We start from the raw sequence: 112977 nt of genomic DNA, 5'->3' as shown, positions 1-112977 counted from the left end.
CGTCCCGGGCATGGAACTGCGGCAGTGGTGGGAGCTCATCGAGTCGGCGCGCACGGCGTGCGGGCCGCCGGCCGGGGACCGCGACCAGGCCGGCGACCCGCTGCCGGGCGCGGTCCTGGACCGGGTCGCGGCGCTGCCGCCGCAGGACATCATCGCGTTCGGCCGGCGGTTCTCGGCCGTGTTCGACTCGGCATATCTGGCGCCGCTGTGGGCCGCCGCCTATCTCATCGAGGGCGGCTGCGGCGACGACGGCTTCATGGACTTCCGGGCCGGGCTGATGCTGCAGGGCCGGGCCGTGTTCGAGGCCGCCGCCGCCGACCCTGACTCCCTCGCGGACGTGCCGGTGGTGCGGCGGATGGCGGCCACGGGCAAGGGCTGGCTCGGCTGCGAGGAGATGCTGCATGTCGCAAGGACCGCCTACAAGCGCCGCACCGGCGACCCGGCCGGCTATGACGCGGCGTTCGCCGGCCCCGCCGAGCGCCCGTCCCCGGCCCGCGGCGACCGCTGGGACGTCGACGACGACGCCGAGCAGCACCGCCGGCTCCCCCGCCTCGCCGCCCTGTTCCTGCCATGACCACGACGGTGCATGATCGTGCGATGGCGATCTGTGAGCTGCTGCTCGACGCCGGGGTCGCGGCGCAACACGGCCGGATCAGGCTGTCGGTGACCGGCGTCCCCTCGACCCCGGACCTGGAGAGCGGACCGCACGATGTCGCGGTGCAGGACCGGGACGCCAGGCCGCCCGGCGCCGTGTCCGGCGCGGGGACGATCCTGGTCGCGACGTGGGCGGACGACCGCGGCCCGGTGGCCGTGCAGGTGTATGACGGCAGGCCCGACCTGACCGGGTGGACGCTCGTGCACACGGCCGAGCTGCTGGTCGGCACCGACGGGATCGACGTGGGCACGACGGACGGCGCGGTCGACCACTGGGTGCCGGCACCGGAGGGCCCGACGACGATCGAGGTGTGGGTCCACGACCCCGCGGACCGGGGCGAGGTCACCTTCGTCCTGTCCCCGTGACCACCGTGCGCTGGATGCGGTCCCTCGCGGCGCCGGAGGACATCGGGGCCCTCGTGGCGGCGCGGTGCGGGCTGACGGTCACCGGATGCGAGCTGGTCCGCTCACTGACGAACGACGTCTACAGGGTCCGCGCGACCGGCGGCGACGTCGCGTGCAAGGTGTATGGCGCCGGGCGGTGGAGCGTCTCGGAGGTCGCCTGGGAGCAGGACCTCGCCGCGCACCTGGCGGCACACGGGGTCACCGCGGCGACACCCGTCCCGCTCGACGACGCCGTCCACGGCACCGCCCTCGGCGGCACCGCGGTCCGCGACACCACCGTCCACGGCACGGCCGTCCACGACACCACCGTCCATGGCAAAGCCGGCCGCGGCAAAGCCGGCCGCGGCACGCTCGTCGGCACCATCGATGCGCCGGAAGGCATCCGGCCCTTCACCGTCACCGCGTGGGCCACCAGCGCCAAGCCGAGGCCGCCCTGGTCCGATGCGCTGTTCCACCGCTACGGCGCCGCGCTGGCCCGGTTCCACCTCGCCGCGGACAGCTTCGTCAGCGACCATCCGGCCAGGACCGGGGATCCGCTGTCCACATTGGACCAGTCGCTGCGATGGATCGGTGATCCGATGGTGCACGAGGTCGCGGCCGCGGCCCGCCCGTTCCTGACCGGCGTCGTCGACATCGGGGTGCGGCACGGGGACGCGAGCCTCGACAACATCCAGGTCACCGACGGCGGAGTGCTGCTCTGGCACGACTTCGACCTGGCCGGCGTCGGGCCGCGGGCGGCTGACCTGACCGGGGCGCACGGCGGAGCGCACTGGGACACGGTGCTCGACGGGTATACGACGCTGCGGCCGATCGACACGGGTGGGATCGTCGCGCTGCGGGTGGTGGAGCTGGTCCGCAACATCGCGTGGCACCTGCGGGACAAGGTGGCCATGCGGGGCACGGAGTCGGTGGGTGAGGGGTGGGTCGACCGCGAGCTGGAGAGCCTGCGCGAGCTGCGGGACCGGCTGTAGGCGACGGCATGCCCCGCCGCCGCCCACAGCCGGTCAGCCGGTCACCCGACGGCGCAGCTCGTGCCGTTGAGGGTGAACGCCACCGGCTTCGTGTTCGTGGCGTTGTTCCAGGAGGCGATGAAGCCGAATTCGACGCTGCCGCCGTTGGCGCCGATCGTCTTGGTGTAGTCGGCGTTGGTGACGGTCACGCTCGCGCCGGTCTGGGCGTTGACGCCGCCCCAGATCTGGCTGATGACCTGGCCGTTGGCGTATGTCCACTTGAGACTCCAGCCGTTGACCGGGGTGGCCGAACGGTTGGTGATCTTCACCGCGCCCTGGAAGGCGCCTCCCCACTGGCCGGTGACCGAGTAGGCCACGGTGCAGGCCGCCGAGGACGACCCCGACGCCGACGGGGACGCCGACGGGGACGCCGACGGGGAGACGGACCGTGAGGGCGACACCGAGACCGACGGCGAGGCCGAGCGGGACTGGGACGCCGACGGGGACGCGGAGAACGACGTCGGCGGGGCGCCGGTCCGGTCGCCGTAGATGATGCCGCGCCCGTTGGTGCCGAGGTAGACCCGGCCGTAGATGCGCGGGTCACCGGTGATGGTGTCGCCGATGTTGCCGTACTGGTGCTGGTCGTCGTTGATCCGCAGCCAGGAGGCGGCGGAGTCGTCCGAGCGGTACACGCCCTTCTTGCCGTCGACCTGGGCCACCGCGAACACGGCCAGGTTCGGCCGGCCCGGCGCGCCCTTGCCGAAGCCCACCGCGTTCGCCGCCTGCACCGTGGCGACCTTGGCGAACGTGATGCCGCCGTCGGTCGACCGGAAAAGCCCCGAGGTGCCGCCGGCCAGCCAGATCTCACCGGCCACGCCGGGCACGGCCTTGAAGGTCGCGGTCGCCGGCAGGCCTGTCGCCGCGGCGGTGAACGTGGCGCCGCCGTTGGTGCTGCGGTAGAAGGTACCGGCGGAGAACCCGTAGAACGTGTTCGGGTTGACCCGGTCGGACTCGACGACCGCGTTCTGCGGCAGGCCCGACGCCTGGGTCCACGTGTTGCCGTAGCCGACGGTGTACACCGGCGCGCTGTTCTTCGGCGCCCACACGAACCTGGCGCCGTCGGCCGCGGCGGCGATCGTGCCGCCCTCGTTGATGCCGCCGGGCTCGCTGCCCTGGAACCAGTTCGCGCCGCCGTCGGTGGAGAACGCGGCGTGGCTGTCGTTCGGGCGGTCACTGTCGGCGAAGTTGCCGGCGCGGACCATGACACTCGGGTTGAGCTCGGCGTAGTCGAGGCTGGTGGTGCTGGTGAAGTACGGCTGCTGGAACATCATCGGCGGCACCGCGTCGAGGTTGGCGTGCCGGAAGCCGCCGATGTCGCCGAGGCCGGAGACCAGGGGCGCGCCGGTCGGCGGGCTGATGAGGTCCAGGACCGCGGTCTCCTCCAGGCCCGCGGCCATCGGCTTGATCGTGATCTGGCCGCCGGTGTCCCACGTCTTGAGGTCGGTGCTGCCGTAGATGGTGGCGCCGGTGCCGTACATGAACCGGTTGGAGTTGAAGGGGTCGATCTCCATCGACTCGGTCATCCAGCCCAGCTTCGGCGACACCTCCGGCGGCTGCGGGTTCGCGCCGAGGGACAGCCACGGCGAGCGGCTGACGTCCATCTTGTAGCGGAAGCTGCGGTTGGGGTAGCTCGTGAAGTCCCAGATCCGCGTCCAGGTGGCGCCGGCGTCGGTACTGCGGAAGAAGATCACGTCCGGCCACCACGAGATCTGGGTGGCGACCATGATGGTGTTCGGGTTCTGCCGGTCGATCGTGAGGCCGCTGTAGCCGAAGTAGTCGTCGGCGCTGCTGGACGGCACCGGGCTGATGGAGGTCCACACGCCGGTCGCGGTGTTGTACTTCCACACGTCGCCCTTGCCGCCGTCGTACGGGCCGCCGGTGTCGCTGGTCGCGATGTACAGGTTGCCGCCGGCGGTGTCCAGGACGCCCTTGTGCGACAGGTACCCGGTCGGCTGCCCCGCGACCCGTTCCCAGGTGGTGCCGCCGTTGGTGGTGCGGTAGACGGTGTTCTGCTTGTCGGCGACACCCACGTAGATGATCTGCGTGGTGTTGCCGGCGGTGCCGGACCGCTTGTCGAACGTGACCCAGGTGACGCCCTGGTTGTCGGTCAGGTAACCGTTGGGGTCGGCCGGGTCCTGGGCGTAGTTGCCCGGGTTCGGGAAGGCGGTGACCTTCGCCCAGGTGACGCCGGAGTCGGTACTGCGCCACAACCCGTTCCCGCTCGGCGCGCCGAGGTACAGGATCGAGTTCCTGTTCGGGTCGATGGCGAGGCGCTCGCCCATGCCGCGGCCCGGCATGTTGCCGCCGAGTTTGAACGGCAGCGGGCTGGTCTGCCAGGTGGCGCCCTTGTCCGACGAGCGCAGGACCGCGCCGTTGTTGGGGTCCCAGCTGTTGGTGTACATGCCGGCGGCCACGTACACCTTGTTGGGGTCGACCTCGTCGGTGGCGAGACTGACGACGCCGTTGTAGCCCCAGTTGTCCTGGCCGACCCAGTCCAGCAGCGGGATCCACCGGTTCGTGGCGGCGTCGAGACGGTAGGCGCCGCCGATGTCGGTGCGCGCGTAGACCAGGTTCTGCTGCTTCTGGTTGAAGATGATGCCCGGCACGAAGCCGCCGCCCTCGATCTGCACGTTCTTGAGCGTGTACGGGTCCGCGGCCGCGGCCTGCGCGGGGCTGGTGGCGGTCTGCACGACGACGCCGACGGCGACGACCGTCACCGCCCCCGCCAGCCCGGCGACGAGCCCTCTCAGCTTGGTTCGCATGGGCCGCATGGTGTGAGCGCTCACTGTCCCGGGTCAACGAACGGACAGTCCCGGTCCAGGTCACGGTCCCGCGACGCATGAAACTCTCACCGGACCGGCGACCGCCGTGACCCGGCCGGGTTACGGCGGATCGGTGGTCGCGCGGCACCGCGGGACCGTTGCGTAAGGTGGTGTCCCGTGAGACGGGCCCGGTCGCTGATCGCTCTCGGCGCCGCGCTGGCCGTCGGCGGCTGGCTGCTGTTCTCGCCCACGTCGCACGAGGCCCCGCCGCCGGCCGTCGCCCCGTCGGGCGCCGGGACCGTGACGGCGACGCTGCAGCCCGGGGTGGTGCCCGCGCGGCTCGCCGACGGCGCGATCTACACGCCGCTGTTCTACCTGGACGCGGGCACCTCGGTCGGCACGGCGCCCTCGCCGGACGGCAGGACGGAGCGGCTCCTGCTGCGGGGTGCCGGCGCGCCGCGCGAGCTGCGCAGCCTGCCGAAGGAGCGGTTCCCGCAGTGGCTCGGGCTGACCGCCGCGGACGGCGTCCTCTACTGGGCCGAGTCGGCGGCGACCGCCGCGGGTCCCTACGAGACCCGGGTGTGGCGCGCGCCGGTCGCCGGGGGTCCCGCGGTCGCGCTGACCGCCGACACGGGCGCGATTGTGTTCTTCGACTCACAACACGATCTGGTCGTCGCCGAGGACCGGGTGCACTGGGTCGCGGCGACCCCCGACGACGCGCCGAAGACCGAGGTGCGGTCCGTGGCCCTCACCGGCGGCGCCGTATCGACGGAGGTCATCGAAGGCCGGTTCCGGTGGACGTCGTGGCCGTGGCTGGTCAGCGTCGAGCCGGGTGCGGCCGTGCTGCTGAACCGGACCGACGGGCAGCGGCGGCAGGTGCCCGCCACCGCCGCCGAGCAGGTGCTGTGCACGCCGGAGTGGTGCCGCGCGATCGTGGAGACCGCCGGTGGGCGCAACCTGATCGACGTGATGCACGCCGACGGCAGCGGCCGGCGGCGCATTCCCGCCGATCTCAACACGATCGGCGTGGACACCGGGCTGCTGGACCGGTTCGAGCTCCTCACGGGCGTGCTGGGCGAGTCGCTGCGGCTGCTCGCGTACGACCTGCCGACCGGCCGCACGATCGTCCTCGCGGGTGATGTAGGTGTGGTCACGGCCCGTGGCGGCATCGTGTGGTGGTCGACGGGCAGTCCAGATCCGGACAAATGGCACGCCCTGGACCTGCGGCAGCTCGCGTAGCCACACCCCTGTCCAACGCGGTAATCGAACGTGTGCTCGACTTGTACCGAGGCCGCGTAGGCTGGTCACCGGCCTTTTCACGGACGGTGACCTCTATCAGGAGGGGTTTTGTGACGAATCCAACGGCCACGGCATCGACCAAGATCGACGCCGCGGTACTGAAGATCGCGGGGGTCGTGGTCCTCGGTGCGATCATGTCGATTCTCGACATCACTGTCGTCAGCGTCGCGCTGCCGACCTTCCAGACCGAGTTCAACGCGTCATACGCGACGGTCGCCTGGACGATGACCGGCTACACCCTCGCCCTCGCCACCGTCATCCCGCTCACCGGCTGGGCGGCGGACCGCTTCGGCACCAAGCGGCTGTACATGGCCGCGCTGCTGCTGTTCACGATCGGCTCCGGCCTGTGCGCCACCGCCGACTCCATCGGCCAGCTCATCGGCTACCGGATCCTGCAGGGCCTCGGCGGCGGCATGCTCATGCCGCTGGGCATGACGATGCTGACCCGGGCCGCCGGCCCGGAGCGGATCGGCCGGCTCATGGCCATCCTCGGCATCCCGATGCTGCTCGGCCCGATCACCGGCCCGATCCTCGGCGGCTGGCTCATCGACACCTACAGCTGGCACTGGATCTTCCTGATCAACCTGCCGATCGGCGCCGTCGCGCTGGTCTACGCCGCGTTCGCGCTGCCGAAGGACGAGGCGCACCCGTCGGAGTCCTTCGACTTCCTCGGCATGCTGATGCTGTCCCCGGGCCTCGCGCTGTTCCTGTTCGGCGTGTCGTCGTGGCCGGAGGCCGGCACGTTCTCCGCGACGAAGGTATGGCTGCCGATGCTCGTCGGCGGGCTGCTCGTCATCGGTTTCGTCCTGTACTCGTTCAAGCCCGCGCACCCACTGCTGGACCTGCGGCTGTTCCGCAACCGCAAGCTGACGATCGCGACGATCACGCTGTTCGTGTTCATCATCGCGTTCATGGGTGCCGGCCTGCTGTTCCCGAGCTACTTCCTGCAGGTCGGCGGCGAGTCCACGCTGCACGCCGGTCTGCTGATGGCACCGCAGGGCATCGGCGCGATGCTGACCATGCCGATCGCCGGCATGCTCGCCGACAAGATCCCGGTCGGCCGGACGGTGCCGTTCGCGATGGCGCTCATCGCCGCCGGCTTCTTCACGTTCACGCAGGTCACCGCCGACACGTCGTACTGGCTGCTGTGCGGCTCGCTGTTCGTCATGGGCCTCGGCATGGGCGGCACGATGATGCCGATCATGACGTCGGCGCTCAAGACGCTCGGCCACGCCGAGGTCGCCCGCGGCTCCACGCTGGTCAACATCCTCCAGCAGATCGGCGGCTCCATCGGCGCCGCCGTCATGTCGGTGATCCTGACCAGGCAGCTCAACGAGTCGGACCTGGTGCCGGGCTCCACCCCGCCGGTCACCGAGGCCCAGCTGGCCATCGCGGCGCAGCACTCCGACCAGATCAAGGCGCAGGTGCCGCCGCCGCTGTTCGAGAAGGGCCTGGCGTTCGTCGCGGACTCGTTCGCCACGACGTTCTGGGTCGGCTTCGCGCTGGTCCTGCTGACGTTCATCCCGATCGCCTTCCTGCCGCGCAAGAAGGACCCGAAGACGGCGGACGACGAGAGCCCGGCCGGCGCCGCGACGCCGGTGATCGTGCACTGAAGGTTTCTCTCAAGGGCCGTCCCGACTCCGGGGCGGCCCTTTTGCCTGCGAACACCGTTTGCGGCGTCCTGTTTCGTGCCGGGTCCCGCAATCCGCCGCACGGATCGGCCGGCGACGATTAGCCTGCGGCGATGACTACTGGACAGTTGGTGCGGCTACGGACGATCGAGCCGGCCGAGTGGGAGGCGCTGTGGCGGTGGAACAACGACCGCGAGGTGATGCGCTGGATGAACGACGGCTACCGGCAGACCCTTGCGCGGTACATCGCCCGCGGTGAGGAGCGGGGTCCCAACACGTACGGCGACGTCCTCTTCGGCATCGAGACCCTGGTCGCGCCGCGGCTGGTCGGCCTGGTCCGGCTCAGCGGCGCCGAGCCGGAGACCGGGCGCGCCGAGCTGGACATCTACCTCGGCGAGAAGGACAGCTGGGGGCACGGGTACGCCACCGAGGCCACCCGCCTCATGTGCCGCTACGGCTTCGAGGACCTGCGCCTGCACTCCATCCACCTGTGGGTGGTGACCGAGAACGCCGCCGCCCGCCGGGTCTACGAGAAGGCCGGCTTCATCGAGGACGGCCGCGCCCGCCAATGCTTCCGCCGCGACGGAGAGTGGTTCGACATGTACCTGATGAGCATCCTGGCCACCGACCCTATGCAGAACTAGGAATAGCTGTGTAGAGTTCTGATATGGGTACGCTGCGTTTGACGACACCGCGGCTGCTCGTGCTCAGGGCGTTGCTGGACGACCCGGGGCGCGAGCGCTACGGCCTCGACCTGGCCACCGAGGCGGGCCTCGAGCCCGGCACGATCTATCCGATCCTCGTCGCCTTCGAGGGCGCCGGCTGGCTGTCCAGCCGCGAGGAGGAGATCGACGTGCACGCCGCGGGCCGCCCCCGCCGGCGCTACTACGTGCTGACCGCCGACGGCGTGACCGCCGCCCGCGCCGCGCTCGCCCGCCGCGCCTCCTCCCGCATCGGACGCCTCGCGTGGTGACGGGCGCGGCCCCGGCCGCTCTGCCCGCGTCGCTGCGGTTCGCCGTCGCGGTGCTCACGCTGCTGCTGCCGTCCGGGTTCCGCGTGCGGCAGCGGGACGAGTGGACCGCCGACCTGCTGGCGCTGCCGTCCGGCCGCCGGCGCTATGTGCTCGGCGCCGCCCGCACCCTGCCCGCACTCCACGCCGCCGCCCGCAGGGCCGGCCTGGCCAGTGCCCCGGTCACGGTTCAGGGCGTGCTCGCCGCGCCCGCCAGGGTCCTCACCGCCGGGCTCGGCTGGCCCGTGCTGTCCTGGCTCCTGGTCGTGCCGCTGCCGTATTTCCTGTTCGACATCCCGGGCCGCATCGCCGCCACCGGCGGTGGCCTCGTCGACCCCAAGAGCCTCTGGCCGTCCGGCGTGCTGTTCTGGGTCCTGCTCCCGCTGATCCTCTCCCTGACGCTCGGCGCCTATGTCGCCCTGGCCGGCGGCTGGCTCCTCGCCGCCTCGATCGGCCTGGCCGGCACCGTCGTCGGCCTCCGCCTCCGGCACCTCCGGCTCGCGGTCGCCGGCCTCGTGCTCGCGGCGGTCTCCCTGCTCGCCGTGACCGCCGCCGGGCAACCGGTCTTCAACGCCGATCCTGGATACGGCGCCGCCCTGCTCGGCACGGTCGCCGTCGGCCTCGGCCTATGGGGGCGCAGCCTCACCCCCTGGCAACGCGCCCGCCTCATCGTCATCGGCTTCACCGCCGCCGCGGTCCTCGCCGCCCACCACACGACCCTCGGAGCAGCCATGCACGCCTGGTACCTGGACTGACCCACCCGCGCGGGGCAGTGTCTTCAAAAGGTCGAAGCCATTGCCGGCGCACGGCTTCTGACGGCGGCGACGTCGGTGGGGTGCTGGTGTGGGCGCAGCGCCGCTGGGTGGCGCGGCGGCGGGCGGGTGGGTCTGCATTGGTCTTCCGGCAGGGGCAGGTCGGCGAGCGGGCGAGGCGCCGGGGCTGCTGCGCCGCCGCAGGCCGGGGCGCTGTCGCGGCTGCGCTGGTGCTGAGCGCGGCGCTGTCGCGGCTGCGCTGGCGCTGAGCGCGGCGTGCTGTCAGGTCTGAGCGGCCGCCGGGTGGCGGGCCGGGACGGGTGCGCGGCGGCGGTGGATCGCCCATTCCGCTACGGCGAGGTTGATGACCCAGCCGGCGCCCATCAGGAACGCTCTCGCGGACGGGCCGGGGTCGCCGGCGAAGAGGAACCATGGGGCGTGGGTGAAGGCCTGGGTGCCGGCGGCGAGGCCGATCGCGTAGCCGCGCGTCACCCACGCGCTGTGGGCGGGGATGTCGCGCCGGCGGGCGGCCGCGAATCCGAGTGCCAGGGCCACGGCCATGGCTGTGCCGAAGAGCAGCCGCTCCAGCATGACCAGGGTGCCGTCGGCGGGCGGGAGGTCATACATGACGGACATCCACAGGCCGGTGAGCGCTGCGACGACGCCGCAGGGGATCAGGACCCGGCCGGCGGCGCGGTGCCAGCGGATCCGGGCGCGGCGGAAGCCGGGGGAGAACTGGAAGGCGCCGAGGAGCAGGAAGACGGTGGCGCTGACGATGTGCAGGACGACCGGCAGCGGCTGGTCGAAGAAGCGGGCGTTGTCAGGGGTGCGGGTCCCGCCGCCACCCAGCTCGGCGACGCGCACGGCACCGGCGACCATGGGGACGAAGCTGATCGCGATGAGCCCGGTGGGGACGAGCCAGGTGGCCTTGGTCATGCGTCGATCGTCGGCCAGACCCGGGGGGCGGCACATCGATACTCTGACCGAGACAGCGGCCGTGCTTAAGTACTACGACCCCGGCCGGTCTCGTAGGCCCAGATCGCGATCTCGACCCGGTTCCGGGCGCCGAGCTTCGTCATCAGGCTGGCGACGTGCGTCTTCACGGTGCTGAGCGTGATGTGCAGCTCGGCGGCGATCTCGGCGTTGCTGCGGCCGCCGGCGACCTTCGCCAGGACCTGCTCCTCCCGGTCCGTGAGCGCCGGGTGCCGCGGCGCGGAGGTGGGACCGGCGCCGGCGAACGCTTGCAGCAGCCGCGCGGTGACCGCCGGGGCGATCAGCGCCTCACCGTTCGCGGCGGCGTGCACGGCCTGCGCGAGCAGCGCCGGCCCGGCGTCCTTGAGCAGGAAGCCGCGGGCGCCCGCGCGCAGCGCCGCGTACACGTACTCGTCGAGGTCGAACGTGGTGATGACGACGACCGCGAGGGGGTCCTGGACGCCGGGGCCCGCGAGGGCGCGGGTCGCCTCGATGCCGTCGAGCCCCGGCATGCGGATGTCGAACAGGCACACGTCCGGGCGCAGCCGCCGGGCGAGTTCCACGGCCCGGCGCCCGTCGGCGGCGACCCCGGCGACCTCGATCCCCGGCTGCGCGTCGAGGATCATCGCCAGCCCGGTCCGGACGATCTCCTGGTCGTCGGCCACGACCACCCGGATGTTCACTGCGGGATCCCGGTGCGCGGCAGCACGGCGGTGACGGTCCAGCCGTCCTGCGTCGGGCCCGCCGAGCAGGTGCCGCCGAGGAGGCCGGCGCGTTCGATCATGCCGAGGAGTCCGTACCCCGCGGGCGCGGCGGGCCGGGCCGGGCCGGAGCCGTCGTCGCTGACCCGCAGCCGCACGCACGTGTCGTCGGCGTGCACGCGGACCTCGATCCTGGTCGCGTGCCGCGCGTGCCGCCGGGCGTTGGTGACCGACTCCTGGGCGAGGCGGTAGATGGCGGCGCCGACCGGCGGCGGGATGCCGTCGAGGTCGCCGGTGAGCCCGATGTCGACCGGCGGGCCGGTCCGCTCGTCGTCCTCCGCGAGGGCCGCCAGGTCGCCGATGGACGGGCTCGGCGCCCTGGCCGCCGGCTCGTCGCCGCGCAGGACCCTGACCATGGCCCGCATCTCGGCGAGGGCCCGGGTCGCCTCGGCCTCGATGACGCGCAGCGCGTCGGTCGCCGCGGCCGGGTGCAGGGCCGCGGTCGCGATCCCGGCCTGGGCCCGGATCGCCATCGCCGACACGTGGTGGGCGACGGTGTCGTGCAGGTCGCGGGCGAGGCGTTCCCGCTCCAGCGCGCGGATGCCCTCCACCTCGCGCCGGCGGGCGCCCGCGCGGTACCGCAGCGTCAACCCGAGCGCGAGCCCGCTGGACAGCACGGCCAGCCCGGCGACGGTGTCACCGGCGGGGACACGCACGACCTGGTCCGCGACACCGATCTTCACGGCGATGACCGCCCCGCCCAGCACGATCTCGCGGCCGGAGCCCCACCGCGTCAGCGCGTACACCGGCAGCAGCACCGAAACGGCGGCGAAGTTCCGCATCGCCTCGCCCGTGACCAGCGGCAGCAGACCGGTCGCGCCGAACGCCACGGCGACCGCCACGAGGGGCTGGCGCCGGCGCCACGGCAGCACGGCGGCGACCGCGAGGACCGCGAGGACCGACGGCACCCGCATCGGCAGGTCGGGGCGGAGCAGCCCTTCGAGCACCGCGAGCGGCACGAGGAGGGCCGTGGGCGCCCAGTCCCGCGCGGGCGTGCCCGGGGGCCGGGGCTCGCGCCACACCGATCGCAGGGCCTCGATCACCCCTGGATCGTAAGCCGCAGATCGACGAAGTCGCGCCCGAGCGGGCCGTCACGGCGCTCGCCGTCCGGCCGCCAGCCGCGCCGCAGGTAGAACGCCTTCGCGCGCGCGTTGCCGTCCCAGACCTCCAGGAGGCCCTCGGTGACCCCGGCGGCATGCCAGGCGGCGACCCCCGCGTCGTGCAGGGCGCCGCCGATGCCGCGGGCCCAGTGCGCCGGGTCGACATACAGGCCGACCAGCCGCGCGGGCGGGCCCAGCGACAGGAACCCGGCCGGTCGCCCGTCCTCGGCGTCCACGCACAGCACCAGGCGGTCCGTCGCCTGGATGCTGATGGTGTACGCCTCGCACAGCCGCGCCGTGTCGTCGGGGACGTCCAGGTCGCCGTAATACGTGCGGCGGGCCTCCTGGTGCAGTCGAACGAGGGCCTCGGCGTCCTCGGCGACGGCTGCGCGAACCTTCACGGGGGTGACGATGCCACGATCCGGGTTTGGCCGCGACCCCGCCCGGAAACCTCTGAAGTATGGCCAACACCGACAACAGGCACGGCGTCCCGCGCGTCGACAGGAGCGTGGACATCGACACCGTCCGCGACGAGGCGGAGCGGATCGCGGTGCCGGACTTCGACTACATCGGCCAGCCCATCGACGCGATCGTGGACGGGCTCACCGGGCACAGCCACGACAGGGACGAGGACACCGAGGAGACCACTGTCGAATAGCCGCTCACGCGCGCGGTGACCTGATCAGCAGGGTGGCGACGACCTCGTCGGGGCCGACGGTGCCGTAGACGTGCGGCACGTCGGCCGCCCACGCGATGTGCTCGCCGGGCCCCGCGACCAGCGGTTCGCCGGTGGGTCCCGCCCGCAGGACGCCCTCGGACACCGTGACGTGCTCGGTGACGCCCGGCGCGTGCGGTGGTGAGTGCTGCACCACGCCGGGCCGGACGCGCATCCGCAGCAGCTCGAACGTCACCCCCGGCTCGTCGAACACCTCCAGGAGCGTCGCGGTGACCGCCGACCCCCGGACGGGTTCGCCGTGCTGCTCCCTGACCAGCGCCGTCAGCGGTACGCCCAACGCACCCGCGACCGCGTAGAGCGTCTCCAGTGTCGGGTTCCTGGTGCCGTGCTCGAGCCCGGACAGGGTGGCCTTGCCGATCCCGGCGGCCCGCGCCAGCTCCGACAGCGACATCCCGCGCGCGGCCCGCAGCTCCCGCAGCCGGTCCCCGAGACTTGTCTCCACGCCGCTATGGTGACATCCTCCTACTGCGTTCCGTATACGGAACGCCGGTGTCTCTGGGGGTGTCTCATGCGGCGGTTCGACGCCGCCCAGCCGATCCTGGCCGGGCTCGTCAGCGCGGTCGTCGGCTACGCGAGCTCGTTCACGGTCGTGCTCGCCGGCCTCCGCGCGGTCGGCGCGACCCCGGCCCAGGCCGCGTCCGGGCTGCTCGCGCTGTGCACCGGCATCGCGCTTACCGCCGTGTTCCTCGCCCTGCGGCACCGCATGCCGATCAGCATCGCCTGGTCCACGCCCGGCGCGGCGCTGCTCGTCGCCACCGGCCACGTCCAGGGCGGCTGGCCCGCCGCCGTCGGCGCGTTCCTCGTGTCGGCCGCGCTCATCGTCGTCGCGGGCCTGTCACCGTGGCTCGCCCGCGCGATCGCCGCCATCCCGGCCCCCATCGCCGGTGCCATGCTCGCCGGCGTCATCCTCAGCCTGTGCACCGCCCCGGTCCGCGCCGTCGTCGACGTGCCCGCGCTCGCCGTCCCGGTCGTGCTGACCTGGGCGCTGCTGACCCGCTTCGCCCGTCAGTGGGCCGTGCCGGGCGCGCTGCTCGCCGCGGTGATCGCGATCGCCGTCCGCGGCGTCCACCTCACCGGCGTCTCCGTCGCGCCGTCGCTGGTGCTCGTCGCGCCGACGTTCAACCTGCCGGCCCTGATCAGCATCGCCGTCCCGCTGTTCCTCGTCACCATGGCCGCGCAGAACGTCCCCGGCATGGCCGTCATGGCCACCTACGGCTACACCCCGCCCCTGCGCGGCGTCCTGGTCACCACCGGCCTGGCCAGTGCCCTCGCCGCCCCGTTCGGCGGGCACGCCCTGAACCTGGCGGCGATCACCGCGGCCCTCACCGCCGGCCCCGACACGCACCCCGACCCGCGCCGCCGGTGGGTGGCGACCGCCGCGCTGGGCTTCGGCCAGCTGACCCTCGGCCTCGGCGCCGGCCTCGCGATGGCCCTCGTCCTGCTCTCCCCGCCCGTCCTGGTCGTCGCCGTCGCCGGCCTGGCGTTGCTGTCCGCCCTGGGCGCCTCCCTGGCCAGCGCCGTCACCGCACCCGGCGGCCGCGAGGCGGCGGTGGTGACCTTCGTGGTGACCGCCTCGGGAATGACGATCCTGAACATCGGCTCCGCCTTCTGGGGCCTCGTCGCCGGCGCGCTGACGGCCCTGCTCCTGCACCGCCACCGCGCCACACCGGCCCCGGCCGGGCCACCGCCCGGCCCGGAACGGGAGCCGGAGACGGTGGCGCGGCCCGCCTGACACCGGACCGCTCACGGTCCGGTGTCACGCCGTGACAGCATCCGGCCGGTGCCCGGACGGCGGTGATCGGCGGCGCACTCAGGTAGCGGGTTTCCAGACGGCGGCGATCGCGAGCGCGCTCAGGCGGCAGGTTTCCGGACGGCGGTGATCGGCGGCGCGCTCAGGTAGCGGGTTCCGGACGGCGGCGATCGCGAGCGCGCTCAGGTAGCGGGCTTCCAGACGGCGGCGATCGCGCTCAGGTAGCGGGTTTCCAGACGGCGGTGACGGGACCGGTGAGGACCGTCCACTTCGGACGGCCGGCGCGGACCGGGACCGGGCGGCGGGGGCCGGCGGTGACGCCGTTGACCATGCCGTAGTCGACGCGGGAGGTGGCGAGGCCGGGCAGGCCGCGCTCCAGCATGAGGGACAGGGTGGTGCGGACCTGGAGGTCGGCGAACTCGGCGCCCAGGCAACGGCGCGGACCGAGGCCGAACGGGATGAACTCGTACTGCCGGGGTCCCGTGCCGTGCCAGCGCTGGGGGCGGAAGACCTGCGGGGACGGGTACACGATCGGATCGCGGTGCTCGAGCAGCGGGGACATGAACAGCAGCGCCCCCTTCGGCACGGGTGGCGAGCCGGCGATCTCGACCGTCGCCGTCACCCGGCGGGGCAGGGTGATCGGCACCGCGGGCAGCAGCCGCTGCGACTCCTTCAGCACCGCCGCCAGGTCGTCCACCGTGGACACATCGGGCGGAGCGGCGTCGGGGTCGGGGCTGCCGAGCAGGGTGATGAGGGCGAGGCTCATGGTCATCGCGGTAGTCTCGAACCCGGCGGCGAAGAAGCCGTGCAGCTCCCCCGCGATCTCCTCGGTGCTGAGCCGGTCGCCGTCCTCGTCGACGGCGTGGCACAGGATCGACAGCGCGTCGGGCCGTGGTTCGCCGGCGCGGCGACGGGCGATGAGGTCGGCGAGCCGCTCGTAGGCGCCGGCGACGCGGCGCAGCCATCGCCCGTACGGCGTCCACGGCAGGTCCCGTTTGAACAGCAGCACGCGCGGGTCGAACGCCTCGGTGCCCAGCGTCACGATCCGGTCAGCGAACGCATCGAGGGAATCGAACCCGCCGAGCGAATCGAACCCGCCGAGCGAATCGAACCCGTCAGGCGAATCGAACCCGTCAGGGGAAGCGGTCCCACCGGGGGAAGCAAACCCGCCGAGGGAAGCGGCGTCGAGGCCGAGCAGGCAGCGCATCAGGTTGGTCTTCGAGATGCGCAGGCACTCGCGGGTCAGGTCGAACGGCTCGGGGTCCGTGGACGCGAACCGGGACCGCTCGAACGTGTCGGCGAACACCGCCCGGTAGTGCGTCATCGCGGTGCGGTGCACGGCCGGCATGAGCAGCTTGCGCCGCCGCGTGTGCTCGACCCCGTTGGCGGTGACGACCGCGTCGAACATCCCCGACCACGGCCGGCCGGGCGGCAGGTCGAAGAACCCGTCGGCCCGGTGGAACGCGGCGTTGTCGGTGAACACCTGCCGCACGCCCTCGCGGCCGCGGACCACGACGACGGATCCGTTGGCGGCCGTGGCCGGCACGACCGGCTGCTCGAACGGGGCGACCCGGCCGAGCAGGAAGCGGGCCGGGTCGCGGATCAGCTTGAAGTTGTTGAGCATCGGCACCCCGGACGGACCCGGCGCGTCGATGCGCAGTGCGGTGTCGAAGAGCCCCACGCCGACCACACTCCCTTTCACGGGAGCCTATGGATGGCCATCGGCGGTGACCATCCGGCGAACGGCCGACGACGGTATGTGATGATCGAGCGCTGTGCCCCGTCTGATCCTCATCTGCGGTCTGCCCGGCGCCGGGAAGACGACCCTCGCCCGGCGGCTGGCGACCGCCGTACTTCCAGCCGCCGACCGCCGAGGAGCTCGCGCTGTTCGACGCGCCACCGGTGGAAGGTCAGCCGGTGAACCGTGCCGCGGACGCGCCCGACAGGTGACCCGGCGGCAGCTTCCGGCCGCAGACGACCAGCAGCAGGTCCTGCGCCAGGCCGCGCAGCGGCTCGCCGGCACCGGACGTCCAGTCCAGGTCGGTCGCCTCCAGCCGCACACCGTCGAGGTCGGCGCCGAAGTATGCCACGTTGCGCGGCCGCATCGAGCCCATGACGATCATGAGCCGGTCCGCGGGCACCCGCCGGTCCAGTCCGAGCGCGACCGTGCTGTCCAGGCCGTGGATCACCTCGTGCGACAGCGCCCCCACCGCCCCTCCGCCCGGCGGCGACCACGGGTGCGCCACGTTGTCCCGCAGCGACCGCAGCAGCTCCCCGGCCGGCATCCTGGCCGCGTCGCGGCGGGCGACCCGGTCCGCCATCGGGTTGAACCGGCCGCCGGAGCGCACCATCTCCCACACGAACCCGCCGGGCCCCATCCGGAACGGCATCGTCGTGTGCGCGAGGACCTCCCGCACCCGCCACCCGGCGCACAGCGACGGCGCGTCCCACTGCCCGGTGGTCAGCCCCGCGAACACCTCGGCCAGCTCCGAGCGCTCGGCCACCACGGCGGCCTCAGCTTGCGACATCCTCAACACCCTCCTCGGCACGGTTTCCGGAAGGTGGTACGTCCGGCGCCGGCGAGACTCATCGGTGGCGTGCGCGGGCCGGTTACACTCGCCAGTCATGACGACCTTGACCCACCGCCTCGCCACGGTCGCCGCCGCCCTGGTCATCGGGATGGGCGCGCTGACCGCGTGCAGCTCTGACAACGTGACGTGCTCGACCAACGCGTGCACCGTCACCTTCGACCGCGGGGTGGAGGCCGAGTCCAAGGTCCTCGGCGTCGACGTCAAGCTCATCGGCGTCGACAACGGCGTGGTGAAGGTCGACGTCGGCGGCACCACCGTGAGCGTGCCCGTCGACGGCACCGCCCAGGCCGAGGGCTTCAACATCACCGTGCAGAGCGTGACCGACTCCCAGGTCGTGGTCCGGGTCCAGACGAGCTGATCGCCGGCGACCGATAGGGTGGCCCGCGTGAACATCGTCGCCCTGGTCCTCGTCGGTCTCGTCGCCGCGCTCCACGCCTACTTCCTGGTGCTGGAGATGTTCCTGTGGACGGCGCCGCGGACCCGGGCGGCGTTCGGCACCACGGCCGAGTTCGCCGGGGCCAGCAAGGCGCTCGCCGCCAACCAGGGCCTCTACAACGGCTTCCTCGCGGCCGGCCTGGTCTACGGCATGATCGCCGGTGACCCGGTCGGCTTCGCGCTGCGCGTGTTCTTCCTGGTGTGCGTGATCGTCGCCGGGCTGTACGGCGCCGCCACCGCGAGCCGCCGCATCCTGCTCGTCCAGGCCCTCCCGGGCGCTCTCGCCCTGGCCGCGGTCCTGATCGCGCACTAGCGCGCATCGCCCGCGCGGCGCAACCGGGGACGGCTACGCTGCGTTAAGTGAAGATCACTCGCTGTCTGCTGGTCCTGAGTCTGAGCCTCACCCTCGGCGCGTGCGCCAAGAAGGACGAACCGGGCGGCGAGGGCACCGCCACCGGCGGGTTCAACGCCGGGCTCACCGAGGTCGTCAACCCCTCGGCCGCGGCGGGCGGGACCCTGAAGCTCGCCAGCGCGCACGACGTCGACTCGTGGGACCCGACCAGGTCCTACGTGACGGCGGTGTACAACCTGCAACGGCTGTACACGCGGACACTGCTGACACCGGACGCCAAACCGGGCGCCGACGGGCTGAAACTGGTGCCGGACCTCGCGGCGGCGGCACCGCAGATCTCCGCGGACGGGCTCACGTACACGTTCAAGCTGCGCGGCGGGGTGAAGTTCGAGGACGGCTCGCCGGTCACGTCGAAGGACGTGCGGCAGGGCATCGAGCGGCTCTTCGCACAGGAGGAGCTCAGCGGCGGGCCCACCTACCTGATCGACCAGCTCGACCAGGGCCAGAACTACCCCGGCCCGTGGGCGGACAGGTCCGGCCTCAGGAGCATCACGACACCCGACGACACGACGATCGCGTTCAAACTGGCGGCGCCGTTCGCGGACTTCCCCTACCTGCTCGCGATGGGCGTCGCCGCGCCGGTACCGGCGGCGAAGGACACGGGCGCGAAGTACGGCGACAAGCCGGTCTCCTCGGGGCCGTACAGGTTCGAGTCGATCGAGTTGGGGAAGAAGGCCGTCCTCGTCCGCAACGACCAGTGGGACCGGGCCACCGACACCGTGCGCCGGGCGCTGCCGGACCGCATCGAGCTGGTCATCGGCACCGACCCGAACGAGATCGACCAGCAGCTGCTCGACGGCGACCTCGACGCCGACGCCGGGCAGGGCGGGGTGCAGACCGGCACCCAGCCGAAGGTCCTGCTCGACGCCGCGCTGAAGGCCCGCACCGACGAGCCGACGACCGGGTTCACCCAGTACGCGGCGATGAGCACGAAGGTGCCGCCGTTCGACGACGTGCACTGCCGGCGGGCCGTGCAGTACGCGATCGACAAGACCAGCGTGCAGACCGCCCGCGGCGGGCCGGACGCCGGCGGCGACATCGCCGGGTCGATGCTGCCGCCGGGCATCCCCGGGCACGACTCGGCGCTCGACCCGTTCCAGACGAAGAGCGGCAAGCCGCAGCCGGCGAAGGCCAAGGAGGAGCTCGCCGCGTGCGGCAAGCCGGACGGCTTCGAGACGGTCATCGCGACCACCGACAGCCCGAAGGCGTCGAAGACCGCGGAGGCGATCCAGGCGGCCCTCGCCGCGGTCGGCATCAAGGCCCGCGTCGAGGCGTCCGACCCGTCGCTCTACGCCCGCTCGGTCGTCGGCTCCCCGTCGAACGTGCACTCCAAGGGGTACGGGCTGATCATGGGCGCCTGGTCGGCGGACTTCCCCACCGGGTACGGCTTCTACCCGACGCTCGTCGACGGGCGGCTGATCCTGCCCAGCGGCAACAACAACTACGCGGAGCTGTCCGACACGGCGATCAACGCCCTGATCGACCGGGCCCGTGGCACCACGGACCCGGCCGAGGGGGCGAAGCTGTGGTCGCAGGTCGACGCCGCGGTCATGGCGTCCGCGACGATGCTGCCGCTGACCTACGACAAGGTCCTCAACTACCGCAACCCGAGGCTCACCAACGTGTTCGTGAACCAGTACTACGGGATGTGGGACGTCACGGCGATGGGGGTCTCCTGAGCATCGCGTAGAGGGGCGGCCCGTCGCCGATGTGGAACGCCGAGGTGTCCGCGTAGCCGTGGCGGGCGTACAGCGCGGCGTTGCGCCGGCCGGTCGCCTCCAGGTAGGCGGGCAGCCCGTCGGCGTCGGTGACCCGGTGGTGCTCGCGCAGCAGGCGGCTGCCGAGCCCCCGGTTCTGCGCGGCGGGGACGACGCCGAGGAACGCGAGGTAGTCGTGGGTCAGCCCGTCCGGGTGGGCGGCCAGCATGTCCTCGTCGAGCTGGACGAAGCGGCCGGTCGCCGCGCCGCACGCCTCGGCCAGCCGCCGGTCGTAGCCGGCGATCTCGGGCTCGAACCTGCCGTCGAGGCGCACCCACGCGGCCACGGCCGACCCGTCGGCCGTCATGTGGACCGTGCCGTGCTCGACGAACCACGGCGTCACGAGGTCGAAGTAGCGGCGGTACACCTCCACCCGCTCCGCACGATCCGGCACGAGCCAGTGCGCGATGTCGGTGTCGTCGAGCGCCGCCGCGAGCACCGCCGCGACCGTGCCGGTGTCACCGGCCCCGGCGACTCGCACCGCCGGGGCCGTCGACGTGGAACTCATCGCGAGGGGCCCGACCGGTGGGCGGCCGGGGCCTCGTCCGGCTGGACGGTGAGCAGGGCCGCGTTCACGCCCTGGCCGATGCCACGGTACGTCTCGGGACTGCCCGACCGCAGGAAGGCCGCCCACGCGGCACCGACGAGCGCAGCCGCGAGGAACAGGCCCGGGAACAGGAAGCGCGGCAGCCCGGTCGGCGCGACGCCGAGCAGCGTGTCGAACTCCAGGACCGTCACGACCAGGACCGCCGCCAGCAGCACCGCGCCGACCGCCGGGGCGATGAACCGGCGCCACTGCGACACGTCGGCGATCTCGCCGGCGCGGTTGCGCAGGAAGAACGCCAGCACCGCCACCGACGTGACGGTCATCAGGATGAGCACGCCGAAGCCGCCGGTCACGGTCCACCAGAAGAACAGGTGCACGAACGGGTCGAGGCCGTCGCTCGCGGCGAACACGGCCAGGACGACGGCGGCCAGGATCGACTGCGTGATCGAGCCCCACAGCGGCGCCCGGAACCGCCGGCCGGTGGCGCCGAACCAGCTGAACAGGACCCGCTCCCGGCCGAGCGCGAACGTGTAGCGGGCCGCGGTGTTGTGGAACGCGAGCAGCGCGGCGAACAGGCTCGTCACGAACAGCACGTGGCCCAGGGTCAGCCAGATCTCCGCGAGGTGCGGGCTCACCAGCACGAACATCGTCTCGCTGGAGTTGTCGGTGGACAGGGCGATGATGTTGTCCGGCCCGGCGGCGACCGACATGGCCCACGAGCAGAACGCGTACAGCAGGCCGATGATGATCAGCGACAGGTAGGTGGCGCGGGGGATGTTCCGCTTCGCGTTGCGGGTCTCCTCGCTGTAGACGGCCGTCGACTCGAAGCCGACGAACCCGGCCACGGCCGTGGCGAGCGCCGCACCCGTGCCGGCGCTGAACAGCTGCGCGGGGTTGACGGTGTCGAACGTGACGTTGCCGCCGGCCGGGTGCGCCAGCTCCACGACCGAGAAGATCAGCGCGATGACCACCTCGGCGCCGAGCAGCACACCGAGCAGGATGCCGCTGAACTCGATGCTCAGCACGCCCAGGACGCCGATCACGGCCCACGCGACGAACGCGCACACCCACCACTCGACCTCGAGGTTCCACTGGGCCTTGAGCAGGCCGCTGAGCACCGGGCCGAAGCCGCCGAACAGGCCGATCTGCATGAAGTTGTAGGCGAGCACGGCGACCCCGGCGGCGCCGAGACCGGTCACCCGGCCCAGCCCCTGGGCGACGTAGGCATAGAACGCGCCGGAGTTCACGATGTGCCGGGACATCTCGGTGTACCCGACGCTGAACACGCCCAGGACGACGGCCATCGCGACGTACGCGACGGGAATGCCGAGCACACCGGTGACGGCCCAGCCGGCGGTCGCGCCGCCGGCGATGACGGTGAACGGCGCCGCGGCCGCGATCACCATCAGAATAACGGTGAGCACCGTCAGTTTGTTCTGATCCAGGGCAGAGTCGACCTTGCTGACGTAACCGCCTGTCGGCGGCGCGGTGGAGACAGGCATGACATCCTCCGGGGAAGCGGGATGGGGGTGTTTCAGCGTCCGTTCATCACCTTGTTGCCGATGACGACCCTCGTTTCCTGGATGAGGGTCTGCACATCCGCGTGGGACTGCTGGACGAGGTGCTCGAAGTACGCGGTCGCGGCCTGGCCACCGCCGTCGAGAATGATCGGCAGGAGACCGGTCGCATCGGCGATTCCGAGCAGATGCACGTCCTTCTGGTCGAGCGGCCGGCGTTGTGCCAGCGCGGTGCCGAGCCGCACCCTCGGCCACACGAAATCGTTCGTGTCGGTGGGCTGATAGAACGTGAAGCGGCGCAGCAGCCGCCGCCCTTCCTGCGGTATCACGTGATTCGCGGCGACCAGCCGGCGGGCGACCCGCTCATAGGCCTCCATCGACAGATACGTGAGCCAGGTGCGCACGTCGCGGGGCGTGCGCTCGCCGCGGATGTCGTCCAGGACCGCGTGCGCGACAGCGTCCCCGGGCGTGGATCCGCCGCGCACGGACAGCAGGCCGTCCTCGACGTTGAGGATGCCGGCCCAGCCCAGTTCGCCGATCAATGCGGACGCCAGACCGATTCGGGTGGCGTCCTCGGAAAGCCGCAGTGTGCCGCTGCGGTCGTCGTGGCAGAGTCGGAAGAAGTCGTCGGCGAGCGGCTCCCGGCGCACGTGGTCAGCAAGCAACCGCGTGCCATTCCCACTTGTGCCGCACAGCCGTCCCCCACGAATGCAGTCCGTGTTCAAGTCCGCCCAGCACCGTAGCGGTTCGCCACGACACACTTCAATCCCGGAGGATGTTTTAACCACCTCGAAACTTCGCACGAGGCATGACGCACGTCGATCACGAAGAATTCTGCACATGCAAGAACTACAGTGGATCTCATGGACGTATTCATGATCGCCGACCCCGGCGACGGGCCCTACGGCATCACGACCGGCCCGGACGGCGCGCTGTGGTGCACGCTGGTGCACGCCGGGGCGGTGGCCAGGATCGCCCTCGACGGCACCGCGACCCGCTTCGACCTGCCCGGTCCGGGACCGGCCCTGATCACCACCGCCGGTGACGCGCTGTGGTGCACGCTGCTGCGGACCGGCGCCCTCGGACGGCTCGACCCGTCCGGCGCCGCGTCACTGACCCCGGTGCCCGGCACTCAGGGCACGTACGGCATCGCCGACGGCCGGGACGGCGACATCTGGTACACCTCGATGCGACCGGCACACATCGGCCGCTTGTCCGCGGACGGGTCCGTTTCGGTCGTGCCGCTGCCGGAGGGCTCCATGCCGTCGATGCTGACGACCACCGCCGACGGCTCCGTGTGGTGCACGCTGAACCAGGCGCACGCGATCGCCCGGCTCACCCCGTCCGGCGAGCTCACCGTCCACCCGCTGCCGACCCGGGACGCCGCCCCGGTCGGCATCACCACCGGCACCGACGGGGCCGTCTGGTTCGTGGAGATCGCCGCCGGCCAGATCGGCCGCCTCACCCCGGACGGCAGGGTCACCGAGTTTCCCCTGCCGGACCGCGCCGCCCGCCCGCACGCCATCACCGCGGACCCGTCGGGCGGCTGCTGGTTCACCGAATGGGCCGGCAACCGCATCGGCCACATCACCCCGTCCGGCGACATCACCACCCACGACCTGCCGGTCCCGTCCGCCGAACCCCACGGCCTCACCGTCGCCCCCGACGGCACCGTCTGGACCGCCCTCGAAACCGGCGCCGTCGCCCGGCTCCAAAACGGCCCGCCGGCATGAACCGGCGGGCCGCTTTTCCGTGCTGACGCTTTTTCCGTGCTGACGCTTTTTCCGTGCTGACGCTTTTTCCGTGCTGACGCTCTTCCGTGCTGACGCTCTTCCGTGCTGACCGCTACGACAGGACGCGGAGCTGGACCGTGGTGGCCATGTTGGAGAGCTGGGCGAGGATCTCCGCCGGGTAGTCGATGGCGATGTCGGACAGCAGGTAGCCGAGCTCGCCGCGGGTCGCCAGGATCTGGCCCTCGACGTTGACCTTGTGGCCGGCGAAGATGCTGTTGACGTCGGCGAGGACGCCCGGCACGTTGTGGTGCAGCAGGGCGATGCGGTGGGTGTCGGGGGCCTGCTGCAGGTTGAGCGACGGCAGGTTGACGCTGAGCGTGGTGGAACCCTCCTGCACGTACTTGTGCAGCTTCTCCGCCACGAACGAGCCGATGTCGGACTGCGCCTCCTCGGTGGAGCCGCCGATGTGCGGGGTGAGGATGACGTTGGGCAGGCCGCGCAGCGCGGAGGTGAACTCGTCGCCCTTCGCCTTCGGCTCCTTCGGGAACACGTCGACGGCGGCGCCGGCCAGGTGCCCGTTCTCCAGGTGCTTGCGCAGCGCCTCGTGGTCGATGACGAAGCCGCGGCTCAGGTTGAGGAAGATGCTGCGGGGACGCATCCTGGCGAACTGCTCCTCGCCGAAGAAGCCGCTGTTGCCCGGGCGGCCGTCGACGTGCAAGGTGACGATGTCGGACTTCTCGAGCAGCTCGTCGAGCGTGTCGCAGCGTTGCGCGTTGCCCAGCGCGAGGCGGTCGGCGGTGTCGTAGAAATACACCTTGAGGCCCAGGTTCTCGGCGAGGACCGACAGCTGGGTGCCGATGTTGCCGTAGCCGACGATGCCGATCGAGCGGCCGCGCACCTCGTGGCTGCCCGCGGCGTCCTTGTCCCAGACGCCCGCGTGCATGCCGGTGTTCTTCTCCGTCAGCCGCCGGGTCAGGGCGATGATCTCCGCGACGGCGAGCTCGACGACGCTGCGTGTGTTGGAGAACGGCGCGTTGAAGACCGCGATGCCGGACTCGGCGGCGGCGCGCAGGTCGATCTGGTCGGTGCCGATGCAGAACGCGCCGATCGCCCGCAGGTGCGGCGCCGCGGCCAGGGCGGCGGCGCTCACCTGCGTCTTGGACCGGATGCCCAGCAGGTGGACCCCGTCGAGCCTGGCGATCAGCTCGTCCTCGTCGAGCGCACGCCCGAGGGTCTCGACCTCATATCCCTCGGACCGCATCCGCTCGACCGCGACGGGGTGGATGTTTTCGAGGAACAGGACCCGCACGGGGTCGCTCTGGGATGTCAATGCCTGCACCCCACCTACCCTAAGTGACCTCACGTGTCACTGGTACGTGACCCGCGACTCGTCCCGCCCTGTGCGACCGCGTGCCGCTCCTGCAGCTTCGCCCGGATCTCCTCCGGCGTGTACGCCCTGCGCCGGCGCTCCGCCCGCGCGACCACCACCCCGGTCGCCGCGACACCCACGACACCGGCCAGGCCGAGGACCTTCCACCACTTCGCCTTCATGGGCCTCTAGGGTACTGGTCGTGCAGGGAGCTATCGATCTCGACGACGCCGTCCGCATGACCCGTACGGGCGACCTCTGGGTGTTCCGGGGCCGCTCCAGGGCCGACCGGGCGATCCAGACGCTGACCAACAGCCCCGTCAACCACGTCGGCATGGCGGTCGTCCTCGACGACCTGCCCCCGCTCATGTGGCACGCCGAGCTGGGCAGATCCCTTCCCGACATGTGGACAGGGGGCCATCAGCGCGGGGTCCAGCTGCACGACCTGCGCGACGCCGTGCTCGTGTGGGGTCGCCGGTACGGCCAGCGCCCCTGGCTCCGCCAGCTGCACCACGACGTCACCCCCGCGATGGAGGAGGCGGTCCTGCGCACCATCGCCCGCCTCGACGGCACCCCGTTCCCGTCGACCGCCCGGCTCGCCGGCCGCTGGTTCCAGGGCCGCGTGCCGAACATCCGCAAACGCAACGACTCGTCCCTCGAAACGGCCTACTGCGCCGAGGTCGTCGCCGTCACGTACGAGGAGATGGGCCTGCTCCCCACGGGCCGCCGGGCCAACTGGTACGACCCCGGCAAGTTCTGGAGCGGCGACGACCTCGACCTGCTGCACGGCGCCACCCTCGGCGACGAGATCGCCGTCACCCTCCCGCCGGCCTGACCGGCACCTACGGGCGGCGCCTGACGAGCAGGACGACCAGCACGACCACAGCGATCGTGACGGCGGTGCAGAGACCGCACACGACCAGCAGATGCCACGGTTTCAGTGCGCCCATCAGGTGCTCGCTCCCGTCGTGGGTGACCTGCCGGTCGTCGCCGGCGGGGGGTGTGCGTTCGGGCGGGCGGGCCTAGCCGGGGAGCTTGACGGTCGGGTCGTCCGGCGGCGGGGTGGGGCGGCGCGTCGCCAGCTCGTCGGCGGAGAGGCGGACCGTGGCCTGCTCACCGGCCGGCGGTTGCTGCGAGGCGAGGCGGTGGGTGGCGAGCTCGTCGGCGGTCAGGTCGACGGTGACCTGCTCATCGGTCGGCGATGCCTGCGGCGTGACGGCGGACGGGGCGCCGGCCGGGAGCGGCGCGGCGGCTGCGGCGGCGGGCACGACGGGCACCTGGCCGGTGTCCTCCTCGTCGTCCTCGAAGGACGGGACGGTCTGGGGGACGACGCGGTGGGTGGTGGCGAGGACCGCGGCGACGATCAGGCCCGCGGTGCCGGCGATGCCGAGGGCGCCGCCCGCGTACGCGGCGAAGAGCCGGCGGCGGCTCAGCTCGTCGACCGCGACGTCGAGGGCCTGGCTCGTCAGGTAGAGGGCGAGGGCGGCGCCGGCGAGCAGACCCAGGGAGATGAGGGTGAGGAAGACGGTGGCGTACGTGCTGGGCGGGCCGTACTCGACGCCGCCGTGACGGCGCTGGACGAGGATGATGAAGACGCTCGCCGCGGCGGCCCAGGCGCCGACGATGAGCAGGGCGGCGACGGCGTCGCTGGGGCGGTGCCAGCCGGCGGAGAGGGTGGCGACGCCGGCGAGGGCGGCGAAGGCCGCGGCGACGATCGCGCCGGTCGCGCGGACCTTCGCCGGCAGGACCAGGACGAACGCGACGGCGACCGAGGCGGCGATCGTGGTGTGGCCGCTGGGGAGGCTGTTGCCGACGCCGGCGCGTTCCAGGTCGACGCCGAGGTCGGGGCGGTCGATGAGGGCCTTGAAGAGCTGGGTCGTCACGTTGGCGCCGCCGATGAGCAGGACCGCGCCGACGGCGAGGGCGACGCGGCGGCGGATGAGGGCGATGAACCCCACGACGACCGTGGCGACGGTCAGCGACAGCACGGAGATGCCGTTGAGGACCCGGTCGACGATCGTCTCGACGCGGGCGCGGCCGATGCTGTTGCCGGTGATGGCGACGTAGTCCAGCAGCTGGCCGTGCTCGGTCTGCACGAAGAACTGCCAGACGCGGGTGGCGCCGTAGGCCTCCGCGGCGCCGAGGATCAGCAGCCACACCAGCAGCCCGAACGGCCATCCACGCATGGCGAGCAACATAGCCGATCGACGGAAGAACCAAACGTCGGCCGGGAGGGTGACCGGTGCAGTCGCGCCATCCCGGCAGCCTCCGGATGCGTGGACGCGCGCCGATCGGGGTACATGGGTCGTTGCTGTCCACGAGGTGGAGGAGGCGGGATGATCACCAGGATGCGACCGGCCGGGGTGCTGGTCGGCTATGCGGTCCAGGCCGTCGACGGCCTGGTCGGCACGATCGACCGTGGCACGTACGACCGTGGCCGCCTCGTCGTGATGGCCGTGACGGGCGAGCCGGTGACCCTGCCGGTCGACGCCGTCCAGCGCATCGACCACCCGGGCCGGACCGTCTACCTCGGCGTGCCCCGAGCCTCCGTGAAGGCCTGACCAGGCGCGCTCGCTGCCGTCAGGCACAGCCACCCGCGCACCCGCTCCCGTCAGAGCACAGCCACCCGCCGCCCGCTCCCGTCAGAGCACAGCCACCCGCCGCCCGCTCCCGTCAGGGCACAGCGACCCGCGCGCTCGTTCCCGTCAGGGCACAGCCACCCGCCGCCCGCTCCCGGCAAGGCACAGCCACCCGAGGGCGGGACCGCGGAAGCGCGCTACGCGCCCAGCAGGAGCGCGGCCGTGGCGAGGGCGGTGCCGGCGACGGCGACGGCGGCGCCGCTGAGCAGGAACCGCACCGGCGGCACCGGCACGTCGGCGGCCCGGCAGCGCTCCCACCACAGCAGCGTGGCCAGCGACGCCCACGGCGCCGCGAGGGGACCGACGTTGACGCCGATGAGCAGGGCGAGCAGCTGGGTGCGCTGACCGGGCCCGATGCCGCCCTCGCCGGCGATGTACGCCGGAAGGTTGTTGACCAGGTTCGCCAGGCCCATCCCGGTCGCGGCGGCCCGGAACGCGCCCGCGGTGCCGCCGCCGGAGCCGATGAGCGTGGCCGCGAACCGGTCCAGGCCGTGCGCGCCGAGGGTCTCCACGACGAGGAACATCCCGGTCACGAACACCAGCAGCCGCCACGGCAGCAGCCCGGGGCGCAGCGCCGCCCGGTCCCGCCACGCGAACGCCCCGACGACGACGAGTGCGGCGGCCCCGGACGCCAGCCACAGCGGCACCTCCAGGAGCACACCCGCCACGAACACCAGGCATGCGCCGAGGGCCACCCGGAACAGCAGGAGGTCCCGGGGGCGGTGCGCCGGCGGCGGCGTGAACCGTCGGGCCGTGCCGCGCCAGTACGCCAGCCACAACGCGACGGCGGTGACCCCGATCGCGGCCAGTTGCGGCAGCCACATCCGCCCGGCGAACCCGACGGGCCCCAGGCCGACGTGTCCCGCGGCGAGGAGGTTCGTCAGGTTGGAGACGGGCAGCAGCAGGCTCGCGGTGTTCGCCAGCCACACGGTCGTCACCGCCAGGGGCAGCGGGGGCAGGCCGAGGCGCCGGGCCAGGGCCAGCATCACCGGGGTGAGCAGCACCGCGGTCGTGTCGAGGTTGAGCGTGACGGTCGTGAGTGCCGCGAAGCCCACGCACACCGCGAACAGGGCCACGGTCCGCCCGCGGGCGAGCGTGGCGAGCCGGTCGGCGAGGACGTCGAAGACCTCGGCCCGCGCGGTCAGCTCCGCGAGGATGATGACCGCGCCGAGGAACGCCAGCAGCGGCGCGATCCGGCGGACCGTCGCCTCCGCCTCGCCCACCGGCAGCAGTCCGGCCGCGACGGCGGCGGCCCCGGCGGCGAACAATCCGATCCCGACCCAGTCGAGCACATGCAGACGCCTCATCGCGGGTGATCTTCGCACTGAGCGGGGCGGACCGCACGGCAGGGCCGCCGCTCAAGCGCGCGGGTGCGCCGCTCAAGCGCGCGCGGGTGCGCCGCTCAAGCGCGTCGTGCCCCGGAGTCCTCGGTGTCGGGTTCGGTGAGCGACGCGTTCGTCCAGCGCAGCGCTGCCAGCATGTGGCCGGCGAGGTCCGGGACGACGGCGACGGGCGCGTCCCGCTGATACGTGCGGACCTCCGTCAGCACGGCACCGAGCTCCCCCCGGCCGTGCACGACGGCCTCGCTGACGTCCTCGGTGAGCGGCAGCTGGTCGGTGAGCTCGCCGGCGGGCCGGCCGAGCAGGTCGCCGAGCGCCGACAGCAGCCCGACGGTGAACGCCGCCGGGCCCGGGGCGCCGCGCCGCTCCGCGACGGTCTGGCACATGCGGGCCCGCACGACCGCGTCGGTGAGCTGCGCCTCGTCGCCGTCGGCGAGGTCCGCGACCATCATCAGCGTCGCCCACTGCCGCACCTGCGGGATGCCGAGCATCACCACGGCCTGGAAGATCGAGGAGACCGGCTGCGGCAGGCCGTTGGAGGCGGCGTTGACGCCGCGCAGGACGCGGACGGCGAGCGCCGGGTCGCGTTCGATGGTGTCGACGGCCCGGTCGAGGTCGACCTCGTCGGCGGCGAGCTCGGCGAGCAACCGCATGCGGGCCACCCGCGACGGGCTCAGCGTGTGCGTGGTGATGAGGTGCGGCCGGCTGAGCACGTGCCCCTGGAACAGCTGGAACTGCAGCCTGCGGGCCATTTCCAGCAGTTCCTGCGTCTCGACGCGCTGGGCGACGAGCCGGATCCGGGGGAAGCGGCGGCACTGCCCGGCCACGGCGTTGATCGCCGCCCGGTCGCCGGCCAGCATGTTGACCTTCACGTAGTGCGCGTACGGCAGCAGCCGGGCCCTGGACGTGTCGCCGGCGAAGTCGTCGACGGCGACGCGGTGGCCCTGCTCGACGAGCCGCCCGACGCCGTCGAGGACCTCGTCGTCGACGGCGACGTCCGCCATCAGCTCCAGCCCCACCGACCCGGGCGGGAACGGCAGCGGCAGCTCCCCCACGATGAACTCGCGGGTCAGGTTGATGAAACAGCGCCGGTCGCCGACGAGCTCGGCGATGCCGAACGCGGTGAACGCCTCCACGATGACCCTGCTGGTCGCGGCGCTGTCTCGGGCGGTGGCGTGCATCGCCTCCGGGCCGTCGCGGAACAGCAGCTCGTAGGCGGCGACGTGGCCGTGCTTGTCGTAGAGCGCCTGCCGGCCGATGTGTACGGGTCGCGTGCTGTCCACGGCCACCTATCGGCAGTCCGGGCGGCCGGTTGCGCGTTTTCCGGCGTCGCGCCGGTCTCCCACCGCGCGCCTCACGGCAGCCCGGGGCGGTCCCCCGGCGCTCACGGCGCCGCGAGGCGGACTCCCGGCGCTCACGGCAGCGGTGGCGGGCTCCCGCCGCTCACGGCAGCGCGGTGGCGGGCTCCCGGCGCTCACGGCGTCGCGGGGCGGGCTCTCGGCGGGATGATGTGGCCGGTGTACGCCACGGCGTCGAGATACGCCCGTGCCGTCTCCTCCACGGGAAGGGGCGCGGCGAGCAGCATGGGCAGGTCGGACGCCTCGTACGCGGCGACGAGCGACAGCAGTTCACCGAGCGGCCCCGCGCCCTCGACGAGCGCCCCGGTGACCTCGTGGCTGAGCGAGAGCCGCGTCGCGAGACCGGCCGCGCCCTGCCCGAGCAGTTCCGCGACGGCGGAGACGAGACCGACGGTGAAGGCGGGCTCCGGTGGCACGCCCATCCGCTCGGCGATGTTCTGGCACATGCGGGCCCGGGTGATCGCGCCGGACAGCTGCGACGCGCCGGGGTCGTCGAGGTCGCTGACCAGCATCAGGGTGGCCCAGTCGCGGAGCCGGTCGACGCCGAGCAGCAGCACCGCCTCGTGGACGGACGACACCTTCACGGGCAGGCCGAGCGCGTCGGCGTTCGCGGCCGCCATGAGCCGCAGGCTGAGCGCCGGGTCGCTGGTGACCAGGCCGACGACCCGGTTGAGCGGGATGCTCGGGCCGACGAGGAGGCTGAGCAGCTCGACCCGGGCAAGCCGGGACGGCGACAGGGCGGCGGTGGACACGACCTGGGGGCGGCCCAGCACGTACCCCTGGAAGAGGTCGAACCCGAGCGCCCTGGTGTGCTCCAGCTGTTCGGCCGTTTCCAGGCGTTCCGCGATGAGGGTGAGGCCGGGGTACCTGCGGCAGCGTTCGACGGTGGCGACGAGCTCGTCCGGCGGCGTCTCCAGCACGTCGATCTTCACGTAGGCGGCGAGTTCGAGCAGCGGCTCGTGGCCGAGGCCGAACACGTAGTCGTCCAGGGCGATCCGGTACCCCTGCGCGACGAGTCTCCCGACGGCGGCGACCACCACGTCGTCGATCGTGACGGTCTCGAGGATCTCCAGGACGACCTGCTCGTGGTCGAACGGCAGCGGCAGGTCGCCGACGAGGAACTCGCGGGTCAGGTTGACGAAGCACAGCCCGCGCCCGCACAGGTGCTCGATCCCGATCTCGGTGAAGGCGGTGATGAGCACTCGGCTGGTGGCGTACGCGCCGCGCTCGTCGGCCTCCACCGCCCCGGCGTCGCCTCGGAAGAGCAACTCGTAGCCGTGGACGTCGCCGTGCCGGTCGAAGATCGGCTGACGTCCGACGTGCACTGCGCCGGAAGGGGGGAACATACCGCACACATCGACTCCGGCGGCGCGACAATGACCCCTTTGCCGCGGAAATGTTCCCGCGCCTCAGGCGGCGCCGGCCATCGCGTGGATCTTCCAGCCGTGGTCGGGGAAGCCGGCCGCGTCGGCGACGTGCGCGCTGGCGGTGTTGGCCGGGTCGTGCAGGTAGACGGCGACGGCGCCACCGTCGACGATGCGCCGGGCCGCCCGCGCGACCAGCCGCCTGGCCAGACCCTGTCCGCGGGCGCGTTCGTCGGTGCCGACGGAGATCTCGGCACCGGAGGCGTCGTGCGGCTTCAGCCCGACACCGGCGAGATAGGCGCCGTCCGGGTCGCGGGCGACGAGCACCTCACCCGGGAAGGGGCGCAGCCAGCCGGGGATGCCGGGGCCGTCGGACGGCTCCCACTCCCCCACCTCCGGCAGCGCCGCCGGGGTCCGCGACCAGCGGAACACCCCGGTGAAGCACACCTGCTCCGGGCGCCCCAGCAGCCGCGGCAGCCTTGCTGCGAGGACGTCGGCCACCTCGCCGGGGGCGAGGCCGTCCACCAGGCCGGCGACCGCGTCGCGGTGCGCGGGCGGCACCGACAGCACCCCGCGCCCGTCCGCGTCGGTGACGCCGAGCGCGAGCTGCTCGGCGCCGTCCCAGCGGGGCCTGTCCCGGGCCGGATGCCCGACCACGGTGATCCCCCGCGCCGGGGGCGGGGGCCACGCACCGAGCCAGACCTGCAGGAACCTCGTCAGCACCAGCGCCTCCGCGGAAAAGACCGAGAGCCACATCCTAGGCTCTCGATCTTTCTTCCAAGGCCCCTCCAAGGCCCTGCAAGGCCCTGCACGGCCCTGTCAGCCGACGGTGAGGACCTCCCGCTGGGGCACCGCCGCGACCCCGGCGGCGAAGTTGCCCTGGACCTGCGCCGCCTCGGCCGAGCTCGGGTTGGCGTTCGTGCACGACACCGGCGCGCTGCTGCCCGACATCAGGTCGGAGCACAGCCCGGTCCGGCGGTCCGGCAGGCCCAGGATGTGGCCGAACTCGTGCGTCGCGATCCGCAGCGGGTAGTAGCCGTCGACGACGGCCTCGCGACCCATGTACCAGCGGCCGTTGCCGAGGCCCGTCGAATACGTTCTGGGCCAGCCGTTGTCGGCGTAGACCCTGATGTTGGGCGTCCGGCCGGCGGTGACGGGCACCAGCCTGACGTTGCTGACCCGGCCGTTCCAGACGGTGGCCGCCTGGTTGACCACGGCCACGAACTCCTGCGCCTGGCTCGCGTCGTAGTAGAGGGTACGGGTGGCCGCGTGCGCGGGCACCGCGCCGACCAACTGCACGCCGACCAGCGCCGCAATGGCGAGCAGCACGGTGGCGAATCTGCGTCTGACCATGGACCCGAGGTTAGCGGTTCATTGCCATTCGTCGATATATACCAGTCGGCTCATACCGGGGACACAGCAGGGCCGGCCGCACCCCGGGCAGCGGTCAGACGCGGACCCTGGCGCTCGACGGGTCGTACATCGGCCGCAGCGACGCACGGATCGGATACTCGCGATCCGCGACCACCACCGTCAGCGCCCCGCCGTCCAGCCAGGCCTGGTCGAGGACGTCGCCGCCCGCGTCGAGGAACGCGAGGCCGACGGCGCCGCCGAGGGTGTGGCCGTAGGACGCGGCGCGGACGTAGCCGACGTCGCGGCCGTCGCGGCGGACGACCTCGCCGTGGAAGAGCAGCGCCGCCGGGTCGGTCACCAGGATCTGCACCAGGCGCCGGGTCGGGGGTCCCGCGTCGCGCAGGGCGAGGACCGCGTCGCGGCCGATGAACGACGGCTTGTCGAACGCGACCGCGAACCCGAGGCCCGCCGACAGCGGGTCGTCGGTGTTGTCGATGTCGTGGCCGTAGTCGCGGTACGCCTTCTCCAGCCGCAGGCTGGCGAGGGCCTTGAGGCCGGCGTGCCCGGCACCGCCCGCCGCCACGAGCCGGTCGTACACGTGGACCGCCTGCTCGGTGGGGATGTAGAGCTCGTAGCCGAGCTCGCCGACGTACGTGATGCGCAGGCACAGCACGCGGGCGTAGCCGATCTCGATCTCGCGCGCGCCGCGGAAGGGCATCGTCACGTCGGTGTCGCTCACGGCCTGCAGCAGCTCGCGGGACCGCGGGCCCTGGAGGTTGAGCTGGGCCCACCCGGAGGTGACGTCGGTGACGGCGGCGCCGTGCCCTTCGGTGTGCCGCCGCAGGCGGGCCAGGACGTGCCGGTGCGCGGTGTCGGACGCGACGACCCAGAACCGGTCCTCGTCCAGCTCGGTGACGGTGAGGTCGGCCTCGATGGTGCCGCGCTCGTTGAGCCACTGCGTGTAGGTGACGAGGCCGCTGCCGGTGACCCGGTTCGCCGACAGCCGCTCCAGGACGGCGCCGGCGTCGCGGCCCTGCACGAGGAACTTCGCCATGAACGACATGTCCATGACCGCGACATCCTCGCGGACCGCGCGGTGCTCGGCCGCCCACTGCGGGAACCATTCCGGCCGGGCCCACGACGGCTCGGGGTCGCTCGTGACGCCGTACACGTCGGGCATCTCCCAGCCGGAGACGTCGCGCAGGTACGGGTCGTGCCGCGCCAGGCGGTCGTGCAGCGGGGACCGGCGGGCGCCGCGGGCCGAGCGCATCGCCTTGTTCGGGTAGTGGGTCTGGTAGACCATGCCGAGCGCCTCGACGGTGCGTTCCGAGCGGTACCGCAGGTTGCGCTGGTAGGGCTGCAGCCGGTCGATGTGCATGCCGGTCACGTCGACGTCGGGCTCGCCGGTGGCGATCCAGTGCGCGAGGGCCCGGCCGATGCCGCCGCCGGTGAGGATGCCGATCGAGTTGAGCCCGGCGGCGACGAAGTACCCCCGCAGCTCCGGCGACTCACCGAAGATCGGCGCCAGGTCGGGGGTGAAGCTCTCCGGGCCGCAGAAGAACGTCCGGACGCCGGCGGTCGCGGTGACCGGGATGCGGTCCATCGCCGCCTCCAGGTAGGGCGCCATCCGGTCCCAGTCCGGCGGCAGCGTGCCGAACGAGAAGTCGTCCGGCACCCGCTCGACGCTCCACGGCGCCGCCTGTCCCTCGAAGAGGCCGATCATGAGCCCGCCGCCCTCCTCGCGGAAGTACCCGTAGGCGCCGGGGTCCTCCAGCACGGGCAGCCCGGCGTGGACCCCGTCGATCGGCTCGGTGATCAGGTAGTAGTGCTCGGCGGCCTGGAGGGGGACGCTGACCCCGGCCTCCTCGCCGAGCTGCCGGGCCCACATGCCGGCGCAGTTGACCACGACCTCGGCCTCGACGTCGCCGTACGGCGTGCGCACCCCGGTCACGGTGCCGCGGTGCTTCAGGACGCCGGTGACCGGGACCTGCTCGAGGATCCGGGCGCCGCGCTGCCGGGCGCCCTTCGCCAGGGACATGGTGACGTCGACCGGGTTGGCGCGGCCGTCCTCGGCGACGTAGAAGCCCGCGAGGACGTCGTCGACCCGCGCCAGGGGGAACAGGTCGAGGACCTCCTTCGGGGAGATCTCGTGGACGTCGACGCCGACGTGCCGGTTGAACGCGGCGACCCGCCGGTACTCCTCCAGGCGGCCCGGGTCGGCGGCGAGCTCGATGAACCCGCACTGCCGCAGGCCGGTGGACAGGCCCGTCTCCGCCTCCAGGGACGCGTACAGGTCGCGGGTGTACTGCCGCATCCGCGTCGACGTCTCCGACAGCGACCCGAACGTCACCATCAGCCCGGCCGCGTGCCAGGTGGTGCCGGCGGTCAGCCGGTCCCGCTCCAGCAGCAGCACGTCGGTGACGCCCTGCTTCGCCAGGTGATAGGCGACCGACGTGCCGATCACCCCACCGCCGATCACGACGACTCGGGCCCGCTGTGGAAGTTGCATCCTGAGAGACTATTCGCCATGACTGTCGTCGTGATCGGGGCGGGCGTGGCCGGGCTGGCCTGCGCCCGGGTGCTGCACGACGCCGGCGTCGCGGTGCGGGTCCTGGAGCGGGCCGCGGCGCCCGGCGGCCGGCTCGGCGGCGACGTCGTCGACGGCCGGCCCGTCGACCTGGGCGCCGCCTACTTCACCGCGTCGGACCCCGGCTTCGCGGCCGTCGTCGAGGGGTGGCACGCCGCCGGCCTGGTGCACCCCTGGTCCGGGGATTTCCGGGTGTACGGGCCCGCTCCCGCCGGACGGACACAGCCGGTGCGATGGGCCGCGCCCGGCGGGCTGGCCGCTCTGGCCGCCGAACTCGCGGCGGGGCTGGACGTCACCTGTGGAGTGGCTGTCAAAGACCTGACAGTTTTCGATGGCCCGGTCGTCCTGGCGATGCCGGCACCACAGGCGGCCGAGGTGCTGCCCGCCGCAGCCGGGCTCGCCGCCGCCCAGGACTGGCAGCCGTCCCTGGCCGTCGCGCTGCGCTACGGCCGCCAGGACTGGAAGCCGCTGACCGGCGCTTTCGTCAACGATCACCCCGTGCTCACCACGCTGTGCGACGACGGGTCGCGGCGCGGCGACGGCGCCCCGGTGCTGGTGGCGCACACCACACCCGCGTTCGCCATCGAATCGGCCGCCGGCGACGTTGAGGCCGCCGTGAGGGAACTGCTGGATCTGCCCCGGGCCGCGGTCGCCGTGGCTGTCCGGCGCTGGCCGCACGCCCGCCCCTCCCGGCCCTCCGACTCAGCGTTTGCGCAGGTGGAGGGCGTGTATCTGGCAGGCGACGGATTCGGGCGGCCCAGGGTCGAGGCGGCGTGGCTATCCGGCCGTTCGGTTGCTCGCGCAATGCTCGATTACCAGAATCCGAAAACTCCACGAACGGCCAGCCGGGCGAGGTAGCCTCGTGGGCGCCAACGCTGTTGATATGTCCACAGTGGACCGATTCGGTCCCCGTGCCATTCATTCATGTCGGTCGGGGAACACATCCGAGGCCGGCGGCGTTCGTTACACAACCACAGTCACCAAGAGAGGGTGAACGCCATGGCCATCAGCACCGACTACGACGCGCCACGCCACCCCGTCGGCACCGACCTCGCCGAGGACAGCCTCGAGGAGCTCACCGCCAGGCGGGCAAATGCCCAGTCGCCGTCCGTCGACGTCGACGAGAGCGACACCGGTTTCGAGCTGCCCGGGGCGGAGCTGCCCGACGAGGAGCTCACCGTTCCGGTGGTCCCGATGCGGCTGGACGAGTTCCGCTGCTCCAGCTGCTTCCTCGTGCACCACCGCAGTCAGCTCTCCCGCGAGAAGAACGGCGCTCCGGTCTGCCGCGAGTGCGACTGACCCGGGAGCTGCCGGAAGGGCGTGACAGCTACCGGTGGGGTCCCTGACCGTTTCAGGGGCGGCGGGCCGGCACCCGGGCACGGGTCAGGTCCTCCGCCACCACGACCTCACCATCGAACGCGTTCGCCGCCTCCTCGTGAAACCGCGCCGGGTCGTCGTAACGCTGCGAGAAATGGGTGAGCACGAGGGTGCGCACCCCGCACTCGGCCGCGACCCGGGCCGCCTGACCAGCCGTCAGGTGCCCGTGCGCCGCGGCCAGACCGGCGTCGGCGTCAAGGTAGGTGGACTCGATCACGAGCATGTCGGCGCCGTCGGCCAGGGCGTACACGCCGTCGCACAGCCGCGTGTCCATCACGAACGCGAACCGCTGGCCGGGACGCGGCACGCTGACCTCCTCGACGGTCACCGCCCGGCCGTCGACCGTGACGGTGCCGTCCCGCCGCAGCGCGCCGACCGCGGGGCCCGTGACACCGTGCTGGTCGAGCTTCTCCGGGAGCATCCGCCGGCCGTCGGCTTCGGTCAGCCGATAGCCGTACGTGTCGATGCCGTGGTCGAGAGCTCTCGCCTCCAGCTCCCACTTCGGACTTTTCGCGATAAGTCCGCCTTTGTCGACAGGCGCGGGGTGAATGTCCGCGACGTCGTAGAAAACGGACGCGTGGCGCAGCCGGTCGAAGAACTCCTGCCCGCTCGCCGGGTAGTGCGCGGTGACCCGGTGCGGCGCGCTGTCGAGGGAGATCCGCTGGATGATCCCCGGCAGGCCCAGGCAGTGGTCGCCGTGGAAGTGCGTGACACAGATCCGCGTGATGTCGGTCGCCGACACCCCCGCGTGCGACATCTGCCGCTGGGTGCCGTCACCCGGATCGAAGAGGATGCCCTCGTCGTCCCACCGCAGGAAATACCCGTTGTGGTTCCGCGTCCTGGTCGGCACCTGGCTACTGGTGCCCAGCACCACGAGCTCCCGCACCTGCACTCCTCTGCGGCAAGGCCGTAAGAACAGTGGGGGTTCCCACCCACACCCCCATGCGACGCTGCGCGCCGCACTCGAACCCTTCCGGGGACCCTACAGTTACGCCATGGTCGATGACTCCTCATTTGCGCTCGTGCTCGGTGGCGGCGGCATCACCGGCGTCGCCTGGGAGATCGGCATCCTCACCGGCCTCGCTGCCTCTGGCGTCGACCTGACCCGCGCGGCCCTGGTCGTCGGGACCTCCGCCGGGTCGGTCGTCGCCGCGCAGATCACCAGCGGCATGCCGCTCCCCCAGCTCTACGAACGCCAGCTCGCACCCGCCACGGGTGAGATCGCCTCGAAGTTCGGGGTCGGGACGATGCTCCGGTACGCGGCGGCCGGCCTGCGACCCGGCGACGACCGGCAGGCGTTGCGCAAGCTGGGGCACGCCGCGCTGACCGCGGACACCGTCCCCGAGCAGGCCCGCCGCGACGTCATCGCCGGGCGCCTGCCCAGCCACGACTGGCCCGCCTCGCCCCGCCTGCTGATCACCGCCGTCGACGCCGAGACCGGGGAGGAGGTCGCCTTCGACCGCGGCAGCGGCGTCGACCTGGTCTCCGCCGTCACCGCCAGCTGCGCCGTGCCGATCGTCTGGCCGGTCGTCACCATCGACGGCCGGCGGTACATGGACGGCGGCTCGCGCTCCGCCGCCAACGCCCACCTCGCGAAGGGCTACGACCGGGTGATCGTCCTCGCCCCCACGACGGCCTCGCTGCGCCGGTCCGGCCGGGTCGCCGCCGAGCTCGCCGCCCTCGGCGCGCACGTCCGCTCGGCCGTCGTCTCCCCCGACGCCGAGGCGAGGACCGCGATCGGCCGCAACGTCCTCGACCCGGCCCGCCGCGCCCCCGCCGCCGAGACCGGCCGCCGCCAGTCCGCGACCGCCGTGGAAGCGGTCACCGCCGTGCTGGCCCCCTGAGATCCCGCCGGGTGGTCAGCCGGCCGGGGCGGTGGGGGCGGTGCCGCAGATGAAGCGGGGCTCCGGGTCGTAGCGCCAGGCGAAGCGTTCGCGGCGGATCTCCTTGCCGTCCTGCTTGAAGACGCGGAAGGCCTCCTGGGCGAACCCTGGCAGCCCGTCGGTCGGATTGCAGTCGGGCTCGCGCAGGTACGTCGTCGTCGGCTGGACCGTCTTCGTCCGCGGCCCGTACTCCAGGGCGATGTCGTAGCGTTTCGTGCCGTACAGGGTGACGGTGATCGACGTGTCGGTGGTGGCGGTGTCGATGAGCACCCCCGTCGGCGAGTCGTTGCGGAAGCGCAGGTCCAGCGACGGGTACACCACGGTCGCCTCGATCACCGACGGGTAGCGGTCGAACCAGTAGGTGTGCGGCCGGTGCTCGACATCCTGGAGGCCTGCGTAGAAGACGGCGTTGAACAGGGTCGTCGCGACCTGGGAGACGCCACCGCCCGGCGAGTTCTTGATCTTCCCGTCCTCGATGCCGGGGGCGTCGACGTAGCCCTTCGCGTGGGTGCGCTGGCCGACGTGGCCGTTGAGGGAGAACGTCTGCTCCGGCAGGACGACGGCGCCGCGCAGCGCCTCCGCCATGGTGCGGATGTTGACGACGCGGGGCTGCCCGGCGACGAACTTCGTGGTGAAGGACGACAGCTGCTCCTTCACGCCGAGGCCGCCCAGCCGCGTCGCGGACACCGCGGCCGGTTTGGCGGTGAGCCCGACGTCGACCCGGCGCGGTGTCGCCGACGTGCGCAGCGCCGCCAGGATCGCCGGGGTGGCGCCGGCGAGGTCGGCCTGCTGCCCGTCGACCTGCGGCCGGACGACGGGGCGGCCCTGCTCGACGGTGAACGTCGCGTCGGTCGCCGCGACCTCCATCTTGCCGAACGCCGGCACCGCCTTGCGGAGCGCGTCGGTGTCCAGGGACGGCTGGACGAGGCCGTCGGCGTCGGACTCCAGCTTCAGCGCCGCCGCGATCGCCGTCGCCGGGACCGTGACCTCGCCGCGGGGTGTGACGACGACGAGGGGCGCGGCGACGGCGGGCGTCGCGAGTTCGGCGACGAGCCGGTCGACGTCGGCCTTCGTGCTGCGCGGCACGAGGTCCACGACCGGGAACTCGACGGTGCCCTCGCGCAGCCAGCCCGCCTCCATGACCGCGGCGACCTCGCGCCGGTCGATGCCGCGGCCGCTCACCGGGTACACGGCCAGGGGGCGCTGCCTGTCGAACCGGACCGCGGGCAGCACCGGAGCGTCGCCCTGGGTGCCGAGGTGCGCCATCAGCGCCTCGTACAGGCGGGTCGCATCGGCGCGGACGACCGGCTCGACGCTGATCCCGCCGTGCAGCCAGGCGAACGGCCCGGGAGTCGCCGCGACGGCGCGCGCGACGGTCCCCTCGACGTCGAGCACCAGGCCGACCGCGCCCGGGTCGACGGTGGCGGCGGAGGCACCGACGCGGACCGGGACCGCGGCGGTGACGCGCTCACGGAGGGTGTCGCGCAGCAGCCGCACCGCCTCGCCGCGGGAGTGCCCGCCGAGGTCGACACCGAGGACGTGCACGCCCCGGTCGACGTCCTTGGCGTACGTGCTGACCGCCGTCACCACCGGCACCGCGACCAGCAGCGTCAGGGTCGCGGTGAGCCGCCGCCGGCGGCGGGCCCGCGCGCGCCGCACGATCGGCGGCACGACGCGGCGCTCCTGCGGCGGGTTGGGGGCCAGCCGGCGCAGCCGGGACAGCAGGTCCGTTGCCATACACCAACAATGCCCGATTTGTACTGTCTGTCTGACTCGATCGGCCCCGATGTCCCCCAACGTGTCACTGTGATGGCGCCGCGTGCCGCGGTTATGCCGTTCTCGGCCCGGCGGGGCCCTTCCCGGGCCACCGGAAGCGACACTGATGGCCCTCGCTGGCAGGATGTACGGGGTGCGGCAGTTCCGGATGTTGGCCATGCGTGTGCGCTCGCCCGAGGCGAGCGCCGCCCTGGCCCATGCCGCCCGCCGCCTCGACCTGCCGGTCGCCCAGCTCCCCGGCGACCCGGCCGAGGTCACCGGCCTGCGCTCCGCCGACGGCGTCGCCTGGCGCGCGGCCGGTGGCTACCTGACCACGCTCATCGCCGGCGGGGTCGACATCCGCCTCTTCGGCGCCAACCCGAGCTGGTTCGCCGGTCTCCCCCGCGACGTCACCGGCCGCGACGTCAGCCTCGTCAGCGTCGGCGAGGCCCCCGACCTGGTCGGCCCGCGCCCGGCCGTGGCGAAGCTCGCCGACGAGAAGCACCCGGCGTTCTCCGCCGCGTGGGTCCGCGACGCCGACGACCTGCGCAACCGGCTGCGCACCGCCCGGCTGCCCGCCGACAGCACGCTGATCATCATGGACCACTGGCTGGACCTCGCCTCGGAATACCGCGTCTTCACGATCGGCCGGGAGCCGGTCGCGTGGTCGCCGTACGTCGTGGAGGGCGAGGAGTGGAGCCCGACGCTGCGCCACCACCGCGCGTCCTGGCACGACGAGGCCGCCACGTTCGTGTCCCTGATGCTCGCCGCCCTCCCCGACGACGACGTCCCGCCGACCGCGGTCATCGATGTCGGCCGCACCGAGTCCGGCGAGTTCGCGGTCCTCGAGGTCAACAACGTGTGGAGCTCCGGCCTGTACAGCTGCGACCCCGACGGCGTCCTGCGCGCCGTCCTCGCCGCCAACGACCCCGACTGCGCCCCCCGCTGGCGCTGGCAGCCCGCCCCCGCCCTCGGCGCCTGACCGGTGGTCGATCTCGCGGGGCGGCTGAAGGTCGGGTTCCACTGGCGGGGCGGGCCCGACGTCTCCTACGCGGACGTGACCGAGTGGTGGCGGGACCCGGTGGTGCTGCGGGACCTGCCGGCGGCCCTGGCCGCCCTCGTGCCGGGGGCGCCGACGCTGGTGGCAGGCCCGGTGTCGCGGGGCAGCCTCGTCGGGGTGCTCGTCGCCGCGCACCTCGGGGTCGGGCTGGTCGAGGTGCGCAAGAACGACCGCGTCGCGCTCGGCACGGATCCGGCCTACCTGCGTCGGGCGCTGCCCGGTTCGTACCATGACGGCGGCGGGATCATGAGCTTCCGGCGCGGACTCGTCAGGCCCGGCGACCGCGTGGTGTGCGTGGACGACTGGATCGAGCAGGGGGTGCAGGCCGCGGCCACCCGCGAGATGGTCCTCGAGGCGGGGGCGGAGTTCCTCGGCACCGTGTGCGTCGTCGACGACCTTTCCGACGTCGGGATGCGCGAGCTGCTCGGCGTGCGGGCGCTGCTGCGGGCGGAGGAGCTGTGAAACCGGGTGACGCGTCCGGGACACTGGGATCATGACGCCGGACAACGTGCTGCTCGCCGGGATCGTCGGGTCGACCGCCTACGGGCTGGCCGGGCCCGGGTCCGACATCGACCGCCTGGGCGTGTTCGCGGCGCCGACCGTCGCGTTCCACGGGCTGCGGCAGCCGGCCGCGTCGCGGGTCACCTCGCACCCCGACGTGACGTTCCACGAGGCGCGCAAGTACGCGTCGCTGGCCCTCGGCGGGAACCCGACGGTGTCGGAGCTCATGTGGCTGCCGCGGGAGCTGTACGAGACGCGCACGCCCCTCGGCGACGAGCTCGTCGCGATCCGCGCCTCGTTCCTGTCGGCGAAGCGGATCCGGGACGCGTACCTCGGCTACGCCACCCAGCAGTTCCGGAAGCTGGAGTCCCGCGGCGACGGCTCGTTCTCCTCCGAGACCCGGCACCGCACCGCCAAGCACGCCCGGCACCTCCTGCGGCTGTGCTGGCAGGGATACACCGCCTACACCACCGGCGAGATCGTCATCAGGCTCGACGACCCGCAGCGCTTCCTCGACTTCGGCGAGCGGGTCGCCGGCGGCGACATCGAGTCGGCCCGCGCGATGCTGGCCGGCTATGAGGCGAAGTTCGACGCGACACCGGGCGTGCTGCCCGCCGAGCCGGACGAGCGGGTCGCCGAGGACTGGCTGCTGCGTGTCCGCGCCGCCTTCCTGCCTACCTGAACGCCTACCTGAACGCCCTGCGGTAGGCGGCCGGGGTGGTGTCGAGGGCGGCCCGGAAGCGGCGGCGGAGATTGACGGCGGAGGACAGCCCGACGCGGGCCGCGATCGTCTCCACGGGCAGGTCGGTCTCCTCCAGCAGGGCCCGGGTGCTGGCGATCCGCCGGTCGAGGAGCCACCGGCCGGGTGAGATGCCGAGCTGCTCGTGGAAGTGCCGGTTGAGGGTCCTCGGCGACAGCCCCGACCGCGCCGCCAGGTCCGGCAGGGTCAGCGGCCGGTCGAGGTGCGCGGCGATCCAGTCCAGCAGCGGCGCCAGGGAGTCGGGGACCGGGCCGGTGGTCGGCAGCGCCGGAAACTGCCGCTGGTGGCCCTCCCGCTGCGGGGCCGCGGCGAACTGCCGCCCGATGCGCATGGCGAGCGCCGCACCGTGCTCGCGGCGGACCTGGTTGAGGCACAGGTCGACGGTCGTCGCGGTGGCACCGGCGGTGGCGACGTCGCCGTGGTCGACGTAGAGGACGGTGGCGTCGGCGCGGACCTTCGGGTAGTGCCGGCTCAGCTCGCCGGTCGCCTCCCAGTGCGCGGCGGCGGTCCGCCCGTCGAGCAGGCCGAGGCGGGCCGGGACGTGGATACCGGAGCAGATCGCGACGATCCGGGCGCCGCGGCCGTGCGCGGCGAGGACCGCGTCGCCGAGCTCGGCGGACAGGTCCGGGCCGGGGCACCACCCGGCGACGAGGACCGTGTCGGCGGCGGCCAGGGCCTCCAGTCCGGCGGGCACGACGACGTCGACGCCCATCGTGGTGCGGATCGGGCCGGGCCGCTCGGCGCAGAGCCGGAAGTCGTAGTGGCGCGGGATGTCGGGGCCGTGGTCGCCGAACACCGCGGACGCGCACGTCACCGGATACATCTCCTGGTCCGGGCCGAGGAGGGCGACGACGCGGTTGGGCCCTTCGAGCATGGCACGAATGTACCCAATGATGTCGCCACGGGCGCCTGTGCGGGGACCCGGCCACGGCCAGAATTGCGATCATGGACAGTACCGCGGTCATCACCCGCGCGTCGGTGACCGGCCCCGTACCCCGGCTGTGGACCAGGGATTTCTCGTTCTACTTCGCGGCCAGGGTGGTGTCGCTGCTGGGCGACGCGATGATGCCGGTCGCCGCCGCGCTCGCCGTCGGGGCGATCTACGGGGTGTCCGGGGTCGGGTACGTTCTTGCCGTCTGGACCGCCCCGTTCGTGCTGTTCGTGGTGTTCGGTGGCGTCTTCTCCGACCGGGTCGGCGCGCGGACGATGATGATCGGCGCCGACGTGGTGCGGACCCTCACGCAGGGCGCGGTCGCCGTCGCGTTCTTCGCCGGTACCCCACCGCTGTGGCTGCTGCTGACCGCTTCGGCGCTCGCCGGGGTGGCGGCGGCGATGTTCCAGCCGGGCGTCAACGGGATGGTCCCGCTCGTCGCGAAGGACCCGCAGCGGGCCAACGGCACCCTCAAGATCGCCGACGCGGCGACGCAGCTCGGCGGGCCCGTCCTCGCGGGTGTGCTGATGACGCTGACCGGGGCGGGCGCGGTGTACGCGGTCGACGCCGCCACCTTCCTGCTCAGCGGCGGGTGCCTGATCCTGGTCGGCCGGGCACCCGCCGTGGCGCGCGCCGCGTCCGGCGTCCTGGCCGACCTGCGGCGAGGCTGGACGGAGTTCCGGTCCCGCAGCTGGATGTGGTCGGTGATCCTCGTCTGGGTGTTCTTCGGCCTGTTCGTCTTCGGCCCGTACATCCCGCTCGGCTCCCGCCTCATCGGCGAGCGGCTCGGCGACGCCGCGTACGGCTGGACGATGGCGGCCCTCGGCTGCGGCACCGTCCTCGGCGGGCTCGTCGCCATCCGCTTCCGCCCCGCCCGGCCCCTGGCGGCGGGCGGGGTCGCGCTGATCGGCTTCGCCGCCGTCCCGCTGTCGGTGGCGCTGGAGCCAGCCCTCGGCGTCCTCGTCGCGGGTCACGTCCTCGGCGGCTTCTCCTGGGCGTTCTGGTCGGTGATGTGGTCCACCAGTGTGCAGACCCTGGTCGCGCCGGACGTCCTGAACCGGGTCACCGCCTACGAGGTCGCCGGCTCCGTCTCCGGCGTCGCGGTCGGCCAGGCCCTGGTCGGCCCGGCCGCGTCCGTCGTCGCCCCCCGCGACCTGCTGCTGCTGTCCACGGCCGTCACGATCGCCGTCTGCGCCGCGGTCCTGCTCATCCCCCCTGTCCGGCGCCTCCGCCGGGCCGCCGCGTAGCCGCCACAGCGGGAACGCGGCGGCGCGGGAGCCGTCATCGTGTCCGGTGCGTTACCGGGCCCGCGCGAACCCCTTCGGCGCCGTCGGGATCCGGACCGTGGCCGCCGGAGGAGCACCTTCGGCGCGCAGCAGGGTGGACTCGTCGTAGCGGTCGGAGTCCTCGTGCCAGCGGACGATGCCCGACATCCAGTCCTGCAGCTGCCGCACGTACGTGTCGATGCCGGCCCGCGCGGCGGCCGGCAGGCGCAGGTGCTCGTACAGGGCGGGCAGCTCGACGGCGACGATCCGCTCGAACTGCCGCATCCGCGCCGTCATCAGGTCCCGGACGACCAGAGCGGCCTGCTCGCGGGAGATGTCGAGGAAGTGCTCCACGACGAGCACCATGTTGTGCAGCTCGCCCTCGAACTCGATCTCCTTCTGGTAGGAGAACAGGTCGTTGACGAAGCACGCGTAGTCGCTCGCCGCGGCCTCCAGGTTCTGGACCGGGCGGGTCTCGTACACCTCCGCCGGGACCTGCCGGCCGGTCCTGAACCGGCTCAGGCTCATGGTCAGGTCCGAGCCGAACGTCCGCCGCCGCATCTCGATGTAGTCGACGGGGTCCGGGATGCGCCGCTCGTGCTGGTTCTGCAGCTCCCACACCCAGCTGTCGAGCATCACGTCGACCGTCTCGCGGAACTGGGCCCGGTGCCCGGCCCCCATCGGCGCGACCGTCCGGGGCCACAGGTCCGCCAGGCCCCGTTCGAGGGGATTGCGCGGTACACCGGCGGAAACCAGATCCAGGGGCATGAACGTCTTCAGTCGCGCCACCGTCGCCCGGGCGCCGCCGAGGTCGCCGGTGGGGCCGTAGAGCTGCGGGAACCAGTCGTCGCCGTAGGTGCCCCAGCTGAGCCACTGGGTGCCGAGCGCCAGCTCGTCCTCGGTGCCGTCGGGGTTGAGCGCGCCGGCGCAGACCGCGAAGTCGTAGCCGGTGAGCATCCGCTCCGTCCACACCGACGGCGCCTTGACCGCGGGCGTGGCGGGGCGCGGCACGACGTCGAAGAAGCCCATCGCCCGGGACCAGTCGACGACGCCGCGGCGCGCGGACTCCAGATGCGGGTTCTGCCGTGACCGGTACGGCATGTACAGGTCGGGGACCTGCAGCGGGCCGACCTTCCGGAAGGGACTGAGGTCGTAGTGCCGCACCCGCACGCTGCTGGACAGCGACCGGAGCCGGGCCGCGGCCGTGCCGATCCCCATCGGGCCGCCGAGCGTGAACCGGCCGGCCGGGCGGACCTCGCTGTTCATGTACCGGCTGGAGCGCATGTGCCACTCGTGGCCGCCGGCCTGCCAGTCCTGCAGGCCCTGCGCGTACCTGAGGACCCGCAGCCGCTCGGCGGGGTCGAGGCCGTGCTCGGTGAAGAGCGGATCCAGCTCGGTCAGCACGGCGTGCTCGAACTGCTGCAGGCGCGACGTCAGGATCTCGTTGGTCTTCTCGGCGGCCTGCTGCGGCCCGTAGCCGAGGAAGCGTTCCAGGACCAGCACGCAGTTGGCCAGCTCGCCCTCCCGCTGGGTCTCCCGTTCGTAGGAGAAGAGGTCGTTGCGCAGGTGCACGCCGTCGGCGAACGTGTCCTTCAGGACGCGCAGCGGGCGGCTGTGCGCGACGCGCGCCGGGATCTCCGCGGCGGTGGCGTATTCGACGAGGTTCGCCGACCAGGGCGCGCCGCCGACCTTGCGCCGCATCTCGATGTACTCGATGGGGTTGGAGACGCGGCCGGCGTTGATGTTCGCCAGCTCCCACAGCGACTCCTCCAGCAGCGCGCGGGTGCTGTGCACGAAGCGGGCCCGCCAGTCCGCGGACATCGCGGGCACGGTGCGCTCCCAGAGCTCCTTGAGACCCTTCTCCACCGGGTTCGTGGGCTCCTCGGTGACCGCGCCGTGCGGCGGCATGAACATGCGCAGCCGCTCCAGGTAGGTCTCGGCGCCGCGCGTGTCCTGGGTGCGCTTGAACACGTCGAGGAAGTGGTCGTCGAAGAAGAACACCCAGACGTACCAGTCGGTGACCAGGTCCAGGGCCTGCGCGGACGCCTCCGGGTGCGTGTACGCGCACAGCAGTGCGTAGTCGTGGTCGTCCAGGTCGTGGCTGTCCCAGATGCCGGAGCCCTCCAGCATGCCCATGTCGCGCGCCCACGCCTTGGTGTGCGTGCGGGCACCCTCCAGGTTCGGGTTCAGGCGGGCCGGGTACGGCTGGTAGAAATCGGGAAGGGTGAACGGCTGCTGAGTCACTGTTCTTCCTAACGTGCTGTGCCGTCGTCGACGACATCGGTGAACACGTCGACGGTGACGCTCTCGCCGCACTGGAACGGGAACTCCAGCTCGTAGACGGCGAACAGCATCAGCGCCGACATGGCGGCGAGCAGGGCGATGCGGACGTACTGCCCGGTCAGCTCCCGCATCGTGGCGCTCTCGGCGGCGGGCAGCGTGTCGGCGTAGTGGTTGAGGTCGACGACGGCGCGGGCCTCGGCGCGGCCGCTGTCCTGCGCGACGTCCCCGGCCTCCCAGACACTGACGATCACGAAGGTCATGAGGATGGCGTACAGGACACCGATGATCGCGAATGCGATCCCGGCCACGTCGTTGTTCTCCTGCCGGTCCTCGACCGGCACGAACCGTTGCACCGCAAGGCCTGCGGCGATCGCGACGGCCACGGCGACCCGCCGTGACGATCAGGCCGCCGATCAGGATCTCACCGTTCACCGGAGCTCCCCCGGTTAGGGTGATCATGCGTTTTGCGGCTTTTGTAGGGAGTCTTCGATGCGTGCGTTCCGCTGGTGTACGGCCATCGCAGCGCTGGGCGTGTGCTGGGCCGCGCTGCCCGCTCCCGCGTTCGCCGCGCCGGCCGCCGCCCTGCCGGAGGGCCTGGTGTGGGTGTCGCAGGCGCCAGGCGACGACGGGTCGACGCTGCACCGGGTCACGTCCGCGGGCACCGTGACGCGCACGCCGCTCGGGTACTCGGTGAACGCGATCGGCTGCGCGGACGACGGCACGGTGTTCGGGCTGGCGACCTCGCGCGTCGGGCGGAAGCTGCCGGCGAGCCCGCACGTGGTCCGCGTCGCCGGCGACGGGCGCGTCACCGACCTGGGCGCGGTGCCCGGGACGCGGCGGGCGGCCGGATATCCGCTGTCCGGCGGGTACGGCGGCACGGTCGGCACCGAAGGCGGGCGGGTGCGGCTGCTCGTCGGGACCGCCTCGGCGCTGCGGCCGGCGGAGGTCGCGCCGGACGCGTTGCGGTTGCTGCCGGCGCGGAAGCTGCCGGCGCTGCCGTACGTCGGGGACTGGGTCGTCGAGCCGCGCAGCGGGGACCTCCTGGCCGTCGCGGCGCGTGGTGGCCGGGCGCAGCTCGTGCGGGTCGGCGCAAGGACGACGATGACGCCGTTGCCGGTGTCGATGCCGGGCGCGTCGGCGTACGGCGGTCTGGCGTTGCACCCGGACGGGACGCTGACCGCGCTGTTCAACCGGACGGCGGGGCCCGGCGCGGGGCCGGGGACGGGGCACGGGCCGGGTGGCAGCGCCCTGTTCCGGATTCCGCTGCCGGATCCGGCGCGGGCGGTGAAGCTCATGGACCTGGGCTCGGTCACGTCGTCGGACGCGACCGCCTGCCCGGTCGCCCGCGCCGCCGGGGTGCCCGTTCCCGTGCCGGTCGTGCCATTGCCGGCGCCTGTCGTCCCGTCGCCGATGCCGCGGCCGTCCGTCGCGGGCAGACCCGTTGCGCCGTCCCCCTTGCCGTCCCTGGTGCCGCCGTCGGTGCCGCCGTCGGTGCCGCCGTCGGTGCCGCCGTCGGTGCCGCCGTCAGTGGCGCCGGTGGTGCCGCCGTCAGTGGCGCCGGTGGTGCCGCCGTCGCCGAAGCCCCGGCCGCTGGTGCGCAGGGCGACGCCTTCACCGTCTCCGGTGCCGCCGTCGGCCTCACCGGCGGCCTCGCCGTCCGAGCGGAGGTCGAACGTGCGGCCCGCCGAGCCTGTCGCCGCACCGGCGTCGCGGACCGCTCCGGTCGGGAAGCGGTTCATTCCCGTCATCGGTGGGTTCATGGTCGCGGCGGTGGCGATGACCCGGCTGTTCCGCCGCCGCCGCTGACCTGCCCTGGGTGCTGCCTGCGGCGTCTCCTTTCGCGTCATGTGCGGATCGCTGACGGGAGGGAGAACTGCTGGTGTTCGGCGGCGACGCGGCGCTCCTCGACCGTCACCGGGCCGAGGGCGCGCAGCGCGTCGATGACCTCCTCGACCAGCCGGGGCGGGGCCGAGGCGCCCGCGGACAGGCCGATGACCCGCGCGCCGGCCAGCCACGCCGGGTCGATCTCCGACGCGTCGTCGATGAGGTGCGCCGGCGTGCCGAGGCGGCGGGTCAGCTCGACGAGACGGACCGAGTTCGACGAGTTCGCGGACCCGACGACCAGGACCAGGTCGGCGTCGCGGGCGACCGCGGCCACCGCCTCCTGCCGGTTGGTCGTCGCGTAGCAGATGTCGTCGGATCCCGGTCCCCGCAGGGCGGGGAAGCGCTCCCGCAGCGCGTCGACGACCTCCCCGACCTCGTCGACCGCCAGTGTCGTCTGCGTCAGGTACGACACCCGCAGCGGATCCTCGATGTGCAGCCGCGCGACGTCCTCGGCCGTCTCGACGAGGACGGTCCTGTCCGGCGCCTCGCCGAGCGTGCCCTCGACCTCCTCGTGCCCGGCGTGCCCGACGAGCACGATCGTGTCGCCCCGGCCGGCGAACCGGCGCGCCTCGGCGTGCACCTTCGTGACGAGCGGGCAGGTGGCGTCGACGACCCGCAGCGACCTCGCCGCGGCGTCCGCCCGGACCTGCGGCGCGACGCCGTGCGCGGAGAACACGACGGTCGCGCCGTCGGGCACCTCGTCGAGCTCGTCGACGAAGACCGCGCCGCGCGCCTCCAGGTCGGCGACCACGTGCCGGTTGTGCACGATCTGCTTCCGCACGTACACGGGCCGGTCGGCGTCGGCTTCATCTTCCGCGAGGACCCGCTCCACGACCTCGATCGCGCGTTCCACGCCGGCGCAGAACGACCTCGGCGCCGCGAGCAGGACCGTGCGCCCCATCACCGTCACCGCTACCGGTCCCGTCGCGTCGCGAACCGGGCGACGGCGTCGAGCTCCGCCTCCACGCGCGGGTCGGCGTCGGCGGCGGCGAGGGCGTCCAGGGCCCGGCCGAGCAGCTGGTCGGCCTGGCCCTGGCTCCACATCCGCGCACCGGCCGCCTCGACGAGTCCCGCGGCCCGGCTCACGAGCGCCTCCGGCAATGCCCCGGTCTCCCCCGTACTGACGCCGACGCCTGTACTGACGCCGACACCTGTGCTCGGGCCGTTGCCGGTGCTCGCGCTGCCGCTTGCGCCCGGGTCGACGCCGGCCCCGCCGCTGCCCGCGCCGCCACCTGCGTCCGGGCCGCCGCCCTCGCCGCCGCCGAAGCCAGCGCCCGCGCCGCCGCCGGAGCCGCTGCCTGGGCCGCCGCCGGGGCCTGAGGCGCTGCCGAAGCCGGTGCCTGGGCCGCCGCCGAAGCCTGAGGCGCTGCCGAAGCCGGTGCCTGGGCCGCCGCCGGGGCCGGTGGTCGGGCCGTTGTAGAACGCGGCGAGCTCCAGGCCGGCCGGGGTACCCGAGGTCAGGGCGGCCACGACCGGCAGCGACTTCTTGCGGCTGCGCAGGTCCGAGTGGACCGGCTTGCCCGTCGTCGCCGGGTCGCCCCAGATGCCGAGCAGGTCGTCGGCGAACTGGAACGCCAGGCCCAGATCCTCGCCGAACTGCGCCAGCCGCAGCACCTGAGCCGGCCGGCCGCCGCCGAGCAGGGCGCCGATCGCGCACGCCGAGCCCAGCAGCGCCCCCGTCTTCGCAGCGGCCATCGCCAGGCACGCCTCCACGTCGACGTCGCCGCGGCGCTCGAAGTCCAGGTCCGCGCTCTGTCCTTCGAGGAGCCGCTGGACCGCGGCGCCGAGCATCCCGGTCGCCCTGGTCGCGGCCGGGTGCCCGCACGCGACCAGGGTGTCCATCGCCAGGGCCAGCAGCGCGTCGCCGGCCAGGATCGCCGCGCTGGTGCCGAACACGCTCCACGCCGTCGGCCGGTGCCGGCGGGTGGCGTCGCCGTCCATGACGTCGTCGTGCAGCAGCGAGAAGTTGTGCACCAGCTCGACGGCAACGGCACCCCGCACGACGGCCGTGGGCTGCCCGCCGGCCGTACCGTCGCCGACACCGGACCGGTCGTCGCCGGTCACCCGCGGGTCGCCGCCGACGGCGGCCGCGCTGAGCATGACCAGCGCGGGCCGCAGGGCCTTGCCGGGGTCCGCGTCGACGGGGCGGCCGTGCTCGTCCCACCAGCCGAAGTGATACCCGGCGATGTGCCGCATCGACGGCGGCAGCGTGTCGACGGCGGCGCGCAGCGCGGGCGCGACGCGGTCCCGGCAGTCGGCGAGGACCTCGCCCGCCGGCCTGGGCGCATGGACGGGCTGGGTGACGACCTGGGCTGCGACCATCCGGTCAGCCTCCGATCTCGACGTGTTCGAGGATGCCGAGCGCGTCCGGGACGAGCACGGCGGCGGAGTAGTACGTGCTGACGAGGTACGACGTGACGGCGTGCTCGTCGATGCCCATGAACCGCACGTTGAGCCCCGGCTCGACCTCGTCCGGGATGCCGGTGCGGCGCAGGCCGACCACGCCCTGGTCGTCGGCGCCGGTCCGCAGGACCAGGATCGAGCTCGTCCCCCGGTCGCTGATCGGGATCTTGTCGCAGGGCAGCAGCGGCACGCCGCGCCACGACTGGACCTGCCGGCCTTCGAGTTCGATCGTCGGCGCGTACAGGCCGCGGCTGTTGCACTGCCGGCCGAACGCCGCGATCGCCTTCGGGTGGGCGAGCAGCAGCCGCGACTTGCGCCGCCTAGACAGCAGTTCGTCGAGGTCGTCCGGGGTCGGCGGCCCGGTGCGGGTGGCGATCCGCTGCCGCAGGTCGGCGTTGTGCAGCAGGCCGAAGTCGCGGCTGTTGATCAGCTCGTGTTCCTGCCGCTCGCGCAGCGCCTCGACGGTCAGCCGCAGCTGCTGCTCGAACTGGTTCATCGGCTGGTTGTAGAGGTCCGCGACCCGGGTGTGGATGCGCAGGATCGTCTGGGCGACGCTGAGCTCGTACTCCCGCGGCGACGTCTCGTAGTCGACGTACGTGCCGGGCAGGACGGGCTCGCCCTGGTGACCCGCCGCGAGGTCGATCGCGGCCTCGCCGTGCTTGTTCTGCTTCTTGTTGTCTTTCTCGGTCTTCCTTGCGATATGAGCGCCCAACGCGGACTGCTCGCGGAAGCGGTCGATCTCCTGGCGGCGCAGGGCGAGCAGCGTCGTCGGGGTGCTGGTGCGGATCGTGAAGCCCCAGCTGTTCAGCGTGCCCTCGAAGACGCCGTCGCCGAAGAAGTCGCCGTCGGTGAGCACGCCGAGGAGCGTCTCGTCGCCGTACTCGCCGATGCCCAGCTGCCGGACCTTGCCCTTGACCAGCAGGAACACCCGGTCGGCGGGTTGCCCGGCGGTGACCACGGTCTCGTCGGGGCCGAGCTCCAGCTGCTCGAACCGCTCGGCCATCTGGTGCAGGACCGAGTCGTCCGGGAACTCCCGCAGCGCGGGCAGCTCCCGCAGCTCCTGCGGGATGACCTGCACCTGCGAGCCGGTGTTGGTGAAGGTGATCCGGCCGTCGCCGACGGTGTAGCTGAGCCGCCGGTTGACGCGGTAGGTGCCGCCCTCCGCCTCGACCCACGGCAGCATCCGCAGCAGCCAGCGGGGCGTGACGCCCTGCATCTGCGGGACGGATTTGGTGGTGGTCGCAATGGTACGAGCGGCCCTGGTACTGAGGCTGCTCTGCATCTCTTCCTCAGTTTTCACGGCTTCAGTTCTCCCGCCCGATCTCGACATTTTCGAGAATGCCGAGCGCGTCCGGCACCAGGACCGCGGCGGAATAGTAGGCGCTCACCAGATACGAGATGATCGCCTGCTCGCTGATACCCATGAAACGCACCGAAAGGCCGGGCTCGTATTCATCGGGAATGCCGGTCTGGTGCAGGCCGATGACACCCTGCTGCTGCTCACCGACGCGCATCAGCATGATGGACGTGGTGCGGGTGTCGCTCACCTCGATCTTATTGCTCGGGAAGATCGGGACGCCGCGCCACGCCGGGACCTGGTGGCCGCCGAGGTCGATGTTGCCGGGGTACACGCCACGCCGGCTGCACTCGCGGCCGAACGCGGCGATCGCGCGCGGGTGGGCGAGGAAGAACGTCGGCTCCTTCCACACCAGCGACAGCAGCTCGTCCATGTCGTCCGGGGTCGGCGGGCCGGTCCGGGTGTAGATGCGCTGGTCGTACGCCGCGTTGTGGAGCAGCCCGAAGTCGCGGTTGTTGACCAGCTCGTGCTCCTGCCGCTCGCGCAGCGCCTCGATGGTGAGCCGCAGCTGCTGCTCGACCTGGTCCATCGGCTTGTTGTAGAGGTCGGCGACCCGGGTGTGCACCCGCAGGACGGTCTGCGCGACGCTCAGCTCGTACTCGCGCGGCGACGCCTCGTAGTCGACGTACGTGCCGGGCAGGACGGGCTCGCCCTCGTGTCCCGACGCCATGTCGATGGCGGCCTCGCCGTGCTTGTTCTGCGGCTTCTGCGGCTGGTTCTGCATCCGGCGGATGTGCTCGCGCAGCGAGTCGGCCTGCCCGTTGAGCTGCTGCATCGCCTGCCATGACAATGCCAGGACGGTGCAGCTGGTCAATGCCTTGGCGGTGAACTCCCAGGTCCCGGCGCCACCGGTCAGCACCTCGGAGCCGAAGTGGTCACCGTCGGCCAGGACCCCGAGCACGGTTTCGTCGCCGTACTCACCGGCGCCGATCTTGTTGATCTTGCCGTGCGCGATGAGGAACACCCGGTCGGCCGGCTGCCCCTTGGTGACGATCACGTCGCCGGGCGCGAACTCCTGCTGCACGAACCGGTCCGCGAGGGAACGCAGCGCGTTGACGTCCTCGAACCCGCGCAGCGCCGGCAGCTCCGCCAGCTCCTGCGGGATGACCTGGACCTGCGAACCGGTGGAGATGAACGTGACCCGCCCGTCGCCGACGGCGTAGTTGAGCCGGCGGTTCACCCGGTACGCACCACCGCCCGCCTGCACCCACGGCAGCATCTTCAGCAGCCACCGCGAGGTGATCTCCTGCATCTGCGGCACCGACTTGGTCGTCGTCGCCAGGTTCCGCGCCGCACCGGTGCTGAGGCTCAGCCGCCGCTGCTCCTGTTCGTCATTGGCTTGCGCATTCGATCCGATGGATTCCAGCAGAGTCATTTCTTTGCTCCCAATCACGCATTCGACGCCGATGGACACGGTTGAACCGCCGCACGACTCATCGGCGACGGAGATGCAATTCAAGGGGATTCGGATCGCTCGCGGGGTCCGGCCACTTCCGCGGTCCATGTGAACGGTTCAAGTATGCCGTCGGACCTGGCCGATCGGGCGATAAACCAAAAATGGTCAGGCAATTTTCAGGCACCATCGGTAGCGCCATTCCCCGCCCCGCGCAGGACATTCCCACCACCAGCAACTGTCGGGTCCACGACAGTTCACCGGCTGTTTACGAGCTCCACCTCAAACCCGGCGCCATCCTCGAGATACGCCGCGTAGTGCCCACTCCCACCCGCATACGGATGCCGCTCCGGGAACAGCAGTCCCCACCCGTACCGCGGCGCCGCCTCGACGATCGCGTCGACCCGCTCCCGCCCGTACACATGGAACGCCAGATGGTTCACCCCTGGCCGGCACCGCTCATGCCTCGCGGCACTCACCGCCGGCGACTCCTCCACGACGATGTACGTCTCCCCGAACCGCCAGCTCCGCCCCACCGCCCATTCCCGGTACGGCACCCACCCCAACTCCCCCAGCAACCACCCCCAGCTCCACACCGCCCGCCCCAGCTCCGGCACCCAAACCTCAACGTGATGCAGCACAGCTCCCCACCGTCCCTTCCCCTTTCCCACGCCGCCCTTCCCGCTCTCGGCGCCCCACCATCCCCGCCATCCGCCCTGACACCGCCACGACCGGCGACAACGAGGAGGCCGGCCCTGACCCGCCGAAACCACCGCGCCGCCCGTTGAATCCCGCCGACTTCCCCGGGAAGCACTCCCCCACCACCACTCAGAGCCGACCAGTCAGGCCATCCACCACGAGCGCCACCCAGTCCGCCCCGCCCACCAGTCCCCGTTCCACAATCCCGGCATGCCCACCTCGGCGCACTCAGCCCGACAAAGCCCAGCCCGGCGCACTCAGCCCAGCACTGACCCTGGGCCCTGACTCTCAGGGACTGATTCCCGGGCCCTGCTTGCCGGTTCGTCTCCTCGAAGCGAGCGGAAGGCGGTCCTGTCCGCTGGGCGGTGTTCTCGAATCTGCCGGGGTGGCGTTACTCGAATCGGGAAGGATCGCCGGCGCCGACCCGCAGGATCTCGGGCTCGTCGCCGGACAGGTCCACGACGGTGGTCGGCTCGACGCCGCACTCGCCGTCGATGACCGCCTCGACCTGGTGGTCGAGCATCTCCTTGATCTCCCACCCCTGCGTCATCGGCTCGTCCTGCCCAGGCATCAGCAACGTGCTGGACAGCAGCGGCTCGCCGAGCTCCGCCAGCAGCGCCTGCGTCACCGTGTGCTCGGGAATCCGCACTCCGACGGTCCGCTTCTTCGGATGCAGCAACCGCCGCGGCACCTCAGGGCTCGCCGGCAGGATGAACGTGTAACTCCCGGGCGTCACCGCCTTCACCAGCCGGAACACCGAGTTGCTGATCTGCACGAACTGCCCGAGCTGCGCGAAGTCCCGGCACATCAACGTGAAGTGGTGCCGGTCGTCCAGCTTCCTGATGTCCCGGATCCGCTCCAGCCCAGGCCGGCTGCCCAGCTGACACCCCAGCGCATAGCAGGAGTCCGTCGGATACGCGATCAACCCGTCATCCCGCAACACGGTGACAATCTGCTGCAACAGCCGCGGCTGTGGATTGTCCGGATGCACGTCGAGGAACCTGGCCACGACCAGAGCGTACGCGCCCGACCCCCGACCGCCGTCACACCGCATGCACCCTGCCCGGATCGCGACTGCGCGATGGCCGCCAGCACCCTTGCCCGGACGCCACACACGTCGACCTACGGCCCACGGATCGCACAACCACGAACCCGCCGCACCTCAGCGCTCGAACGCGTCTCCCCCACCCCCGAACCTTCACCGCTCAAATGCCACCCCGGCTCTCCACACCTCGCCTTGTGCCGGCCGGAGCCACCACACCCGCTGCTGCCGCGCCGCCGACCCAATCGTCGCGAAGGACTCGAAGAGTCCACTCGCACATCCGTCTCAGACTCCACCGCAGGCCGCGGCTCTGTTACTCCGGCACCCTCCGCCGCAGGCCGCGCTTCCTCCGCAACGTGGAGCGCACCGCCGACGAAAAGCTCCGCAGGCTTGCCCGACGCAGCCGCGGCAGTCCCTGCTTCCACAGCCACACGCGGCGCAGGTCGGACCGCACCCTCCGCCGGCGCGCCGTCGGCGACCGGAGCAACAGGCGGAGCAACAGGCGGAGCAACAGGCGGAGCACCGACGACCGGACCGACGACCGGAGCAACGGGCGGAGCAACGGGCAGAGCAACGGGCAGAGCAACGGGCAGAGGCACAGGAGGAGCAACAGGAGGAGGACCGACGGGCGGAGCAACAGGAGGACCGACGGGCGGGCCGACGACCGGAGCAAATGGCGGACCGACGACCGGAGCAACGGGCGGAGCAACGATGCGCGAGCCGTCGCGGACAGGATGGGGCGCGACGGCCCGCGCCGAGGCCGCGCGGGCAGCTGCCTCGCGGTCGAGCTCGGCGACTGTCCTGGCGGTGCGGAGCCGCGCGAGCTTGGCCTTGTGCCGGGCGGCAAGCCCGTGGCGGCGGGCTTCGGCGAACTCGGCGCGGACGCGCGCCCGCTCCTCACGCCCCCGCTGCCGCTCGGCCAGCATGGCGGCGAGCCTCGCATCCCAGTCGATCGGCTCGACGACGGCCGTGCCAGCGGCGCGCGCCGGCGGCTCAAGAAGATGGTGAAGGTGTTGTTGTCGCACGCCCCGACCCCCCGCGCCCCGGTGGCATGTCCCGCCCGAAAGCGGCCTGCATCCATCGTCATGGGTGCACGCGGCGGCGTCCAGCGCGAGCCGTCGACTTCGACGTAAAGCGACGGGTCCACCACGCATCGTCGATTTCCGGTCGCGGGCGGCGCATCGAAGCCGGGGAAGGAGTAGGAAGGTGGCATGACGGATCTGGAGGCTGTGACCGGCTGGGTTTCGGGCTACGTGCGGGCGTGGAACAGCAACGATCCCGCCGATATCGGCGACCTCTTCGCGGAGGACGCGGCGTACTACACGGCGCCGTTCGAGGAGCCATGGCGGGGACGGGAGACGATCGTGAAGCAGTGGCTGGCGCGGCGGGACGCGCCCGGCGAGACCACGTTCACGTGGCATCCGGTGACGGTCGGGCCCGAGCTGAGCGTCGTGCAGGGCGTGACGGCATATCCCGATCGGGTGTACAGCAACCTGTGGCTGATCCGGCTCGACACGGTCGGGCAGTGCAGGGAGTTCACGGAGTGGTGGATGCAGCAGCCCGCGCCAGCCTGATCGCGCCGGCGAGGAAGACGACGAACGCGAGCGGCGCGGCCGGGAGCCCGATCAGCGCGGTGAGCACGCCCGGGCGGGCGGGCCATGCGGGGGCCGGGTGGCCGGGAGTAGTGCGACCGGCGGCGAGGGCACCGTCGGCGATGTCGATGGAGAGGATCTGGTCGGGCAGGATCATCAGCTCCTGGGAGCGGGGAGGCTGCGACGAGGACGACGACGGGGTGACGGCGAGGATCGACAGACGGCGGACGAGTCCGTAGTCGGTCGGGGCGTAGGACTGCTCGTCGCCGTCCGGGCCGATGTCGGTGACGGGTTCCGGGCGGAAGGCGACGACCAGCGCGCGGTCGGCCCACCAGCCGATGAGTCGGACGGTGGTGACGGCGTACAGGTGGATCGTGCCCTCAGCAGGGGCACCGTCAGTGGCTGAGACGAAGGCGATGCGGGAGTCGCGACCCGCGTCGGAGACGACGGCGAGGGACCCGCCGTCGGGTGTGAAGGCGCCCTTGCCGGCGAGGCGCTGGCCGGCCGGGAGCGTGAAGCAGCGCGGGCTCCATGCCTCAGCTGTCGACGTTGCTTGGCCCGGTCCGGTGCAGACCTGCGGGCCGAGCTGGACGGCGAGCGTGCCGCTGGACGAGAACGCGGCCACGACCGGGGTCCGCGGCGAGGAGAGCAGGCCGGCCGGATAGGGAAGCAGCATCGTGTACGAGCCGGTGCCGAGCGAAAGGACGCCAACAGACGAGTCGGATCTGAAGACCGCGAGGCGGGACTGGTCGGGCGACCAGGCCAGAGGCGTCACGGACCCGGTGGGGGACCTGGGCAGAGGAAGGAGGCGGACATGCCCGTCGCGGAGCGTGCGCACGGCGATGGCGTTCGAGGGGGCGACGGTCGGGTCGAGGGCGTCCTGCGGGTAGGCGACCATCGTGCCGTCCGGCGACAGGAGCAGTGACTCGCCCGGGACGGCCGACTCGAAGGGCACGTCGAGAATGCGCTGGCCGCCGTGTGCGTCGACGAACGAGACGCTGCCCTCGGTGTCGGTGAGGAGGTTGCGCAGTCCTGCGGTGCTGCCGCCGACCGCGACCGGGACCGCCTCGACCGGCGCCGACTGGACCGTCGGTGTCCACGGCCATGGCGCGTCGACCCGGTCGGGGAACCCGTCGAGCGTCACCGGGGACGGGGCTGCCTTCCGTGTCGAGGCGGTGGCCAGGCCGTACACGGAGGCGAGGAGGGCGACGTACGAGGCGGTGACGTACAGGAGCCAGCGGGCCACAGGACTCATAGCGCGTCCGGCCGGGGCCACGGCACGCCCAGCCAAGGGCGCGGCAGAGGGCGGACAGAGTGCGCAGCCGTGGGCGCGACGGGAGGCACGGCGGAAGGCACGGCAGGGGTCGCAGCAGGCCCAACGAAGGAGGTCCAGACAAGCCGGCGGAGGTCACGGCAAGGCTGGCCGGGTTCGCGGCAGGACTGAGCAGACACGGCAAGGCTGGCTGGGTTCGCGGCAGGGCTGAGCAGAGCTGTCACAGCACGTTCGGGCAGAAGTGTCGCTGACAGACCGGCGGGGGTCATGGCAGGGCCGGCAGGGGTGTTGGGCGGAGGCGGCGCCAGACCACGGCGACGTAGGTCATCAGGAGGGCCGTTGTCAGGAGGTGGAAGGCGGAGAAGGCGACAGCGTTCTGGTTGACCGCTCGGACGGTTTCCCAGTCGGTCGGTGAGGGCCGGCCCGACAGGATCGCGAAGACGAGGGTCGGCACGAGGGCGACGCGCCATACGAGCAGGGTCCAGTGGCGCAGGGTGGTGCGTCTGTCGAGGCCCAGGCGGGTGGCGGTGGCGCTGATCATCAGGAACCAGAGCAGGAACACCAGGAGGTACGCCCAGAGTCCGTCGCGCGCGGCCGAGCCGATGTCGGTGGCGAGCCGGAAGGCGTCGGCGGCCTGAGGCTCCGGTGCCGAGGTGTCGGCAGCGGCGTCGGCGCGGTGGAGGGCCCAGATGTTGACGACCTGCAGGATCGAATGCACGGCGCCGGCCGCCAGGAAGACCGCGGTCAGGTGCTGCCACAACCTGGACGGGCGGCCGAAGGCGACCAGCGCCTCGACCGCGGCGGCGTCCGGGACACCGCCGTGCGTGGCGCACAGCAGGCCGCCGCCGGCGCCCGAAGCAGAGCCAAGGCCGGCGCCGTCGCCCGAAGCAGGGCCAGGACCGTCGCCGGCACCCGAAGCGGAGCCAGGACCGGCGCCGTCGCCCGAAGCAGGGCCAGGACCGGCGCCGTCGCCCGAAGCAGGGCCAGCACCGGCGCCGTCGCCCGAAGCAGGGCCAGCACCGGCGCCGTCGCCCGAAGCAGGGCCAGCACCGGCGGCGGGGGCGTAGCCGGGTCGGCCGAAGCGGACGCATGGCATCGGCACGACGGTCACAAGACCGGAAGCGTAGAGGACGGGGGCAGGGTGTGCTGACCGCCGAACGTACGAATGGCCAGGGCCCGGCAGCCTGTCGTGATTGCGCCATTGTGTGCGCGGCGGAGCGGGCGTGTGCATACGGTTGATCAATGGAAGACTCCCAGCAGCGGGCCGATCAGCTGGTCGACGTGCTCGTCACCGAGTTCGGCGAGCTGATGGCCCAGGACCCCGCCGCGTTCCGCCGGAAGTTCCGCAAGATGGCGGCGACGCCGTTCGCGTTCTACCGGGGCAGCGCCTGCGTCTACTACGCCGACCTCAACGGCGTGCCGGACCCGTTCCTCGACGAGCGGACCTCCGCCGTGTGGATCCACGGCGACCTGCACGCGGAGAACTTCGGCACGTACCTGAACTCCGAGGGCATCCTCGTGTTCAACGTCAACGACTTCGACGAGGCGTATGTCGGGCCGTTCATCTGGGACCTGAAGCGGTTCGCGGCGAGCGTCGCGCTCATCGGCTACGCGAAGGCCCTGTCCGACACGGTGATCGGTGACCTCGTCAGCGACTACGGCCGCACGTACGTGCAGGAGCTGCGCGCGATCGCCGCCGGCGGCGAGGAGGCCATCGGGTCGCTGACGCTGGACACCACGGAGGGTGTGCTGCGCGACGTGCTGCACCGGGCCAGGCTCAACACGCGCGTCGCCCTGCTCGACGAGCAGACGGTGATCGAGGACTACGACCGGCGGTTCGCGATGATCGACGGCGTGTACGCGGTCGACGAGCCGACCCGGCAGGAGGTCGAGGCGGCGTTCGAGCAGTACCTGCCGACGCTGCCGTCGTGGGACGGGTCGCGGTCGCCGCGCTTCACGATCAAGGACGTCGTGATGCGCAAGGGTGTCGGCATCGGGTCGGCCGGACTGCCCTCCTACAACGTGCTGCTCGAAGGGCACACGCAGGCCCTGGAGAACGACGTCATCATCTACATGAAGCAGGGGCAGACCCCGGCGGTGTCCCGGTGGATCACCGACCCGAAGGTCACGGCGTACTTCAAGCACCAGGGCCACCGTACGAGCGAGTCGCAGCGGGCCCTGCAGGCGCACGCCGACTCGTGGGCCGGTTACACCCAGCTGCGCGGTGTCGGGCAGGTCGTCGCGGAGGTGTCGCCGTACGCCGCGGACCTCGACTGGAGCGACGTCAACGAGCTGCCGGACCTGACCAGCGTGGTCGGCTACCTGGGCCGGGCGACCGCCCGTATGCACTCGGTCGCCGACGACGAGTCCAGCCACGACCTGGTGAACTTCTCCACCGAGGAGGCGATCGTCGCCGCGATCGACCGCGACGAGGACGGGTTCGTCGCCTCGCTCGTCGACTTCGCGCACGACTACGGGGCCCGCGCCCGCGCCGACCACCAGATCTTCGTCGACCTCTTCCGCAACGGGAAGTTCCCGGGGCTGTAAACATAAGGGCATGGCGCGTATCGAACGACTGGTCACATCAGGCACGTTCTCGCTGGACGGCGAGACGTTCGACGTCGACAACAACGTGTGGATCGTCGGCGACGACGACGAGGCGGTCGTCATCGACGCCGCCCACGACGCCGACGCGATCCTGCACGCCGTCGGCTCCCGGCACCTGCTCGCGATCATCTGCACCCATGGCCACGACGACCACATCGACGCCGCCCCGGAGGTGGCGCTGCGCACCGGCGCGCCGATCCTGCTGCACCCGGAGGATCTGCCGCTGTGGCACATGCGCCACCCCGCCGTCGGGCCGTCCGCGACCCTGCAGGACGGCCAGGTCATCACGGTCGCCGGCACCGACCTGACGGTCCTGCACACTCCCGGTCACAGCCCGGGCGCCGTGTCCCTGTCGGCGCCGGAGCTGGGTGTGGTCTTCACCGGCGACACCCTCTTCCAGGGTGGCCCCGGCGCCACCGGCCGATCATTTTCGGACAAGCCGACGATCCTCGAGTCGATCCGCACCCGCCTGCTGACCCTCCCGGGCGACACGGTCGTGCACACCGGCCACGGTACCGACACGACCATCGCCGCCGAATCCGGCATCTGAAGGCATCTGAAGGCAGCCGGAGGCAGACGCAGGCAGACGCAGGCAGGGCAGGCAGGCGAAAGGCCGATCAGAAAACGACAATCGGAACGTCCCGTCGGCGGGACAGACAACGGCGGCGGGGGCTGCCATGATGTCCGGCGTGATTCGCCTCTACGGACTGCTGTTCCTCATCGATCTGGTGATGCTGGTCGTCGCGCTGATCGACTGCCTGTCCTCCGACGAGGACCGGGTGCGCAACCTGCCGAAGGTTGCCTGGGTGTTCATCATCCTGCTGTTCTCCCCGATCGGGTGGATCGCCTGGTACGTCGCGGGCCGGCCACAGGCGGTGCCCGCGGGCGGCACGTGGCGCCCCGGCAGCGGTTTCCCCGAACGGGAGCGCCCGCGCGCCATGGCCCCGGACGACGACCCCGCGTTCCTGCGCGAGGTCGCCCGGACCCGCCGCGACGACGAGGAGATGTTCAGCAAGTGGGAGGCAGACCTCCGCCGCCGCGAGGAGGAACTGCGCCGCCGTGAGGAACGCCCCGAGTAAGGGGCGGGAACCTCAGGTGAGGCCGGCGTCGAGGCGGGCGCGCAGCCACGGCAGCATCACGTCGGCCTGGTCCTGCTGGAAGCGCCGCAGGGTCGGCAGGCCCGGCGGCTCCGGCTCCCTCGCCCTGTCCGTGAAGAACGCCGCCAGTCCCGCCACGGCCGCCGTCACGTCCGCCGGGTCCGGATCGAAGAAGTCCAGCGCGTCGTCGGCGATCTCCCCACCGTACAGGCGGACATTGAGCAGCAACGACAGCGTGTCGAACCATGGCGCGCCCACGGCGGCGCTCGGCCAGTCGACGACCATGACGGAACCGTCCGGGCGGATGAGCAGGTTGTCGGCGCGGATGTCGACGTGCACGAGCCGGTCCCCGGCGAGGGCCTCGACGCCCCGGTCGGCGAGCTCGACGAGCAGGTCCAGGTTGGACGCCACCCACGGGTCGAGCGACAGCGGCGGGTCCGCGGCGAGCCGGCGCCACCCGCCGAAGTTGTCCGCCAGCAGCGACGACAGCGCCGGCAGCCCGGTCGCCGGCACCGCGAGGGAGCGCAGCGCCGCGAGGACCGCCTCGATGTCCGGTCGCTGCCACGGTACGTGCGGCTGCCGGCCCTCGACATCGACGAAGACGAGCGCGACCCACGTGCCGTCGTCGTGGAACCCGAGGAGGCGGGGCGCGGGCACGTCGGCCGGCAGCGCCGCGGTGACCCGGGCCTCGGTGCGGTGCAGGGCCACGCTCTGCTCGTTCTGCGCGAGGCTGACCGCCTTCACGAACGCCCGGCTGCCGTCGGCGAGCAGGACCCTGTCCGCGGTGCCGGGTGAGAACCCGCCGGTCTGCGACACGGCCTGCACGATCCGGCCGCCGAGGATCGCCTCGACCGCGTCGTGCACCGACAGCGGCAGGTCGTCCCAGCCGATGCGTACCCCGGAAGCCTGGACCATCGCACGATCGTCGCACCGCGTCCCGCCGATGCACAGCCCCGCGCCCGGTTCGGGCGAACAGCCCCGCCCTGTCGACGCGCCTGCGCGAGCACACGATCGTGGGCTGCTAGCATTCCGGTCGTCGAACAGCTGATCGGGGAAAGCGGGCGGACGGTGGACCGGCAACCTCAGGGTCTCGGCCCGGTGATCACGGTGCCGAACCTGATCAGTTTCACCCGCCTGCTGGGTGTGCCGCTGTTCCTGTATCTCTTCCTCGCCACCGACGCCACCGGCTGGGCGGTCGCCGTCCTCGTCGTCGGCGGTCTCAGCGACTGGGTCGACGGTTTCGCCGCCCGCCGCCTCAAGCAGGTCAGCCGCCTCGGTGAGCTGCTGGATCCCCTCGCCGACCGGCTGTACATCCTGGCCACCCTGTTCGCGCTGACGTTCAAGGACGTCGTGCCCTGGTGGTTCACGATCGCGCTGCTCGCCCGCGAAGCGGTCATGATCCTCTGTCTGGTCGTCCTGCGGATCCTCGGCCACGGCCCGCCGCCCGTGCACTACGTCGGCAAGACCGCCACGGCGGTGCTGCTCATGGGCTTCCCGATGATGCTCCTCGCGCACTTCAGCGAGGCCGCCCGGCCGTGGGCGCTGCCGAGCGGCTGGGCACTGCTGTGGTGGGGAATCGTCCTGTACTGGGTCGCCGCCGTCTTCTACTTCATCCAGGCCGCCATCCACGTGCGGGCCGGCCGGCTCGCGTCGTGACGTCCGCTCGCCGCGACGACCTGCTCGGCGACCTGTTCCGCACGCCCCTCGATCCCGGCTACGCGCAGGCCGCCGCCCGCCGGGCCGCCGGAGCGCCGCCGCCCCGCTGGGGCCGTGCCGCCCGGTCGGTCACCCTCGCCGCCGTCGGTTTTCTGCTGGCGGTGGCGTACCACCAGGTGGTGGCCGAGGCGCCGTCGGCGAGCCGGGCGCGCGACGACCTGGTCGCGGACGTCCGCTCCCGGCAGCGCACGGCCGAGGACCTCCAGCGTCAGGTCGACACGCTGCGCACCCAGGTCGACCAGGCCCGCGACGATGCCCTCGCCGACGCGTCCGGCGCCGCGACGCTGCGCGGCCTCGCCGCCGGCGCCGGCACCGCCAAGGTCACCGGAGACGGCGCCGTCGTCCGGGTCGTCGACGCTCCCCCGCAGGTCGACCCCGTCACCGGCCACGCCGCCGAGGAGAATCTCGGCATCGTGCTGGACCGCGACCTGCAGGACGTCGCCAACGGCCTGTGGCAGGCGGGCGCCGAGGCGATCGCCGTCAACGGCCAGCGGCTCACCGCCACGAGCACGATCCGCGCCGCCGGCGGGGTGATCCTGGTCGACTTCAAGCCCGTCACCGGCCCGTACGACGTCGCCGCCATCGGCTCCCCCGACCTCGCCGACCGCTTCTCCTCCTCCACGACGGCGAAGCGCTTCCGCCGGTACGTGGAGAACTACCGCATGCAGTTCAGCGTCAAGGCGCGCAAGGGCCTCGTCCTCGCCGCCGCACCCGAACCACCGCTGCGCTACGCCCGCCCGCCGTCACCGTCACCGTCGGTGTCGCCATCACCCTCTGGAGGTCGCCGGTGATCGCGGTGATCGCGCTCGCCATCGGAGTCGCGGCGGGCATCTTCCTCGAGCCGACCGTCCCGCTGGCCCTGGCCCCGTACCTGCCGATCGCCGTCGTCGCCGCCCTGGACGCGGTCTTCGGCGGTGTCCGCGCCAAGCTCGACGGCATCTTCGACGACAAGCAGTTCACCATCTCCTTCGTCTCGAACGTGCTGGTCGCCGCCCTCATCGTCTACCTCGGCGACCAGCTCGGCGTCGGCGGCCAGCTCTCCACCGGCGTCGTGGTCGTCCTGGGCGTCCGCATCTTCAGCAACGCCGCCGCCATCCGCCGCCACCTCTTCCGCGCGTGACCACCCCACCCCCGGACGAGACTCCGGCCCCACCTCCGCGCGGCCGCCGCCCTTCCCCTCGCCCTCTCCCCCTTTCGGACGACATTTCGGAAATGTCCGGACCAGAGGGTGGGTCGGCGAGCGGTGAGGGCGTCGCGGGCGACGGTGACGTTCCGTCTCCTGGGCAGGGGAAGCGGTGGGGTGGGACCGGGCTCGTCATCGCGTTGCTGCTGGGATTGCTCGGGTTCGGGATCTCGGTGCAGTTCAAGGCGGGGAACTCCGACGCCGGGCTGGCGGCCGCGCGGCCCGAGGACCTCGTGCGGATCCTCTCCGACCTGGACTCGCAGCAGGAGCGGTTGCGGCGGGAGATCAGTGACCTGGAGGACAGCCGGCGGCAGCTCGACTCGGGGGCGCAGGGGCGGGACGCGGCCCTCGCGGAGGCCCGGAAGCGGGCCGACGAGCTGGGGATCCTGGCGGGGACGCTGCCCGCCGAAGGGCCCGGGCTGTCCATCGAGATCACCCCGGGGACGGAGAAGGTCAAGGCGGAGGTGATCCTCGACGCGGTCGAGGAGCTGCGCGGGGCCGGGGCCGAGGCGATGCAGATCAGCGGGCGCGACGGGGGCACGGTGCGGATCGTGGCGCCCACGTACTTCGTCGACGGGGACAACGACCGGCTGGTGGTCGCAGGGCTGAGTCTCGCCGCACCGTATACGATCATGGTCATCGGAGGGCCCGACACCATGCGCACCGCGCTGAACATCCCCGGAGGGGTGGTGGACAGCGTGCGGCAGCACGGCGGTACGGTCTTGGTGCGCGAAGCGGACCCGGTGCGCGTGACCGCGTTGCACACCGCCGGTGAGCTGAAGTACGCAAAGCCCGCCTGACACAGCACAAGCCAAGACCTGACACAGCACAAGCTAAGGACCGACGTGATTCCCGAGGAACTGCGCTACACGGCGGAGCACGAGTGGCTCGCACCGGCGGACGCCGGCGCCTTCAAGGTCGGCATCACCGACTTCGCTCAGGCGGCGCTGGGCGACATCGTGTTCGTGCAGCTGCCCGAGGTCGGCGCCAAGGTGCAGGCCGGCGACTCGTTCGGCGAGGTCGAGTCCACCAAGAGCGTGTCGGAGATCTACGCGCCGGTGTCGGGTGAGGTCGTCGCGGTCAACTCGGCGCTGGACACCACACCCGAGGCGGTCAACTCCGACCCGTATGGCGACGGCTGGCTCGTCGAGCTCAGGGCCGACGACCCGGCGGCGGTCGACGCGCTGCTCGACGCCAAGGCATACCAGGAACTGACCGAGAGCAGCTGAGCAGCACCGGGCCCGGCAATCAACGGTGAACGGGCCCTCCCCAAGAAACGTCCGAAGACACTCGACAGGAAATACGCGCAGAGCGTTGCCGCGCGTCTGGTTGACCCGTGATTTCGGGCGTGACTAGGCTCGCTCAGTCAACCGTATGCACCGGCCTGTCGCATCGGAGGACACCGCAGCAGTCGACCGTGAGGTGGTTCCATGACGCGCCCAGACGACGAGTTCCCCCCGCTCGACGTCACGTCCACGCTCAACCTTGGCGCCATTGAGGATGCCATCGCCGGGCCGGACGACGACGTGGTGCCCACCCGCGTGTCGGGATCGCTGCCGCCGGGCACGGCCCTGCTGGCGGTGCGCCGCGGGCCCAACGCCGGCGCGCGCTTCCTGCTCGACCACGATGTGACGACCAGCGGCCGGCACCCCGACAGTGACATCTTCCTCGACGACGTGACGGTGTCCCGCCGCCACGCCGAGTTCCACCGCGAGGGCGGCACGTTCACCGTCCGCGACGTGGGCAGCCTCAACGGCACGTATGTGAACCGTGAGCGGGTCGAGGCCGCGACCCTCAGCAACGGCGACGAGGTCCAGATCGGCAAGTTCCGCCTCGTGTTCGTCGCAGGACCGCGCCCCGACGAGAGCTGAGGCGATGACGGCGTCCGCAGCCGCCTGGGAGACACCGCAGGACCGCGACGGTTACGACCGTCGCGGTCCACAGAGCGGTCCGCACAAGGGTGAGCGCCTGATGAGCATCGGCGAGGTGCTCGCGCAGCTGCGCGCCGACTTTCCCGACGTCACGATCTCCAAGCTGCGCTTCCTGGAGACCGAGGGTCTCGTCGAGCCACGGCGGACGCCTGCGGGCTACCGCAAGTACACCTGGACCGACATCTCGCGGCTGCGCTACGTCCTGACCGCCCAACGTGATCAGTATCTCCCGTTGCGGGTGATCCGCGAGCATCTCGCCACGATGGGCGAGCCGCTGACCGACGTGTCGCAGTCGGTGCCCACCGAGGCCGCGCCCGAGGTGCGGCTCAACCGCGAGGAGCTGCTCGACAAGGCCGGCCTCACCGAGGCCACGCTGCGCGCCCTGGAGGAGCACGGCCTGGTCAAAGGCCGTCCGGGCGGCGGATTCGACGCCGACGCCCTCGAGGTCGCGACGGCGGCGGCGCGGCTGGGCGAGTTCGGCATCGAGCCGCGCCACCTGCGGGCCTACCGGGGCGCCGCGGACCGCGAGATCGGCCTGTTCAGCCAGCTGGTGACGCCGATGACCCGGCAGAACGGACCGGCGGCGCGGGCCCGGGCCGCGGACACCGTCCACGAGCTCGCCGCACTGACGCAGCGGGTCCATGCCGCGTTGGTCCGTGCCGGGCTCCGCGAAATCCTCGGCAAGTAACCCTCCCCGATACCCTCGACGGGAGCGATCTTCGCCACTGAGCGCACTTGGCCGGTGGCGCGAGTGGCACTACTGCCCCCCTGTCCGTGTACCGTGCAGGGAGTGGCAAGTCGACACGGAGGCGGGCAGTGCGAGAGCTGAATGTGGTCGGTGTTCGCGTGGAGCTGCCTACCAATCAGCCCATCGTGTTGCTCAAGGAGGTCGACGGCGACCGCTACCTGCCGATCTGGATCGGTGCGGTGGAGGCGACCGCGATCGCCTATGAGCAGCAGGGGGTCAAGCCGGCCCGCCCGCTGACCCACGACCTGATGCGCGACATGCTGGCGGCGCTCAAGGCGCCGCTGAAGGCGGTCGAGATCGTCGAGATGCGGGACAACATCTTCTACGCCGAGCTCGTCATCGGTGACAACGTGCGGGTCTCCGCCCGGCCGAGTGACTCGATCGCTCTCGCGTTGCGGGTCGGCGCGCCGATCCGCTGCGCGGACCAGGTGCTCACCGAGGCCGCGATCGTCATCCCGGACGAGCAGGAGGACGAGGTGGAGAAGTTCCGCGAGTTCCTGGAGCAGGTCCGCCCGGAGGACTTCGCCGGGTAGTAGGTTCGGCAGCGGAGGCACCTTCCGTACCAGCGGCAAAACGGGACAAAGCATCCCAATGGCGACGCGCGGAAAATTCGATGACCCGGCACGCGGCGTGTCGCGGCGTTACCTCCCCGCAGACCCTCAACGTGCGCTATAGGGTTGCCGGTGTTGACGCTGGAGGTGGGTCGCAATGCAACAGCCGCCCGATCCCGGGATATCCGGTCATGCTGCTGACACGGTTTCGGTGAGTGCTTTCGCCAGGTCCGACGACGTCGGCTACCGCGGTCCGACCGCCTGCCACGCCGCCGGGATCAGCTACCGGCAGCTCGACTACTGGGCCCGCACCGGCCTGGTCGTGCCGAGCGTGCGCGACGCGGCGGGCTCCGGCAGTCAGCGGCTCTACTCGTTCCGCGACATCGTCGTGCTCAAGGTGGTCAAGCGCCTGCTGGACGCCGGGGTGTCGCTGCAGAACATCCGCAAGGCGATCGAGACGCTGCGCTCCCGCGGCGTCGCCGACCTGGCCGGCATCACCCTCATCTCCGACGGCACCACCGTCTATGAGTGCCGCTCCCCCGAGGAGGTCGTCGACCTGCTCCAGGGCGGCCAGGGCGTGTTCGGCATCGCGATCTCCGGCGCGTTCAAGGAGATCGAGGGCACGCTGTCACACCTGCCCGCCGAGGCGGCCACCCCCGCCGAGGAGGTCCCCGCCTCCGCCGACGACTTCGCCCAGACGGGCGGCGACGAGCTGGCCATGCGCCGCGCCCGCCGCCGCGCCGGCTGAGCGCCCGCAAGCTCCGCACCACCCGTACCACCCGCGCCGGTCGACCACCCCAGGTCGACCGGCGTTTTCCGCTACCCACTGGCTCGCGCTCGACCGGCTGCCGGCGTACGACGTCACGCCCACCTCCCAGCGGGTGGTGCGGGACGGCAAGTACGTCACCGGCGCAGGCGTCTCCGCGGGCATCGACCTGGCGCTCACCCTCGCCGCCGAGATCGCCGGCCCGCAGGTCGCCCGGTCGATCCAGCTCGCGGTCGAATACGACCCCCGGCCGCCGTTCACCGCCGGCTCCCCCGCCACCGCGCCACCGGCGCTCGTGTCGCACCTGCGGGCGAACTCGCACCTGGTGATGTCGACGTAGACTGCGGATCGTGGCGTTCCGTGGCTGGGCCGCCGAGGCCCTCGACTTCTACGACGGTCTCGAGGCCGACAACTCCAAGACGTACTGGACGGCGCACAAGGCCCTCTACGACGAGCAGGTCCGCGCGCCGATGGCCGCGCTGCTGGCGGAGCTTGCGCCCGAGTTCGGCCCGGCGAAGATCTTCCGGCCGTACCGGGACGTCCGGTTCAGCGCCGACAAGTCCCCGTACAAGACCTCCTGCGCGGCGTCGTTCGAGCGCGGCGGCTATGTCCAGCTGACCGCCGCGGGCCTGGCGGCGGGCGCCGGCGCGTACATGATGGACCCGCTGCGGCTGGCGAAGTTCCGGCAGGCGGTCGCCGACGACTCCAGCGGCGTGCCGCTGACCGGGATCGTCGCCGCCCTCGAGGCGAAGGGCACGTCGGTCACGTCGCACGAGCAGCTGAAGTCGGTGCCGCGCGGCTACCCGAAGGACCACCCACGCGCGGACCTGCTGCGGCACAAAGGCCTGATCGCGTGGCACCGGTTCGAGCTGCGCCCGTGGCTGGGCACGGCGAAGGCGAAGACGCACCTGGTGACGTTCTTCCGCTCCTGCGCCCCGCTCCAGGACTGGCTGGCCGCCCACACCTGACCCGCCGCTGCGGTGTCGCGGGGCGACGGGTCACCGGACGGGCGGCCTCAGCGGCGTTCCACGGCCGCGAGGACGACGTCGAAGGGGGCGGAGGCGGCTCGCGCGGCCTCAGCGCGGTCGGCGGCCTCGCGTTCGGCGGCGTCGAGCCACAGGGCGCCCTCGGCGCGGATCGCCTCCCGGGCGGCGGACGCGCCCGCCTGCCACGCGGCTTCGTCCGCCGCGGCGCGGACGAGGATCTCCGGCGGCTCACCCACGGGGACGGCCGGCGGGTCGGCGAGGAGGTTGCCCGGCGGGACGAAGACGACGGGCAGGCCGCTGCCGATCAGGGCCGCCTGCCGCCCGGCCTCGAACGCGGGTGCCGAGACGACCGCGTCGGCGTAGACGGCGGCGGTGCGGGCCGCGGTCGCCGCCCACGAGTGCCGCTCCCGGACCATCTGCCGGGCCTTGCCCGCCAGGCCCTGCGCGAACATCGGGTCCTGCAGCAGGGCGGTCACGGCGTCGGCGAGGCCGTCGGGCTCCCCGACGGGGAACCGGACGCCGGTGACGCCGTGCTCGACGATGGACGCGAGCCCGCCGGTCGACGCGACGACCAGCGCCGCCCCCGACGCCGCGGCTTCCAGGGCGACGGTGCCGGTCGCCTCGTAGCGGCTGGGCATGACGAACGCGTCGGCGGCGGCGAGGACCGCGGCGAGGGTGCGCTGGTCCAGGTGGCCGGGGAAGCTGACGGCGCGGTGCAGCTTGCGCTTGCGGGCCTCCTCGATGAGCGCGGCCCGGTAGTCGCCGTCGCCGGCGACGACGGCGCGGGTGCCGGGGTGCCGGTCACGGATCGCGGGCAGCGCCTCCAGGAGGTCCTGGACGCCCTTCTCGGCGATGAGCCGACCCGCGTACACGAGCAGCGGGCCCTCACCGGCGAAGCGGAGCCGGGCGGCGAGGACCTCGCGCGGGGTCGCCGTCCACATGTCGGGGTCGATGCCGTTGGGCACGACGTCGACGCGTCCGGCGGGGACGTCGAAGAGGTGCTGGACCTCCCAGCGCAGGTAGTCGGTCGGCACGATCACCCGGACCGCCTCCGACCCGAGCCACCACTCGACGGAGTGCACGGAGCGGCTGGTCTCGCCGGTGAGATACCCCTGGTGCCGGCCCGCCTCGGTGGCCTGCATGGAGGCGACGAACGGCAGGCCGAGGGCCTCTTTGAGGGTGACCGCGGCGTGGGTGACGAGCCAGTCGTGGGCGTGGATCACGTCATACCCACCGGGCGGCACCGTCCGCACGGCGGCCTCGGCGAGCAGGTGGTTGACGGCCATGGTGTGCTCGAGGCCACCACTGGACGCGTCGGCCGGGGGCACCGCGGCGCGCACGACCCGGACGCCGTCGACATACGAGTCGGCGGGGGCCGAAGCCAGGAAGCGGGTCACCACGGTCACGGAGTGACCGGCGGCGGACAGGGCTGCGGACAGGGCTGCGACGCGCCCGCGGGGCGCCTCGTCGGTCGTCGGTCGGTGGAATTCCCAGGCGATCATCAATACGCGCATAGCGGATACCTCTCGTCGCCGACTGTCACGGTAGCGCGTTCCGGCGCTTGCGCGGAGCAGCTTCGCGGGCCAATTTCGTCTTTCCCGATTTTTCCGCAGTTGCGGTTTGCAACTTGCGGTTTTCCCTGATCACGGCCCTCGCGTGGAGGACGGCGGCGACCGATCGGGCGGAGAACGGGGCACCGGTCGGGCGGTGCGGGGCGTCACCCTCCGCGATCTCGCTGATCGAGCCGAGACCGCACTCCCCCAGGTGCGCCTCGACGGCGGTGAGCGCCGCGTCCACCGGCAGGCCGGCGGCGACCCGCGCGTCGACGTACGGGCCGAGCCACCACACCCACGCGGTCCCCTGGTGGTACGCGGTGTCACGGGCGACGACCCCGCCGCGGTGGGTGCCGTGGTAGCCGTACTCGCCGGTGGCGAGGCTGCGCAGGCCGAGCGGGGTGACGAGCGCCGACCCGGCCGCCTGCAGGACCCGGGAGCGCAGGTGCGGCTCGTCGGCGGCCGGCGCGTACGGCAGGCTGAACGCGAGCAGCTGGTTGGGGCGCAGCACCGCGTCGTCGTGGATGCTGCCGCCACCCTTCGGGTACGCGGCGGGGTGCGCGTCGACGACGTCGAACAGCCACCCGTCGGGGGCCCGGAAGCGTTTGACGACCTGCGCCTTCACCGCGTCGCGGCGGGCGTGGACGACGGACGCGTCACGGCCGCAGCGTTCCCGCAGCGCGCCGACGGCGCCGAGCGCGTTGGCCCACAGCGCGTTGAGCTCGACGGGTTTGCCGTCCCGCGGGGTGACCGGCCCGCGCGGGAGGCGGGCGTTCATCCAGGTCAGGCCGGCGGTGTCGGCGTCGATGGCGAGGAGGCCGTCGGCGGGGTCGACGCGGACCCCGTCGCTGGTGCCTTTCGTGTACGCGGCGATCACCCCCTCCAGCACGGGCAGCAGTTCGGCGGCGAACGCGTCGTCACCGGTGCGGTGCACGTGCCGTTCGGCGGCGTGGACGAACCACAACGGCCCGTCGGCGTCGTTCAGCGGCGCGGCGCGCATCCGGTCCGGCAGGCCGGCGTGGGCGCGCAGCAGCCGGGCACCCTCCTCGGCGCGGCCCGTCCCGAGGAACAGCCCCTCGTACGCGGTCATCGTGTCGCGCAGGTAGCTGCCGAACCACGGGTACCCGGCGATCACGGCGGGCGTGCCGTCGGGCCGGGTGACGATGAACTGGTCGGCGGCGAGCACGAGCGCCTTGTCGACGGCGTCGCGGGGGCCCGCGGCCCGCAGCAGCTTCCTGGCCCGCCGCCGCGCGTCGGCCACGACCACGGGCGCCGCGGGCGGCGGGGACGCGAGGTCGCCGGACCACGCGGACACCGACAGCGTCTCCCCCACGGCCAGCACCGCCTGGAACGTCCCGGCGGCCCACAGGTCCTCGACCGGGTTCAGCCCCCGGGCGTCCTCCTCGCGGGTGTACGCGCCGAGATACCACCCGCCGACCGGCCGGAACCCGGGCCCGTCCACGCGGTAGGCGTCCTCGACGGTGAACCCGCCGCCGTCCGGTACGGCGACCGACGGCGGATCGCCGCTCCGGTCGCGTTCGGCGTCGGCGGGCCGCCACGTGCACAACGCGGTCAGCGTCAGCTCGACCGTCACGCCGTCGGGCGCGGCGACGAGCCGGTGGACGACGGCGACGCTGTTGCGGCCGCGGGTCATCGCCAGCTCACGCTCGATGACGACCTCACCGATCCGCCACCGCCACCGCGGCACCCCGTCGGCGAGCTCGAAGAGCTCCAGGTGGTGGTGGCCGGCCGGGTCGATCGCGCCGGACGCCCACTCGTGCACGGCGAGCCGCACGACGGCGCCGCCGGGGAGCGTGACGACCGGGTCGAGCGCGGCGAGCGCGAGCTGCCGCTCCGGCGTGACGAGCAGGCCGTGGTAGCGGCGGGTGCGGAGCCCCGGAAGGGTCCCGGTGGCGTGACCACCGGTACCGTCGGTGACGAGCCACTCGTGTTCGAACCCGGCGGACGAACCGCAGACATGGGGGCCGAAGGTCATGACCGATCCCGGGGGCATGTGCCCAACTATGATCCGAACCCCCTTGGTTGAAACGCGCGCCACGACGAAATCGGGGTGTGATTCATCCCTGACCGTTGTCGGAAAGCCGACCCGTGGTCCGGCACGATTCATTATTGATGGCGCTGGGCATATGGCAGCCAGCTTCGCGCGTACCCGAGCGTGAACTTTCGACGCACGTAACACTGTGGCAACGCCGCCCGGGCGAACACCGGTGCCGGGTGGCGGAGCAGCGATAGAGCAGGAGCTGAGATGCAGGTTTGGCCGGGCAACCGGTACCCGTTGGGTGCTACGTACGACGGGCAGGGCACGAACTTCGCGATCTTCTCCGAGGTGGCCACGGCGGTCGAACTGTGCCTCTTCGACGACAACGACGTCGAGGAGCGCGTCAAACTCGTCGAGGTCGACGCGTTCGTGTGGCACGCCTACCTGCCGGGCGTCGACCCGGGGCAGCGGTACGGCTTCCGCGTCCACGGCGAGTACGACCCGTCGCGGGGGTTGCGGTGCAACCCGCACAAGCTGCTGCTGGACCCGTACGCGAAGGCGATCGACGGCGACATCGCCTGGGACCCCGCCGTCTACGGGTACGACTTCAACGACCCCGAGCAGATGTCGACCGCGGACTCGGCGCCGTTCATGCCGAAGGCCGTCGTCGTCAACCCGTACTTCGACTGGGGCAACGACGCCGCGCCGCGCGTGCCGTACCACCACACCGTGGTCTACGAGGCGCACGTGAAGGGCCTCACGATGCGGCACCCGGACGTGCCGGAGGAGCTGCGCGGCACGTACGCCGGCATCGCCCACCCGGCGATCATCGAGCACCTGCGCCGTCTCGGCGTCACCGCCCTGGAACTGCTCCCGGTCCACCATTTCGTGCACGACCAGCGCCTGGTGGAGCTCGGGCTGTCCAACTACTGGGGCTACAACACGATCGGCTTCTTCGCCCCGTACCACGGCTACGCCCGCCGGCACCGCGGCCAGCAGGTCCAGGAGTTCCGCGGCATGGTCAAGGCCCTGCACGCCGCCGGGATCGAGGTCATCCTCGACGTCGTCTACAACCACACCGCCGAGGGCAACCACCTGGGCCCGACGCTCGGCTTCAAGGGCATCGACAACGGCCACTACTACAAGCTCGAGGACGACGACAACCGCTACTACACGGACTACACGGGCACCGGCAACAGCCTCAACGTCCGCAACCCGCACACCCTGCAACTGATCATGGATTCGCTGCGGTACTGGGTGACGGAGATGCGCGTCGACGGCTTCCGTTTCGACCTCGCCTCCACCCTCGCCCGGGAGTTCTACGAGGTCGACCGCCTGTCCACGTTCTTCGAGGTCGTGCAGCAGGACCCGGTCGTCAACCAGGTGAAGCTGATCGCCGAGCCGTGGGACGTCGGCCCCGGCGGCTACCAGGTCGGCAACTTCCCGCCGCTGTGGACGGAGTGGAACGGCAAATTCCGCGACACCGTCCGCGACTTCTGGCGCGGGGAGCCGGCGACGCTGAGCGAGTTCGCGTCCCGCATCTGCGGCTCCGCCGACCTGTACCAGGACGACGGCCGCCGCCCGTTCGCCAGCATCAACTTCGTCACCTGCCACGACGGGTTCACGCTCAACGACCTGGTGTCGTACAACGACAAGCACAACGAGGCGAACACCGAGGACAACCGCGACGGTGAGAGCCACAACCGGTCGTGGAACTGCGGCGTCGAGGGCCCCTCGGACGATCCGGAGATCACCGCGCTGCGGGCGAAGCAGCGCCGCAACTTCCTCACCACCCTCATGCTGAGCCAGGGCGTGCCGATGGTCTGCGCCGGCGACGAGCTCGGCCGCACCCAGGGCGGCAACAACAACGCGTACTGCCAGGACAACGACATCAGCTGGATCGACTGGGACACCGTCGACGAGCAGCTCCTCGCCTTCACCCGCGGTCTGGCGGCGTTCCGGGAGCGGCACCGGGTGTTCCGCCGGCGCCGGTTCTTCACCGGCCGGCCCGTCGCCCGGCAGGAGGGGACGCCGATCCCGGACGTGGCGTGGTTCGCCACCGACGGCCGGCAGATGACCGAGGAGGACTGGGACAACCAGTTCGGCAAGGCCCTCATGCTGTTCGTCAACGGCGAGTCGATCACCGAGCGCGGCTCGCACGGCGAGCGGCACGTCGACGACTCGTTCCTGCTGTGCTTCAACGCCCACTACGAGCCCGTCGACTTCGTCATCCCGCAGCAGGACTACGGCAAGGAGTGGGAGCTGGTGATCGCGACCGCACCCGGGTCGGCGCGCGGCGGTGTGTCGTACACGGCCGGCGGCACCCTCGTCGTGCCGGACCGGTCCCTCGTCGTGCTCGACCGGACGGTGTGAGCCGGTGGTGGCGAACTTCCCCACCGGGACGTACCGCGTCCAGGTGCGGCCGGACTTCGACCTCGACGCGGCCGCCGGGCTCGCCGGCTACCTGCACGACCTGGGTGCGAGCCACCTGTACTCGGCGCCGATCCTCGCCGCGACGCCGGGTTCCCCGCACGGCTACGACGTCGTCGACCCGACCCGGACCAACCCGGAGCTCGGCGGCCGGGCGGCACTGCGACGCCTCACGGACGCGCTGCGGCAGCAGGGCCTCGGCCTGATCGTGGACATCGTGCCCAACCACATGGGCCTGTTCCAGCCTGCCGCGAACCCGATGTGGTGGGACGTGCTCACCCACGGCCGTTCGTCGCGGTACGCGGCCTGGTTCGACATCGACTGGGAAGCCGGCCCGCTCGTCGTGCCGGTCCTAGGGTCTTCCTCCGACATCGCCGAACTGTCGGTCGACGGCGGCGAGCTCCGCTACTACGAGCACCGCTTCCCCATCGCTCCCGGCACCGGGGACGGCACCCCGCAGGAGGTGCACGACCGGCAGCACTACCGGCTCATCGACTGGCGGCAAGCCAACCAGGTGCTCAACTACCGCAGGTTCTTCGCCGTGACCGAGCTCGCGGGTGTACGGGTGGAGGACCCGGCCGTCTTCGACGCGACCCACGCGGAGGTGCTGCGCTGGGTCGCCGACGGTGACGTCGACGGCATCCGCGTCGACCACCCCGACGGGCTGCGCGACCCCGGCGGTTACCTCACCGCGCTGCGGGACCGGGCCCCGGACGCGTGGCTGGTCGTGGAGAAGATCCTGGAGCGTGGGGAGCCGCTGCCGCCGCACTGGCCGGTCGACGGCACCACCGGCTACGACGCTCTCGGCGACGTCTGCGGCCTCTTCATCGACCCGGCCGGCGCCCCACCCTTCGACGGCCCGGACTGGGCCTCAGAAGCGCACGAGCAGAAGCTGGACGTGACCCGGCGGCTGTTCCCGGCCGAGCTGCGCCGCCTCGACGCCCTGGCACCAGGCTCGAAGGAGACCCTCGCCGAGCTGGCCGCGAACTTCCACGTCTACCGCACGTACCTGCCGTACGGGCGGGCCGACTTCGACGCGGCGGCCGCGGAGACGAAACGCCGCCGGCCCGACCTCGCCGGCGCCCTCGACGCGCTGACGCCCCGGCTGACGGACCCGGGCGACGAGCTGTGCGCCCGCTTCCAGCAGCTGACCGGCGCCGTCATGGCCAAGGGTGTCGAGGACACCGCCATGTACCGCTGGAACCGGTTCGTCGCGTTGAACGAGGTCGGCGGGGACCCGTCCAGGTTCGGGGTGCCGCCGGAGGAGTTCCACACCGCCGCCGGGCGCCGCCTCGCCGACTGGCCGGCGGGGATGACGACCCTGTCGACGCACGACACGAAACGCGGCGAGGACGTCCGCGCCCGCCTCGCCGTCCTGTCCGAGGACCCGGACCTGCTGACGCCGCTGCTCGGCCGGGCCGGCATCCCCGACCCGTCGTTCGAGTCCCTGTTCTGGCAGACCGTCGTCGGCGCGTGGCCGATCACCGCCGAGCGGCTGCGGGCGTACATGACGAAGGCGGCCCGCGAGGCGAACCGCTCCACGTCGTGGGACGCCCCCGACGAGACGTTCGAGGCGACGTTCGCCGCCGCTGTGCGCCTGCTGGACGACGACGCCCGGCTGCGCGCCGACGTGGAGACGGTCGTGGCGAGGATCCGGCCGTTCGGCTGGTCCAACGCCCTCGGTCAGAAGCTCGTGCAGCTCACCATGCCCGGCGTCCCCGACGTCTACCAGGGCACCGAGCTGTGGGAGGACTCCCTCGTCGACCCCGACAACCGGCGCCCTGTCGACTTCGCCGAACGTCGCGACCTCCTCGCCGCGCTCGACGCCGCCGCCGCACCACCACCCGTCGACGACTCCGGGGTCGCGAAGCTCCTCGTCGTCAGCCGGGCGCTGCGCCTGCGGCGGGACCGGCCGGAACTGTTCCAGCGGTACCACCCGGTGCCCGTCACCGGCGACGCCGCGGGGCACGCGGTCGCGTTCGACCGGGGCGGCGCCCTGACCGTCGCGACCCGGCTGCCGCTGCGGCTCGCCGCGTCCGGCGGCTGGAACGGCGAAGACCTGAAGCTGCCCGGCGGCACCTGGACCGACGTCCTGACCGGCCGCGAGGTCGGCTCCACCCGGGTCGGCGACGTCCTGTCGACGTACCCGGTCGCGCTCCTGGTGAGGGGATAGCCCGTGCACGAGTTCCGCGTCTGGGCCCCGGCGGCCCGCACCGTCGGCCTCGCCCTGTCCTCCGGCGGTGGGACGACGCTGCCGATGACGGCCGGGGACGGCGGCTGGTGGACGCTGACCCTCCCCGACGCCGGCCACGGCACCGACTACGGGTTCGTCGTCGACGGCGGCGACCCCCTGCCCGACCCGCGGTCCCGGCGGCAGCCGGCCGGTGTGCACGGGCTCAGCCAGGTGTACGAGCACGACTCGTACACCTGGAACGACCAGGAATGGACGGGCCGTCAGCTGCCCGGCAGCGTCGTCTACGAGCTGCACGTCGGCACGTTCACCCCCGGCGGCACGTTCGACACCGCCATCGAGAAACTCCCCTACCTGCGGGACCTCGGCGTCGACCTGATCGAGCTGCTGCCCGTGAACACGTTCAACGGCGAATGGAACTGGGGCTACGACGGCGTCGGCTGGCACGCCGTCCAGGAGTCCTACGGCGGCCCCGACGGCCTCAAACGCTTCATCGACGCCGCGCACCGCTCCGGTCTGGGCGTCATCATCGACGCGGTCTACAACCACTTCGGGCCGTCCGGCGCCTACACGCCGTCGTTCGGACCGTACCTGTCGGCGGGCGCGAACACGTGGGGCCGGTCGCTGAACCTCGACGAGGCCGACTCCGGCGAGGTCCGGTCGTTCATCATCGACAGCGCCCTGCAGTGGCTGCGCGACTACCACGCCGACGGCCTGCGCCTCGACGCCGTCCACGCCCTCGTCGACCGCGGCGCCACCCACCTCCTGGAAGAACTCGCCGTCGCCGTCGACGCGCTGTCCACGGCGGTGGGCCGGCCGCTGTCGCTGATCGCGGAGTCGGACCTCAACGACGCCCGCCTTGTCACCGCCCGGGAAGGCGGCGGATACGGCCTGCACGCCCAGTGGGACGACGACGTCCACCACGCGCTGCACGCCATGCTCACCGGCGAACGGCAGGGCTACTACGGCGACTTCGGCTCCCCCGCCTGCTTCACCAGGGTCTGGACGGAGGCGTTCTTCCACGCCAGCACCTGGTCGTCGTTCCGCCGCCGCCTGCACGGCCGCCCGGTCGACGTCTCGAAGATTCCCGGCCACCGGTTCGTGGTCTGCCTGCAGAACCACGACCAGATCGGCAACCGCGCGACCGGCGACCGCCTGACCGCCACCCTGTCCCCGGGCCTGCTGAAGGTGGGGGCGACCCTGCTGCTCACCTCCCCGTTCACGCCGATGCTGTTCATGGGCGAGGAGTTCGCGGCCCGCACCCCGTGGCAGTTCTTCACCAGCCACCCCGAAGCGTCCCTGGCATCCGCGGTCCGGGAAGGCCGCCGCGAGGAGTTCGCCGCGCACGGCTGGCCACCGGGTGACGTCCCCGACCCGCAGGACCCTGCCACGTTCGAACGCTCACACCTGGACTGGTCCGCTCAGGATCCGGCGATGCTCACGGTGTACCGGTCGCTGATCGCCCTCCGCAAACGCCACCCCGCCCTGTCGGACCCGCGCCTGAACCTCGTCGAGGTCACCCACGACGACGGGCTGCTGCTGATCCGCCGCGGCCCGCACGTGGTCATCGCCAACCTCACCGCCGACCCGCGCACCGTGCCCCTGTCCGCCGACTGCCTCCTCTTCACCACCGACGACGCCACCGTCCTGCAGGCCTCCTCGCTGACCCTCCCCCCGCAGTCCGCGGCCGTCATCTGAGGTGAGCGCACCGGTGGAGCGCACGATGCACCATGCGAACCGGACGATCATGATTGCGGGAGTCAGGTTGTCCCATGTGTGACGCGCTCACGAGGCATTTTGTCAAGTGAGTGCGCCTGCTCAGCAACGCCGCCGACCGGTCCTTGCCCTCGCAGCTCACCCACCAACCACGTTATGGTTGTGCAATGGCTGAACCCCGCACCGTCACTGTGCCCGTCGTCGTGGAGCGCGACGAGGACGGGGTCTGGTGCGCCCACGCCCAACTGCGTCCCGGCGTCGGCGCCCACGGCGAAGGCGACACGGAGGACGCCGCGCTGGACGATCTCCGAGAGGCGCTCCTCGGCCTCATCGAGGAGTTCGGTGCTCCTCGCGAGGTGTCCGTCACGTTGGCAGCCTGATGCCGCCGATCCCTTCCGTCCCGGGCACCCGCGTAGTCAAAGCGTTGGAGCGTCACGGCTTCAACGTGGCAAGGGTCAGTGGAAGCCACCACATCATGCGGCACCCGGACGGACGCGGCACCACGGTGCCAGTCCACGGGAACCGCGACGTCGCCAAAGGCACGCTGAGAGGCATCCTCAACGATGTCTCCATGACCATTGACGAACTCGCCCCGTAGCAACGCAACAAGGCCGCCGAAGGACTGTCCTGGCCCCGGCACGCACGGCCGCGAGACGTCGGATGGGTCAGCACACCGCCACGGAACTGGACCGCAGAGAGCGCGCAACACAGCGGTTCGCGCAACGCATCGCCCGCTCAGCACGAACGAGCAGGTGAGTGCACCGGTGGAGCGGGCGGGACTCGAATCGGCCGTGGGGCAGTGGGATGGTCGGTGAGGTCGGGTAGCGTTTCGGGGATGTTCGGCATGACGGCGGCGCCGGCGTTCAGGTGTGGGTTCGGCGGGGTGCACAGTGCGACCTCGGCCCGGCTGGAGCTCACCGTGCCCCGCCGGCGGGAGCTCCTCGAGGTGTGGAAGCAGCTCGCCGACGGCGAGGCCAGGTTCCGGCTCGGCTGGGACGAGGACGGGCCGTGGGTCGAGCAGGACGACACCGACCCTGTGGTGATCGCCGACGAGGGCGCCGAGTTCCTCGGGCGGGACCCGCAGACCGGGGCGGTCGTCGTCAGCGTCGGGTTCGGGCGCGGCGAGGACGGGTTCATGGAGGTCGCCGGGCTCGTGCATCCGGCCTTCCGGCGGCTCGGGTTCGGGCGGGAAGCCCTCCAGGTGGTCTGCGCGTTCGCCCATCACCACTTCGGCATCGTGGAGCTGCGGGCGAAGTGTGAGACCGACAACGAGGCGGGCAGGAAGTGGCTCGCCTCGGCCGGGTTCCTGCCCGTCGACGGGATCGGGTCGCACACCCTGCCCGACGGCCGGACGACGGCGACGATCCGGTGGCGGCGCCTCGACCCGACCGCGCAACGCCGCTGCAAGCGCCGGTTCATGCCGATCGCCTGACCGAGCGCAACCGCGCGACCGCGCGACCCCGCGGCTGCGTGACCCCGCGAACCCGCGGAAAGCGGAAAGAGGCAGCGCCTCCGACCGGCGGCCGGACGCGGAGGCCCGGACGCTGGCCGGTACACCCCCGTGACGGCTACGCGGCAGAGGTTACGGCTTCCTGAGCGTTGCCTGGAGGGCGCCGACGACGCCGGCGAGTTCGGCGAGCAGGCCGCCGACCGTCGAGGTGTCGTTGCCGCCGATGGTGACGGCGCGCAGCTCGGCGGGTTTCGGCAGCTTGGACACGATCTCCGGCAGGGCGTCGATCAGGCGGGCCTGGATGCTCTCCGGGGACTGCGTGTTGTCGATGCCGGCGCGCAGCCGGGTCCGTTCCAGCTCCAGCAGCCCCTGCTCATGGACGGCCTGGGCCCGGAGCGCCTCGACGGCCAGTTCGCCGTCGACGGTGAGGCGGCGCAGTTCCGCTTCCCGGGCGATGCGCAGCCGGCCGATCTCGGCCTCCTCGTCGGCGCGGTCGCGTTCGAGGGCCGTCGTGTGCCGGGTCGTCGCGTCCTGCAGGTCGGCGAGCGCGCGGCTGTCCTCCTCCTGCCGCTGCGACCGGCGCAGCCGCTCCCCGGCCTCCTGGTCGAACTGCAGCGCCGCGTTGCGGGCCCGCAGGTCGGCGAGTTCCCGGTCGCTTTCGATCTGTTGCGTCTGCCGCAGCCGCGAAGCGGCGAGCTCCCGCGTGCCGATGGCCTCGTCGGCGGCGAGTTCCGCGAGGCGGGCGATGCGTCCCTGTTCGCTGCGGTACGGCTTCTGCAGGTTCTCCCACAGCCGCGCCGAGCTGACCACGGCCTCCTTGATCTGCACGGTGACGATCCGCAGGCCGAGACCGGCGGACGCGTCGGCGGAGGTGCCCTCGGCGACGGCGCGGAGCCGGGCGGTGAGTTCCTCGATGATCGGCTGTTTGTCGCTGAGGACGTCGCTGACGCCGAGGGTGGCGACCTTGTCCTTGATGGCGGCCTCGGCCTGCTCCTTGAGCTGCAGGTTGACCAGGCGCATCGGGTCCTCGGCGTCGCCGAAGTCGAGTTTGCGGTACGCGGTGGAGAAGTCCTCGATGATCCACTGCACGTACGCCTGGACGAGGACGCCCTGCAGTTCGCGGCAGATGCAGAAGGCGTTGATCAGGATGGTCTGCATCGCGCCGGGCACGACGAGATACGAGTCGGTCGCCGGGTTGTAGCGGAACGAGACGCCGAGACCCACGTGCAGCGGCTCGCCGCGGCCGCGGCGGGTGTGCACGACGAACGCGTTCGGCGGGACGATCACGGTCTTCCACCGGCCGAACCCGGTGACCCTGACCTCGACGGCGTTCGGGGTGGGCTGGCTCGTCTGCTGGCGGCCGCCGCCGCGGGACGGCCCGCCCGCGGCGGCCGACTGCGCGGCCACCGCCGCCGGCGCGGCCACGCTGCGCTTCGATCGCAGGTCGTTCTCGAGGCGCTCCTGCTGTGCGACGACCTGCTCCAGGTAGGTGTTCCCGCTCGACATGCGCCCATCTTCATCGACGACGTCAAGCGGCCGGGAACAGGTCCGCGATCTGCTTCATCCGCGCGTCGGTGGTCAGGTCCTCCAGGGACAGCGGCAACGGGATCCGCCAGTTCGGATACTGGGTCGTCGTCCCCGGCAGGTTCGGCTGGCGGGCCTCGCCGAGCACGTCGTACGGCGACGCGAGCACGATCCGGCACGGGGTCCGCACCAGCAGCTGGTGCATCGCGAGGACGATCTCCTCGTCGGTGCTGTCTGGGCCGGTGAGCCCCTCGGCGTCGAGCAGGTCGAGCAGCGCGGTCCGGTCCGCGGTCGCCGCGGCCCATTCGAGTTTCACGTCGCGGGTGAGGACGCCGGCCTCCGCGCGGGACAGGACGTGCTCGCCGGACAGGAAGCCGGCGGCGGTCGGCAGGTCGTGGGTGGAGATGCTGGCGAGGGCGTTCTCGGGCCAGTCGCCGGGCGGCAGGAACCGGCCGTCGGCGTCGCGGGTGAACCACAGCACGGCGGAGCCGAGGATGTTGCGGTCCTGCAGGGTGGCGGTGACGACGTCCTCGACGGTGCCCAGGTCCTCGCCGACGACGACGGCGCCGGCGAGTTTCGCCTCCTCGACGAGGATGCCGAGCATCGCCTCGTCGTCGTAGTACACGTAGGTGCCTTGCGCGGGGGTCTGGCCCGGTGGTACCCACCACAGCCGCCACAACCCGGCGACGTGGTCGACGCGGAGCCCGCCGGCGTGCTTGAAGATCTCCCGGAGCAGCGTCCGCCAGGCGGCGTACCCGGTGGCGGCGAGCCGGTCGGGGCTCCACGTCGCGAGGCCCCAGTCCTGCCCCTGCTGGTTGAACGCGTCCGGGGGCGCGCCGACCTTCGCGCCGGCGGCGATGACGTCCTGCATCGTCCACGCGTCGGCGCCGCCGGGGTCGATGCCCACGGCGAGGTCGTGGATGATGCCGACGGCCATCCCGGCGGCGGCGTCGTTGGCGGCGGCCAGTTGCGCCTCGCAGCGGCGTTGCAGCCACGTGTGGAACGCGACCTCGGCCGGGTCGGCGGCGGCGTACGCGGCGGGTCCCGGCCGGCGCAGCTCCTCGGGCCACCCCCGCCAGTCGGGGCCGTGGTCGGCGACGAGCGCGCAGTACACGGCGAAGTCGGTGAGCTCGGACCGCCCGGCGACGGGACCCGCGCCCGGAGGGCGGAGCAGTGTCAGCGCGGCGCGTTTCGCCCGCCACACCCCGTCGTAGTCGATGAGCCCGTCGGCGGCGTCAGCGGGCCGCAGCGCGTCGACCGCCCCGCGGACCGACGGGTCGGCGGCCTGATATTCGGGCAGGTCGGTGATCCGCAGGTACAGCGGGTTCACGAACCTCCGCGACGACGGCGAGTACGGCGACGTCGGCAGCGGGTCGACGGGCGCGACGGCGTGCAGGGGGTTGACGAGGATCGCCCCGGCGCCGGTCGACGCCGCCCACCGGGTGAAGGCCGCCAGGTCGGCGAAGTCCCCGACCCCCCACGAGCCGGCCGAGCGCAGCCCGTACAACTGGAGCATCCACCCCCAGGTCCGCGGCACCTCCTGCAGCGGCCCCGCCGGCACCACCGGCGCCGCGGCACCCGCCGGGGAGGGTGGGCCGAGCAGCGACAGCACCGTCTCGACGACGTCGGGCGCGATGTCGACGCGCACACCGTCGGAGGTCTCGTAGTAGGTCGCGACACCGCGGGGAAAGGCTGGCACGCGGCTGTCATACCCCGCTGATCTGGTCACGAAGCACAAGGCCGGACACGGCGTCGGCGCCGACGAGGCTCAGCGCCTGCCGGACCCCGCGGGTGCAGCGCACGACGGTGTGCCGGTTGGGCCGGGACTCGGCGAACCGGACGATGGCCCGCGCCCCGGCGGCGTCGAGGAACCGCAGGTCGCTGGCGTCGAGCAGGACGGTGCTGTCGACCTCGGTGACCATGCCGAGGATCGACGGCAGCGACCCTGTGTTGGACGCGTCGAGCTCACCGGACAGCCGCAGGTGGGCACCCCAGCCGCCGACGGTGAAGCGCAGCAGCGGCCCGGAGTGCACGGCCCCGATCGCGGTGAGGGCGTCCTTGTCGAAGCGGCGCCGGTCGTACAGGCAGACCGCGGCCATCCGCCCGTCGCCGAAGAACCGGTTGACCGCCGACTCGTAGGCGATCAGGTCGTCGGTGTCGAAGCCGGCCCGCAGCGTCCACGTCATCTGCCCGGCGACGCACACCGCCTCATACCCTTCCGCGAACGCCTCTTCGCGCACGGTGGTGAGTCCTTCGAGCATCTGCTCGACCCGCCGCGCCCCGGACGCTTCGAACCCGGTGCCGTGCACGGCGACGACGAGCTGCCCGGCGGCGGCGTCGGGAGCGGCGGCCGCGACGTGCCTGGCGAGGTCGACGTCGTCGGCATCGAGGAAGACCACCACCCGCCGCCCCGGGCGGACACTGTCCTTCACGAACGCGGTGAGCAGGTCACGGCACTCGTCGTCGCCGGCATAGGTGACACACACGTGCTCACCCAGCCGCCACGACGGCACCGTGCGCCCCTCCGACACCTCCCAAGACTATGGACAAACCCCCGCGCGGGCTAGAGCGCCGCCGCCCGAAACCTGGCGGAGCGCGACCTCGCCGACACGTGGTGTCGGCCGGCAACGCCAGCAGGACGAGGACACGACATGGCGGTGTGTCGGTGCTCGATGATGCGCATCCGCGGCGTCTTGCGCGCGATCTTGTTGAACAATGTTCAGGTTGACATCGCAGTACGCCCGCCGCTTGAATAACCAGTAGGTTAGATAACCAAGTGGTGAGGTAACTGATGGTCACGGATCAGCTCAGCGCGACCTTCGCGGCGCTCGCCGACCCGACGCGGCGGGCGATCCTCGCCCGGCTGACCCGGGGCGAGGCGACCGTGAAGGAGCTGTCCGCGCCGTTCGCGATGAGCGGCCCGGCGATCTCCAAGCACCTGCGGGTCCTGGAGCAGGCCGGCCTGATCAGCCGCGGCCGCGAGGCACAGTGGCGCCCCTGCCGGCTGGAGGCCGCGCCCATGCGCGAGGTGACGGAGTTCGCCGAGGAATACCGGCGGTTCTGGGACGAGAGCTACGCACGACTGGACGACTACCTGAAGACCCTGCAGACGAAGAAGGACGGCACCGATGATCACGACGAATGAGACGGACCAGCCCGGCGTCACCGCGTTCGAGCTGCCCAGCGACACCGAGATCCAGATCCGGCGGACCGTGGCTGCACCCCGCGCGCTCGTCTTCGACTGCTACACGAAGCCCGAGCACCTCCCGCACTGGATGACCGGGCCGCCCGGCTGGACGATGCCGGTCTGCGAGATCGACCTGCGGCCCGGCGGCGCGTACCGGTACGTGCTGCGCGGCGAGGGCGACGCGGAGATGACGCTGACCGGCGTGTTCCAGGAGGTCGAGCGGCCGTTGCGGATCGTCGCGACCGAGTCGTGGGGGCCGGGATGGCCGGAGACGGTGAACACGGTGTCGTTCGCCGCGTTCGGCAGCCACACCTCGGTCACGACCCTGGTCCGGTACCCGTCGCAGGAGGCCCGCGACGCCGCCCTGCGGTCCGGGATGCGGGAAGGTCTCGAGGCCGGTTTCGCGAGCCTGGAGGCCTACGCGGAGGGCGTCGACCTCCCGCCGGTCCCCGAGATGCGCCTGGAGCTGGTCCCGGTGCCCGTCGCCGACGTCGACCGGGCGGTCGCGTTCTACGTCGACCTGCTGGGCTTCGGGCTCGACCACGACATCCAGCCCGGCAACGGCTCCCGCGTCACCCAGCTGACGCCGCCCGGGTCGGCGTGCTCGATCGTGCTCTACAAGGACCTGCCGGGCCTGGACCTGCCGGTCGGGACGCTGCGCGGCCTGCACCTGGTCGTCGCCGACATCCACAGGTCCCGGGAGCTGCTCCTGGCCCGCGGGGTCGCGCTCGGCGGCGTCGATGACCTGGGCGGCATCCTGTACTGCGCGTTCGCCGACCCTGACGGCAACACGTGGCTCCTGCAGCAGGTCACCCGCGGCTGAGGCAGGCGGGGGTGACGGCCCCGGAGGAGGATCCGCGGCGCGGATCCTCCTCCGGCAAACCCGTCACAGCCGCGGGGCGTCGTCGGTGGGTTCGTCGGCGAGGGCGGCCGGACCGATGATCAGCGGGTCGGGGTTGCGGACCAGGTCGGCGTCCTTGCCGTCGTAGTCGAAGCGGCTCAGCACGTGCCGCATCGCCTCGATCCTGGCGCGTTTCTTGTCGTTGGACTTGACCACGGTCCAGGGGGCGTCGGCGGTGTCGGTGTAGAAGAACATCGCCTCCTTCGCCTCCGTGTAGTCGTCCCACTTGTCCAGCGACGCGAGGTCCATCGGGGAGAGCTTCCACTGCCGGACCGGGTCGACCTGCCGGATCAGGAACCGGGTCCGCTGCTCGTTGCGGGACACGGAGAACCAGAACTTGACGAGGTTGATCCCGGACCGCACGAGCATCCGCTCCAGCTCCGGCGCCTCCCGCATGAACTCCAGGTATTCGGCGCGGTTGCAGAAGCCCATGACCCGTTCGACGCCGGCCCGGTTGTACCAGGACCGGTCGAACAGCACGAACTCCCCCGCGGCCGGCAGGTGCGACACGTACCGCTGGAAATACCACTGCGTCGACTCGCGTTCGCTGGGCTTCTCCAGCGCGACGACCCTGGCACCGCGCGGGTTGAGGTGCTCCATGAAGCGTTTGATGGTGCCGCCCTTGCCCGCGGCGTCGCGGCCCTCGAAGAGGATCACGAGACGCTCGCCGCGGGATTTCAGCGTGTACTGCAGCTTCAGCAGCTCGATCTGCAGCAGACGCTTGGTGTGGTCGTACTCGTCGCGGGTCATCCGCTCGTCGTAGGGGTAGTCCTCCCGCCAGGTGTCGATCGGCTGCCCGTCCTTGCGCAGCAGCACGGGATCGTCGTCGTCGTCGTCCTCGACCACGTAGTCGTCGAGCGAGAGGCCAGCCATCCCACTGATGTACCCTCTCGCCCGCCATTTCACCACCACCGGCGTTTGAACACCGCGTTACCGATGTCCGGAGATCACTGGTAGCCGCGGATCTCCTTGAACGCGGCCGGGAGCGCGCCGGCGGCGCGGGCGTCGAAGGTGCGGCCGCCGGTGAGGGTCGCGACCTCGGTCATCTCGCCGGTGTTGCTCTCACCGAACAGGACGGTGAAGACGGGCACCTTCGGCAGCTGCGGGACCTTCGCCCGGAACGCGGCGAGGTCGGCGCCGACGGTGCGTTCCCCGTCGGTGAGCAGCACGATCGAGGTGAAGCGGTCCGCGGAGGACCCCGCGAGGGCGTAGGCGGCGAGCAGCGCGTCGTAGATGGCGGTGTCACCCTCGGCCTTGAGTTTCTCCACGTGCCCGCGGATCTGCGTGAGGACCGGGTCGAAGCCGGCCTCGGGCAGTTCGAACGTGGTCGCGGCGCCGGGTTTCGTGCTGAACGGCAGCAGCACCACCTGTTCGCGGCCGTTGAACCGGCTGAACTGCCCGGACAGGCTGGCATCGGCTCCGGTGAGCCCGGTCAGGGCGGTCTTGAGGCCGGCGAGCCGGTCGCCCTTCATCGACCCGGACAGGTCCAGGACGTAGATGGTGCGGGCGGGACGGCGCAGCGAGTCGCCGAACGCGCCGATGAGGGCGTCGGCGGCGTCGAGCTTGCCGGGGAACGGCAGCTCCGGCAGGTTCCCGGACCTCGGCCCGAACTCCGGTGCGAGGGTCAGCGCCGGGTCCGGCACCGCGGGGCGCCGCCACGTCTTCGCCATGATCTGCCGCTGGACCGACGGCCGGCGCAGGTAGTCGGCGATCGCCGCGTAGTTGGTCCGGGCCTGCTCCGACGCGGAGGTCAGCAGGGTCAGCGGGTAGTCGGCGGTGACGACACCGTCGGCGGGGTAGATCACGGTCAGGGGTTCGGCGAGCTTCCCGGACGCGTTCAGCGACAGGATCACCGACTCGTAGTTGACGAGGCCGTCAACGGGGCGGCCCTCGGCGGCGGCGCGCAGGTAGGCGTCCATGAGCCAGCCGGAGGAGCCGGCGGTGAGGCTCTGCCCGGCGAAGAACGCCCGCAGCCGCGGTGTGATCGGCCCGATCTGGTCGGCGGTGAGGGCGGCGCCGGTCCCGGCGAGCGCCGCTGCGACCCCGACGAGGGCGGCGAAGCCGGAGTTGGACGCGGCGGGGTTGGTCATGCCGTAGGTGAAGCGGCGTTCGCCGGCGGCGACCGCGATCTCGCTCCACGTGGGCCGGGTCTCGAGCCAGCCGAGCTGCTGTGCGACGGACCGGCGCAGGCCGAGGACGACGGGTGACGTGGCGACCTTCGTCGCGGTGCCCGTCCGGGCGGCGGCGTCGGGGTGCAGCTGCAGGTAGCGGTTGCTGGCGAACCAGGTCGCGTCGTACTGCTTCGCGGCGCCGCCCGTGACGACGGACTCGATGCCGTCGAGGGTGCCGGTGGCGGTGAGCACGACCTTGACGCCGGTCGCGGCGGCCGCCTCGTCGAGGATCGGCTGCAGGTCGGCGAGCTCACTGCCGGCCAGGACCCGCAGGGTGCCGTCGCCCTTGAGGAACGGCGGCTCCCCCTTGGCCGCCTGTGGTGCGTCGGTACAGGCGGACAGTGCGACGACAAGTGCGAGGACTGCGGGGAGCTTCCTCATGTGAGTCTCTCTTCCAGCGCGGCGAGCAGCGCGTGCAGGGTGGGTTCGTCCGGGGACGGGATCGTGTCGGCGGCGCCGAGGGTGACCGCGCCGGGCGCGCCGGCGGTGCGGAACCCGTGCGCGGCGGCGAGGCGTTGCAGCCGCGGGTCCGCGGCGAGGAGCTTCGCGAGGTCGGCGCCGGCGGTGGTGAACGGCACGACGGTGTGTTCGCTGACGATCGTCGGCTGCGGGTACAGCAGCACGTGGTCGCCGCCCGCGCCGCGATCCAGGAACTGGGCCTCGTAGACCAGGACGAGGGGCGCGAAGTCCTTGCCGCGGCGCAGCCAGCTCTCGAAGGGTTCCTCGGTGGTGGTGTCGACGGCGCCCTGGTCGGCGAAGACCTTCGTGACGGCGCCGAGGTCGCCGCCGGTGACCTGGTTGAGGACGTAGGCGAACAGCGCGGCGGAGTTGGAGTCGGCGGGGCGGGTCGTGGCGACGAGGACCGCCTGCTTGACGTTGAAGGTGACGTTGCCGGGGATCTGGTCCCAGCGTTGCCCGCGCTGGTTCGCCGCGACGAACGCCTTCAGGTCCAGGGTCCAGGACGAGCCGGCGGCGCGGCGGGCGAGGCCGGCGCTCTGCAGCAGGTCGACGATGGGGCTGGTGCTCGCCACGGCGAGGGGCGAGCGGAACACGGCCACCGGGGCTCCCGCGGAGGGGCGCCGCCGGGCGATCTCGGCGGCGGCGGGCGCGCTGCCGGGGAACGCGAAGTCGTAGCCGCCCAGCGGCAGGTCGGCCATGCGGCGGGACCCGGCGGGGTCGAGGCGCAGCCGGTACCCGTGTCCGGCGAGGGCGGCCCTGACGTCGGGGTCGGCGAAGAACGGCGCCATCTGCGAGCCGATCACGCCGGTCAGCTCGCGGGTGCCGGCGCGGCGGCCGAGGAGGTGCCCGACGGAGGCGCCGGCGACGACGAGCAACACCACGAGGACGATCAGCCATCCGGTCCTTCTCACGCCTGCGATTGTCGCCGGTACGTGCAACTCCCGACCGTCTATTCCCTGTTCAGGTGCCGTTCACTTGGTCCACTGTGGACGATCGTTCGACCGATGTTCACGCCACCGGTCCCGGCCGGACTCCATCGATGGTTATCGTGCTCCGCATGCGCTGGAAGCCATTGACCGCCGTCACGCTCGCAACGTGCGTCGCCGCCGCCCTGCTCGGCCAGTCCCCCGCTCAGGCCGCCGGGCCCACCGACGCCCTGAAGCTGTCCCGCACCACCGCCGTCGGCGTGCACAACACCTACGACAAGGCGAAGTTCGCCTACCTCGCCGACGCCCTCGACACCGGCGTCAACCTCATCGAGTTCGACATCTGGGCCGACTCCGCCACCCGGCGCTGGCGGGTCAACCACGAGCTGTTCGGCACCAGCAACAACTGCACCGCCGCGACCACCGCCGCCCAGCTGCGCACCGGCGCCCGCGACCAGCAGTTCGGCGTCTGCCTCGACGACATCCGCATCTGGAGCGACGCCCACCCCGGCCACGCCCCGCTGCACCTGAAGATCGAGCTCAAGGCCGGCTTCGACAGCCGCTACGGGCTCGGCCCCGCCGACTTCGACACCCTCGTCGCGAGCAGGCTCGGCGGCAAGGTCTTCAAACCCGCCGACCTCAAGGGCTCCTACGCCACCCTCGACGCCGCCGCCAGGGCCGACAACTGGCCGACCCGCGCCGGCCTGGCCGGCAAGGTCCTGCTCGAGATCATCCCCGGCACGTTCGAACGCGGCAACCCGTTCGACAACCTCGACACCGACGTCGAATACGGCCGCCACCTGCGCGACCTCGACGCCGCCGGGAACCTCGCCCGGGCCCAGTCGTTCCCGTCGGTGCTCGACGCCGCCGCCGGCGACCCGCGCACCCGCTACAGCGAGACCACCATCCGGCCCTGGTTCGTCGTCTTCGACGGCAGCGCCGGCACCTACCTCAACGGGTCCATCGACACCACCTGGTACAACACCAATCACTACCTGCTCGTCATGACCGACGCGTCGGCGGTCCCGCCGCCGATCGACCCCACCTCCCCCACCAACGCGCAGGCCCTCGCCCGGATCAACCTGCTCGCCGGCCGCAGCGCCACCGTCGTGTCCGCCGACTGGAACCCCGGCACCGGCGTCCTCGGCACCGTCGTGCCCCGCGGCTGAGGACACCCCGCCCCGACCGTCCGGCCGAGCCGTTCAGCCCCTCCACCTGGCTGAACGGCTCAGGGTCACGGCCGGACGGTCGAGCGGGAACCGAATCATCCTTGCTCAATGGCATACTTTCCGCGTTCACATCCCGCGTGAACCCCCCTGACCTCGCGGATGGTTGCCAAAACGATGGGCAAGCACAAGGACGGCACCCGCCTCATCGGCGCCGTGCTGCGCGGACTCGTCCTGCTCCTCGCCGTCGGGCTCGTCGGCGGCGCCGGCTGGTACGTCGTGGCCAACAACGCGGCCAAGGGCGCCGAGGGCGGCTGCGAGACGACCCTGCGCGTCGTCACCGCCTCCTCGTTCGCCACCGTCGTCTCCGCCGCCGGCCGCACCCTGCGCGGCGGGAGCAACTGCGTCCTCGTCGACACCACCACCTCCGACGGCCGGCCCGCCGCGGGACAGCTCAGCCAGAGCCGCGCCGACCTGTGGATCCCCGACGACGCCGCCTGGGACGTCATCGCACCACCGCGGCTGCTGGCGAAGAAGGACACCCTCAACGCCTACGCCACCCTCGCGACCAGCCCCATCTACATGGTCACCGACCCCGCGACCGGCGACCGGATCACCGCCGGCGGCGGCAGCTGGCTCTCCCTCGCCGGGCTGCTCAACACCAAGAACTCCGGGGTCCGGATGGTCGTGCGCAACCCCGCCATGTCCGGCGACGGCATGGTCGCCGCCGGCGCCGTCGGTGAGGCCGTGTGGCTGGACAAGGGCATGGACGCCTCCTCGCTCGTGCTCACCAACGTCCTGGGCGTCACCCGCACCGTCAACCACGACCTCGCCGCCATCCCCGAGGCGGCCGGCGAGGTCGGGCTCATCCCCGAGTACGCGCTGCTCGCCACCCTGCGCCTGGCGAAGTCCGACCGGCGGTACATCGTCGGCAGCGACCACACCGCGATGCTGCGCTACACGTGGCTGCCCTCCGCGGCCGCCGCCGCCGACCCGAAGAAGGCCGCCGCGCTGCGCCGCCTCTACGCCGCGTTCACCAGCGCCGAAGGCAGCCGCGCCATCGCCGAGGCCGGCCTGCGCGGCCCCGACAACCTCCGGCCGATCTTCGACGGCGCCAACGTGCTGCCCGAGCCGACCGCGAAACCCTTCGAGGTCCTCCAGCCGCACCACGTGCAGCACATCTTCGCCACCTGGGACCCCGAGGACCGGCGCAGCAACCTGCTCATCATCGTCGACCTCGCCACCAACGGCACCGCCGGCGGCTCCCCCACCAACAGCGCCTCACCACCGCCCGGCAAGGTCCAGGTCCCGCCCCTGGACGTGCTGCGCAACGGCTGCGTCGTCCTCGCCGGGCTCATGCCCGTCGGGTCCCGGCTCGGCCTCTGGGAGGTCAGCCCCGGCACCCCCGGCTACCGCAAGCTCATGCCGACCGACCGGCTCGACGACACCAGCCGCACCGCGTTCGGCAAGCAGGTCGGCAAGCTCGCCGCCCACCGCAGCGGACCCGGCCTCTTCGACGCCGTCGTCGCCGGCTACCGGTCCGTCCGCGACGACTACCACGACGACATGTTCAACCAGGTCCTCGTCTTCACCGACGACCAGAACAAGGACAGCGCCGACACCGCCGCCGTCGACGACCTGGTGCGCAAGCTCACCGCCCTGCAGGACCCGAACAAGCCCGTCAGCGTCAGCATCGTCGTCCTCGGCAAGAAGGACTCCGCCGACCGGCTCAAGACCGCGCTCAAACCGATCGACGCGTACGTCGACAACGCCCTGACCACCGACGACGTGCAGGCCGCGTTCATCCACGTCGTCGCCGGCGGGCTGCACGAATAGGCGCGGCGCCACCGGTCAGGCCGGGGTCGTCGGCGAGTCCAGCCAGGCGTCGATGAGCTTCGTGAAGTCGCGGCCCGTCTGCCGGTTGACGAACGCGGTGAACGCCGCCCGGTCCTGCGCCGTGCCCGCGTGCTGCGACACCCACGCCCGGGCGAGCGCGAAGAAGGCGGTGTCGCCGAGGGCACGGTGCAGCTCACGCAGCATCAGCGCCGGGCACACGTACACGTTGCCCTCCGCGAAACTGTCCGCGCGCGGGTTGCCGGGCGGACCGAGCCGCTGCCGCGCGTCCGCGTCGCTCTTGCGCGCCCGCTGCGCCCAGTCGTCGATGCTGTAACCGTCCCGCTCCGCCGTGTAGAGCGCCTCCGCGTAGGTCGCCCAGCCCTCGTTGAGCCACACGTCCTTCCACACCGCCGGGCTGACCGCGTCGCCGAACCACTGGTGCGCGTACTCGTGCAGCATGATCCCGTCCAGGCCCGCGACGTTGCCGGAACTGCCGAGCACGTCACCGCCGATCGTCACCATCTGCTGGGTCTCCATCGCCGACCGCGACGGCACGATGACCGCGCCGGCGCTCGGGAACGGGTACCGGCCGAACCGCGCCTCCAGCCACCGGATGTGCTCCGGCGCCTTGCGCAGCACCGGCAGGAACCTGTCGTCCTCCGGCCGCGTCCACAGGCTGATCGGCAGGTCGTGCGGGCCCCGCAGCCGCTCCACGCGGTAGTCCTGCCCGACGGCGAGGGTCGTCAGGTAGGTGGCGACCGGCTGCGTCGCCGCGTAGGTGAACGTGCTGCCGGTGACCGGGCCCGGGGTGCCGCTCGCGACCGCCTCCCAGCCGTCCGGGACCGTCACCGAGATGTCGTACAGCGCCTTGTCCGACGGCTGGTCGTTCGCCGGGTACCAGGTCGACGCGCCGAACGGCTCCTGCATCGTCCACAGCTCACCGTCCGCGGTGACGGTCAGGCCGAGCGGCTCGGCGTCCCCGCGGTGCGAGGGCATCGGCACCGGCGCCGGCGTCCCCGAATAGTCCACGACGAGGGTGACGGTGGTGCCCGCGGGCAGCGCCCGGTCGACGACCAGCTTGCCCCGGGCGATCCTCCCGGTGGCGGCGGCGCCGTCGATCGTCGTGGCGCTCACGGTGTACGGGCTGGTGAAGTCCAGCGTGAGCGCCGGCTCGGCGCGCAGGACCCGCAGCTTCACCGTCGCCTTCCCGGTGAGGGTCTTCGTCTGCGGCGCCCACGTCAGGGCCAGGCCGTAGTGCAGGACGTCGACGGCCGGGTTGCCGTACGCCGGGTAGAGCGGGTCGGCGACCGGGGTGGACGTGCCGTCGAGGTTGCCGGCGGCCAGCTGCTCCGGCGGGGCCAGGGTCGTGCCCCGGCTCACCGTGCAGCCGGCCAGCATCGTGAGCGCGGTCAGGGCGGCGAGGGCTCTCGATGGTCGGCGCACCCGGCCAAGGATAGGACTCAGGTGCAGCCGAGCGCTTCGCGCAGGGCGGCGAGATTGCGCACCATCACCGACACGTAGTCGCTGCCCTCCTCGACGCCCTCGATCGGGTCGAGGACGGCCGTCTTCACCCCGATCTCCTTCGCCACCGTCTCCGACAGCTTCGGGCTGACCAGCGCCTCGAAGAAGATCGTCGTCACGCCCTTCTCCTTCGCCAGGGCGGCGACCTCCGACACCCGCTGCGGGCTCGGCTCCTCCTCCGGGTCCAGGCCCGAGATCGGCACCTGCGTCAGCTTGTACCGCTCGGCGAGGTACCCGAACGCCGCGTGGCTGGTCACGAACTCCCGCCGGGCGCACGTCTGCAGGCCCGCCGCGTACTCCTCGTCGAGGCGCTTGAGCTCGTCCTGCAGCTGCCCGGCCCGCAGCCTGATCGCGTCGGCGTTCACCGGGTCGACGGTGGCGAGCCGCTCGGCGAGCTTCCCGGCGATCGCGGCGAAGCGGACCGGGTCGAGCCAGACGTGCGGGTCGTTGCCGTGCTCCAGGGCCTGCACCCCGGCGACGTCGAACGCCTTGTCCTTCGCCTGCAGCCGCACCGCCTCGTCGACCGACGGCTGGAACCCCGACAGGTAGACGACCAGGGCCGCGTCGGTGATCCGGGCCAGCTGGCTCGGCTTGAGCTCCAGGTCGTGCGGCTCCGCCCCGGCCTGGGTGAGGTTGGTGACCGAGGACTGCTCCGCGCCCAGCCGCTCCGACAGGTACTGCAACGGGTAGAACGCCGCCACGACCTTCAGCCGGCCGTCAGCCTGCCGCTGCGGTGTCTGTCCGTCACCGCCGCAGGCGGTGGTGAGCAACAGGGACCCGGCGGTGAGGCCGGCGAGGACGGCGCGTCGCAGCATGATCCCCATCCTGGCGACTGTTGACAATCATTGTCAAAAACGCATGGTTGGCGGTCGTTACATCGTGCTAAGCTTCCTAGGAGGCTAGCTTTATCCGGCCATGTCGATCCTGCGCTCCCTGGTGCGACCTGGTGGTGACAATCGTTCTTCGAAGGGATCCGGGCATGCTGCGAGTGCACAACTTCTGCGTCTCCGTCGACGGTTACGGTGCCGGGCCGGACCAGAGCCTCCAGGCCCCGATCGGCGCCGGCGGTGAGCGGCTGCACGACTGGGTCTTCCGGACCCGCACCGGCCGCCGCATGATCGGCGAGGAGGGCGGCTCCGAGGGCATCGACGACGAGATGATGGCCGCGGGCGAGACCGGGCTCGGCGCCACCATCATGGGCCGCAACATGTTCGGTCCCGTCCGGGGACCGTGGGCTCCCGACGAGCCGTGGCGCGGCTGGTGGGGCGAGGACCCGCCCTATCACCACCCGGTCTTCGTCCTGACCCGGCACGCGCGGCCCAGCGTGACGATGCTCGGCGGCACCGTCTTCCACTTCGTCACCGGCGGCATCGAGGACGCCTTCGAGCAGGCCACGAAGGCGGCCGGTGGGCTCGACGTGCGGCTCGGCGGCGGCGTGTCGACGATCCAGCAGTATCTGCGCGCCGGCCTCGTCGACCAGCTGCACCTGGCGATCGTCCCGATCGTCCTCGGCCGGGGCGAGCGGCTCTTCACCGACGGGCTGACCGACGGCCTCACCTGCACCCGGATGGCCGCCTCCGACTCGGCGACCCACATGATCCTCAGCCGAGCATGACGGCGAACTGGCGGGCCGTGATGCCATACCAGCGGTCCGTCAGCCCCTCGTCGGTCATGCCGAGGCGTTTCGCGACCCCCTGCGACGCGGCGTTGTCCTGGTCGGTGAGGGCCAGGACCCGGCCGCTGGTCCGGGACAGCAGCTCGCGGGCCGCCGTGGTGGCGAGGCCCTTGCCGTGATGCGCGGGGTGCAGGTGCCAGCCGACCTCCACCTCGCCCGAGTCCCCGCCGGCATCCTCGAGGGGCAGCAGGAGGACCGTGCCGACCGGCACGCCGTCCACGTCGATCGCCCAGTAGCCTCTCGGGCCGTCCTCGCGGGTCTTCATCCTGGCCAGCCTGGCCAGGGCCTCCTCCCGGTCCGCGACCACCCGCCGCGGGTGCGCGCCCAGGTGCCGCATCACCTCCCACCGGGAGTAGATGTCGTAGAACGCCTCCGCGTCGTCGTCCGTCCACCGCCGCAGCACCATGCCCGCCATGATGCCCCCTGACCCGCCGGCGCCGAAGGACGGGATGTCGGGCGGAGATCGGTTTCGATAGCATCGGGTCGATTTCCGCGACGTGTCGCCGAGACCACGGAGGGTCGACGCTCAATGACGGTCACCGAAACAGCCCCTGCCGACGCGCGCCCGATCCCGGTGGCGAAAGGGCGGCCCGTCGTCGGCAACGTCCTGGAGCTGGCCAAGGACCCGGCCGGCTTCTTCGCCCAGGCGTACCGCGACAACGGCCCCGTCTTCCGGATCAGGCTGTTCAACAAGACGCACACCGTCATCGCCGGCGCCGAGGCGGCCGACTTCATGGGCTCCCGCGAAGGCCGCGAATGCCTGCGGTCCAAGGAGTTCTGGCAGGGTTTCCTCGACGAGTACGGCGGCAGCCGCACGATCCTCGGCGAGGACGGCGACAGCCACAAGGAGCTGCGCGACATCATGCGCCGCGGCTACTCCCGCGACGCGATCAAGGGCCGCGGCAACGAGCTCGTCGAGATCACCGACCGGGTCCTGGAGCGCGACTGGACGGCCGGGCGGTCCGTGCCCGTCGTGCACGCCCTGCAGTACATGGTCACCGACCAGCTCGGCACGATCCTCACCGGCAGCGCACCCCTGGAATACGTGCCGGACATCCGCACCATGACGCTGTATGTGCTCAACGTCCTGGTCACCAGGCAGCGGCCGAAGATCCTGCTCAAGCACCCGAAATACCGCAAGGCCAGGGCGCGGGTGTTCGAGCTCGGCGACGCGATGGTCGCGAGCCTGCGGGCGAGCGCCGGCAGCAAACCCGAGGCCGAACGCAACCTCGTCGAGGACCTCATGGACGTGCACCTCAACCGTGAGGGCGTCCTGCCGGCCAACGATCTCACGCTCGCGCTGACCGGGCCGTATGTCGCGGGCCTGGACACGGTGGCGAACACGACCGCGGCGTTCATCTACTGCGTCCTCAAGCACCCCGAGGTCCTCGCCCGCGTGCAGGAGGAGGCCGACGCGCTGTTCGCGGGAGGCGCCATCACCGACGACGACCTGCGCAAGATCCCGTCGATCCGGTATGCGCTGATGGAGACGATGCGGCTGTATCCGATCGCGGTCGCGCTCAACCGGACCGCCACCCGGGACTTCGAGTTCGCCGGGTACACGATCAAGAAGGGCGAGATGGTGTACATCGGCACGACCGTCCCGCACTTCATGGAGGAGTACTTCCCGGACCCGGCGCGCTTCGACATCGAGCGGTACGCCAAACCGCGCTCGGAGCACCTGCGGCCGGGCGCGTACTCGCCGTACGGCCGGGGGCCGCACACGTGCCTCGGCAAGAGCTTCGCCGACGTGCAGATGGCGCTGTCGATGGCGCGGCTGTTCCACCGCCTGGACCTGGAGCTCGACCCGCCCGGATACACGCTCGTCACGAAGACCGCACCGACGCCGGGGCCTTCGATGAACTTCAAGGTGAAGGTCCGCGGCTACCGGCACTGAGGCCTTTTGTCGCACCCGCGGGCTAGGTTCTTCGCATGGCAACGCTCTCGTACGGCAGCGCGACGGGCCGCTGGGTCCTGACCGCGACGATCCTCGGGTCCGGCATCGCGGCGATCGACGCGACGGTGGTCGGGATCGCGCTGCCGGCGATCGGGCGTTCGTTCGACGCCGACCTCGAGACGCTGCAGTGGGTCGTCACCTCCTACACCCTTGCCCTCGCCGGGCTGCTGCTCATCGCGGGAGCGCTCGGCGACCGGTATGGGCGGCGCCGGATCTTCCTCGTCGGCGTCGTCTGGTTCGCGGTCGCGTCCGTGCTGTGCGGCGCCGCGCCCGACGCGCCGACCCTCATCGCCGCCCGCGCCCTGCAGGGCGTCGGCGCGGCCCTGCTCACCCCCGGCAGCCTCGCCATCCTGCAGGCGTCGTTCCGCCCCGAGGACCGCAGCCGCGCCATCGGCGCCTGGTCCGGCCTCGGCGGCGTCGCCACCGCCATCGGCCCGTTCCTCGGCGGCTGGCTCGTCGGCGCCGCCTCCTGGCGCCTCATCTTCGCCATCAACGTGCCGATCGCCGTCGTCGTCATCCTGCTCACCTCGCGCCACGTCCCCGAGTCCCGCGACACCACCGCCACTGGCCCCGTCGACGTCCCCGGCGGCACCCTCGTCACCCTCGGCCTCGTCGGCGTCACGTATGGGCTCATCGAGGGCCACTCCCTCGGCTGGACCAGCCCCGCCGTCCTCACGTCCCTGTGCGGCGGCGTGCTGCTGCTCGCCGGGTTCGTCTGGTGGGAGCGCCGCACCGCCCACCCGATGCTGCCACTGGACCTGTTCGCCTCGCCCCAGTTCAGCGCCACCAACGTCGTCACATTCGTGGTCTACGGCGCGATCGGCGGCGCCCTGTTCCTCCTGCCGATCCAGCTCCAGCAGGTCTCGGGCTACACGGCCCTGCAGGCCGGCGTCTCCCTCCTGCCGGTCACCGCCATCATGCTGGCCTTGTCCGCCCGCTCCGGGGCGCTCGCCGCCCGCATCGGCCCGCGCCTGCAGATGAGCGTCGGCCCCGTCGTCGTCGGCCTCGGGATGGCCCTGTTCGCGCGGATCACGGCGTCCGGCTCGTATGTCCTCGAGGTCCTCCCGGCCGTCACCGTCCTCGGTCTCGGCCTCGCCACGACGGTCGCCCCCCTCACGTCGACCGCCCTGTCCTCCGCCCGCTCCAGCCACGCCGGCATGGCCTCCGCGGTCAACAACGACGTCGCCCGCGCCGCAGGCCTCGTCGCCGTCGCCGTCCTCCCCGCCGCCGCGGGCATCACCGGCACCGCCTACCTGGACCCGTCCCGCCTCTCCACCGGCTTCCACACCGCCGTCCTGATCTGCGCCGCACTGTGCTTCGTGGCGGGCGCGCTGGCCGCCGCCACGATCCGCAACCCGCCGCACCCCCCGGCCACCGCACCCGCACCCGACAAGCCCTGGATGCACTGTGCCGTCGACGCTCCCCCACCGGCTCCGGCCCCGGCCCACCACCCCTGACCACCGCCGCGGCGCCCGCCCGCACCGAGACCGCTCGGCAGGCCGCCGGCGTCGGCCAGGACCACAGCGGCGGCGACGATCTCGGCGCGGGTGTGCTGCGGCACGGGCCCGGGACCCCGACACGGCGGACCAGGGCGTAGCCGTGTGCGGGCTCCCTGGCGAGCGGCGCGAGCAGGCACATGCGGTGGCGGGCGGGAAATTGTGTCGGACCTACCCGGTAACATCCATGGCGTCCCGAAAAACTAGGCAAAGGTGCGCGGCAGACATGCTCGACATCGAGTTGATTCGCAAGGACCGGGCCTCCGTCGAGGCCGCTCTGTCCAAGAGGCTCGAGCCGTCCGAGGTGTCCCGCTCGCTGAGTGCCATCGCCGAGCTGGACAAGCAGCGCCGTGAGCTCATCGGCGACATCGATGCCGAGCGGGCCCGCCGCAAGGAGGAGGCCCGTGCCTTCGGCGCCGCGAAGGCGGCCGGCCAGGCGGTCGAGCCGACCACCCGCGACGCGAAGGCTGCGCTGCAGGAGCTCGAGGAGCGCCTCGCGGCCGTGCAGGAGCAGCTCACCACCGCGATGAGCGAGCTGCCCAACCTGCCCGCCGACGACGTCGTGGCCGGCGGCAAGGAGGCCAACGTCGTCGTCAAGATCTTCGGCGAGGCCCCGAAGATCGACAACGTCCGCGACCACGTGACCCTCGCCAACGAGCTCGGCCTCGTCGACTTCGAGCGCGGCGTCAAGCTCGGCGGCTCCGGCTTCTGGATCTACACCGGCTGGGGCGCCCGCCTGGAGTGGGCCCTGGTCAACTGGTTCATCGACCGGCACTTCGCCGCCGGCTACCAGTTCATGCTGCCGCCGCACCTGCTGCTGGACTCGGCGGGCTATGCCGCGGGCCAGTTCCCGAAGTTCTACGACGACGTGTTCCACATCGCCACCGACGGCGACGAGCGCGGCCGCTTCCTGCTGCCCACCTCGGAGACCGCGATCCTCGGCGCCTACCAGAACGAGATCTTCGAGACCGCCGACCTGCCGCACAAGGCGTATGCGTACACGCCCTGCTACCGCAGCGAGAAGGCCGGCTCGCACTCCGACGAGCGCGGCACCGTGCGCGGCCACCAGTTCAACAAGGTCGAGATCTTCCAGTTCACCTCCCCCGAGGACGGCGAGAAGACCCTCGAGGAGATGGTCGGCTACGCCGAGGACCTGGTGAGCTCGCTCGGCCTGCACTTCCGCCGCTCCCTGCTCGCCGCCGGCGACTCCAGCGCCTCGATGCGCAAGACCATCGACATCGAGGTCTGGATGCCGAGCACCGGCAAATACAAGGAGGTCTCGTCGGTCTCCTGGGCCGGCGACTACCAGGCCCGCCGCGCCGGCATCCGCTACCGTGTGCCCGGCTCGAAGAACAACCGCTTCGTCCACACCCTGAACGGCTCCGCCCTGGCGACCAGCCGCATCTTCCCGGCGATCCTCGAGCAGTTCCAGCAGCCCGACGGCTCGGTCCTCGTCCCCGAGGTCCTGCGCGAGAAGGTCGGCACCGACCGCATCGAGAAGCCCGCCAAGCGCCGGTAACACCCCTTCGACCGTTCGTCCTGCGCACGCAGCCGGGGTCCGGCCGGTTGCGTGCGCGGGACGTCCAGCCGCCGCACGCAACCAGGCTCTGGCCGCTGCGCGTCGTCCAGCCGGTTGCGCACGACCGGGGTCACACCGTTCCGCGTGCCGCGGGCCCGCTGCACGCCGCGGGACATCCAGCCGGTCACGCACGTCCGGGGGTCACACCGTTGTGTGTGCCGCAGGCACCCGACCGGCCGCGTGCGGCCGGGCTCCGGCCGGTTGTCTGCGGCTGGACTTCGGCCGGTTGAGCCCAGCCGGGAGCCCCGGCAGTTGCCCACCGACGTCCGGCGCGTTGCATGCACCCGCAGGACATCCAGCCGGTCGCGCACCACCGGGGTAACACCGTGCCATGTGCCGCGGGCACCGACCGGCCGCGTGCAACTGGACTCCGGCCCGTTATGTGCGGCTGGACTCCGGTCGATTGAGCTCAGCCGGGAGGCCCAGCAGTTGCCCACGACCGGCGTCCGGCCCGTTGCGTGCAGCCGCAGGTCCGGTCGACTACGTGCGATCTGCCCGCGACGCCCACGGTCCTCGATCTCGGCCACGAAACCGTTCGGGGCCATCTGACCCGTCCGGCGTCCGGCCATTCGCGTGCAGCCCGAGGTCCGATCGTTTGTGCGCAACCGGCGGCCGGCCGATTGCGTGCAGCCGGACGCCGCCTGTGCCCTGACGATCCTCGCGCTTCTCGCCGGCTGCCGCCGGTTGTTCGACCACGCGCCGGTGCGATTGCGTGCGGCCGGGCCCGATCGTTCGTGTGCCGCAGGGCATCCGGCCGGGTCGTGTGCGGCCCGGAGTCCGGCCGGCTCCCGCACCGGTCCTTGCCATGCCCGCCGGCCCTGGTCGCGGAGGCCATGTCCTGGACCGACGTGGGGGGGAGAGAGACCCTGCAAGCCTGCCGAATGCACGGCCGAGACGCGCAGGCCGCCCTGTCACCGCTTCGAGCGTCGGCAGGACCGGAAGCCACCGCGTCGCCCCCGTCACCGGCGCGGCGTGGTGGTGTCGCTGGGCGGTACACGCGCGATCCGTCGACGTCGAGGGCGGCGTGGACGCACCGCCCTCGACGTCGAAAGGCGCGGGTTACGTGAGTTCGCGGATGGCGTCGATCAGCAGCCAGACGCCGAACAGGAAGAACAGGACCGCGGCGCCGTACTTGATGGTGCGCTCCGGGAGGCGCTTGCCGAGGGCGCGGCCGACGACGATGGCGAGGGCGTCGGCGACGACCATGCCGATCGTGGAGCCGAGCCAGGTGCCGAACCAGCCGTGCTGGGTGGCGAGCGTGATCGTGGCGAGCATGGTCTTGTCGCCGAGCTCGGCCAGGAAGAACGCGACGCCGACGACGATGATCGCGGAGCGGGTGGTGGGCTGGGCGGCCTTGTCACGTTCGGCGGCGGTGAGGGAGTCGCCGCGCAGGGTCCAGGCGCCGAAGGCGAAGAACGCGACGGCCGCGACCAGGGCGATCCAGCCGGTCGGGAGGGCGGCGCCGAGGCCGTACCCGACGGCGACGGAGACGAGATGGACGACCGCGGTGGCGATGGTGATGCCGATGAGGACCGGCACGGTCTTGAACCTGGTCGCGAACGTCAGTGCCATCAGCTGGGACTTGTCACCCAGTTCAGCGACGAAGATGACGCCGAAACTGATCGCGAGGGCAGCGAGGAAACCGCTCATGTACGTGAAGAACCTTCCCGGAGAGAACCGGGAGGAGGGCACGGACGACCTCGACCCGGCTTGTTCAGCCTGAGTCGAAGGTCTCGTCCGCCCTGTGGATCGCCGGCCAGAGGAACCGGCTACCCGAGGGCCGCGTGGCCGGGGACGCGAGCGCCCCAGTATGTCGACCACGCAGTTGGAGGACTACTCCCCTTCGCGCCCTGTCAGCGTACCGGATGAGCGGCCGCGATCAGCGCGCGCAGCGCCCGCACGTGCCGAAGATCTCAAGGGTGTGGCTGACGTCGGTGAAGCCGTGTTCCTCGCCGATGCGGTCCGCCCAGCGCTCGACGGCGGGGCCGAGGACCTCGACGGTGCGGCCGCAGCCGCGGCAGACGAGGTGGTGGTGGTGTCGGTCGCTGCAGCGCCGGTACCGCGTGTCGCTGCCCGGGACCTGCATGACGTCGATCTCGTTGGTCTCGGCGAGGAGCTGCAACGTGCGGTACACGGTCGTGAGGCCGACGTTGGCGCCCCGCTCGCGGAGCATGACGTGCAGCTCCTGGGCGCTGTGAAACCCGTCGACGTTGCTGAGCAGCGTCATCACGGCGTCACGCTGGCGGGTGTTGCGCCGGGCGGGGTGCTGCTCCACGTCGTTCACCCGGAAAAGCTTAGCGTGACCTCACCAGAGGACCGCACCGCGCACCTCGGTTCGCGCACGGAAAACGTCGTACCCGCGCGGTACCTTTCCGTCGTGGACATTCGCGTTGAGGTCGACGACGAGGAGTCGCTGCGGCAGCTGTATCGGTGGCTCCGCGACGACGAGATCTACCGCACGGTCCGGGTGAGCCTGACCCCCGCGGCGCCACGTCCGGGCGAGATGGGCGCCGCGCTCGAGGTCGTCAACGCCGTGGTCAGCAACGGGATCGCGCTCGGCGGCCTGCTGCTGGCGGTGGTGACGTGGCGCGGCACCCGCCCCCGGCCACCGAGGGTGCGCATCGTGCGCGGCGACGTGACCGTCGAGCTGGACGGTGCGGCCTCCCCTGAGGAGATCCGCCGGCTCGTCGACACCCTCGACCCGCCGGGCGACGACGAGCCTCCGGCTCCGGGTCCCACTCAGCCCCCGGCCCCTAGCTCAGCGCCGAGCACGAGCCCGGCCCTGCACCCGGCCCCCGCCCCGGCCCCGCGTCCCGCTCCGAGCCCGGCTCCGAGTCCGGTCCCGAGCCCAACCCCGGCCGCGCGTCCCGCTCCGAATCCGAATCCGGCTCCGAGCCCGAATCCGGCCGAAAGCCCGAGTCCGGTCCCGGCTCCGCGTCCCGCTCCGGACCCGAGCCCGGAATCGGGTCCGGCTCCGAACCTGAGTCCGGCCTCGAATCCGGCGGCGGAGGACGCCGGGCCGGAGCCGGGAACGGTGTAGGGGGTGCGTGCGTCGCGGCTCATCTCGCTCGTGCTGCTGCTGCAGGCCGGGGGCACCGTCACCGCGGGCGAGCTGGCCGAGGCGCTGGAGGTGTCCGAGCGCACCATCTACCGGGACATCCTGGCGCTGTCCGCGGCTGGGGTGCCGGTCTACGCGGAGCAGGGGCGGGCCGGCGGGTATCGGCTCCTCGACGGGTACCGCACGAAGCTCAACGGCCTCAGCCGGGCCGAGGCGGAGGCGTTGTTCCTGTCGGGGCTGCCCGGGCCGGCCCGCGACATGGGGCTCGGGGACGTGCTCGCCGTCGCGGAGCTGAAGGTGGCCGCGGCGCTGCCCGCGCCGATCCGGGACGCGTCGAGCCGGGCACGGCAGCGGTTCCACCTCGATGTGCCGGGGTGGTTCGAGGACCCGGCGCAGCCGCCGCCGTGGCTGGCCGAGCTCGCGCGCGCGGTGTGGGACGACCGGGTGGTCCGGCTGACGTACGAGCGACGCCTCGACGCGGCACGCGCAGGTCAGGGACACCGCGACGCCGCCGCACCCGCACGACGCCTCGACACGGCCCGCACCACTCAGGGACACCACGACGCCGCCGCGGCCGCACGACCGGACGGCACCGCCCGCACCACTGGGGAACAGCGCGAGGACCGGGGCGCCGGGCCTGCGGGGCGTGAAGGCGCCACCGGCGGCGGGCAGCACGCCGGGCGGGGGCTGGAGCGGGAGGCGGTGACGCGGGTCGTCGAGCCGTACGGGCTCGTGCTCAAGAACGGGGCGTGGTATCTCGTCGGGCGGGTCGGTGGGGATCTGCGGGTGTACCGGGTCGACCGGATCGCCGACCTGACCGTCGACGAGGCGGCGTTCACCCGGGACCCGGGGTTCGACCTGGGCGGGTTCTGGGCGGTGCGGGCCGACGAGTTCGTCCGGCGGGTCCTCGCCGAGCGGGTCACGGTCCGCCTCACCCCCGCCGGGCTGCGGTTGCTGCGGCACGCGGTGGAGGCGCTGGCGGTGCGGGAGGCGACACACCACCCGCCCGACGAGCTCGGACGGGTGGTGCTGGACCTGCCGGTGGAGTCGATCGGTGTGGCGTACACGCAGCTGCTGCGGCTCGGGCCCGAGGTCGAGGTGCTCGCCCCCGACGGACTCCGCGAGCTCATGCGCGCCGCCGCGCACCGGATGGGCGAGCTCTACCGGTAGCCGGTCGCGTCGGCGGGCTTGCCCGGCTCCTGGACCTCACGGTAATACCGCCACCAGTCGGGGCGGCTGCCGTCGAGGTCGGTGAAGCCGTACACCTGCGACAGCTGCCCGCTCGACAGCGACTCGCCGTTCCAGCGGGCGACGTCCGGGTCGGCGGCGAGCGCGGCCACGGCGCGGCCCAGGTAGGCGGGGGTCTCCGAGATGACGAAGTGCGGCTCCGCGGCGGTCGCGTCCAGCCAGTTGGACTCGGTGACGCCGAAGAGCTCGAGCATGATCTCCGAGCGCAGCCAGCCCGGCGTGACCGCCACGGCCGTCGCGCCGTGCGGCTTCAGCTCGTGGGCCTGCGAGAACGCGAGGCGCAGGACGGACATCTTCGCCAGGTCGTAGAAGAACGAGACGCGGTAGTTGTCCGAGTTGTACTCGAGCGTGCCGTCCGTCACCTCGACGACGAGGCCGCCCGGCTTGCGGATGAGCAGGGGCAGCGCGAAGTAGCTGGTGATGATGTGGGTGTCGATCGCCAGGCGCAGGATGTGCAGGCCGGTGTCGAGGGAGTCCTCCCACAGCGGCTTGTCCCAGGTGAACAGCCCCTCGGCGCCCCAGATGTCGTTGACGAGGATGTCGAGGCGGCCCTGCTCGGCGTCGATCCGGGCGACCAGGTCGCGCACCTGGTCGGGCACGAGGTGGTCGACCTGCACGGCGATGCCGGTGCCGCCCGCGGCCGTGACCAGCTCGGCGGTCTCCTCGATCGTCTCGGGCCGGCCCATCTCCGAGGGCTGCGCACGGGTGGTGCGTCCCGTCGCGTACACGGTGGCGCCCGCCGCGCCGAGCTGCACCGCGATCTGCCGTCCCGCGCCCCTCGTCGCGCCCGCGACCAGGGCGACCTTGCCTTTCAGTGGTTGTTCCATACCGTTCACGCTGCCAGAAAAACCTGACAACCGATGTCCGACTTACCGAAGGACCTTCCCGGTGACACGGGGGCGGGGGACGCCGTCGACGGCGACGCAGATGCCGTACACCTTGGCGTGGCCCGTCCAGCCGTTGACCCGGCCGCGGTTGTTGCTGATCTGCACCCGCCCGGCGGCCGCGTCGACGGCGGAGACCAGGTGCAGGTACACGGTGCCGGCGACCTTCGCCAGGACGATGTCGCCGACCTCCACCGCGGCCGGGTCGACCGGGCTGACGGTGACCAGCTGACGGCTCCGCACCAGCGGAACCATCGACGAACCGCTGGGCCGGAAACTGATGGTCGCGCCACCGGCGACCCGCCCGGCGACCATGTCGAGTGCCCCCATCGTCCCGCGAGCATGCCCTCCCGCACGGCGCGGTGTCGAGCGGGTATCGCCCCGACAGACGTCAACGGATGCGCGAGCCCGGCCGGAGGCCCCGGACGGACCGCCGCCCACGGTCACGCTCGGCTCAGCCGACGCGGCGGCCGCCGTCCGCGCCGAGGCACTGCCGCGCGGCCCGGCGGGCGGGGCGTCGACGGGTTCGCGCCGGTGGCGGCCGGGTCCGCGGTCCGCACCCACGCCGACCACCCGTGGCACCGGCGAGGAGGGCGTGGCGGACGCGACCGCGGCGTTGCCGGCCTTGCAGGTCGAGCGCCCGGTGTACGACCAGGGCGGCCTCGCCGTGGGAGCCTAGACGCTGCGGGTGACCAGAACGGGGCTCTCGGCGTGGTGGACGATGAGCTGGGTGCGCGGGTTGGGGCGGGGATGCTCGAACCACGCGATCCGGCGCGCGCCGAGGACGAGCAGCAGCGCCTCGCTCGCCGCGCCGGTCAACGCCTCCAGGACCGGCTCGTCCGACCCGGCGAACCGCGCGTCGACGTCATGGTGGTCGCGCAGCCACGGCGCCAGGTCGGCGTGGACGGCCGCGTGCGGCCTGGCCTGGCCGGCGTGCAGGGCGACGAGCGGCACGTGCCGCGACAGCGCCTCGGCGTAGGCGAACTCGAGGGCGCGCCACGCCGACGGCGACCCGTCGACGCCGACCACCACGGGCGCCGATGCGGGCAGCGCCGTCATCGGGTCCGTGCCCGGGCCCGCCACGTCCGCCGTGAAAGCAGACGTCAGCCACCGCTCGCCGCGGTTGACCACGAGGACCGGGCAGTGCGCGTACGCGGCGAGGTGCGTGCCGACCGACGAGTTGAGCAGGCCGCCGTCGTGCGGCCTGCCGCCGATCGCCACCAGGCCAGCGACCCGTGACTGCTCCTGCAGCACCCGGGCGGCCTGGCCGCCCACGGTGACGGTCTCCACGGCGATGCCCGGCTGCCAGCCCCGCGCGTCGGCGGCCGCGTCGAGCACGACCCCCTGCCCGTCCGCGGGGCCCTCCCAGTACATCGCGTGCACGATCCGCAGTGTCCGGTCGTGCCGGGCGGCCTCGTCCGCAGCCCACCGCACGGCGCCGAGACTCGCCGCGGACCCGTCGACGCCGACGACCACTGGTCTGTCCATGGATCCAACGTCCCTCGCGGGACGGGGAACGGCTAGTCCTCTGCCTTCTTGCGGCGGCGCGGGCGGCTGGCGCGCTTGCGGGGCTTCGGGTTGCCGGACGCGAGCCTGGTGTACGTCAGCATGTTGGCCAGCCCGATGCCGATCGTGGCGAACAGGACCTGGATCGCGAGCTCCCACCAGCTCCACTCGATCTTCCAGACCTTGACCAGGGCTTTGTCGTCGAGGTTGACGAGCTCGGCGACGAGCGTGCCGAGCAGCGCGGCGCCCACACCGATGAGGAACGTGATGAACAGGCCGATCGACTGGCGGCCCGGCAGGACCAGCCGGCCGAGGACACCGATGAGCAGGCCGATCGGGATCGCAGTCAAAAAGTCGTTGATGTGCATGGCACCCGCGCTCCCCTCGCGTTCGGATCAATCGACCGGCACCGTACACGGCTCCGGCAAGATCCGCAGAGGTGGGAGCCGTTACCTGCGCCCGCCCATCTGCCAGGGGTGGACCTCGACCTCGTCGTACACGCCGGGCAGGACGGCACGGGCGTCCATGTGCGCCGCCTCGACCAGCACCGCGGTGCCGAGCCAACCGCCGTCGTCGTGGGAGAACAGCTCACCGCGGGCGAGCAGCCCGGGCGGCGGCGGCAGGGGCGCGGCCGGTCGGGTGCCTGGGGTGGCGTGGCCGATGAGGAGGAAGCCGTCGCCGCCGCGGCCGGACGCATGCTGCCACATGGTGCCGCCGAGGGTGTCCTCGTACCGCAGCAGCAACACCGGATCGTAGACGCCGGCGCGGTGGTTGGGCTCGTCGAACGCGAACGCCCGCGCGGCGGCGAGATCCGGCAGGTCGACGATGTGAATGCTGCCGGTCGCCTCGGCGCGGTCCTGCGTCAGTGTCGGGCCGCGGGCCGTCAGCTGCCTGGCATAGCCGTCCATGTACGCCCAGTGCTTCTCCAGGAGCTCCATGCGCAGCGGGCCAGTGCCGGGGACGTCCACGCCCCACACGAAATGCAGCATGGTGCGGCAGTCTTCCATGCCTGTTAACCGGGCAGATGCGCGGCCAGCACCGCGGCGCCTTCCGGGTCGGTGTCGGTGGTCAGCCGGCCGCCGTGCCGCGCGACGATGGCCCGGCACAGCATCAGCGCCGTCGAGTCGTGCCGCACCCCGTCGCCGGTGACCGCGGAGGAGGTGAAGAGCCGGTCGCCGCCGCGCCCGCCGATCGGCACCGTGACCCGCCAGCCGCTGTCGGCCGCCGCGACGGCGACGGTGAGCAGCGCACCCGGCTCGGCCGCCGCGAGGCCGATGCCGATCATCGCGTCGACCAGCCGCCGCAGCAGCACCGCCTCGCCCCGCACGGTGGCGCCGGCGCCGCCGCGGCCGGTCAGGTGCACGGCCGCGCTGTTCGCCGCGCTCGCCCAGCCCCGCAACGCGTCGGCGACGACGTCCTGCAGTTCGACCGGTTCGCCGGTACCGGCGGGAGCGGCGTTCTCGATGCGGGCCAGCTCCGTCACGGTGTCGATCAGGCCGAGGAGCCGTTGCGCGTTGCGGGCGACCGCCGCGACGGGCGCGGCGAGGGGGTCCGGCTCGGTCACCTCCTCACCGAGCAGCTCCGACATCGCCGCGATCGACGTGACCGGGGTGCGCAGCTCGTGGCTCACGGCGGCGGTGAACTCGGCCTTCATCGCGACCAGCTCCGCGAGCGCCCGGTTCTGCCGGCGGAGCCTGGCCCGGTCGGCGATGCGGTGCGACACGTCCCGCAGCACCAGGCAGCGTCCCTCCTGCGGGGTGCCGGGCAGCAGCGGGCTCCAGCTCCACTCGACGACCAGCCCGGGCCGCGGCGACCAGCGGCCGGAGTCCTGCGCGGTCATCGCCGCGGCGACGGTGTCGCCGACCTTCCGGCCGGTCGCCTGCTCGCCGAGGAGGTCATGGGTGGCCTGGTTGGCCGCGACGACGGTGCCGTCGGCGCTGGTGACCAGCAGCCCGGTGCCGAGCTGGTCGAGCGCCGCCTCCAGCAGCGCCGGATCGACTGTCATTCCTGACCCGCTTCTCGTCGGTTTGTCGCTTTTGGCCCTGATATGAGTTTAGGTGACGGCCACCCGACCGCGAGCGGCGATTGACACCCGCCGACGGGCACCCATACGGTTCGAGCCACCATGACGCATCTCGGCGGATCGTCCAAGCTGCTCAGGGCCATGAACGACGCGGCCGCCCTGAGCCACATCCTCGAACGAGGCCCACTCACGCGCGGGGACCTGCGTGAGCTCACCGGCCTGTCCAAACCCACGATCTCCGAGGCGCTGCGCCGGCTCACCGAGGCAAAGCTCGTCACGGTCGTCGGCTACGTCAGCGCCGGCCCCGGCCCCAACGCCGAGGTCTACGCGGTAAACCCCGACGCGGCCTACTCGGTGGCGCTGTCGGTCCGGGACCGGGCCGCCTCCCCCGGTGCGAGCGGCTCGGACCTGCCGACCGTCACCGCCGCCGTCACCGACCTCGCGGGCATCGTGCGCGGCCGGCTGGACCTGGCGGTGGACTTCACGCGGACCGACCCCGTCTCCGCCGTCGTGGACGCCGTCCAGGACGTGTGCAAGGAGGCGCGGATCGCCCCCGACCCGGTCGCGCAGGTGCAGATCGCGGTCGCCGGCTCCTTCGACCCGCGCACCGACGTCCTGCACCACGTCGAGGTCCCCGGCTGGAGCCGCCCCGGCCTCCTCGACGACCTGCGCCGCCGCCTCGGCGTCCCCGTCGGCGTCGACAACGACGTCAACCTCGCCGCCGTCGCCGAACGCGCCCACGGCGCCGGCCGCGACGCGGAGAGCTTCACCCTCCTGTGGCTCGGCGAGGCCGGCCTGGGCCTCGCCATCGACCTCGGCGGCGCCCTGCTGCGCGGCGCCCGCGGCGGCGCCGGCGAGATCGGCTACATGCCGATGATGCTGCCCGGCGTCACCGGCGGCGGCCGCGGCTTCACCGGCCGCGTCGACTTCCAGGACCTCGTCGGCGGCGCCGCCGTGCTCGACCTCGCCGCCGAGTACGGCATCCAGGAGAGCACCGCCGCCGGCACCATGACCACCGCCGTCGCCCGCGCCGGCTCCCGCGACGACGCCGCCCGCAGCTTCATCACCACACTCGCCGGCCGGATCGCGATCGGCCTGTCCGCCGTCGTCGCCGTCCTCGACCCCCCGCTGGTCGTCATCGGCGGCGAGGTGGGCCAGGCCGGCGGCGACGTCCTGAGCACGGCCGTCGCGACGGCCCTGGCCGAGGCCGCCCCGCTGGAGACGGCGATCGCCGCGAGCACCCTGCACGACGACGCCGCCCTCCTCGGCGCCCAGGAAGCGGGCCGCTCCGCCGTCCGCGACACCATCCTCGCCACCCTCCGCCGCCCCAGCTAAGCTGTTTACCCGCGTTCAGCTTCGCTGTAGCTCGCTGCCCCACGCTTCGCGCGGGTCCCGCCGGGGGATTCTCACCCCGGACCCCCAATGCGCCGCAAGCGGCGCACAGCCGCGCGTCCCGCGCTGCCTGGGATCCGCTCACGCGGCATCCGGTGGCCGGCCGCCGCCGAGGGCCGCGGTCTCCATGATCCGGAAGACTTTTTGCCTTGGCGTTTAACGTCTTGTTGGTTTTGTGGGGGTGTTGGTGTCGTTGGTTTTGTGTGGTGGGTGGCGGGTTGCGGGTGTTGTGTGGCTGCCGGT

The 112977-nt window shown here is 72.2% G+C and carries 109 protein-coding genes and 1 pseudogene; 57 read left to right on the top strand and 53 right to left on the bottom strand.

Annotation, left to right across the window (positions count from 1 at the left end):
- Positions 1 to 10: 10 nt before the first annotated feature.
- Genes ABZS58_RS21120 through ABZS58_RS21110 form a run of 3 tightly spaced genes read left to right on the top strand, consistent with a single transcriptional unit; the run spans position 11 to position 2030 of the window.
- Positions 11 to 574 (top strand): DUF4240 domain-containing protein, encoded by a 564-nt coding sequence (locus ABZS58_RS21120; RefSeq protein WP_354783872.1) that lies wholly within the window; start codon positions 11 to 13, stop codon positions 572 to 574.
- A gap of 23 nt (positions 575 to 597) precedes the next feature.
- Positions 598 to 1020 carry a hypothetical protein gene (locus ABZS58_RS21115; protein ID WP_354783870.1) on the top strand — a complete coding sequence of 141 codons (423 nt, stop codon included), beginning with the start codon at positions 598 to 600 and terminating at the stop codon, positions 1018 to 1020.
- Positions 1017 to 2030, top strand: a complete 1014-nt coding sequence (locus ABZS58_RS21110) for a phosphotransferase (protein ID WP_354783868.1) — start codon at positions 1017 to 1019, stop codon at positions 2028 to 2030. The genes ABZS58_RS21115 and ABZS58_RS21110 overlap by 4 nt, the downstream gene beginning before the upstream one ends.
- Positions 2031 to 2071: 41 nt before the next feature.
- On the opposite strand, the gene ABZS58_RS21105 is transcribed toward ABZS58_RS21110, so the two are convergent.
- Positions 2072 to 4831, bottom strand: a complete 2760-nt coding sequence (locus ABZS58_RS21105) for a cellulose binding domain-containing protein (protein ID WP_354783866.1) — start codon at positions 4829 to 4831, stop codon at positions 2072 to 2074.
- Between the two features lie 177 nt (positions 4832 to 5008).
- On the opposite strand from ABZS58_RS21105, the gene ABZS58_RS21100 reads away from it, so the two are divergent.
- The 5 genes from ABZS58_RS21100 (at position 5009) to ABZS58_RS21080 (ending at position 9525) form a co-directional block, all read left to right on the top strand.
- On the top strand, positions 5009 to 6070 hold the full coding sequence (locus tag ABZS58_RS21100) for a hypothetical protein (protein WP_354783864.1): 1062 nt from the start codon (positions 5009 to 5011) through the stop codon (positions 6068 to 6070).
- Positions 6071 to 6180: 110 nt separating this feature from the next.
- Positions 6181 to 7743 (top strand): DHA2 family efflux MFS transporter permease subunit, encoded by a 1563-nt coding sequence (locus tag ABZS58_RS21095; protein WP_354783862.1) that lies wholly within the window; start codon positions 6181 to 6183, stop codon positions 7741 to 7743.
- 131 nt (positions 7744 to 7874) lie between these two features.
- Complete coding sequence (locus ABZS58_RS21090; protein WP_354783860.1) at positions 7875 to 8405, top strand: GNAT family N-acetyltransferase; 531 nt, start codon at positions 7875 to 7877, stop codon at positions 8403 to 8405.
- Positions 8406 to 8428: 23 nt separating this feature from the next.
- Positions 8429 to 8734, top strand: coding sequence for a helix-turn-helix transcriptional regulator (locus ABZS58_RS21085; protein WP_354783858.1), 306 nt, complete (start codon positions 8429 to 8431; stop codon positions 8732 to 8734).
- The gene (locus ABZS58_RS21080) at positions 8728 to 9525 is read left to right on the top strand and encodes a hypothetical protein (RefSeq protein ID WP_354783856.1); all 798 of its coding nucleotides are present in this window, start codon (positions 8728 to 8730) and stop codon (positions 9523 to 9525) included. Before ABZS58_RS21085 ends, ABZS58_RS21080 begins: the two co-directional genes overlap by 7 nt.
- A 279-nt stretch (positions 9526 to 9804) precedes the next feature.
- Here the strand turns inward: ABZS58_RS21080 and ABZS58_RS21075 are convergent, their stop codons facing one another.
- The 4 genes from ABZS58_RS21075 to ABZS58_RS21060 all read right to left on the bottom strand — a co-directional run bounded on the left by ABZS58_RS21075 (position 9805) and on the right by ABZS58_RS21060 (position 12756).
- Positions 9805 to 10458, bottom strand: a complete 654-nt coding sequence (locus ABZS58_RS21075) for a DUF2306 domain-containing protein (RefSeq protein WP_354783854.1) — start codon at positions 10456 to 10458, stop codon at positions 9805 to 9807.
- A 65-nt stretch (positions 10459 to 10523) separates the two neighbouring features.
- Positions 10524 to 11177 (bottom strand): response regulator transcription factor, encoded by a 654-nt coding sequence (locus ABZS58_RS21070; protein ID WP_354783852.1) that lies wholly within the window; start codon positions 11175 to 11177, stop codon positions 10524 to 10526.
- A complete protein-coding gene (locus ABZS58_RS21065; protein WP_354783850.1) occupies positions 11174 to 12298 on the bottom strand; it encodes a histidine kinase in 1125 nt (374 codons plus the stop codon). The genes ABZS58_RS21070 and ABZS58_RS21065 overlap by 4 nt, the downstream gene beginning before the upstream one ends.
- A complete protein-coding gene (locus tag ABZS58_RS21060) occupies positions 12295 to 12756 on the bottom strand; it encodes a GNAT family N-acetyltransferase (protein WP_354783849.1) in 462 nt (153 codons plus the stop codon). Before ABZS58_RS21060 ends, ABZS58_RS21065 begins: the two co-directional genes overlap by 4 nt.
- Positions 12757 to 12815: 59 nt before the next feature.
- Between ABZS58_RS21060 and ABZS58_RS21055 the strand changes: the two genes are divergently transcribed.
- Complete coding sequence (locus ABZS58_RS21055; protein ID WP_354783847.1) at positions 12816 to 13013, top strand: hypothetical protein; 198 nt, start codon at positions 12816 to 12818, stop codon at positions 13011 to 13013.
- Between the two features lie 4 nt (positions 13014 to 13017).
- On the opposite strand, the gene ABZS58_RS21050 is transcribed toward ABZS58_RS21055, so the two are convergent.
- On the bottom strand, positions 13018 to 13533 hold the full coding sequence (locus tag ABZS58_RS21050) for an XRE family transcriptional regulator (RefSeq protein ID WP_354783845.1): 516 nt from the start codon (positions 13531 to 13533) through the stop codon (positions 13018 to 13020).
- A gap of 66 nt (positions 13534 to 13599) precedes the next feature.
- Here ABZS58_RS21050 and ABZS58_RS21045 point away from each other — a divergent pair, with 66 nt between their 5' ends.
- The gene (locus ABZS58_RS21045) at positions 13600 to 14823 is read left to right on the top strand and encodes a benzoate/H(+) symporter BenE family transporter (protein WP_354783843.1); all 1224 of its coding nucleotides are present in this window, start codon (positions 13600 to 13602) and stop codon (positions 14821 to 14823) included.
- A 235-nt stretch (positions 14824 to 15058) separates the two neighbouring features.
- Here the strand turns inward: ABZS58_RS21045 and ABZS58_RS21040 are convergent, their stop codons facing one another.
- The gene (locus ABZS58_RS21040; RefSeq protein WP_354783841.1) at positions 15059 to 16522 is read right to left on the bottom strand and encodes a cytochrome P450; all 1464 of its coding nucleotides are present in this window, start codon (positions 16520 to 16522) and stop codon (positions 15059 to 15061) included.
- A gap of 229 nt (positions 16523 to 16751) precedes the next feature.
- A complete protein-coding gene (locus tag ABZS58_RS21035; protein WP_354783839.1) occupies positions 16752 to 17369 on the bottom strand; it encodes a maleylpyruvate isomerase family mycothiol-dependent enzyme in 618 nt (205 codons plus the stop codon).
- Between the two features lie 97 nt (positions 17370 to 17466).
- Between ABZS58_RS21035 and ABZS58_RS21030 the strand changes: the two genes are divergently transcribed.
- From ABZS58_RS21030 to ABZS58_RS21020, 3 genes are read left to right on the top strand one after another with little or no spacing between them, the layout of a single operon-like run.
- On the top strand, positions 17467 to 17790 hold the full coding sequence (locus ABZS58_RS21030) for a hypothetical protein (RefSeq protein ID WP_354783837.1): 324 nt from the start codon (positions 17467 to 17469) through the stop codon (positions 17788 to 17790).
- 27 nt (positions 17791 to 17817) lie between these two features.
- Positions 17818 to 18180, top strand: a complete 363-nt coding sequence (locus ABZS58_RS21025; RefSeq protein WP_354783835.1) for a DUF1304 domain-containing protein — start codon at positions 17818 to 17820, stop codon at positions 18178 to 18180.
- 47 nt (positions 18181 to 18227) lie between these two features.
- Positions 18228 to 19958 carry an ABC transporter substrate-binding protein gene (locus ABZS58_RS21020; protein ID WP_354783833.1) on the top strand — a complete coding sequence of 577 codons (1731 nt, stop codon included), beginning with the start codon at positions 18228 to 18230 and terminating at the stop codon, positions 19956 to 19958.
- Here the strand turns inward: ABZS58_RS21020 and ABZS58_RS21015 are convergent.
- The 3 genes from ABZS58_RS21015 to ABZS58_RS21005 are packed head-to-tail and all read right to left on the bottom strand — an operon-like array spanning position 19936 to position 22903.
- Complete coding sequence (locus ABZS58_RS21015; protein ID WP_354783831.1) at positions 19936 to 20517, bottom strand: GNAT family N-acetyltransferase; 582 nt, start codon at positions 20515 to 20517, stop codon at positions 19936 to 19938. The two genes, ABZS58_RS21020 and ABZS58_RS21015, sit on opposite strands and share 23 nt — an antisense overlap.
- 23 nt (positions 20518 to 20540) lie before the next feature.
- Positions 20541 to 22085 (bottom strand): APC family permease, encoded by a 1545-nt coding sequence (locus tag ABZS58_RS21010; RefSeq protein WP_354783829.1) that lies wholly within the window; start codon positions 22083 to 22085, stop codon positions 20541 to 20543.
- Positions 22086 to 22117: 32 nt separating this feature from the next.
- Positions 22118 to 22903: a GPP34 family phosphoprotein gene (locus ABZS58_RS21005; RefSeq protein WP_354783827.1), complete on the bottom strand. Its 786-nt coding sequence runs from the start codon at positions 22901 to 22903 to the stop codon at positions 22118 to 22120.
- A 60-nt stretch (positions 22904 to 22963) separates the two neighbouring features.
- Between ABZS58_RS21005 and ABZS58_RS21000 the strand changes: the two genes are divergently transcribed.
- A complete protein-coding gene (locus tag ABZS58_RS21000) occupies positions 22964 to 23833 on the top strand; it encodes a virginiamycin B lyase (RefSeq protein WP_354783825.1) in 870 nt (289 codons plus the stop codon).
- A gap of 112 nt (positions 23834 to 23945) precedes the next feature.
- On the opposite strand, the gene serA is transcribed toward ABZS58_RS21000, so the two are convergent.
- Positions 23946 to 25172, bottom strand: coding sequence for a phosphoglycerate dehydrogenase (gene serA, locus ABZS58_RS20995; RefSeq protein ID WP_354783823.1), 1227 nt, complete (start codon positions 25170 to 25172; stop codon positions 23946 to 23948).
- A gap of 20 nt (positions 25173 to 25192) precedes the next feature.
- Positions 25193 to 25384 carry a hypothetical protein gene (locus ABZS58_RS20990; RefSeq protein WP_354783821.1) on the bottom strand — a complete coding sequence of 64 codons (192 nt, stop codon included), beginning with the start codon at positions 25382 to 25384 and terminating at the stop codon, positions 25193 to 25195.
- Positions 25385 to 25440: 56 nt separating this feature from the next.
- On the opposite strand from ABZS58_RS20990, the gene ABZS58_RS20985 reads away from it, so the two are divergent.
- Positions 25441 to 26037 (top strand): hypothetical protein, encoded by a 597-nt coding sequence (locus ABZS58_RS20985; protein WP_354783979.1) that lies wholly within the window; start codon positions 25441 to 25443, stop codon positions 26035 to 26037.
- A gap of 484 nt (positions 26038 to 26521) precedes the next feature.
- Here ABZS58_RS20985 and ABZS58_RS20980 read toward each other — a convergent pair.
- Positions 26522 to 27388: pseudogene (locus tag ABZS58_RS20980) on the bottom strand (phosphatase PAP2 family protein); the annotation flags it as partial.
- Between the two features lie 150 nt (positions 27389 to 27538).
- On the opposite strand from ABZS58_RS20980, the gene ABZS58_RS20975 reads away from it, so the two are divergent.
- Positions 27539 to 27763, top strand: coding sequence for a hypothetical protein (locus ABZS58_RS20975; protein ID WP_354783819.1), 225 nt, complete (start codon positions 27539 to 27541; stop codon positions 27761 to 27763).
- 215 nt (positions 27764 to 27978) lie between these two features.
- Here the strand turns inward: ABZS58_RS20975 and ABZS58_RS20970 are convergent, their stop codons facing one another.
- From ABZS58_RS20970 to ABZS58_RS20945, 6 genes are all read right to left on the bottom strand, one after another.
- Entirely contained in the window at positions 27979 to 29148 is a 1170-nt protein-coding gene (locus tag ABZS58_RS20970; RefSeq protein WP_354783817.1) for an SLC13 family permease, read from the bottom strand.
- 95 nt (positions 29149 to 29243) lie between these two features.
- Positions 29244 to 30464 carry an HDOD domain-containing protein gene (locus tag ABZS58_RS20965; RefSeq protein WP_354783815.1) on the bottom strand — a complete coding sequence of 407 codons (1221 nt, stop codon included), beginning with the start codon at positions 30462 to 30464 and terminating at the stop codon, positions 29244 to 29246.
- A 191-nt stretch (positions 30465 to 30655) separates the two neighbouring features.
- A complete protein-coding gene (locus tag ABZS58_RS20960) occupies positions 30656 to 31885 on the bottom strand; it encodes an HDOD domain-containing protein (RefSeq protein WP_354783813.1) in 1230 nt (409 codons plus the stop codon).
- A gap of 63 nt (positions 31886 to 31948) precedes the next feature.
- Positions 31949 to 32626, bottom strand: coding sequence for a GNAT family N-acetyltransferase (locus tag ABZS58_RS20955; protein ID WP_354783811.1), 678 nt, complete (start codon positions 32624 to 32626; stop codon positions 31949 to 31951).
- A gap of 96 nt (positions 32627 to 32722) precedes the next feature.
- On the bottom strand, positions 32723 to 33256 hold the full coding sequence (locus ABZS58_RS20950; RefSeq protein WP_354783810.1) for a snapalysin family zinc-dependent metalloprotease: 534 nt from the start codon (positions 33254 to 33256) through the stop codon (positions 32723 to 32725).
- Positions 33257 to 33350: 94 nt separating this feature from the next.
- Positions 33351 to 35765, bottom strand: coding sequence for an FAD-dependent oxidoreductase (locus ABZS58_RS20945; RefSeq protein WP_354783808.1), 2415 nt, complete (start codon positions 35763 to 35765; stop codon positions 33351 to 33353).
- An 18-nt stretch (positions 35766 to 35783) separates the two neighbouring features.
- Here ABZS58_RS20945 and ABZS58_RS20940 point away from each other — a divergent pair, with 18 nt between their 5' ends.
- Together ABZS58_RS20940 and ABZS58_RS20935 are read left to right on the top strand one after the other, a co-directional pair.
- Positions 35784 to 36701: an FAD-dependent oxidoreductase gene (locus ABZS58_RS20940; RefSeq protein ID WP_354783806.1), complete on the top strand. Its 918-nt coding sequence runs from the start codon at positions 35784 to 35786 to the stop codon at positions 36699 to 36701.
- A gap of 147 nt (positions 36702 to 36848) precedes the next feature.
- Positions 36849 to 37142, top strand: coding sequence for a DUF4193 domain-containing protein (locus ABZS58_RS20935; protein WP_354783977.1), 294 nt, complete (start codon positions 36849 to 36851; stop codon positions 37140 to 37142).
- A 52-nt stretch (positions 37143 to 37194) separates the two neighbouring features.
- On the opposite strand, the gene ABZS58_RS20930 is transcribed toward ABZS58_RS20935, so the two are convergent.
- Complete coding sequence (locus ABZS58_RS20930; RefSeq protein ID WP_354783804.1) at positions 37195 to 38112, bottom strand: ribonuclease Z; 918 nt, start codon at positions 38110 to 38112, stop codon at positions 37195 to 37197.
- Between the two features lie 103 nt (positions 38113 to 38215).
- Here ABZS58_RS20930 and ABZS58_RS20925 point away from each other — a divergent pair, with 103 nt between their 5' ends.
- Positions 38216 to 39064 (top strand): patatin-like phospholipase family protein, encoded by an 849-nt coding sequence (locus tag ABZS58_RS20925; protein WP_354783802.1) that lies wholly within the window; start codon positions 38216 to 38218, stop codon positions 39062 to 39064.
- A 15-nt stretch (positions 39065 to 39079) separates the two neighbouring features.
- On the opposite strand, the gene ABZS58_RS20920 is transcribed toward ABZS58_RS20925, so the two are convergent.
- Positions 39080 to 40840, bottom strand: coding sequence for a VanW family protein (locus ABZS58_RS20920; RefSeq protein ID WP_354783800.1), 1761 nt, complete (start codon positions 40838 to 40840; stop codon positions 39080 to 39082).
- Between the two features lie 196 nt (positions 40841 to 41036).
- Between ABZS58_RS20920 and ABZS58_RS20915 the strand changes: the two genes are divergently transcribed.
- The 3 genes from ABZS58_RS20915 to ABZS58_RS20905 are packed head-to-tail and all read left to right on the top strand — an operon-like array spanning position 41037 to position 43101.
- A complete protein-coding gene (locus ABZS58_RS20915) occupies positions 41037 to 41840 on the top strand; it encodes an ATP-grasp domain-containing protein (protein WP_354783798.1) in 804 nt (267 codons plus the stop codon).
- A gap of 3 nt (positions 41841 to 41843) precedes the next feature.
- Positions 41844 to 42380: an adenine phosphoribosyltransferase gene (locus ABZS58_RS20910; RefSeq protein WP_354783796.1), complete on the top strand. Its 537-nt coding sequence runs from the start codon at positions 41844 to 41846 to the stop codon at positions 42378 to 42380.
- Positions 42381 to 42411: 31 nt separating this feature from the next.
- Positions 42412 to 43101, top strand: coding sequence for a nucleotidyltransferase domain-containing protein (locus ABZS58_RS20905; protein ID WP_354783794.1), 690 nt, complete (start codon positions 42412 to 42414; stop codon positions 43099 to 43101).
- Between the two features lie 4 nt (positions 43102 to 43105).
- On the opposite strand, the gene ABZS58_RS20900 is transcribed toward ABZS58_RS20905, so the two are convergent.
- Complete coding sequence (locus ABZS58_RS20900; protein ID WP_354783792.1) at positions 43106 to 44053, bottom strand: helix-turn-helix domain-containing protein; 948 nt, start codon at positions 44051 to 44053, stop codon at positions 43106 to 43108.
- A gap of 71 nt (positions 44054 to 44124) precedes the next feature.
- Between ABZS58_RS20900 and ABZS58_RS20895 the strand changes: the two genes are divergently transcribed.
- The gene (locus ABZS58_RS20895; RefSeq protein WP_354783790.1) at positions 44125 to 45357 is read left to right on the top strand and encodes an MFS transporter; all 1233 of its coding nucleotides are present in this window, start codon (positions 44125 to 44127) and stop codon (positions 45355 to 45357) included.
- A gap of 51 nt (positions 45358 to 45408) precedes the next feature.
- Here the strand turns inward: ABZS58_RS20895 and ABZS58_RS20890 are convergent, their stop codons facing one another.
- Together ABZS58_RS20890 and ABZS58_RS20885 are read right to left on the bottom strand one after the other, a co-directional pair.
- Positions 45409 to 47619, bottom strand: a complete 2211-nt coding sequence (locus tag ABZS58_RS20890) for a germacradienol/geosmin synthase (protein ID WP_354783788.1) — start codon at positions 47617 to 47619, stop codon at positions 45409 to 45411.
- A gap of 8 nt (positions 47620 to 47627) precedes the next feature.
- Positions 47628 to 48041, bottom strand: a complete 414-nt coding sequence (locus ABZS58_RS20885; protein WP_354783786.1) for a hypothetical protein — start codon at positions 48039 to 48041, stop codon at positions 47628 to 47630.
- Positions 48042 to 48147: 106 nt separating this feature from the next.
- On the opposite strand from ABZS58_RS20885, the gene ABZS58_RS20880 reads away from it, so the two are divergent.
- Positions 48148 to 49464, top strand: coding sequence for a hypothetical protein (locus ABZS58_RS20880; RefSeq protein ID WP_354783784.1), 1317 nt, complete (start codon positions 48148 to 48150; stop codon positions 49462 to 49464).
- A gap of 37 nt (positions 49465 to 49501) precedes the next feature.
- On the opposite strand, the gene ispH is transcribed toward ABZS58_RS20880, so the two are convergent.
- The 6 genes from ispH to ABZS58_RS20850 form a co-directional block, all read right to left on the bottom strand.
- Positions 49502 to 50443 carry a 4-hydroxy-3-methylbut-2-enyl diphosphate reductase gene (ispH, locus tag ABZS58_RS20875; protein ID WP_354783782.1) on the bottom strand — a complete coding sequence of 314 codons (942 nt, stop codon included), beginning with the start codon at positions 50441 to 50443 and terminating at the stop codon, positions 49502 to 49504.
- An 11-nt stretch (positions 50444 to 50454) separates the two neighbouring features.
- Positions 50455 to 51864 carry a polyprenyl synthetase family protein gene (locus ABZS58_RS20870; protein WP_354783780.1) on the bottom strand — a complete coding sequence of 470 codons (1410 nt, stop codon included), beginning with the start codon at positions 51862 to 51864 and terminating at the stop codon, positions 50455 to 50457.
- Positions 51865 to 51868: 4 nt separating this feature from the next.
- On the bottom strand, positions 51869 to 53245 hold the full coding sequence (locus tag ABZS58_RS20865; RefSeq protein WP_354783778.1) for a family 2B encapsulin nanocompartment shell protein: 1377 nt from the start codon (positions 53243 to 53245) through the stop codon (positions 51869 to 51871).
- A 4-nt stretch (positions 53246 to 53249) separates the two neighbouring features.
- Positions 53250 to 54677 carry a family 2B encapsulin nanocompartment shell protein gene (locus tag ABZS58_RS20860; RefSeq protein ID WP_354783776.1) on the bottom strand — a complete coding sequence of 476 codons (1428 nt, stop codon included), beginning with the start codon at positions 54675 to 54677 and terminating at the stop codon, positions 53250 to 53252.
- A 275-nt stretch (positions 54678 to 54952) separates the two neighbouring features.
- Entirely contained in the window at positions 54953 to 55336 is a 384-nt protein-coding gene (locus ABZS58_RS20855; RefSeq protein WP_354783774.1) for a VOC family protein, read from the bottom strand.
- Positions 55337 to 55785: 449 nt separating this feature from the next.
- Entirely contained in the window at positions 55786 to 56403 is a 618-nt protein-coding gene (locus ABZS58_RS20850) for an L-threonylcarbamoyladenylate synthase (protein WP_354783772.1), read from the bottom strand.
- 389 nt (positions 56404 to 56792) lie between these two features.
- On the opposite strand from ABZS58_RS20850, the gene ABZS58_RS20845 reads away from it, so the two are divergent.
- On the top strand, positions 56793 to 57569 hold the full coding sequence (locus ABZS58_RS20845) for a hypothetical protein (RefSeq protein ID WP_354783770.1): 777 nt from the start codon (positions 56793 to 56795) through the stop codon (positions 57567 to 57569).
- A 78-nt stretch (positions 57570 to 57647) separates the two neighbouring features.
- On the top strand, positions 57648 to 58010 hold the full coding sequence (locus ABZS58_RS20840) for a nuclear transport factor 2 family protein (RefSeq protein ID WP_354783768.1): 363 nt from the start codon (positions 57648 to 57650) through the stop codon (positions 58008 to 58010).
- Here ABZS58_RS20840 and ABZS58_RS20835 read toward each other — a convergent pair.
- Complete coding sequence (locus ABZS58_RS20835) at positions 57973 to 59283, bottom strand: hypothetical protein (RefSeq protein WP_354783766.1); 1311 nt, start codon at positions 59281 to 59283, stop codon at positions 57973 to 57975. The genes ABZS58_RS20840 and ABZS58_RS20835 overlap by 38 nt on opposite strands.
- A gap of 283 nt (positions 59284 to 59566) precedes the next feature.
- Positions 59567 to 60397 carry a hypothetical protein gene (locus ABZS58_RS20830; protein ID WP_354783764.1) on the bottom strand — a complete coding sequence of 277 codons (831 nt, stop codon included), beginning with the start codon at positions 60395 to 60397 and terminating at the stop codon, positions 59567 to 59569.
- A 146-nt stretch (positions 60398 to 60543) separates the two neighbouring features.
- On the opposite strand from ABZS58_RS20830, the gene ABZS58_RS20825 reads away from it, so the two are divergent.
- The 3 genes from ABZS58_RS20825 (at position 60544) to ABZS58_RS20815 (ending at position 62987) form a co-directional block, all read left to right on the top strand.
- The gene (locus ABZS58_RS20825; RefSeq protein ID WP_354783762.1) at positions 60544 to 61848 is read left to right on the top strand and encodes a DUF2252 domain-containing protein; all 1305 of its coding nucleotides are present in this window, start codon (positions 60544 to 60546) and stop codon (positions 61846 to 61848) included.
- Between the two features lie 10 nt (positions 61849 to 61858).
- A complete protein-coding gene (locus ABZS58_RS20820; protein WP_354783760.1) occupies positions 61859 to 62458 on the top strand; it encodes an MBL fold metallo-hydrolase in 600 nt (199 codons plus the stop codon).
- 139 nt (positions 62459 to 62597) lie between these two features.
- The gene (locus ABZS58_RS20815) at positions 62598 to 62987 is read left to right on the top strand and encodes a PLD nuclease N-terminal domain-containing protein (RefSeq protein WP_354783758.1); all 390 of its coding nucleotides are present in this window, start codon (positions 62598 to 62600) and stop codon (positions 62985 to 62987) included.
- 12 nt (positions 62988 to 62999) lie between these two features.
- Here ABZS58_RS20815 and ABZS58_RS20810 read toward each other — a convergent pair whose 3' ends face one another.
- Positions 63000 to 63920 carry an aminoglycoside phosphotransferase family protein gene (locus ABZS58_RS20810; protein WP_354783756.1) on the bottom strand — a complete coding sequence of 307 codons (921 nt, stop codon included), beginning with the start codon at positions 63918 to 63920 and terminating at the stop codon, positions 63000 to 63002.
- A 183-nt stretch (positions 63921 to 64103) separates the two neighbouring features.
- Between ABZS58_RS20810 and ABZS58_RS20805 the strand changes: the two genes are divergently transcribed.
- The 11 genes from ABZS58_RS20805 to ABZS58_RS20755 all read left to right on the top strand — a co-directional run bounded on the left by ABZS58_RS20805 (position 64104) and on the right by ABZS58_RS20755 (position 70868).
- Positions 64104 to 64661: a CDP-alcohol phosphatidyltransferase family protein gene (locus ABZS58_RS20805; RefSeq protein ID WP_354783754.1), complete on the top strand. Its 558-nt coding sequence runs from the start codon at positions 64104 to 64106 to the stop codon at positions 64659 to 64661.
- Positions 64658 to 65512: a DUF881 domain-containing protein gene (locus ABZS58_RS20800; protein WP_354783752.1), complete on the top strand. Its 855-nt coding sequence runs from the start codon at positions 64658 to 64660 to the stop codon at positions 65510 to 65512. The genes ABZS58_RS20805 and ABZS58_RS20800 overlap by 4 nt, the downstream gene beginning before the upstream one ends.
- A complete protein-coding gene (locus ABZS58_RS20795) occupies positions 65509 to 65841 on the top strand; it encodes a small basic family protein (RefSeq protein ID WP_354783750.1) in 333 nt (110 codons plus the stop codon). The genes ABZS58_RS20800 and ABZS58_RS20795 overlap by 4 nt, the downstream gene beginning before the upstream one ends.
- A gap of 92 nt (positions 65842 to 65933) precedes the next feature.
- Positions 65934 to 66704: a DUF881 domain-containing protein gene (locus ABZS58_RS20790; RefSeq protein WP_354783748.1), complete on the top strand. Its 771-nt coding sequence runs from the start codon at positions 65934 to 65936 to the stop codon at positions 66702 to 66704.
- Positions 66705 to 66749: 45 nt separating this feature from the next.
- Entirely contained in the window at positions 66750 to 67133 is a 384-nt protein-coding gene (gene gcvH, locus ABZS58_RS20785; RefSeq protein WP_354783746.1) for a glycine cleavage system protein GcvH, read from the top strand.
- 201 nt (positions 67134 to 67334) lie between these two features.
- Positions 67335 to 67775 carry an FHA domain-containing protein gene (locus ABZS58_RS20780; protein WP_033358822.1) on the top strand — a complete coding sequence of 147 codons (441 nt, stop codon included), beginning with the start codon at positions 67335 to 67337 and terminating at the stop codon, positions 67773 to 67775.
- A 100-nt stretch (positions 67776 to 67875) separates the two neighbouring features.
- The gene (locus tag ABZS58_RS20775) at positions 67876 to 68523 is read left to right on the top strand and encodes a MerR family transcriptional regulator (protein WP_354783975.1); all 648 of its coding nucleotides are present in this window, start codon (positions 67876 to 67878) and stop codon (positions 68521 to 68523) included.
- A 128-nt stretch (positions 68524 to 68651) separates the two neighbouring features.
- Complete coding sequence (locus tag ABZS58_RS20770; RefSeq protein WP_033358824.1) at positions 68652 to 69116, top strand: bifunctional nuclease family protein; 465 nt, start codon at positions 68652 to 68654, stop codon at positions 69114 to 69116.
- A 175-nt stretch (positions 69117 to 69291) separates the two neighbouring features.
- Complete coding sequence (locus tag ABZS58_RS20765; protein WP_354783744.1) at positions 69292 to 69882, top strand: MerR family transcriptional regulator; 591 nt, start codon at positions 69292 to 69294, stop codon at positions 69880 to 69882.
- Positions 69883 to 70015: 133 nt separating this feature from the next.
- A complete protein-coding gene (locus ABZS58_RS20760; protein WP_354783742.1) occupies positions 70016 to 70240 on the top strand; it encodes a hypothetical protein in 225 nt (74 codons plus the stop codon).
- A 10-nt stretch (positions 70241 to 70250) separates the two neighbouring features.
- Positions 70251 to 70868, top strand: a complete 618-nt coding sequence (locus ABZS58_RS20755; protein WP_354783740.1) for a DUF2461 domain-containing protein — start codon at positions 70251 to 70253, stop codon at positions 70866 to 70868.
- Positions 70869 to 70915: 47 nt separating this feature from the next.
- On the opposite strand, the gene ABZS58_RS20750 is transcribed toward ABZS58_RS20755, so the two are convergent.
- Together ABZS58_RS20750 and ABZS58_RS20745 are read right to left on the bottom strand one after the other, a co-directional pair.
- Positions 70916 to 72388: a glycosyltransferase family 4 protein gene (locus ABZS58_RS20750; RefSeq protein WP_354783738.1), complete on the bottom strand. Its 1473-nt coding sequence runs from the start codon at positions 72386 to 72388 to the stop codon at positions 70916 to 70918.
- Between the two features lie 37 nt (positions 72389 to 72425).
- Entirely contained in the window at positions 72426 to 74453 is a 2028-nt protein-coding gene (locus ABZS58_RS20745; RefSeq protein ID WP_354783736.1) for an amylo-alpha-1,6-glucosidase, read from the bottom strand.
- Between the two features lie 252 nt (positions 74454 to 74705).
- Here ABZS58_RS20745 and glgX point away from each other — a divergent pair, with 252 nt between their 5' ends.
- From glgX to ABZS58_RS20715, 6 genes are all read left to right on the top strand, one after another.
- A complete protein-coding gene (gene glgX, locus ABZS58_RS20740; RefSeq protein WP_354783734.1) occupies positions 74706 to 76811 on the top strand; it encodes a glycogen debranching protein GlgX in 2106 nt (701 codons plus the stop codon).
- Between the two features lie 7 nt (positions 76812 to 76818).
- Positions 76819 to 79041: a malto-oligosyltrehalose synthase gene (treY, locus tag ABZS58_RS20735; protein ID WP_354783973.1), complete on the top strand. Its 2223-nt coding sequence runs from the start codon at positions 76819 to 76821 to the stop codon at positions 79039 to 79041.
- A gap of 3 nt (positions 79042 to 79044) precedes the next feature.
- Positions 79045 to 80757: a malto-oligosyltrehalose trehalohydrolase gene (treZ, locus tag ABZS58_RS20730; protein WP_354783732.1), complete on the top strand. Its 1713-nt coding sequence runs from the start codon at positions 79045 to 79047 to the stop codon at positions 80755 to 80757.
- Positions 80758 to 80942: 185 nt separating this feature from the next.
- A complete protein-coding gene (locus ABZS58_RS20725) occupies positions 80943 to 81155 on the top strand; it encodes a hypothetical protein (protein WP_354783730.1) in 213 nt (70 codons plus the stop codon).
- Entirely contained in the window at positions 81155 to 81373 is a 219-nt protein-coding gene (locus ABZS58_RS20720; protein WP_354783728.1) for a type II toxin-antitoxin system HicA family toxin, read from the top strand. Before ABZS58_RS20725 ends, ABZS58_RS20720 begins: the two co-directional genes overlap by 1 nt.
- A gap of 237 nt (positions 81374 to 81610) precedes the next feature.
- A complete protein-coding gene (locus ABZS58_RS20715; protein WP_354783726.1) occupies positions 81611 to 82207 on the top strand; it encodes a GNAT family N-acetyltransferase in 597 nt (198 codons plus the stop codon).
- A gap of 150 nt (positions 82208 to 82357) precedes the next feature.
- Here ABZS58_RS20715 and ABZS58_RS20710 read toward each other — a convergent pair whose 3' ends face one another.
- Genes ABZS58_RS20710 through ABZS58_RS20700 form a run of 3 tightly spaced genes read right to left on the bottom strand, consistent with a single transcriptional unit; the run spans position 82358 to position 86280 of the window.
- On the bottom strand, positions 82358 to 83731 hold the full coding sequence (locus ABZS58_RS20710) for an SPFH domain-containing protein (RefSeq protein ID WP_354783724.1): 1374 nt from the start codon (positions 83729 to 83731) through the stop codon (positions 82358 to 82360).
- A 22-nt stretch (positions 83732 to 83753) separates the two neighbouring features.
- Positions 83754 to 85448: a 4-alpha-glucanotransferase gene (gene malQ / locus ABZS58_RS20705; RefSeq protein ID WP_354783722.1), complete on the bottom strand. Its 1695-nt coding sequence runs from the start codon at positions 85446 to 85448 to the stop codon at positions 83754 to 83756.
- Positions 85449 to 85455: 7 nt separating this feature from the next.
- Positions 85456 to 86280, bottom strand: coding sequence for an MEDS domain-containing protein (locus ABZS58_RS20700; protein WP_354783720.1), 825 nt, complete (start codon positions 86278 to 86280; stop codon positions 85456 to 85458).
- A gap of 260 nt (positions 86281 to 86540) precedes the next feature.
- On the opposite strand from ABZS58_RS20700, the gene ABZS58_RS20695 reads away from it, so the two are divergent.
- Both ABZS58_RS20695 and ABZS58_RS20690 read left to right on the top strand, forming a co-directional pair.
- Positions 86541 to 86894, top strand: a complete 354-nt coding sequence (locus ABZS58_RS20695; protein WP_354783718.1) for a metalloregulator ArsR/SmtB family transcription factor — start codon at positions 86541 to 86543, stop codon at positions 86892 to 86894.
- Entirely contained in the window at positions 86878 to 87759 is an 882-nt protein-coding gene (locus ABZS58_RS20690; protein WP_354783716.1) for an SRPBCC domain-containing protein, read from the top strand. The genes ABZS58_RS20695 and ABZS58_RS20690 overlap by 17 nt, the downstream gene beginning before the upstream one ends.
- 63 nt (positions 87760 to 87822) lie before the next feature.
- On the opposite strand, the gene ppk2 is transcribed toward ABZS58_RS20690, so the two are convergent.
- From ppk2 to ABZS58_RS20675, 3 genes are all read right to left on the bottom strand, one after another.
- On the bottom strand, positions 87823 to 88710 hold the full coding sequence (ppk2, locus tag ABZS58_RS20685; RefSeq protein ID WP_354783714.1) for a polyphosphate kinase 2: 888 nt from the start codon (positions 88708 to 88710) through the stop codon (positions 87823 to 87825).
- Positions 88711 to 88784: 74 nt separating this feature from the next.
- The gene (locus tag ABZS58_RS20680) at positions 88785 to 90389 is read right to left on the bottom strand and encodes a VWA domain-containing protein (protein ID WP_354783712.1); all 1605 of its coding nucleotides are present in this window, start codon (positions 90387 to 90389) and stop codon (positions 88785 to 88787) included.
- Positions 90386 to 91378 carry a hypothetical protein gene (locus ABZS58_RS20675; RefSeq protein WP_354783710.1) on the bottom strand — a complete coding sequence of 331 codons (993 nt, stop codon included), beginning with the start codon at positions 91376 to 91378 and terminating at the stop codon, positions 90386 to 90388. The genes ABZS58_RS20680 and ABZS58_RS20675 overlap by 4 nt, the downstream gene beginning before the upstream one ends.
- Before the next feature lie 146 nt (positions 91379 to 91524).
- On the opposite strand from ABZS58_RS20675, the gene ABZS58_RS20670 reads away from it, so the two are divergent.
- Positions 91525 to 92562, top strand: a complete 1038-nt coding sequence (locus ABZS58_RS20670) for a phosphatidylinositol-specific phospholipase C domain-containing protein (protein WP_354783708.1) — start codon at positions 91525 to 91527, stop codon at positions 92560 to 92562.
- A 174-nt stretch (positions 92563 to 92736) separates the two neighbouring features.
- Entirely contained in the window at positions 92737 to 94395 is a 1659-nt protein-coding gene (locus ABZS58_RS20665) for a substrate-binding domain-containing protein (RefSeq protein ID WP_354783706.1), read from the top strand.
- Positions 94396 to 94410: 15 nt separating this feature from the next.
- Here the strand turns inward: ABZS58_RS20665 and ABZS58_RS20660 are convergent, their stop codons facing one another.
- Both ABZS58_RS20660 and ABZS58_RS20655 read right to left on the bottom strand, forming a co-directional pair.
- Positions 94411 to 95838 (bottom strand): M1 family metallopeptidase, encoded by a 1428-nt coding sequence (locus tag ABZS58_RS20660; RefSeq protein WP_354783704.1) that lies wholly within the window; start codon positions 95836 to 95838, stop codon positions 94411 to 94413.
- A gap of 17 nt (positions 95839 to 95855) precedes the next feature.
- Positions 95856 to 96731: a metal ABC transporter substrate-binding protein gene (locus tag ABZS58_RS20655; protein ID WP_354783703.1), complete on the bottom strand. Its 876-nt coding sequence runs from the start codon at positions 96729 to 96731 to the stop codon at positions 95856 to 95858.
- Positions 96732 to 96895: 164 nt separating this feature from the next.
- Here ABZS58_RS20655 and ABZS58_RS20650 point away from each other — a divergent pair, with 164 nt between their 5' ends.
- A complete protein-coding gene (locus ABZS58_RS20650; protein ID WP_354783701.1) occupies positions 96896 to 97531 on the top strand; it encodes a dihydrofolate reductase family protein in 636 nt (211 codons plus the stop codon).
- Here the strand turns inward: ABZS58_RS20650 and ABZS58_RS20645 are convergent.
- Positions 97518 to 97997 (bottom strand): GNAT family N-acetyltransferase, encoded by a 480-nt coding sequence (locus ABZS58_RS20645; RefSeq protein WP_354783699.1) that lies wholly within the window; start codon positions 97995 to 97997, stop codon positions 97518 to 97520. The genes ABZS58_RS20650 and ABZS58_RS20645 overlap by 14 nt on opposite strands.
- A gap of 123 nt (positions 97998 to 98120) precedes the next feature.
- On the opposite strand from ABZS58_RS20645, the gene ABZS58_RS20640 reads away from it, so the two are divergent.
- From ABZS58_RS20640 to serS, 3 genes are all read left to right on the top strand, one after another.
- Complete coding sequence (locus ABZS58_RS20640; RefSeq protein ID WP_354783697.1) at positions 98121 to 99488, top strand: cytochrome P450; 1368 nt, start codon at positions 98121 to 98123, stop codon at positions 99486 to 99488.
- A 35-nt stretch (positions 99489 to 99523) separates the two neighbouring features.
- The gene (locus ABZS58_RS20635) at positions 99524 to 101005 is read left to right on the top strand and encodes a DHA2 family efflux MFS transporter permease subunit (protein ID WP_354783695.1); all 1482 of its coding nucleotides are present in this window, start codon (positions 99524 to 99526) and stop codon (positions 101003 to 101005) included.
- Positions 101006 to 101270: 265 nt separating this feature from the next.
- The gene (gene serS, locus ABZS58_RS20630) at positions 101271 to 102563 is read left to right on the top strand and encodes a serine--tRNA ligase (protein WP_354783693.1); all 1293 of its coding nucleotides are present in this window, start codon (positions 101271 to 101273) and stop codon (positions 102561 to 102563) included.
- Between the two features lie 1119 nt (positions 102564 to 103682).
- On the opposite strand, the gene ABZS58_RS20625 is transcribed toward serS, so the two are convergent.
- Together ABZS58_RS20625 and ABZS58_RS20620 are read right to left on the bottom strand one after the other, a co-directional pair.
- Entirely contained in the window at positions 103683 to 104273 is a 591-nt protein-coding gene (locus tag ABZS58_RS20625) for a TMEM165/GDT1 family protein (protein ID WP_354783691.1), read from the bottom strand.
- A 229-nt stretch (positions 104274 to 104502) separates the two neighbouring features.
- Positions 104503 to 104907, bottom strand: coding sequence for a transcriptional repressor (locus tag ABZS58_RS20620; RefSeq protein WP_033358852.1), 405 nt, complete (start codon positions 104905 to 104907; stop codon positions 104503 to 104505).
- 93 nt (positions 104908 to 105000) lie between these two features.
- Between ABZS58_RS20620 and ABZS58_RS20615 the strand changes: the two genes are divergently transcribed.
- A complete protein-coding gene (locus ABZS58_RS20615) occupies positions 105001 to 105663 on the top strand; it encodes a hypothetical protein (RefSeq protein WP_354783689.1) in 663 nt (220 codons plus the stop codon).
- A 3-nt stretch (positions 105664 to 105666) separates the two neighbouring features.
- Entirely contained in the window at positions 105667 to 106851 is a 1185-nt protein-coding gene (locus ABZS58_RS20610; protein WP_354783687.1) for a WYL domain-containing protein, read from the top strand.
- Here ABZS58_RS20610 and ABZS58_RS20605 read toward each other — a convergent pair.
- From ABZS58_RS20605 to ABZS58_RS20580, 6 genes are all read right to left on the bottom strand, one after another.
- On the bottom strand, positions 106842 to 107756 hold the full coding sequence (locus ABZS58_RS20605) for an SDR family oxidoreductase (RefSeq protein ID WP_354783685.1): 915 nt from the start codon (positions 107754 to 107756) through the stop codon (positions 106842 to 106844). The two genes, ABZS58_RS20610 and ABZS58_RS20605, sit on opposite strands and share 10 nt — an antisense overlap.
- Before the next feature lie 42 nt (positions 107757 to 107798).
- Positions 107799 to 108143, bottom strand: a complete 345-nt coding sequence (locus ABZS58_RS20600; protein WP_354783683.1) for a hypothetical protein — start codon at positions 108141 to 108143, stop codon at positions 107799 to 107801.
- A 345-nt stretch (positions 108144 to 108488) separates the two neighbouring features.
- Positions 108489 to 109301: a universal stress protein gene (locus tag ABZS58_RS20595; protein WP_354783681.1), complete on the bottom strand. Its 813-nt coding sequence runs from the start codon at positions 109299 to 109301 to the stop codon at positions 108489 to 108491.
- Between the two features lie 32 nt (positions 109302 to 109333).
- Positions 109334 to 109687, bottom strand: a complete 354-nt coding sequence (locus ABZS58_RS20590; protein ID WP_354783679.1) for a hypothetical protein — start codon at positions 109685 to 109687, stop codon at positions 109334 to 109336.
- Between the two features lie 81 nt (positions 109688 to 109768).
- On the bottom strand, positions 109769 to 110308 hold the full coding sequence (locus ABZS58_RS20585; RefSeq protein WP_354783677.1) for a YciI family protein: 540 nt from the start codon (positions 110306 to 110308) through the stop codon (positions 109769 to 109771).
- A 23-nt stretch (positions 110309 to 110331) separates the two neighbouring features.
- Positions 110332 to 111324, bottom strand: a complete 993-nt coding sequence (locus ABZS58_RS20580; protein WP_354783675.1) for a PAS domain-containing sensor histidine kinase — start codon at positions 111322 to 111324, stop codon at positions 110332 to 110334.
- Positions 111325 to 111444: 120 nt separating this feature from the next.
- On the opposite strand from ABZS58_RS20580, the gene ABZS58_RS20575 reads away from it, so the two are divergent.
- A complete protein-coding gene (locus tag ABZS58_RS20575) occupies positions 111445 to 112677 on the top strand; it encodes an ROK family transcriptional regulator (protein WP_354783673.1) in 1233 nt (410 codons plus the stop codon).
- Positions 112678 to 112977 lie beyond the last annotated feature (300 nt).

Origin of the sequence: Dactylosporangium sp. NPDC005555, assembly GCF_040605635.1 — a bacterium.
In the GTDB taxonomy this organism is placed as follows: Bacteria; Actinomycetota; Actinomycetes; order Mycobacteriales; family Micromonosporaceae; genus Dactylosporangium.
The sequence above is the reverse complement of the archived record's forward strand: the minus strand, read 5'-3'. Positions and strand labels throughout refer to the sequence as shown.

Excerpts from the sequence above, each read along its gene's own strand:
- ABZS58_RS21120 (WP_354783872.1), top strand. The coding sequence starts at position 11 with ATGGAACTGCGGCAGTGGTGGGAGCTCATCGAGTCGGCGCGCACGGCG.
- ABZS58_RS21115 (WP_354783870.1), top strand. The coding sequence starts at position 598 with ATGGCGATCTGTGAGCTGCTGCTCGACGCCGGGGTCGCGGCGCAACAC.
- ABZS58_RS21105 (WP_354783866.1), bottom strand. The coding sequence starts at position 4,831 with ATGCGAACCAAGCTGAGAGGGCTCGTCGCCGGGCTGGCGGGGGCGGTG.
- ABZS58_RS21090 (WP_354783860.1), top strand. The coding sequence starts at position 7,875 with ATGACTACTGGACAGTTGGTGCGGCTACGGACGATCGAGCCGGCCGAG.
- ABZS58_RS21085 (WP_354783858.1), top strand. The coding sequence starts at position 8,429 with ATGGGTACGCTGCGTTTGACGACACCGCGGCTGCTCGTGCTCAGGGCG.
- ABZS58_RS21075 (WP_354783854.1), bottom strand. The coding sequence starts at position 10,458 with ATGACCAAGGCCACCTGGCTCGTCCCCACCGGGCTCATCGCGATCAGC.
- ABZS58_RS21055 (WP_354783847.1), top strand. The coding sequence starts at position 12,816 with ATGGCCAACACCGACAACAGGCACGGCGTCCCGCGCGTCGACAGGAGC.
- ABZS58_RS21045 (WP_354783843.1), top strand. The coding sequence starts at position 13,600 with ATGCGGCGGTTCGACGCCGCCCAGCCGATCCTGGCCGGGCTCGTCAGC.
- ABZS58_RS21035 (WP_354783839.1), bottom strand. The coding sequence starts at position 17,369 with ATGTCGCAAGCTGAGGCCGCCGTGGTGGCCGAGCGCTCGGAGCTGGCC.
- ABZS58_RS21030 (WP_354783837.1), top strand. The coding sequence starts at position 17,467 with ATGACGACCTTGACCCACCGCCTCGCCACGGTCGCCGCCGCCCTGGTC.
- ABZS58_RS21010 (WP_354783829.1), bottom strand. The coding sequence starts at position 22,085 with ATGCCTGTCTCCACCGCGCCGCCGACAGGCGGTTACGTCAGCAAGGTC.
- ABZS58_RS21000 (WP_354783825.1), top strand. The coding sequence starts at position 22,964 with ATGGACGTATTCATGATCGCCGACCCCGGCGACGGGCCCTACGGCATC.
- ABZS58_RS20990 (WP_354783821.1), bottom strand. The coding sequence starts at position 25,384 with ATGAAGGCGAAGTGGTGGAAGGTCCTCGGCCTGGCCGGTGTCGTGGGT.
- ABZS58_RS20985 (WP_354783979.1), top strand. The coding sequence starts at position 25,441 with ATGACCCGTACGGGCGACCTCTGGGTGTTCCGGGGCCGCTCCAGGGCC.
- ABZS58_RS20975 (WP_354783819.1), top strand. The coding sequence starts at position 27,539 with ATGATCACCAGGATGCGACCGGCCGGGGTGCTGGTCGGCTATGCGGTC.
- ABZS58_RS20970 (WP_354783817.1), bottom strand. The coding sequence starts at position 29,148 with ATGAGGCGTCTGCATGTGCTCGACTGGGTCGGGATCGGATTGTTCGCC.
- ABZS58_RS20960 (WP_354783813.1), bottom strand. The coding sequence starts at position 31,885 with ATGTTCCCCCCTTCCGGCGCAGTGCACGTCGGACGTCAGCCGATCTTC.
- ABZS58_RS20950 (WP_354783810.1), bottom strand. The coding sequence starts at position 33,256 with ATGGTCAGACGCAGATTCGCCACCGTGCTGCTCGCCATTGCGGCGCTG.
- ABZS58_RS20945 (WP_354783808.1), bottom strand. The coding sequence starts at position 35,765 with ATGCAACTTCCACAGCGGGCCCGAGTCGTCGTGATCGGCGGTGGGGTG.
- ABZS58_RS20940 (WP_354783806.1), top strand. The coding sequence starts at position 35,784 with ATGACTGTCGTCGTGATCGGGGCGGGCGTGGCCGGGCTGGCCTGCGCC.
- ABZS58_RS20925 (WP_354783802.1), top strand. The coding sequence starts at position 38,216 with ATGGTCGATGACTCCTCATTTGCGCTCGTGCTCGGTGGCGGCGGCATC.
- ABZS58_RS20920 (WP_354783800.1), bottom strand. The coding sequence starts at position 40,840 with ATGGCAACGGACCTGCTGTCCCGGCTGCGCCGGCTGGCCCCCAACCCG.
- ABZS58_RS20915 (WP_354783798.1), top strand. The coding sequence starts at position 41,037 with ATGCGTGTGCGCTCGCCCGAGGCGAGCGCCGCCCTGGCCCATGCCGCC.
- ABZS58_RS20905 (WP_354783794.1), top strand. The coding sequence starts at position 42,412 with ATGACGCCGGACAACGTGCTGCTCGCCGGGATCGTCGGGTCGACCGCC.
- ABZS58_RS20900 (WP_354783792.1), bottom strand. The coding sequence starts at position 44,053 with ATGCTCGAAGGGCCCAACCGCGTCGTCGCCCTCCTCGGCCCGGACCAG.
- ABZS58_RS20895 (WP_354783790.1), top strand. The coding sequence starts at position 44,125 with ATGGACAGTACCGCGGTCATCACCCGCGCGTCGGTGACCGGCCCCGTA.
- ABZS58_RS20880 (WP_354783784.1), top strand. The coding sequence starts at position 48,148 with ATGCGTGCGTTCCGCTGGTGTACGGCCATCGCAGCGCTGGGCGTGTGC.
- ispH (WP_354783782.1), bottom strand. The coding sequence starts at position 50,443 with ATGGGGCGCACGGTCCTGCTCGCGGCGCCGAGGTCGTTCTGCGCCGGC.
- ABZS58_RS20870 (WP_354783780.1), bottom strand. The coding sequence starts at position 51,864 with ATGGTCGCAGCCCAGGTCGTCACCCAGCCCGTCCATGCGCCCAGGCCG.
- ABZS58_RS20860 (WP_354783776.1), bottom strand. The coding sequence starts at position 54,677 with ATGACTCTGCTGGAATCCATCGGATCGAATGCGCAAGCCAATGACGAA.
- ABZS58_RS20840 (WP_354783768.1), top strand. The coding sequence starts at position 57,648 with ATGACGGATCTGGAGGCTGTGACCGGCTGGGTTTCGGGCTACGTGCGG.
- ABZS58_RS20835 (WP_354783766.1), bottom strand. The coding sequence starts at position 59,283 with ATGAGTCCTGTGGCCCGCTGGCTCCTGTACGTCACCGCCTCGTACGTC.
- ABZS58_RS20830 (WP_354783764.1), bottom strand. The coding sequence starts at position 60,397 with ATGCCATGCGTCCGCTTCGGCCGACCCGGCTACGCCCCCGCCGCCGGT.
- ABZS58_RS20825 (WP_354783762.1), top strand. The coding sequence starts at position 60,544 with ATGGAAGACTCCCAGCAGCGGGCCGATCAGCTGGTCGACGTGCTCGTC.
- ABZS58_RS20820 (WP_354783760.1), top strand. The coding sequence starts at position 61,859 with ATGGCGCGTATCGAACGACTGGTCACATCAGGCACGTTCTCGCTGGAC.
- ABZS58_RS20810 (WP_354783756.1), bottom strand. The coding sequence starts at position 63,920 with ATGGTCCAGGCTTCCGGGGTACGCATCGGCTGGGACGACCTGCCGCTG.
- ABZS58_RS20790 (WP_354783748.1), top strand. The coding sequence starts at position 65,934 with ATGTCCGGACCAGAGGGTGGGTCGGCGAGCGGTGAGGGCGTCGCGGGC.
- ABZS58_RS20780 (WP_033358822.1), top strand. The coding sequence starts at position 67,335 with ATGACGCGCCCAGACGACGAGTTCCCCCCGCTCGACGTCACGTCCACG.
- ABZS58_RS20775 (WP_354783975.1), top strand. The coding sequence starts at position 67,876 with ATGAGCATCGGCGAGGTGCTCGCGCAGCTGCGCGCCGACTTTCCCGAC.
- ABZS58_RS20765 (WP_354783744.1), top strand. The coding sequence starts at position 69,292 with ATGCAACAGCCGCCCGATCCCGGGATATCCGGTCATGCTGCTGACACG.
- ABZS58_RS20750 (WP_354783738.1), bottom strand. The coding sequence starts at position 72,388 with ATGATCGCCTGGGAATTCCACCGACCGACGACCGACGAGGCGCCCCGC.
- ABZS58_RS20745 (WP_354783736.1), bottom strand. The coding sequence starts at position 74,453 with ATGCCCCCGGGATCGGTCATGACCTTCGGCCCCCATGTCTGCGGTTCG.
- glgX (WP_354783734.1), top strand. The coding sequence starts at position 74,706 with ATGCAGGTTTGGCCGGGCAACCGGTACCCGTTGGGTGCTACGTACGAC.
- ABZS58_RS20725 (WP_354783730.1), top strand. The coding sequence starts at position 80,943 with ATGGCTGAACCCCGCACCGTCACTGTGCCCGTCGTCGTGGAGCGCGAC.
- ABZS58_RS20720 (WP_354783728.1), top strand. The coding sequence starts at position 81,155 with ATGCCGCCGATCCCTTCCGTCCCGGGCACCCGCGTAGTCAAAGCGTTG.
- ABZS58_RS20715 (WP_354783726.1), top strand. The coding sequence starts at position 81,611 with ATGTTCGGCATGACGGCGGCGCCGGCGTTCAGGTGTGGGTTCGGCGGG.
- ABZS58_RS20710 (WP_354783724.1), bottom strand. The coding sequence starts at position 83,731 with ATGTCGAGCGGGAACACCTACCTGGAGCAGGTCGTCGCACAGCAGGAG.
- ABZS58_RS20695 (WP_354783718.1), top strand. The coding sequence starts at position 86,541 with ATGGTCACGGATCAGCTCAGCGCGACCTTCGCGGCGCTCGCCGACCCG.
- ABZS58_RS20690 (WP_354783716.1), top strand. The coding sequence starts at position 86,878 with ATGATCACGACGAATGAGACGGACCAGCCCGGCGTCACCGCGTTCGAG.
- ppk2 (WP_354783714.1), bottom strand. The coding sequence starts at position 88,710 with ATGGCTGGCCTCTCGCTCGACGACTACGTGGTCGAGGACGACGACGAC.
- ABZS58_RS20680 (WP_354783712.1), bottom strand. The coding sequence starts at position 90,389 with ATGAGGAAGCTCCCCGCAGTCCTCGCACTTGTCGTCGCACTGTCCGCC.
- ABZS58_RS20670 (WP_354783708.1), top strand. The coding sequence starts at position 91,525 with ATGCGCTGGAAGCCATTGACCGCCGTCACGCTCGCAACGTGCGTCGCC.
- ABZS58_RS20665 (WP_354783706.1), top strand. The coding sequence starts at position 92,737 with ATGGGCAAGCACAAGGACGGCACCCGCCTCATCGGCGCCGTGCTGCGC.
- ABZS58_RS20655 (WP_354783703.1), bottom strand. The coding sequence starts at position 96,731 with ATGCTGCGACGCGCCGTCCTCGCCGGCCTCACCGCCGGGTCCCTGTTG.
- ABZS58_RS20650 (WP_354783701.1), top strand. The coding sequence starts at position 96,896 with ATGCTGCGAGTGCACAACTTCTGCGTCTCCGTCGACGGTTACGGTGCC.
- ABZS58_RS20645 (WP_354783699.1), bottom strand. The coding sequence starts at position 97,997 with ATGGTGCTGCGGCGGTGGACGGACGACGACGCGGAGGCGTTCTACGAC.
- ABZS58_RS20640 (WP_354783697.1), top strand. The coding sequence starts at position 98,121 with ATGACGGTCACCGAAACAGCCCCTGCCGACGCGCGCCCGATCCCGGTG.
- ABZS58_RS20635 (WP_354783695.1), top strand. The coding sequence starts at position 99,524 with ATGGCAACGCTCTCGTACGGCAGCGCGACGGGCCGCTGGGTCCTGACC.
- serS (WP_354783693.1), top strand. The coding sequence starts at position 101,271 with ATGCTCGACATCGAGTTGATTCGCAAGGACCGGGCCTCCGTCGAGGCC.
- ABZS58_RS20625 (WP_354783691.1), bottom strand. The coding sequence starts at position 104,273 with ATGAGCGGTTTCCTCGCTGCCCTCGCGATCAGTTTCGGCGTCATCTTC.
- ABZS58_RS20605 (WP_354783685.1), bottom strand. The coding sequence starts at position 107,756 with ATGGAACAACCACTGAAAGGCAAGGTCGCCCTGGTCGCGGGCGCGACG.
- ABZS58_RS20600 (WP_354783683.1), bottom strand. The coding sequence starts at position 108,143 with ATGGGGGCACTCGACATGGTCGCCGGGCGGGTCGCCGGTGGCGCGACC.
- ABZS58_RS20595 (WP_354783681.1), bottom strand. The coding sequence starts at position 109,301 with ATGGACAGACCAGTGGTCGTCGGCGTCGACGGGTCCGCGGCGAGTCTC.
- ABZS58_RS20590 (WP_354783679.1), bottom strand. The coding sequence starts at position 109,687 with ATGCACATCAACGACTTTTTGACTGCGATCCCGATCGGCCTGCTCATC.
- ABZS58_RS20585 (WP_354783677.1), bottom strand. The coding sequence starts at position 110,308 with ATGCTGCATTTCGTGTGGGGCGTGGACGTCCCCGGCACTGGCCCGCTG.
- ABZS58_RS20580 (WP_354783675.1), bottom strand. The coding sequence starts at position 111,324 with ATGACAGTCGATCCGGCGCTGCTGGAGGCGGCGCTCGACCAGCTCGGC.
- ABZS58_RS20575 (WP_354783673.1), top strand. The coding sequence starts at position 111,445 with ATGACGCATCTCGGCGGATCGTCCAAGCTGCTCAGGGCCATGAACGAC.